Consider the following 112,148-nt stretch of genomic DNA (forward strand, 5'->3'; position numbering starts at 1 on the left):
GCCCCATCCGGACGGCGTGCCCGGTGCCGTTCTGCTCCGCCTGCACGGCGGTGCGTACCTGCGGGTCGATCTCGTTCAGATGCGCGGTGACCTTCTCCCGCGCGTGCCCGACGACGACGACCAGGTTCTCGGGGTCCAACTCGCCGGCGGCGGCCAGCACATGACCCACGAGGGAGCGGCCGGAGATCTCATGCAGGACCTTCGGTATGGCCGACTTCATACGGGTTCCCTCACCCGCTGCGAGTACGACGACGGCTGCCGGGCGATTGGCGCTCACGGAAGTTGCCCTTCGGCTGTGGAGAGGTGGGGACATCCGAAGGATACCGGGGCGTTTCTTGGGCGACATGAGAGCGGGCCCTGACAGTGCTGTCAGGGCCCACCTTCACTTGGGCTCCCGGGGAAGGATTCGAACCTCCATAAGCGACACCAAAAGACGCTGTCCTGCCCTTAGACGACCCGGGATCGCCCTTATGTCCGGTTCGATAGGTCGTCCGGACGGACAGCCCCTACTATGCCGTACCAGGCCCCCTCAATGCGACGGTACAGATCGGCTCCTCGCCGCACTTTGATGCCGAGACACCCTTTGTAGTTGTCTCCCGTGTTCTTGCGCACGGTTGTCGGGTTGTGCTTCTTGAGGATGGTCTTGCCCATGGCTGACCTGTCGATGCCGACGAGGCCGGACCAGTAGCGCTCGGCCGCGGCGACGTCCGCGGACTCGTGAATCATGACGCGGCAGTGGAGTCGGTCCCGGCTTACCTCGAGAAGGTCCAGCCAGGCGAGGAAGACAGTGATCATTCCGGGGTCGCTGTTGACGAACTCCACACTCTCGCGGCGAGCGTGCGGTTTGTCCTTGGTGCCCTCTGCCCAGTAGAGAGCAACGCCGGTGAGGAACAGTTCGCGATCCGAGAGCGTCCCGATGGCTGCCGCCGCCTCCCACTTCGTAGCCTCGCGTTCTTGCTCGCGAGAGGCTCGAAGTCGCGCAAGTCCCGCGTTCATGCGCTCTCGTTGTTCTTCCGGCGTGCACTTGGGCTCCGGGTGCGGTAGGTCCCGCACCCAGAGCGACACCGAACTCTTCGAGCACCCCAGTTCCGCCTGGATCTGGTTGTACGTCCAGCCCTGCTGGCGTAGCTCCCGCGCCCTCTCGCGGAGGTCGTCCTTCGCTCGTGGGCGTTTCGTCCATTCCGGGGGTGGCTCGCCCTCGACGAGGCGCTGCAGGGTCTCCTTGTTGTGGACCTGAAGCTCGTCCCGGATTTGCCGAAGGCTCAAGCCCGCCCGTCGCAGTGCGACCGCTTGCTCTCGTAGTGCCTCGAAGTTCTCGTACTTGCCGGATGCATGTGTCATACGCATACCGTCCGGGCGGAATGCTTGGTTCCGGGCTCGAACGGTCCCTGTTCACCAGTTCGAGTGATATCGGTGGGATTCGGTCGGTGAAAGTCGCCGGAAAAGGCGGGGCTCGCGCCCGTAGGCTGGAGGCATGACCACGACGGGGGAAGAGGACACCGCGGCCCGGGGAGGGCCGCTGTGGTGGGCCAGGTGGCGCAGCGCGGCGTTCGACTGGAGTCTGGGGCTCGTGTCCGCCGTGGAGTGTGCGGTGGAGGGGGTCGAGTTCGCGCGGGACGCCGGGGTGCCGGTGGCGGCGGGGGTCGTGTTCGGTTTGGTCGCCGGTTCCGTGTTGGTGGTGCGGCGGCAGTGGCCCATCGCTGTGGTACTGGTGGCGATCGCGATCACGCCGGCCCAGATGGGGTTCCTGATGGGCATCGTCGGGCTGTACACGCTGGCGGCGTCCGAGCTGCCGCGGCGGATCATCGCGTCGCTGGCGGGGATGCAGCTGGTGGGGACGTTGATCGTGACGTTCGTGCAGGTGCGGCAGAGCATGAACCGGGGGACTTTGACCCTGGGGGACTGGTTCGTTCCGTTCGCCGCGATCACGACGTCGTTGGGGCTGACCGCGCCTCCGTTGCTGCTCGGGATGTATGTCGGCGCCCGGCGGCGGCTCATGGAGAGTCTGCGGGAGCGGGCGGACAGTCTGGAGCGGGAGTTGCAGTTGCTCGCGGAGCGGGCGGAGGAGCGGGCGGAGTGGGCGCGCAACGAGGAGCGGACGCGGATCGCGCGGGAGATGCATGACGTCGTCGCGCATCGGGTGAGTCTGATGGTGGTGCATGCGGCGGCGTTGCAGGCTGTTGCGCGGAAGGATCCTGAGAAGGCTGTGCGCAATGCGGTGTTGGTGGGGGACATGGGGCGGCAGGCGTTGACCGAGTTGCGGGAGATGCTCGGGGTGTTGCGCAGTGGTGGTGCGCGGGAGCGGGTGGCGGCGGCTTCGGTGCCGTTGGCGGCGGTGGCCGCGGTGGTGGTGGACGAGGGTGAGGGGCCGTGTCTGGCGGATCTGGACGAGTTGGTGGGGCAGTCGGCGGCTGCGGGGATGGTGGTGGAGTTGTCGGTGGACGGGGAGGTGCGGGCGTATGTGGGGGTGATCGAGCAGACGGCGTATCGGGTGGTGCAGGAGGCGCTGACGAACGTCCACAAGCATGCGGCGGGGGCGAAGACGCATGTGCGGTTGGCGCATCGGGTGGGGGAGATCGCGATGCAGGTGGAGAACGGGCCGCCGGCGGAGGTGGGGTCGGCGTCGTCGGCGGGGTTGCCGTCGGGGGGGAACGGGTTGGTGGGGATGAAGGAGCGGGTGGTGGCGTTGGGTGGGGTGTTTGTGTCGGGGCCGACGGAGGCGGGGGGTTTTCGGGTGTCGGCGGTGATTCCGGCGTCGTAGGGCCCGTGGAGGGGCTTGTACGGGACCCGGCGTAGGGACCTGCGGGGACCCGTGGAGGGGCCAGTGGAGGGGCCAGTGGAGGGGCCCGTGGGGTGGCTCAGCCTGCGGTGAGGCGTATGGGTTCGATGCCGGAGGTGAGCGCGCCGAGGGCCTGGTCGATGTCGGGGCCGAGGTACCAGTCGCCGGTGTGGTCGAGGGCGTAGACGCGGCCTTCGGCGTCGACGGCGAGGAGGGAGTGGATGTCGGTCTCGGTGCCGAGGGGGGCGACGTCGGTGTCGAGGGCGCGGCCGAGGTCGGCGAGGGTGCGGGCCATGTGGAGGCCGTGGAGGGGGTCGAGGTGGACGGTGGTGGGGGCGACCTGGCGGCCGGGGCCGGTGGGGGTGATGGTGAGTCCGCCGAATTCGGCCCACGCTTCGACGGCGGCGGGGAAGACGGCGTGGCGGTGGCCGGCGGGTGAGGTGTGTTCGCGGAGGGCGTCGGCCCAGATCTCGGCTTGTTTGATGTCCCAGCGTCCGGGTTGCCAGCCGGCGGCGCGCAGGGCGGCGTCGACGGGTACGGGGAAGCGCGTGGTGGAGGTGCGGTCGGGGTGCATCTGCCCTTCGTTCGTCGTGCTGTGTGCCTGGTGCTGCGTGTCTTGTGTGGGTGCTCGGTGCTCGGTGCTCGGCGCTCGTTCTCGGTGCCTGGTGCCTGGTGCCTGGTGCCTGGTGCCTGGTGTCGGGCGTCGGGCGTCGGGTGCCTGGCGTCGGGTGGGTCAGGCGGTTGTCGTGGCCGGGTCGACGATGCGGACGCCGAAGTGGTCGCTGAGGGCGGTGCAGGCGCGGCAGGGGGTGGCGAAGCTGCCGTGGAGGGGGTCGCCGTCCTCGCGGATGCGGCGGGTGGTGAGTTTGGCCTGTTTGAGGGTCTTGCGGGCTTCGCCGTTGGTCATGGGGCGGCGGGCGGCGCGTCTGCTGCGGTCGGCGTCGGCGGCGGCGATGTGGCGGGAGATGAGGAGTGCTTCGGCGCAGCGGCCGGTGAAGCGGTCGCGTTGGGCGCTGGTGAGGGTGTCGAGGAAGTCCTGGACGAGGGGGTGCAGCGGCGGGGGCTGGTCGCCGCGGGCGGCGGTGCCGGTGAGGGTGGCGCCGCGGACGGAGAGGGCGGCGGCGACGGTGGGCAGTATGCCGTCGCGGCGGTGGCGGAGGGTGGGGGTGTGGGTGGCTTCGGCGGCGGACCAGCCGATGCGGGGGTCGCCGGATCGGCCGGTGCCGTGGTCCGCGGTGGCGTGGTCGCCTGCGTGGTGGTCGCCCGGGCGGGCGTTGTACAGGTCGTCGGACCTGCTGGTGTGTGGCCCCGTCTGCGTCGCGTTCATGATCGTTTTCCCCTCCCGTGCATCCCCCGGAGGTCACAGGGTGCCAAACCGCGTGGCGGGTGCGGAAGCTGGGGCGGTGCGACACGCCCGGGTTTGGGCGGGCTGTCACGGCGGGGTGACGGCTGGTCACGGAACCGGAGGCCCGGTGACCGCCGTCGTCGTACCGCATAGGCTGTCGGCACCGTGGGCGCGCGGTTGACGCGCGTTGGAGATTGTTGGAGACAGTCGATACGGGCGTGGTGGGTCGGGACCGGAAGCGGAACCGACCGCTGCGGGCCGTACAGAGTGCCGCAGGGGGCAACCGCCATGACGACGAGTCGGCTCGGGCAGCAAGCCGCGCCGCCGAACGCGGCCTATGCCGGGCAGGTCGTGCATTTCCCGGATCCGGTCCGGGCGGCACGGCACCCGAGAGGTGTGCGGGTGGACGAGCGGGGCTACCCGGTTTTCTCGCCGTATGCGCGCGCGGTCGCGGAGATCGCGGATCCGCCGGAGGGTTTCGGCGTGGACGAGCTGCGGTTGACGGACTACGTGTCGGCGAACGCGGCGCTCGCGGCTACGGGTCACGAGCTGTGGGACACGGTGCCGGCGGTGGCGACTCCGCACGGCTGGACGTGGCATCACGTGGTGGGTTCGCGGCGGCTGGAGCTGGTTCCGGTCGAGGTGAAGGCGTTGCTGCGGCATCACGGTGGTGTGTCGACGGCTGTGGTGGATCAGTCGAAGCGTGGGACGCGGCCGTTGCAGGAGACGCGTCCGGCGCATTTCGGGCTGCCGAAGTCGGGTGTGGCGGTGACGGAGCAGCAGGTGCAGGGGGTCGAGGAGGACCTCGGGTATCGGCTGCCGGGTGCGTATCGGTCGTTCGTGAAGGCGGCGGGCGGTTGTGCGCCGGTGGGCGCGGCGTTGGTCGCGGAGCTGGGGCTGCTGGTGGACCAGCCGTTCTTCACGGTGCGGGACGAGGCCGCCGTGAACGACCTGGTGTATGTGAACAAGTGCCTGCGCGACCATCTGACGAAGGACTATCTGGGCGTCGCGTTCGTGCAGGGCGGGTTGCTGGCCGTGAAGGTGCGCGGTGAGCGCGCGGGTTCGGTGTGGTTCTGCTCGTACGACGATGTACGGGATGTGGACCCGGGCTGGTCGCCGGCCGAGCGTATGGAGCGGTTGTTGCTGCCGTGCGGTGAGGATTTCGACGTCTTCCTGTCGCGGTTGGCGGGTAATCCGCCGGAGTTGGAGACGGTGGCGAATCTGATGGTGGACGGCGGTTTCGCGCGGTCCGTTCCGGTGTCGTCCGGGTCGTCCGCGGGCGCGGGGGAGTGAGCTGACCGATGGTGACGTTCGCGCAGGCGCAGGAGCGCGCCGAAGAGTGGATCAACGGGGATGTGCCGGCGTACCAGCATCGTGAGGTGCGGGTGCGGGAGTTCGAGCTCGGGTTCGTGGTGTGGGCCGAGGACCGTGCGGAGGGGCCGCGTTCGGACGGCGGTGCGCATCGGCTGGTGATCGCCCGGGACAGCGGGGAGGCCACGCTGTGGCCTTCGGTGCCGGTGGGCGAGGTGATCCGCCGGTACGAGGAGGAGTACGGCCGTCCGGACGCCCCTGTCGACGCGGCGCCGGCGCCTGCGGCGCGGGTGGATCTGAATCAGACGTCGTTCCTGTTGTCGCCGCCGGAGTGGTTGCAGGAGGCGGCGGACAGGTTGGGCATCGAGGGTCGGCAGGGGGCTGGTTCGGGGAACGGGGCGGCCGCTTCGGGTGCGGGTGCGGGTGCAGGTGCAGCCGGTCCGAGGGTGGGCGCGGGTTCGGGAGTGGGCGCGGGTACGGGAGCGGGTGCTGGTTCGGGGGTGGGTTCCGCCGTCGGTGGGGGCGTGCCCGGTGGTGATCCTTCGCTGCCTCGGACGCAGGCCGGGGTGCCGCGGAGCGGGTTGCCCGAGACGCACGGCGGGGTGCCGGCCGCTCCCGCTGCGCCGCTGGGGGCGACTCCGTGGGCGGGGACGGACACCAACGGCGACTCCGGTGACGACCGTTCCGTGCCGCTGCCCGCGACCGTGTTCGCGCCGCCGCTGAGCGGCTCCGACGACGAGTCGGGACCGCCGACGGCAGCTCCGGACGCCAAGACGGCGCTGATGTCCGGCGGCAGCCAGCTTCCGCCGACCGCGGTCGCGCCCGTGCTCGACGGGACGGGTGCGCCCGTTCCGCAGGGGGCGCGGCCTCAGGCGACTCCGCCGCCCACACCTACGCCTACGCCGACTCCGCCGCCTGTTCCGGGTCCGGGTCCGAGTCCGACTCCGCCGCCTTCGCCTTCCGTTCCGTCCGTTCCGTCCGGTCCGTCCGGTGCGGTGGGGGCGTCGTACGGCTATCCGCAGGGCGCGGCGGCTTCGGCGCCGTCGGCCGGTCCGGGTGCGCCGTCGCGGCCGCTCGCGCCGAACGCCGGTGACATCGCCGACGCCGCGACCAGCAAGGCTGCGCCGCCTCCGCGTCGTAACCGAGGGGGAGGGGCCGCGCCGCCGCCTCCGCCGGGTGCGCCGGGAACTCCGGGCGCGCGGCCGGGCGGCACGCCTCCTCCGCCGCCTTCCGGGCCGGGGGCGCCGGGTACTCCGGCGGGCGGTTACGTGCCTACCCAGCTTGTGTCGGCCCTGGGGCCTGACGGGCCTGGCGTTCCGGCGGGTCCGGGTGTGCCTGCCGGGCCGAACCCGCCCGGGGGCACGCCTCCCGGTGGCGTTCACCATGCCGCGACCATGTTCGCCGATCCCGGCCGGATGGGTCCGGGCGGTCCGGGTGGACCGGGTGGACCGGGTACGGGTGGCGGGCCGCAGGCGCCGGGTGCGCCGGGTGCTCCCGGTGCGCCGAGCGCTCCGGGTGTGCCTCACGCGCCGGGCGCTCCGGGGATGCCGGGCGCTCCCGGTGCACCTCACGCGCCGGGTGCCCCTGGAGTTCCGGGAGCCCCGGGCGGGCCTGGCGCGCCCGGCGTGCAAGGCGTACAGGGCGTGCACGGCTCGGCGGGGGGCGCGCAGGGCGCCGTCCACCATGCGCAGACGATGCTGGCCGGGCCTCCGGCGGGCGGCCCGGGCGCACCTCCGCCGCCGCAGGCCCCCGGTGTTCCTGGTGTTCCCGGTGCGCCTGGTTTCCCGGGTGCTCCCGGTATGGCTCCGGGCGCTCCCCAGCCCCCGATGCCGCCGGGTGCGATGGCGCCGCCGGGTGGGCCCGTGCCGGGGCAGCCGCCGGCGTACGGGTATCCGCAGCAGCAGGGGTTGCCGACGGTCGGCCCGGGTTATCAGGCCGTGTTGCGCTATCGGGCGCAGGACGGCTCGGAGCAGCAGCTGATCCGGCGTTCGGCGCCGGGGACGCCGCACCCGGAGTGGCAGATCTTCCACGAGCTGCGGGCGATGAACGTGCCGCCGGACCAGGTGCTGGAGCTGCACACGGAGCTGGAGTCGTGTGAGCTGCCGGGTGCGTACTGTGCGCGGATGATCCGGGAGCAGTGGCCGCAGGCGCGGATCACGAGCATCGCGCCGTACGGCACGGATCACGCGAGCCGGCAGCAGGGCATGCACCAGTTGCTGGCGCACCAGGGCGAGTTGCACCAGGTGGCGGACGGGCCGGCGCGTCCGGCGCCGGTTCGGGCGCCGTTGCCGCAGGTGCAGTCGGCGCCGCCGGTTCCGCCGGAGGCGATCGGGCAGGAGCTGGCCGCGGTGTTCGGGCCGTCGGTGTTCCGGTTCGAGCAGGCGGCGGTGTCGCGGCAGGGTGTGCCGCCGGTGGTGGCGCACACGCTGGTGATGGCGGGCCTGCCCGCGGACATGGGGCCGTTCTTCTGGGCGCAGGCCCAGCCGGGGCGGGCCGTGCCGACGCTGGCCGAGCTGGCGGCGGAGCGGGGTGTGCAGCCGGCTTCGGACGCGGGGTCGTACCTCGTCATGGGCAGTGACTTCGGCAAGGCGATCTGTGTGCAGTACGGGACGGCGAACATCGTCGCCGTGCCGGTGGAGGCGGGGCCGGGCGGTGCGCCCGTGCCGCCGCAGTTCGTGAACACGGGGCTGCCGGAGTTCGCGCGCTGCCTGGCGTTGCTGGGGCGGATGTGGCGGCTGCGGTTCGGTCTGAACCAGGAGCAGGCGGGTCGCTGGACCGTCGACTTCCAGGCCCAGTTGGTCTCGCTCGACCCGGCGGCGCTCGGTTCGCCGGAGAGCTGGTGGTCGGTGCTGCTGGAGCAGATGTGGGACGGGCTGCTGTGACGGGCGGTCGCTGAAGTAGTTGAGGTAGCTGAGGTCGCTGGAGGTCGCTCAGGCGGAAGGGGCCGGGCCCGGTCGGAAGATCGGGCCCGGCCCCTTTGGTGTTCAGGTTCGGTGTTCAGGTCCTGTGTTCTGGGTGCGATCAGCAGGCGATCGATCCCTGTTCCGGGTTGACCGTGTCCTGTACGCGGAGTGTCGCGTTATGAACACTTACGCCCGATCCATCAAGATATGCGCGAAATCATCATGTCGTGTCCGTCTGGTGGCGAGGGGTTTTCAAGGATGAGCAGCGCATCGGTGTCACCGCCGGGGTTCGTGACCGTTCGCCGCGGCGGCTACCGGCCCGAACAGGTCGAGGCGTACACCGCCGCGCTCTGCGCCGATCGGGACGCCGCCTGGGAGCGGGCCGCCCGGCTCACCGTCCTCGCCAAGCGCATGGAGGCGGAGGTCGAGCGGTTGCGCGAGGTCGTGACACAGCTCGCGCCGCAGACGTACGACTGCCTGGGGGAGCGTGCACGGCGCATTCTTCAGCTCGCGCTGGAGGAGGCGGCGGACGTCCGCGAGAACACGCGGGGTGAAGCGCGAGAGCAGGTCGCGCAGGCAGAGACGTGCGCCCTCGGCGTACGCCGGGAGGCGCAGGAGGAGGCGGACACGCTCCGCGCGGAGTCCGAGGAACGCGCCCGTCAGCGGCTGCTCGCGGCGCGCGCCGAGGCCGACGAGGTCCGGGTCGGCGCCCGCCGCGAGGTGAAGGAGTATCGCGGCGAGGCGCTGGCCGCCCTGCGCGAGGTGCGGCAGCGCACCACCGGGATGCTCGCCGAGCAGGACAAGGAGCATGCCGAGCGGTGGACGGCGGCCGAGCGCGAGGCGGCCGAACGGGCCGCGGCCCTGGAGGCGCAGCACGCCCGGTCGGTGACCCGGGCCGAGGCGGCGCTGTCCGCGGCGAAGCAGACGTTCGCCGAGGCCGAGGAGTCGGCCCGCCGGGGCCAGGAGGACGCACACGCGCGTGCCGCCGAGATCCTGGCCGAGGCGCGCGCCCGGGAGGAGCACGCCGTGCGGGAGACGGAACGGGTCCTGCGGGAGCACGGCGAGCGCTGGGACGACGTACAGGCCCACATGGACCACGTACGCAACAGCCTGACCGCGCTCACGGGCCGAGCGGTCGAGTAGCCGCGGGGGCGGTGGAGCGGCCGGGCGGCCGGGCGGCCGGTGGAGCAGCGGGCAGGCCCGGTGGTCGGGATGCCCCGGCAGGCCCGGCAGGCCCGGCGCCCCGGTGGTCCTGTTGAGCCCGGCTGCCCCGGCTGCCCCGGCGGTCCTGGTGCTCCCGGTGGGCTCGGTGCCTCACTCCGTTCGTACCGGGAAGCGGCGTGGGGCCAGGAGGAGCAGGACGACGAACGCCAGGGCCGCCGCGCACGCCGCGCCCAGGTACACCGCGTGCACGGCGTCGGCGACCGCCCGGCGGGTCGCCTCGGCGGCGGCGCCGGTGTCCAGGTCGCGGGCGAGCGAGTCCAGGTCGCCCGCGCCGCCCAGGCGGGCGGCCAGCACCCCGTTGGCGACCGCGCCGAACACCGACGCGCCGATCGTCTGGCCCGTCTGCCGGCAGAACAGCACGGACGCGGTCGTCGTCCCGCGTTCCGACCAGCCGACCGTCGACTGCACGCCGACGAGCAGCGGGAGCTGGAAGAGGCCCAGCGCGGCGCCGAGCAGGAGCATCAGCAGGGTCGGCTGCCAGGCCTGGCCGGGGTAGGGCAGGAACGGGAACGCGAGCAGGATCAGCGTCGCCGTGCCGATGCCGAGCAGTGCGGTGTCGCGGAAGCCGATGCGCCGGTAGACGTGCTGGCTGAGGGCGGCGGAGAGCGGCCAGCTCAGCGTCCACACGGAGAGGACGAAGCCGGCGGTCACCGGCCCCAGCCCCAGGACCGCCTGGGCGTAGGTCGGCAGGAACACCGTCGGGGCCACCATCAGCAGACCCAGCGCGCCGAGCGCGAGGTTGACCGCGGCGATCGTCCGGCGGCGCCACACCCAGCCGGGGATGATCGGCTCCGCGGCCCGGCGTTCGATGACGACGACGAGGCCGGCCAGCGCCAGCCCCGCGGCGAACAGCGCGAGCGACGGTCCCGACAGCCACGGCCACGCCACCCCGCCCTGCACCAGCGCGGTCAGCAGCACCCCGCCGCACGCGAACACCGCCAGCGCGCCCGCCCAGTCGACACGCGCGCGTAGGCGCGATTTTCCTTCCGCCCCGCTGTCCGACTCCCGCTGCGGCTCGTGCAGATGACGGACGATCAGCCACAACGCGACCGCCCCGATGGGCAGGTTGACGAGGAAGATCCAGCGCCAGTCCGCGTAGGCGGCCAGCACTCCGCCCAGCCCGGGTCCGGCGACCGCGGAGAGCGCCCACACCGTGGACAGCTTCGCCTGGATCTTCGGGCGCTCCTTCAGCGGGTACAGGTCGGCGGCGAGCGTCTGCACGGTGCCCTGCAACGCTCCGCCGCCCAGGCCCTGCACGATGCGGAACGCGATGAGCGCCCCCATGTTCCAGGCGAGCGCGCACAGCAGCGAGCCGAGCAGGAAGAGGACGGCTCCGGCGACCAGCACCGGCTTGCGGCCGAAGGTGTCGGAGAGCTTGCCGTACACCGGCAGGGTGACGGTGACGGCGAGCAGGTAGCCGGAGAACAGCCAGGAGAAGACGGAGAACCCGCCCAGGTCGCCGACGATCTGCGGGACGGCCGTGGAGACGATGGTGGAGTCGAGCGCGGCCAGTGCCATGGCGAGCATGAGCGCGGCGACGACCGCTCCCCGCTTGTGCGTCTGCGTCGGCTGCGCGGTCCCGCGTGTCGCAGGTCTGGTGTCCCCCACGGATGCCCCTCCCCAGATGTTCTGTCGTCCCGTGTTCCGTGCCCCTTGCATGCAACTGCCGGAACTCAGCTTCCCACTTGACCCTCACGTCGCGGGAGGGTGGAGCCTGACCGGGTCGAAGGGTGGACACGACCCCGAGAGCGCCTCCACCTGACGGTGGACGGCCCCTAGGGGTCCCTCCGTACTACGGCTGGGGGAGGGTTCGTACCGTCGGAGGAGGAGAAGGCCCCGGGCCGCTCCTTAACCTGGCTTTATGCCGCTGGGGGGCGGCAGACGCACCGGCGGGGGGTGGGGTTAACCCCCCTGGAAGACGGGCCCGAGCACCAGCGCGCGGGACCCCCTTCCGCCGACAGACTCTTCGGCGTAGCGCTTCTCGCTATGCAGCTTCTGCTTCTGACCTTCTACTGAGGAGATTTACCGTGACTTCGGCTGTGACCATTCCCAGGCACGGGGGCACTGGAGGGCGTACGGCCGTCGCCGCGCGGGCGCGGCAGGTCGTCAAGGCGTACGGGTCCGGTGAGACCCGTGTCGTCGCCCTCGACCACGTCGACGTGGACATCGCCCGCGGCCAGTTCACCGCGATCATGGGCCCCTCGGGGTCCGGCAAGTCCACGCTGATGCACTGCCTCGCCGGTCTCGACACCGTCACGTCGGGAGAGATCTACCTCGACGAGACCGAGATCACCGGGCTGAAGGACAAGAAGCTCACGAAGCTGCGCCGGGACCGGATCGGCTTCATCTTCCAGGCGTTCAACCTGCTGCCCACGCTGAACGCGATAGAGAACATCACGCTGCCCATGGACATCGCCGGCCGTAAGCCGGACAAGGGCTGGCTGAACCAGGTGGTGGAGACCGTCGGCCTCAGTGACCGGCTCAAGCACCGTCCCACCCAGCTCTCGGGCGGTCAGCAGCAGCGGGTCGCCGTGGCCCGGGCCCTCGCCGCCCGCCCGGAGATCATCTTCGGGGACGAGCCGACCGGAAACCTCGACTCGCGCGCGGGCGCCGAGGTGCTGGGCTTCCTGCGCCGCTCGGTGGACGACCTGGGCCAGACCATCGTCATGGTCACGCACGACCCGGTGGCGGCCTCCTACGCGGACCGCGTGCTGTATCTCGCGGACGGCCGGATCGTCGACGAGATGTTCAAGCCGACTGCCGAGACCGTCCTCGACCGGATGAAGGACTTCGACGCGCGGGGGCGTACGTCATGACCGTCATGAAGACCTCCATGCGCAACTTCTTCGCGCACAAGGGACGGATGGCCCTGTCGGCCGTGGCGGTCCTGCTGTCGGTGGCGTTCGTCTGCGGGACGCTGGTGTTCACCGACACGATGAACACGACGTTCGACAAGCTCTTCGCCGCCACCTCCTCCGATGTGACGGTGAGCGCGAAGGGCGCCTCGGACACCGGTGAGACGACCTCCGAGAACGGCAGGCCGCCGGTCATGCAGGCCTCCGTGCTCGACGAGGTCCGCAAGGCGCAAGGGGTGAAGTCGGCGGAGGGGACCGTCTTCTCGACCTCCGTGACCGTCGTCGACGCCGACAAGGACAGCCTGTCGCCGTCCAGCGGCGCGCCCACCATCGTCGGCAGCTGGAACGGCAACGACGCCCGCACCATGAAGATCACCGAGGGCGCGGCCCCCAAGGGCTCCGACCAGATCATGGTGGACGAGGACACCGCCGACAAGCATCACCTGAAGCTCGGCGACGAGATCGGCGTGATCAGCGCGATCGGCACGCACACCGCGAAGATCTCCGGCATCGCCGCCTTCCAGGTCACCAACCCCGGCGCCGCGATCTTCTACCTGGACACGAGGACCGCCCAGGAGGCACTGGTCGGCCGGCCGAATGTCTTCACGAACGTGAACGTCACGGCCGCGTCCGGCGTGAGCGACGCGCAGCTCAAGACGAACGTCGTGGCCGAGGTCGGCGCCGACTACAAGGTGCAGACCGCCAAGGAGACCGCCGACGCCAACGCCTCGGACGTGGGCGGCTTCCTGGACGTCATGAAGTACGCGATGCTCGGCTTCGCCGGGATCGCCTTCCTCGTCGGCATCTTCCTGATCATCAACACCTTCTCGATGCTGGTCGCCCAGCGCACCCGCGAGATCGGCCTGATGCGGGCCATCGGCTCCAGCCGCAAGCAGGTCAACCGGTCGGTTCTCGTGGAGGCCCTGCTCCTGGGCGTGGTCGGCTCGGTCCTCGGCGTCGGCGCGGGCGTCGGCATCGCGATCGGCCTGATGAAACTCATGAGCCTGACCGGCATGAACCTCTCCACGGACGATCTGACGGTCGCCTGGACCACCCCGGTGATCGGCATGATCCTCGGCATCGTCGTCACCGTGCTGGCGGCCTACCTGCCGGCCCGCCGCGCCGGCAAGGTCTCCCCGATGGCCGCGCTGCGCGACGCGGGCGCCCCGGCCGACGCCAAGGCCGGCGCCGTACGGGCCGTCCTCGGCCTGCTGCTGACCGGCGGCGGCGCCTTCGGCCTCTACCTCGCCTCCACCGCCGACAAGGCCGCCGAGGGCTCGCTGTGGCTCGGCCTGGGCGTGGTGCTCAGCCTGATCGGCTTCGTCGTGATCGGCCCGCTGCTGGCGGGCGCGGTGGTCCGGGTGCTGGGCGCGCTCGTCCTGCGGGCCTTCGGACCCGTCGGACGGATGGCGGAGCGCAACGCGCTGCGCAACCCGCGCCGGACCGGCGCCACGGGCGCGGCCCTGATGATCGGCCTCGCGCTGGTCGCCTGCCTGTCGGTGGTCGGCTCCTCCATGGTCGCCTCGGCCACCGAAGAGCTCGACAAGAGCGTCGGCACGGACTTCATCATCCAGAGCGACAGCGGCCAGCTCATGACCCCGCAGGCGGTGCAGGCCATCAAGGCGACGCCGGGCCTGGCGCGGGTCACCGAGTACAAGCCGACCGAGGCCGACTTCACCACCCCCGACGGCAAGACGCTCGACAAGACGTCGATCACCGCCGCCGACCCGAGCTACGCGACCGACCTGCGCACCGAGACGGTCGCCGGCAACCTCGCCGACGCCTACAAGCCCGACTCGATGTCCGTCCACGAGAAGTTCGCCGAGGACCACAAGATCGTCCTCGGCTCCAAGATCTCCGTGGCCTTCCGGGACGGCTCCACCGCGCGGCTGACGGTCCGGGCGATCACCAGCAGTGACGTCGTCATCGACCAGCACGCGATGTACACCTCCATCGACACCCTGAAGAAGTACGTCCCGGCCGACAAGATGCCGCTGGACGCGCTGGTCTTCGCGACCGCGAAGGAGGGACAGCAGGACGCCGCGTACACATCGGTCAAGGCCGCACTCCACGACTATCCGCAGTACACGGTCCGCGACCAGACCGACTACAAGCAGGAGCTCAAGGACCAGATCGGCCAGCTGCTGAACCTGATCTACGGCCTGCTCGCCCTCGCGATCATCGTCGCGGTCCTGGGCGTGGTGAACACCCTGGCCCTGTCGGTGGTGGAGCGCACCAGGGAGATCGGCCTGATGCGGGCGATCGGCCTCTCCCGCCGTCAGCTGCGCCGCATGATCCGCATGGAGTCGGTCGTCATCGCCCTCTTCGGCGCCCTGCTGGGCCTCGGCCTGGGCATGGGCTGGGGCGCCACCGCCCAGCAACTCCTCGCCCTGCAGGGCCTGGACGTCCTCGACATCCCGTGGCCGACGATCATCGGCGTGTTCATCGGCTCCGCGTTCGTGGGCCTGTTCGCGGCACTGATCCCGGCGTTCCGCGCGGGCCGCATGAACGTGCTCAACGCGATCGCCACGGACTGACCACATCCCACGGGGGCAACGGCCCGGCATCGAGAAGGACGGGGGTCTTCTCGGTGCCGGGCCGGTTGTGTGCGCCGGCCCGGACCCCCGGCCCGGACCCCGACCGGGACCCCGGCGCCGACCCCCACCGTCCCCGGGGTTGTCCACAGCCCCCGGCGAACCGCACCGCCCCGTCGTACCCTGGACACCCCCGGCCCGTGACACGCGTCGGGCCCTTCGCGTTGCCAGCAACAAGCCCCGCCCCCGACCCCTCGGACGGAACAGCCCTCCATGAGCCTGCACGGTCTGCTCGACGCCGTCGTCAAGGACACCGCCCTCGCGGAAGCGATCCCCGCGGCCGCAGACGGCAACCGCATGCACGTCGACCTGGTCGGCCCCCCGGCGGCCCGCCCCTTCGCGATCGCCGCACTCGCCCGCGAGAGCGCCCGCACGGTCCTCGCCGTCACCGCCACCGGCCGCGAGGCCGAGGACCTGGCAGCCGCCCTGCGCTCGCTGCTCCCACCGGACGGCGTCGTGGAGTACCCCTCCTGGGAGACGCTCCCGCACGAGCGCCTCAGCCCCCGCAGCGACACCGTCGGCCGCCGCCTCGCCGTCCTGCGCCGCCTCGCCCACCCGCGCCCCGACGACCCGGAGACCGGCCCGGTCTCGGTGGTCGTCGCGCCGGTCCGCTCGGTGCTCCAGCCGCAGGTCAAGGGCCTCGGCGACCTGGAACCGGTGGCCCTGCGCACCGGCCAGAGCGCCGACCTGAACGCGATCGTCGAAGCCCTCGCCGCAGCCGCCTACGCGCGCGTGGAGCTCGTCGAGAAGCGCGGCGAGTTTGCCGTGCGCGGCGGCATCCTGGACGTGTTCCCGCCCACCGAGGAACACCCCCTGCGCGTCGAGTTCTGGGGCGACGACGTCGAGGAGATCCGCTACTTCAAGGTCGCCGACCAGCGCTCCCTGGAGGTCGCCGACCACGGCCTGTGGGCCCCGCCCTGCCGTGAACTCCTGTTGACGGAAGAGGTGCGCACGCGTGCGCGTGCCCTCGCCGAGCAGCATCCCGAGCTGGGCGAGCTGCTCGGCAAGATCGGCGAGGGCATCGCGGTCGAGGGCATGGAGTCCCTGGCCCCGGTGCTGGTCGACGACATGGAGCTGCTGATCGACGTCCTGCCCAAGAACGCGATGGCTGTCGTCTGCGATCCCGAGCGGGTACGCACGCGTGCCGCCGACCTCGTCGCGACCTCGCAGGAGTTCCTGCAGGCGTCCTGGGCGGCCACCGCCGGCGGCGGCGAGGCCCCCATCGACGTCGACGCGGCCTCCCTGTGGTCCATCGCGGACGTCCGCGACCACGCGCGCGAGCTGGACATGATGTGGTGGTCGGTGTCGCCGTTCGCGGCGGACGAAGAACTCGACGCGGACACGTTGAAGCTCGGCATGCACGCCCCCGAGACCTACCGCGGCGACACCGCGAAAGCCCTCGCGGACACCAAGGGCTGGCTGGCCGAAGGCTGGCGCGTCGTCTTCGTCACCGAGGCGCACGGCCCGGCGGCCCGCACCGTCGAGGTGCTCGGCGGCGAGGGCGTCGCGGCCCGGCTGGACGCCGACCTGACCGACCTCGGCCCCTCCCTGGTGCATGTGTCCTGCGGCTCGATCGACTACGGCTTCGTCGACCACACGCTGCGCCTCGCCGTCCTCACCGAGACCGATCTGTCCGGCCAGAAGGCGGCCGGCAAGGACGGCGCGCGCATGCCCGCGCGCCGCCGGAAGACCATCGACCCCCTCACCCTGGAGGCGGGCGACTACATCGTCCACGAGCAGCACGGCGTGGGCCGCTACATCGAGATGGTGCAGCGCACGGTCCAGGGCGCCACGCGCGAGTACCTGGTCGTCGAGTACGCCCCCGCCAAGCGCGGCCAGCCCGGCGACCGGCTCTACATCCCCACCGACCAGCTGGAGCAGATCACCAAGTACGTCGGCGGCGAGGCCCCCACCCTGCACCGGCTCGGCGGCGCGGACTGGACGAAGACCAAGGCGCGCGCCAAGAAGGCCGTCAAGGAGATCGCCGCCGACCTCATCAAGCTGTACTCGGCCCGGATGGCCGCCCCCGGGCACGCCTTCGGCACCGACACCCCCTGGCAGCGCGAACTGGAGGACGCCTTCCCCTACGCGGAGACGCCCGACCAGCTCACCACCATCGCCGAGGTCAAGGACGACATGGAGAAGACGGTCCCGATGGACCGCCTGATCTGCGGCGACGTCGGCTACGGCAAGACGGAGATCGCGGTCCGCGCCGCCTTCAAGGCCGTCCAGGACGGCAAGCAGGTCGCCGTCCTCGTGCCGACGACCCTCCTCGTGCAGCAGCACTTCGGCACGTTCGGCGAGCGGTATGCGCAGTTCCCGGTGAACGTGAAGGCCCTCTCCCGCTTCCAGACCGACACGGAGGCCAAGGCGACCCTGGAGGGCCTGCGCGAAGGCTCCGTGGACGTCGTCATCGGCACCCACCGGCTGTTCTCCTCCGAGACCAAGTTCAAGGACCTCGGCCTGGTCATCGTCGACGAGGAGCAGCGCTTCGGCGTCGAGCACAAGGAGCAGCTGAAGAAGCTCCGCGCGAACGTCGACGTCCTGACGATGTCCGCGACCCCCATCCCGCGCACCCTGGAGATGGCGGTGACGGGCATCCGCGAGATGTCGACGATCACCACGCCCCCGGAGGAGCGCCACCCGGTGCTCACCTTCGTCGGCCCCTACGAGCAGAAGCAGATCGGTGCCGCCATCCGCCGTGAACTGCTGCGCGAGGGCCAGGTCTTCTACATCCACAACCGGGTCGAGTCCATCGACCGCGCGGCCGCGCGACTGCGCGAGATCGTGCCCGAGGCGCGCATCGCCACCGCCCACGGCCAGATGTCCGAGACCGCGCTGGAACAGGTCGTCGTCGACTTCTGGGAGAACAAGTTCGACGTGCTCGTCTCGACGACGATCGTCGAGTCCGGCATCGACATCTCCAACGCCAACACGCTGATCGTGGAGCGCGGAGACACCTTCGGCCTGTCCCAGCTGCACCAGCTGCGCGGCCGGGTGGGCCGAGGCAGGGAGCGCGGCTACGCGTACTTCCTGTACCCCCCGGAGAAGCCCCTGACGGAGACCGCCCACGAGCGTCTGGCGACCATCGCCCAGCACACGGAGATGGGCGCGGGCATGTACGTGGCGATGAAGGACCTGGAGATCCGCGGCGCGGGCAACCTCCTGGGCGGCGAGCAGTCCGGCCATATCGCGGGCGTCGGCTTCGACCTGTACGTCCGGATGGTCGGCGAGGCCGTCGCGGACTACCGGCGTCAGCTGGAGACCGGCGGTATCGAGGAGGAGCCGCCGCTCGAGGTCAAGATCGAGCTGCCGGTCGACGCGCACGTCCCGCACGACTACGCGCCCGGCGAGCGGCTCAGGCTCCAGGCCTACCGTTCCATCGCCTCCGCCAACTCGGAGGACGACGTCAAGGCCGTCCGCGAGGAACTCGTCGACCGCTACGGCAAGTTGCCGGAACCGGTGGAGAACCTGCTGCTGGTGGCCGGCCTGCGGATGCTGGCACGCGCGTGTGGCGTCGGCGAGATCGTGCTCCAGGGCGCCAACATCCGCTTCGCGCCGGTGGAGCTGCGCGAGTCGCAGGAGCTGCGTCTGAAGCGGGTGTACCCCGGTTCGGTCATCAAGCCGGCCGCGCACCAGATCCTCGTGCCCCGCCCGAAGCCCACGAGGGTCGGCGGCAAACCGCTGGTCGGACGGGAACTGCTGGGCTGGGTCGGCGAGTTCCTGGCGACGGTGCTGGGGTCGTAGGCCGTCGCAGGCGTCGTAGGCGCAGTAGCCGGCCCTGGCCGTCTCCTCAGGCCACCGGCCGGACGATCCGTCCGCCGGTGGCTTCGGCGGACACAGTGGCCCCGGTGGCTTCGGTGGCTTCGGCCAGGGCGGCCGCGAGACGGTCGCGGACCTCGATCTGGGCCGCGATCCGCTCCTCCATGACCGCGAGGCGCCGCAGCGCGACCTGGAGGGTCCGGCCGGTCGGCCTCGACGCCGTCACGTCCTGGTCCAGGCAGGGCAGGAAGAGGCGTACGTCGTCCAGGGTGAGCCCCGCCGCCACGAGGCGACGGATGTTGCGGACGCGGACGACGACGGAGGCGGCGTCGTAGCGCCGGTAGCCGTTGGCGGCCCGCTCGGAGGAGATCAGCCCCGCCTGCTCGTAGTGCCGCAGAGCGCGTGGCGAGGCACCGGTGACGTCGGCGAGCTCGCCGATGCGCAGCGGCCGCGAAGGCATGGGCGTGGGCGTGGGCGTGGGCGCGGGTATGTACGTGGGCTCGGGCAGGGGCTCGCGCTTGGGCTCGGGCATGCGCGCCAGTCTCATGCGACGACCGCTCCGCCGTCCACCGGCAGGATCGCGCCCGTGATGAACGAGGCCTGGGGCGAGGCGAGTCGGGTGATCGCCCAGGCGACCTCCGCGGGGCGGCCGACCCGGCCGAGCGGGGTGTGCTCGAGCTGCCACTTGCGGATCGCGGCACGCTGCTCGGGGGTGTAGCCGCTGTGGTCGGCGATCGGCGTCTCGATCGCACCGGGCGCCACGGCGACGACGCGGATCCCGAGCGGCGCCAGTTCGACCGCCCAACTGCGCGTGAGCACTTCGAGCGCCGCCTTTCCGGCCGCGTACAGCGAGTTTCCGGGCCAGCCGCGCTGCCCGACGGCCGTCGTCACGTTCACCACGACGCCCCGGCTGTCCGTCAGCGCCGCCAGCGCGGCCTGGGTGAGCAGGACGGGAGCGATCAGGTTCGTCGCGAGCTGGGGCTGCACGGACGCGCGTGTGTAGGTGCGCAGGGACTCGGCGCTGACGATCGCCGCGTTGTTGACCAGGACGTCGAGGCGTCCGCCGCCCCGCTCGAGCGCCGTACGGACGACGGTGGCCGGGCCGTCCTCGGAGGTGATGTCCACGGCGAGCGGGACGATGCGGTCCTCGTCGTGGGCGGCGGTCTCGGCGAGGGGCGCCGCCCGCCGGCCTACGGCGATCACACACGCTCCCAGCGCGGCGAAGGCATGGGCCGTGGCCCGACCGATACCGGTGCCGGCGCCCGTGACGACGACGGTACGAGTCCCGTCCGCGGGGCTCGCGGGGCTCGCGGGACTCTTGGGGTTCTCGGGGCTCGCAGGGTTCATGGGGTTGGCCGGGTTCATGGGGCGATCGTCGAACCTTGACGCCGGTGTCAAGGTCAAGCAGCTGCCTCGAGGGGGACTACGGGGACCGGAACAGCATGCTCGCCAGGGCCCGGAACATCTCCTCGGGGTCCCGCCCGGCCACCGCGTTGTCGAGGTTGTGGCTGAGGAGGAGCGTGGCGAAGCCGTGGGCCATGGACCAGGCGGCGATTCCGGCGAGGCGGTCGTCGTCGGCGCCGCCCTCGGGGCGGACGTGGGAGACGGCGGTGCGCAGGGCGTCGGTGGCCAGGGCGCGGGCCGTGGTGAGTTCGAGGTCGTCGGCGCGCAGGAGTCCGGGCGTGAACATCACCTGGAAGTGGGCGGGATGCTCGCGGGCGAAGCGGACGTAGCGCACACCCGCGTCCTTCAGGTCGGCCGCCTCCTTGATCGCGGCCGCGAGCAGGCCGAAGCCCTCCGCCGCGATCGCCGTCAGCAGACCGGTGCGGTCCCGGAAGTGGTGGGCCGGCGCCGCGTGCGAGACGCCGGCCCGGCGGGCGAGATCGCGCAGGCTCAGCCCGGAGGGGCCGTCGGCGGTGATGGCGTCGAGGGCGGCGGTGAGGATGGCGCGCCGCAGGTCGCCGTGGTGGTAGGGGCGGTCGTTCATGGACAGCAGCGTACGCCGCATCTAGGCATTGACAAGTTCGCGGGGGTCGGGCAATCTTGTCAGTGTCAAGTTGTGGGCGGATGCCGAAGGCGACGAGGGGGATACGTCATGTCCGAGAACGAGGTGGTCGGGGTGGGCGAGCAGCGCGGGCCGGTCGAGCCGGCCCAGGCGCGCAGGCTCTGGCACCTGCTGGAGCCACTGCATGCGGTGCTGTACTTCGCGCCGGAGGTCTTCGAGGAGGCCGGCGCGCTCGGCTACTCGGCCGAGGACCGCTGGTCGAGCTACTTCCCGTTCCGTGCGGCCCCGTTGGGCCCGGTGAGCGCCGAGGCGGTGGGCTCCGCGTTCTACAGCTTCCGGCCCGGCACGGTCGCCCGGTACATCGACGACGCCTGGAAGGTCGCCGACCCCGAAGCCGTCCTGGCGGCGCGCCTGCGGGGCGTCGACCGGGCGTATCGCAAGCTGTTCGGCGATCTGATGGACGGTCCCGGACTGGCCGAGGCCGCCGCCCTCGCCCGCCGAGCCGCCGAGGCCGCGGTCACGGCGGGCCGCCCGCTCGCCGCGGCCAACGCCGCGCTGGCGTGGCCGAGCGAACCGCACCTCCAGCTCTGGCAGGCGGCCACGGTCCTGCGTGAGCACCGTGGCGACGGCCACCTCGCCGCGCTGCTCGTCGCCGGCCTCGACCCGACCGAGGCGCTGGTGTCCTTCGCGGCGATAGGCGCCGCGTCCGTCGAGCGCTTCGAGAGCCGCGGCTGGACCCGCGAGGAGTGGGCGGCGGCACGCGAACGCCTGGCGGCCAGAGGCCTGATCGAGCCGGACGGCGACGCGGCGACGGAGCAGGGCCGCGAACTGCGCCGCCGCATCGAGCAGGACACCGACCGGCTGGCGCTCGGCCCCTGGCAGGCCCTGGGGCAGGAGTCCACCGAGCGCCTCGCCGCCCTCCTGGGCGACTACTGGGTCGCGGTCATCGGCTCCGGCCTGCTGCCCTCGGAGTCGACGCTGGGCATCGGCAAGGCCTGAAGGTCCGAGGGCCTGAGGGGCCGGTCGGGGAAGGTGAAGCCGCCCGCAGGGTGTGGCTCTCTGCGGACGGCCTTGAACGCGCTGGGTGACGCCGGTCGGCGCCCACGGGTGGAGTCGAGGTTCGGGCAGGCAGGCTAGGGCTTGTCGGGCCGGTCCTCGTCCATACCGAGCCGCTCGTGCAGCTTCTGCTGCCCGGAGTCGACCTGGGACTCGTACTTGTTGCCCGTCTTCTCGTTGATCTGCTTCTCCGCGGCGTCGGACATGTCCCTGGCCTTGCCCTGTGCCGCCTTGTTGCTCTTGAACCTGTCGAAGATGCCCATCCAGAGCTCCTTCCGGGGGTGACTCTCCACTGACGATATTCCCGGGATGCGAGAGATGCCCACTTGAGCGGGTTGTGGTCTGGACCTCCCGGCTGCCTCCGCGCGCCCCCTCGCTACTGTGTGTGCGAGACGCCGTCGGGGGAATCCGCCCTGTGCGGGGTGGCAGCGGGGCGGGCAAGGGGAGGGGCGCGTGAAGCGTCTGAGGGGTGGGGCGGCGGCTGCCGTCGTACTGATGTGTGCCGCGACGGCGGCCGGCTGCACCGAGCAGACCACCGGCTCCGGTTCCACCGGCGCGGGGCCAACGGCGGGCGGCGGGTCGGCGAGCGGCGGCGCCGCTCTCGCGGCGGCCGAGTCGCTGACCGTGAAGGGGCGGGCCCCCAAGACCGGCTACGAGCGGAACAAGTTCGGCTCCGCCTGGGCGGACACCGACTCCAACTCGTGTGACACCCGTGACGACATACTCAAGCGAGACCTGGAGGAGGTGAAGTACACCGGCGGCACCTGCAAGGTGTCCTACGGCGTGCTGGAGTCGGACCCGTACTCCGGCAAGGGCGTGACCTATCGGCGTGGCAGCAGCAAGGTCGACATCGACCATGTCGTCGCCCTGTCCGACGCCTGGCAGAAGGGCGCCAAGTACTGGGACGCCAGTAAGCGGATAGCCCTCGCCAACGACCCGCTCAACCTCCTGGCCGTCGACGCGAGCACCAACCGCTCCAAGGGGGACGGCGACACCGCGACGTGGCTGCCGCCCAACAAGGCCTACCGGTGCACGTACGTCGCGGCGCAGGTCGCCGTGAAGAAGAAGTACGAGCTGTGGGTCAGTGCGGCGGAGAAGTCCGCGATGGAGAAGGTCCTGACGACCTGTCCCGACCAGCGACTCCCCACCGGCGGCAACCCGACGAAGGCGCCGGAGCGCTTCCACGCGGGCTGAGGCGGCGCGCTACTGCCCGTACGGGTATCCCTGCTGGTACGGGTTCGGCTGGCCCGTCCCGTACGCCGGGCCGGTCGCCAGGCCTGTCGACGGGCCCGTCGTCCAGGCCCTCTTGTCGAACATCGCGAACAGCAGCAGCATCGTCGCGGTCAGCAGGGTCACCATCACGGTGATGCCCAGGACGAGGTCACCGTCGTCGTTGTCCGAGACCGTCGCCCAGACCAGGACCACGCACTCGTACAGCGTGAACGAGGCGAAGGCCGCCCAGTCGGAGGCGAGCCTGCGGCGGATCGCCACGTACAGGAAGGGCACCCAGACCAGGAAGCCCAGCGAGACCCACACCAGGACCACCCAGGCGAGCCGCTGGAACCAGCCGGCCTCGAGCCGTCTCTCCGAGCCCGTCGCCGTCGTAGCCGTCGTCGGCATCGTCATGTGTCGCCCCCCAAGTCAGCAGGGGGCAAGAGTAGGACACGGTCAGCTCATGCCAGGGCCCCGCTTCTTTACTGTGACATGAGTGAATCTTGTCGCTCTGCGGGACCCGTGTTTCCCGAGTGCAGGGGTGCCGCGGGTTACGGTGCGATCCGTTTCCGGTGCCGTACGTCGAGTCGAGACCGTATCGTCGCTCCGGAGCAGGGGACTTCCGTGCGGCACGCACGAAGACACACACGAACGATGGGGTGGGGATGGCCGAGCACCGGCAGTCCAGAAAGCGCAGATACATCACGTGGGGCGTGGCCGGCGCGGCCGTCCTCGCGGGGGCCGGGATAGCCGCGCAGACCTCGATGGCGGCCACCGCCTGGCCCGCGCAGAAGACGTACACCGGCACTGCCTTCGACACCTGCACCGCGCCCTCGCTGGCCGCGATGAAGGCATGGAAGAGCAACGGCTTCTACGGCGCCGCGGCCGTCTACGTCGGCGGCAAGAACCGGGGCTGCGCGCAGCCCAACCTGACCGCTTCCTGGGTGAAGTCGGTCAACGCGACCGGTATGAAGCTCATCCCGATCTACGTCGGCGCCCAGCCGTCCTGCCAGACCGGCTCCAGCCCCGAGAAGCTCACCGCCGCCACGGCCGCCTCCCTCGGCGCGACCGACGGCGCGGACGCGGTCGCGAAGTCCGCCGCGCTCGGCATGAAGGCCGGCAGCCCGATCTACCTCGACATGGAGCCCTACGACATCACCGACAAGGCGTGCAACGACGCCGTGTTGACGTATGTGCGCTCCTTCACCAAGACGCTGCGCGCCAAGACGTACCGCGCCGGCTACTACGGCTTCAGCAGCTCCAGCGCCAAGGCGATCGCCACCGCCACGAACAAGACGGACCTGCCGGGCAACCTGTGGTACGCGCTGTGGGACAACAAGAACACCACGACCACGGACTGGCCGTGGGGCGCCACCCAGTACACGAACCACAGTCGGGGCCACCAGTACATGGTCAACAGCAAGGAGACCCGCGGCGGCTACACGATCACCGTGGACCGCGACGCGTGGGACGCCCCGGTCGCCATCATCGGCTGAACCGCACCACCCGTGGGGCGCGGCGGTGCGGGAAGTCCTGGTGAATCGTTGGTCGAATGGGTTGGCCCCAGCCGCACCACTGCCTACCATCGATCACCGCAAGACTTTGTGCACCGTCGCACAATCTCCTCGGGAGGCTTCCTTGCACCGCCGTCGTCGTCGCACCGCGCTCCTGCTGTCCGCCGCGATCGCGGCAGCCCCTCTCCTGACCGCCTGCGGGAACGACGCGCATCCCGGCGCGGCGGCCGTCGTGGGCGGCCAGCGGATCACCGTCGCCCAGCTGGAGAGCCGGGTGAACGAGGTGCGCACGGCCCAGCGCGCCGCGGTCACCGACGACGCGCAGTACGCGCAGGCCATCGCCCAGACCGGCACCCTCACCCGGGACACCCTGCACGGCATGGTCCTGGACCGGGTGCTGCACCGAGCGGCCGAGGACGCGGGCGTGACCGTCACCCCCCGCGAGGTCCAGGCGCTGCGGGCCGGCCTGGAACAGCAGGCGGGCGGCGCGAAGGGCCTGGAGACGGCATGGCTCCAGCAGTACGGCATCCCGCCGCAGCGTCTCGACGACAACCTGCGCCTCCAGCTGGAGGCGCAGAAACTCGCCACCGACCTCGGCACGGACACCAGCCAGCCGGCCTTCTGGAGCGCCCTGTCCAAGGCGTCCAAGGCACTCGGCGTCGACCTCAACCCGCGCTACGGCAACTGGGACGCGCAGAAGGTGGCCCGCGTCGACGCGAAGACGCCCTGGGTACGGGAGATCACCGCGCCGGGGACGCAGACGACGACGTGAGGGAACGTCCGTACGAATGATCGCGGGGCTGTCGGTGGCGTGGGTTACGTTCGAGGTGTGAACGCAACCAGCTCCGCCGCCGCCGACGCCCCCGGCCGCGTCGTCCTGCTCACCACCAGCCATCGTGTCGCCCCCGGCCTGCTGTCCTGGCCCGCCTGGCAGACGCTGCGCGCGGCGGACCGGGTGCTGTGCGCGGACGGCGCGCATCCGCAGCTGCCCTATCTGCGGGACGCGGGGCTTGCGGTCGAGGAGATCTCCCCGACCGCCGAAGAGCTGGTCGCCGCCTGTGCCGACGGCGGCACGGTGGTGGTCGTGGCGACCGGCGAGGGCGAACCGGCCCTCACCGACGGCCTGGCCCGGCTGGCCGGCTCCGGCCGCGTGGCGATGCCCGAGCTGGAGCTGCTCCCCGCCTCCTACGACCTCCCCGGCGCCCGGCTCCTCGACCTCGTCCAGGTCATGGACCGCATCCGCGCCGAGTGCCCGTGGTCGTCGCAGCAGACCCACAAGGGCCTCGCCAAGTACGGCATCGAGGAGGCCTACGAACTCGTCGAGGCGATCGAGGACGGCGACCGCGACGAACTCCGCGAGGAACTGGGCGACGTCCTGCTCCAGGTCGTCTTCCACTCCCGTATAGCGGAGGAGGACCCGGACTCCCCGTTCTCCGTCGACGACGTCGCGGGCACGATCGTCGCCAAGCTCGTTCACCGCCACCCCCATGTCTTCGGCGACGAGACGGCCACGACCCCGGAGGAGGTCAAGGCGCACTGGCTGCGCACGAAGGCGATAGAGAAGCAGCGGAAGTCGGTGACGGACGGCGTCCCCCTCGGCCAGCCGGGCCTCGCACTGGCGGCGAAGCTGTCCTCGCGCGTGCGGACGGCAGGACTGGAGGTGCCCCTCCCGGCCTCCGACGGCATCGGCTACGAGCTGCTCGCCCTGGCGGCCCGGGCGGAGGCGGAGGGCGTGGATCCGGAGGCGGCGCTGCGGGCGGCGGCCCGGGCCTACCGGGACGCGATCAGGGTTGTCGAAGGGGTGGAGGACTAGTCGGGCGGGCTCCTGAGCCGGTCGCGGAGCGCGGGGGAGGCCGTACCGCAAGGCCGACGAGGCGCTCACCCCGAACCGCGGCGAGGCGCTCACCCCGAACACCGCGGCGAGGCGCTCACCGTGAACACCGCTACCGTCGAGGAGTGACCAACCAGCCCCACCCCACGGCCGACGCCCCGCCCGCCCCGCCCGCCCCGGAACTCTTCACCTGGGAGTTCGCCACCGACCCCTACCCCGCCTACGCCTGGCTCCGTGAGCACGCGCCCGTGCACCGGACCGAACTGCCCAGCGGTGTCGAGGCCTGGTTGGTCACGCGGTACGGGGACGCGAAGCAGGCGCTCGCCGACCAGCGGCTCTCCAAGAACCCCGCGCATCACGACGAACCCGCGCACGCCAAGGGCAAGACCGGCATCCCCGGTGAGCGCAAGGCCGAGCTGATGACGCATCTGCTGAACATCGACCCGCCGGACCACACCCGGCTGCGCCGGCTCGTCAGCAAGGCGTTCACACCCCGTCGGGTCGCCGAGTTCGCGCCACGGGTGCAGGAGCTGACGGATCAGCTCATCGACCGGTTCGCGGCGAACGGCGAGGCCGACCTCATCCACGACTTCGCCTTCCCGCTCCCCATCTACGCCATCTGCGACCTCCTGGGCGTCCCCCGCGAGGACCAGGACGACTTCCGCGACTGGGCCGGGATGATGATCCGGCACGGCGGAGGGCCCCGGGGCGGTGTCGCGCGGTCGGTGAAGAAGATGCGCGGCTATCTGCTGGAGCTCATCCACCGCAAGCGCGCGGAGCTGCCGGCCGAGCCCGCGCCCGGCGAGGACCTCATCTCCGGCCTCATCCGCGCCTCCGACCACGGCGAGCACCTCACCGAGAACGAGGCCGCGGCGATGGCCTTCATCCTTCTGTTCGCGGGCTTCGAGACGACCGTCAACCTCATCGGAAACGGCACCTACGCCCTCCTCACCCACCCCGAGCAGCGCGAACGTCTCCAGCGGTCGCTGACCGAGGACGACGGCGACCGCACCCTCCTGGAGACCGGCGTCGAGGAACTGCTGCGCTACGACGGCCCCGTGGAGCTCGCCACCTGGCGGTTCGCGACCGAGCCGCTCAGCATCGGCGGGCAGGACATCGCGCAGGGCGACCCCGTCCTCGTCGTGCTGGCGGCCGCCGACCGTGATCCGGCCCGCTTCGCCGACCCCGACCGCCTCGACCTGTCCCGCCGTGACAATCAACACCTCGGCTACGGCCACGGCATCCACTACTGCCTGGGCGCCCCGCTGGCCCGGCTGGAGGGCCAGACCGCGCTGGCTGCCCTGCTCACCCGGCTGCCCGACCTCCGACTGGCCGTGGACCCGGCCCAGTTGAGGTGGCGTGGCGGGCTCATCATGCGCGGACTGCGGACGCTCCCGGTCGAGTTCACTTCCGTGCGTATCTGATCGGATGTCAGCCGGAGTGTGACCATTCGGCGAAGCAAAGGTGACCGACCCTCAAGTCTGTGATCTTCACGTGATCTGCGCGGCATTAACTTGTGACAAGTGATCGTGTGCCGATACGTTCACTCGTCAGCGCGACGCGTCAGTCGCACCCGTCGCGCCGGTCACTGCTGTCCAGAGAAAGGCCCTCGCATGCTCTCCGGGAACGGTCGTCACCGTCGCCCCCGTCAGGCTCCGGCCCTCCTCGTCGCAGCCGGAGTGACCGGGTCCGCCATCGCCATCCCGCTGCTGGCCGCCTCCGGCGCGAGCGCCGCCGACGGCACGGTGTGGGACAAGGTGGCACAGTGCGAGACCGGCGGCTCGTGGAGCGCCGCCAAGGGCGGCGAGTACGGCGGCCTGAGCCTCACCCAGAAGGAATGGGAGACGTACGGCGGACTCGACTACGCGACGAGCCCCGACCTGGCCAGCCGCAACCAGCAGATCGCCGTCGCGCAGAAACTGCTCGCCGCCGAGAACGTCGGCGCGTGGGGCACCTGCGGGCTGACCTCCGGGCTCACCCAGGAGAACGGCGCGCTGGACGTGGACACCGGCGTGGCGGACGACTCGTCCGACACGTCTTCGTCGTCCGGATCGTCCGATCTGCCCAAGGGGCTGGACGGCGACTCCTCGGATTCATCGAGCTCCTCGGACTCTTCGGGCTCGTCGAGCACCGACGACAGTTCGGCGGGATCGTCCGAGTCGTCCGACTCGTCAGTGGATTCATCGAGTTCGCCTTCGGTGTCCCCTTCGTCGCCTTCATCCCCTTCGTCCTCCACCGCTGACGATCCCGCCGGGACCGACGGCTCTCCCTCGGCGACCTCGGAAGCGGACGACTCGGGCTACTCGGACAAGTCGGTCCAGGATGCGGGCTCTTGGAGCCTCGTCGACACCGGCTCCCTCGGCTCCGGCAAGCACCGCGGCGCCACCGCCGACGAGAGTGCGACCCCCACGACGAAGAGCGCCACCGGCGCGACCGACACCGCGGCGAGCGACGCCGCAGTGGACGGCGTCTCCGCCGCCTCCGCCGGTCGGCACGCCGCGGTCACCTACGTCGTCCAGGAAGGCGACTCCCTCGTCTCCATCGCCGACTCCCTTGGCATCGACGGCGGATGGCAGGCCCTCTATGCCGAGAACAGGGACCTCATCGGTGCCGACCCGAGCGACATCGTCACCGGTCAGACCCTCGACACAGCGGTCCAATAGGGCAGGAACGCACCGAAAAACGCCGGGAGTTCACGTCACACTTCGCTCCGGAATGTCCGGTTTGGTGAAAGTGTGGGATGAGTCTCAGAAGCCCTGATCGTCTTTGAAATTCCGCGGATCACGTGGCTACGGTCAAGGCCGCTCGGCAATCCGAGCCCCGGTCGTCGCAACGCCGAGTCCTGCCAGCGGCCGCCCGGGAACAGTCGTCGCGTCAAGCGCCGTAGGCAGGAGCGGGGGACCCAAGGTAAGTGCCGGGACCGGCGGTTGACGCCGGATCCGGCTTGGGGTGAAGCCACGCCTCCCCTGGAGGAGTGGCCGGGCAACTCACACGGCCCGAACCCGACAGCTCACCTCGCAGGCGTCGGTGAGGGGATCCACCATGCTGTTTTCCGGTAAGGGCAAGCACCGTCGTCCGTCCAAGGCCACCCGCGTCGCCACGCTCGCCGGCGTCACCGGCGTCGCCATCGCCGCCCCGCTGATGGCGGCCGGCAACGCCTCCGCCGCCACCGCCGCCGAGTGGGACGCGGTCGCCCAGTGCGAGTCCGGCGGCAACTGGTCCATCAACACCGGCAACGGCTACTACGGCGGTCTGCAGTTCTCCGCCTCCACCTGGGCCGCGTACGGCGGCACGCAGTACGCCGCGCAGGCCAACCAGGCCTCCAAGACGCAGCAGATAACCGTCGCCGAGAAGGTCCTCGCGGGCCAGGGCAAGGGCGCCTGGCCGGTCTGCGGCACGGGCCTGTCCAGCGCCGCCTACAACGGCGGCAGCGCCGACTCCACCAGCTCCGGCTCCAGCTCCGGCTCCAGCTCCTCCAGCTCGTCGAACAGCACCAGCACCCGTTCGACCGAGGAGCAGAGCGCCTCCCGCTCGACCGACCGACCGGCCGCCTCCAAGACGGTCACCACCCCGACCGGCAAGAAGGTCGAGAAGGGCGACGGCGAGTACAAGGTCGTCAAGGGCGACACCCTCAGCTCCATCGCCGAGAAGCACAAGGTCGCCGGCGGCTGGCAGAAGCTGTTCGAGCTGAACAAGGACATCGTCGACGACGCCGACCTCATCTACCCGGGCCAGCAGCTGCACCTGAAGTGAGCTGCGGCTCCTGGGTCGGGCTCCGGCTCCCGAAGTGACATCCGGCTCTCAGGGAAGTCACAGCGCCCTCCCAGGTGAGGCCCGCACACTGAAGACCTCGTGAGGGTCACCCCCCGTCCCCACGGGCCCCCCGCTCCGGTGCGTGTTCCCCCGTACGCACCGGAGCGGGGTTTCTCTTTGCCCGTCCCCCGTCCCCCGTCCCCCCGCCTCCCGTTCCTCTTGCCTGTTTCCTTTGCCGGTTGGCAACTTCCTGTTGGTCTTTGGCGACCGCGCCCTTTGTTCCGTGCGTGAACAATGAGTACGGTCAGTTTGTCCACGGGGCGGTCGGTCGGCTGCCGACGCCCCGAAGGCGGTTAGGCTCTAGTCGCAAGGCTCAGCGCGGGCCCGTCACGGCCCACCTGCCCCGCACAACCAGCGTCACATCCCAAGAAGGAGATGCTCGTGCCGTCCATCGACGTCGTCGTAGCCCGGGAAATCCTGGACTCCCGAGGCAACCCCACGGTCGAGGTCGAGGTCGGCCTCGACGACGGCAGCACGGGTCGTGCCGCCGTTCCGTCCGGCGCCTCCACCGGTGCCTTCGAGGCCATCGAGCTCCGCGACGGTGACCCGAACCGCTACCACGGCAAGGGTGTCGAGAAGGCCGTCCTCGCCGTCATCGAGCAGATCGGCCCGGAGCTCGTCGGCTACGACGCCACCGAGCAGCGCCTGATCGACCAGGCCATGTTCGACCTGGACGCCACCGACAACAAGGGCTCCCTCGGCGCCAACGCCATCCTCGGCGTCTCGCTCGCCGTGGCCCACGCCGCCTCCGAGGCCAGCGACCTGCCGCTGTTCCGCTACCTGGGCGGCCCCAACGCGCACCTGCTGCCGGTGCCGATGATGAACATCCTGAACGGCGGCTCGCACGCCGACTCCAACGTGGACATCCAGGAGTTCATGATCGCCCCGATCGGCGCGGAGTCCTTCTCCGAGGCCCTGCGCTGGGGCGCCGAGGTCTACCACACCCTCAAGAAGGTGCTGAAGACCAAGGGCCTGTCCACCGGCCTCGGCGACGAGGGCGGCTTCGCCCCGAACCTGGAGTCCAACCGCGCCGCCCTCGACCTCATCGTCGAGGCCATCAAGCAGGCCGGTTACATCCCCGGCGAGCAGATCGCGCTCGCGCTCGACGTCGCCGCGTCCGAGTTCTACAAGGACGGCAAGTACGAGTTCGAGGGCAAGTCCCGCTCGGCCGCCGAGATGACCGAGTACTACGAGGAGCTCGTCTCCGCGTACCCGCTGGTCTCCATCGAGGACCCGCTGTACGAGGACGACTGGGCCGGCTGGAACGTCATCACCGAGAAGATCGGTGACAAGGTCCAGATCGTCGGCGACGACCTGTTCGTCACCAACCCCGAGCGCCTGGCCCGCGGCATCGAGGAGGGCTCCGCGAACGCCCTGCTCGTCAAGGTGAACCAGATCGGCTCGCTGACCGAGACCCTGGACGCCGTCGAGCTCGCCCAGCGCAACGGCTTCAAGTGCATGATGTCCCACCGTTCCGGCGAGACCGAGGACGTCACCATCGCCGACCTCGCCGTCGCCGTGAACTGCGGTCAGATCAAGACCGGCGCCCCGGCCCGCTCGGACCGCGTCGCCAAGTACAACCAGCTGCTGCGCATCGAGGAGATCCTCGACGACGCGGCGGTGTACGCCGGCCGCAGCGCGTTCCCCCGCTTCAAGGGCTGAGCTTCAAGGGCTGACCCGTCGCTCCGTAAGAGGCGTCGTACGTACGTCCCCGTACCCGGTCCCGTACCGTGTGCGGGGACGTACGCACGTGTGAGAGCGGGAGGCGGGGAAGACCCATGGCCGTGAAGGACCGGGACCGTTTCTCCACCGCGACCAGGATCAAGCTGCTCGGCGAGCAGACCGCGGCCCGGGTCTACCGCTCCCAGACCAAGCGCCAGGCCCGCCGCTCCCGCCTCACCGGCCGTGCGGCCCTGCTGGCGCTCGTCCTGTGCACACTGATCGTGGCCCTGGCCTACCCGATGCGCCAGTACGTCTCCCAGCGCGCCGACATCGCCGACCTGGAACGCGAGAAGCAGCAGGCCAGCGAGCGCGTCGAGCAGCTGCGCGACCTCAAGGCACGCTGGCAGGACGACGCGTACGCCGAGCAGCAGATCCGGCTGCGGCTGCACTACGTCCTGCCCGGGGAGACCGGTTACGTCGTGATCGACCCGGACGCGGCCAAGCAGTCGCGCGCCGACCTCGGGGCGGCCGACCGCCCCTGGTACTCGAACGTCTGGGACGGCGTCGACAAGTCGGACGCCGCCTCCCAGTGACACCAGCGATATCAGCGATATCAGCGACACCAGTGACAGCATTGAACTGACAGAGAGATTTTCGTACCGGCATGGAAACTGCCCCGCCGACCACCCCGCGCACCGAGCCCACCGACGCGGACGTCGAGGCCTTCAAGCAGCAGCTCGGACGCCCGCCGCGCGGCCTGCGCGCGATCGCGCACCGCTGCCCGTGCGGACAGCCGGACGTCGTCGAGACCGCGCCGCGCCTGCCCGACGGCACCCCCTTCCCGACGCTGTACTACCTGACGTGCCCGAAGGCCAACTCGGCGATCGGCACGCTGGAGGCCAACGGCGTGATGAAGGAGATGACGGACCGGCTGGCGACCGACCCGGAGCTCGCCGCCGCCTACCGTGCCGCGCACGAGGACTACATCCGGCGCCGGGACGAGATCGAGGAGCTGAAGAACTTCCCCAGTGCGGGCGGCATGCCGGACCGGGTGAAGTGCCTGCACGTGCTGGTGGCGCACTCGCTGGCCGCCGGGCCGGGCGTGAACCCGCTCGGCGACGAGGCGCTGGCGATGCTGCCGGAGTGGTGGCGCAAGGGTGCTTGCGTGACGCTCGCCGCTGAGCAGTGACCGTCTCCTACCGTGCCGTCTTTGGGGGCTGCCGCCCCCAGGCCCCCGCTTTCGGCCTGAACGGCCTCGTCCTCAATCGCCGGACGGGCTGAAATACAGAAGGGCATCCCACTATGACCCGCGTCGCCGCGATCGACTGCGGTACGAACTCCATCCGCCTCCTCGTCGCCGACGTCGACCCGGAGACCGGCGAGCTCGTCGACCTGGACCGGCGCATGATCATCGTCCGCCTCGGCCAGGGGGTGGACCGCACCGGGCGGCTCGCTCCCGAGGCGCTGGAGCGGACCTTCGCGGCCTGCCGGGAGTACGCGGCCGTCATCAAGGAGCTCGGCGCGGAGCGGCTGCGCTTCGTCGCCACCTCCGCCTCCCGGGACGCGGAGAACCGCGACGACTTCGTGCGCGGGGTGCTCGACATCCTGGGCGTCGAACCCGAGGTCGTCACCGGCGACCAGGAGGCCGAGTTCTCCTTCGCCGGGGCCACGAAGGAGCTCAAGGGCCGCGCGGACCTCGTGCAGCCCTACCTGGTGGTGGACATCGGCGGCGGCTCGACGGAGTTCGTCGTGGGCGACGAGCAAGTGCGGGCCGCCCGCTCGGTCGACGTCGGCTGTGTGCGGATGACCGAACGGCACCTGGTCGTGGACGGGGAGATCACCGACCCGCCCACGCGGGAGCAGATCGCCGCGATGCGCGCCGACATCGAGGCCGCGCTCGACCTCGCCGAGGAGAGCGTCCCGCTGCGCGAGGCGCGCACGCTGGTCGGTCTGGCCGGCTCGGTCACGACGGTCTCGGCGATCGCGCAGAACCTCCCCGAGTACGACTCGGCGGCCATCCACCACTCCCGGGTCTCCCACGACAGGGTCCGCGAGATCACCGAGTGGCTGCTGCACTCCACCCACGCCGAGCGCGCGGCGGTCCCGTCGATGCACCCGGGCCGGGTGGACGTGATCGCGGCGGGCGCGCTCGTCCTGCTGTCGATCATGGAGCGGATCGGCGCGGAGGAGGTCGTGGTGAGCGAGCACGACATCCTCGACGGCATCGCGTTCAAGGTGGCGGAGGACGTCGGGAAGGCGTAGGGCGGTGGGAGGGCATAGGGCGGCGGGAAGGCGCAGGGATCACTCCGCGGCCCAGACGACGGCGTCGAACGTGCCCCTGGAGCCCTCGCCGGGGAGCGAGACCAGTCTGAGGCGGGCGACGTTCCCCTCGCTGGTGCGCACGCACACCACCATGCCCTTGGTGAGCGGACGGTCTTCGACTCCCTCCGCGTCGACGGTGTTCGCGCAGTCCGTGTAACTGGGCAGGGCGGCGTCGGCCGGCCAGAGCGAGAGCACGGTGGTCCCCAGGCCGTGGATCGAGTAGTGGTCGCGCCAGCCGCTGATCTCGAGGTCGCCCGCCTGATAGTTGCGGGTGACGGGCTGTCCTTCGTCCAGTTCCTTGCTCTGCGAGTCGAACGTCAGCGTGCCGTGCCAGCGCTCGCTTCCCGCCGCGGTCGGGGAGGGAGTCGGCGTGGCCGAGGGCGGGGACGGGGACGCCGGGGGCGGTGTCGACCCGGGCCCGGGGGCCTCGGCGGCGGTCGTGGTCGTCGGTGTGGTGGGCGCGGCGGTCCCGCCTCCGTCGTCGTCCCCGGAGGAGAGCAGGAGGGGCACTCCGACGCCGATCAGGGCGGCGAGCAGGACGCCCACGGCGCCGATCCACGCCGCCTGGTTGCCTCCGGCGAACCAGCCCCCGTCGCGCGTGTTCGCGTCGGATCGATCCTCGGCCACGGTACTCAGCCCCCCACTGTGGTACCTGCGCGCTCGTTTCGTACTGCTGTTGTCGCCGCGCCGGGCGTCGGTGAAACCCCTGCCGGACCAGGGCGGGCGGGCTACTCTGCTGAGCAGGTCGAATGACGTTTGAGCGTGCCGGAAGGGTCGTCGTGAAGGCCCGAAACGGTTCTCCACGACACCCCGTCGGAAAAGTTCGTGAAGTTCTTCACAAGGAATTCGGCCCTGTCGGAGGACGCGGGCGTCCCCGTTGACCCTTCCGGGGCCCCGGCACCCGTGTGAACGTGTTCAAAAGAGGCGGGCGCGGACGTATCGCGGGGGTCTTGCGAAGGTGTGTTGCGGGGCCCTCACGGAGGCCCTTCGAGCCCGGAGAGGCAGCTCACGCGGCATTGACAACGCCATGCCCTACACGCTGGTTCCCGTTCCGCGCCATGACGTGGATCACGCGAGCGGCGGAGGATAGCACACACCCTCCGGAAGCTTGTGAAGGGGCGCACGAGCGACCCCCCTGGAGCGGGTGGATACTCGATGGCATGAGCACCACGGAGCGTCCCAGGATCCTCGTAGTAGGCGGTGGGTACGTAGGCCTGTACGCAGCTCGGCGCATTCTCAAGAAGATGCGCTACGGCGAGGCGACCGTCACGGTCGTCGACCCCCGGTCGTACATGACCTACCAGCCCTTCCTCCCCGAAACCGCCGCCGGCAACATCTCCCCGCGCCATGTCGTCGTCCCGCTGCGACGCGTGCTGCCCAAGGCGGAGGTCCTCACCGGCCGGGTCACCACCATCGACCAGGACCGCAAGGTCGCCACCGTCGCGCCGCTGGTCGGCGAGGCGTACGAGCTGCCCTTCGACTACCTGGTGATCGCGCTCGGCGCGGTCTCCCGCACCTTCCCGATCCCCGGCCTCGCCGAGCAGGGCATCGGCATGAAGGGCGTCGAGGAGGCCATCGGCCTGCGCAACCACGTCCTCGAGCAGCTCGACAAGGCCGACTCCACGACCGACGAGGAGATCCGCCGCAAGGCGCTCACCTTCGTCTTCATCGGCGGCGGCTTCGCCGGTGCGGAGACCATCGGTGAGGTCGAGGACCTGGCCCGCGACGCGGCCAAGTACTACAAGACGGTGTCCCGCGAGGACATGCGCTTCATCCTCGTCGACGCCGCCGACAAGATCCTTCCCGAGGTCGGCCCCAAGCTCGGCCAGTACGGCAAGGAGCACCTGGAGAGCCGCGGCGTGGAGATCTACCTCTCCACCTCGATGGACTCCTGCGTCGACGGCCACGTCGTGCTGAAGAACGGGCTGGAGGTCGACTCCAACACGATCGTGTGGACGGCCGGCGTCAAGCCGAACCCGGTCCTGAGCCGCTACGGCCTCCCGCTGGGCCCGCGTGGTCACGTCGACACCGCCTCCACCCTCCAGGTCCAGGGCACCGACTACATCTGGGCCGCCGGCGACAACGCCCAGGTCCCCGATGTCGCCGCCCGCAAGGCCGGCGTCGAGAACGCCTGGTGCCCGCCGAACGCGCAGCACGCGCTCCGTCAGGCCAAGGTCCTCGGCGACAACGTGATCTCCGGTATGCGGGGCTTCCCGCAGAAGGAGTACGCGCACGCCAACAAGGGCGCGGTGGCGGGCCTCGGCCTCCACAAGGGCGTCGCCATGATCGTCATGGGCAAGATGAAGATCAAGGTCAAGGGCCGGCTGGCGTGGTACATGCACCGTGGCTACCACGGCATGGCGATGCCGACCTGGAACCGCAAGATCCGCGTCTTCGCCGACTGGACGCTCGGCATGTTCCTCAAGCGCGAGGTCGTGGCGCTGGGTGCGCTGGAGTCCCCGCGCGAGGAGTTCTACGAGGCCGCGAAGCCTGCTCCGGCGCCCGTCGCCGCGAAGCCGGCCGCCGAGAAGACCGAGACCGAGAAGGCCAAGGCCTCTTGACCTGCGGTCGCCGAAACACCCTGCTGAACAGCTGAACACCCCCGAAGGGGCCTCCCGCCATCCGTGGTGCGGGCGGCCCCTTCGGCGTTCGCGGGGCGCTCCCGTCCGTCCCCGCCTCCGGCGACCCGTGTCGTGTGCATGTTTTTTGCCGTGTCGTGACGGGCGCGCGGGACTGGACTCCGTGGCCTTCCGTGTTTACGTGTGGTGACAGGACATTCCGGGATCACCATCACGGAGGTGTGCATCATGGCTGACGCCGCGCCGCGGCTCCATGCCCTCGTCGAACAGTTGCTGGGAGTCCCGCTCCCGGTGCGCGTCCGCGCCTGGGACGGTTCGCAGGCCGGTCCGCCCGACGCGCCGACCCTGGTCGTACGCAACCGAAGAGGCCTGCGCCGGTTCCTCTTCAAGCCCGGCGAACTGGGTCTCGCCCGCGCCTGGGTGGCCGGCGACCTGGAGATCGAGGGGGACCTGTACCAGGCCCTCGACCTCGTCTCCGGCCTCGTCTGGGAGCGCGGGGAGGACGCTCGCACGCTCGCCCAGGCGCTGCGCGACCCGGAGGTCAGGGCGGCCGTCCGGGGCCTGCTGAAGCTCGCCGGGCCCCCGTTGCCGCCCGCCCCGCCCCGCGAGGAGGTCCGCCGCGCCGGGCATCTGCACACCCGACGCACCGACCGACGCGCCATCAGCCACCACTACGACGTCGGCAACGACTTCTACGAACTCGTCCTCGGCCCGTCCATGGTCTACTCGTGCGCCTACTGGGAGTCCGCGGACAGCACCCTCGAACTCGCCCAGCGCGACAAGCTCGAACTCGTCTGCCGCAAGCTGGACCTGGCCCCCGGACGCCGGCTGCTGGACGTCGGCTGCGGCTGGGGCTCGCTGGCGATCCACGCGGCCCGCGAGCACGGCGCGGACGTCGTCGGGATCACCCTCTCCCAGGAGCAGGCGGCGTACGCCCGCAAGCGCGTCGCCGACGCCGGGCTCACCGACAAGGTCGAGATCCGCGTCCAGGACTACCGGGACGTCGCCGACGGGCCCTACGACGCGATCTCCTCCATCGGCATGGCCGAGCACGTCGGCTCCGCGAAGTACCTGGAGTACGCGCAGGTCCTGTTCGCGCTCCTGAAGCCGGGCGGCCGGCTGCTCAACCACCAGATCGCCCGCCGCCCGCACAGCGACGAGTCCGCGTACGACCTGGACTCGTTCATCGACGCCTACGTCTTCCCGGACGGCGAACTCGCCCCCGTGGGCACCACGGTCGGCCACCTCGAACGGGCCGGCTTCGAGGTCCGTGACGTCGAGTCGATCCGCGAGCACTACGCCCTCACCCTGCGCCGCTGGGTCGCCCGCCTGGAGGCCGACTGGCGGCGGGCCGTGCAGCTGACCAGCCCCGGCCGTGCCCGGGTCTGGCGGCTCTACATGGCCGCCTCCGCCCTCGCCTTCGAACGCAACCGCATCGGCGTCAACCAGGTCCTGGCGGTCCGCACCCCCGAGTCGGGCGACTCCGCGATGCCCCTGCGCTCCCGCACCTGGAACTGACGGAACGGCACACGCGAAGGGGCCCCGCCGCAGCTCGCGACGGGGCCCCGACCGGTCCGCGGCTACTCCGACTTGATCGCCGCCAGCATGTTCAGGCGGGACGCGCGCCGGGCCGGCCACAGGGCCGCCAGGATGCCCACCGCGGCGGCCAGCACCAGGAACAGGAGCATCCGGCCCCAGGGCAGGACGAGTTCGTACGTGGGCATCTTCGTGCCGACCAGCTCACCGGCCGCCCAGCCGAAGAACACGCCCAGGCCGATGCCGAGCACCCCGCCGAAGAGCGAGATCACCAGCGACTCCAGACGGACCATCCGCTTGACCGAACGCCGGTCCAGGCCGATGGCCCGCAGCATGCCGATCTCCTGGGAGCGCTCGAAGACCGACATCGCGAGCGTGTTGATGACACCGAGGACGGCGACGATCACGGCCATCGCGAGCAGCCCGTAGAGCATGTTCAGCAGCAGGGTGAACATCTTGGCGATCTCGTTGGAGAGGTCCTGCTTGCTCTGCACCTTGATGGCCGGGTTCGCGCCCAGGGCCTTCTCCAGCCGGTCCTTCGTGCCGTCGGAGGCGCCGCCGGACGTCTTGACCATGACCTGCATGTCGGTCGGCTCCGCCAGATGCGGGGTGAGGGCCGAGTTGTCGACGAGGATGCCCTGGATCAGCTCGTTGCCCTGGTAGACCCCGGCGACCGTCAGCTGCTGCTTCTTGCCGTCCTCGTAGTTCGCCGTGAACGTCGAACCGGCCTTCCAGCCATGGGTCTTGGCCATGACGTCGTCGACGACGACATGGGAGCCGTCCACCTTGAACGCGCCGTCGTCGACCTTGAGGTCGGTCAGCTCGCCGATGGTGGAGCCGGTGACGCCGGTGAGGTACTCGGTCGTGCCGTCGATACGGGCGGGCCCGTTGCGCATCGGGCTGGTGGCGGTCACCCCGTCGGTGGCCTTCAGCTTCTCGTCGATGTCCGCGGAGAGCTCGTTGCCGTTCGCCATCGACACGACGTAGTCGGCCTTGATCGCGGAGGACGCCATCTTGTCGATGCTCTGCTGCAGGCTGCCCGCCATCACCGTCATGCCCGTGATCAGGGTCAGGCCGATCATCAGCGCGGAGGCCGTGGCCGCCGTGCGGCGCGGGTTGCGCACCGAGTTCTGCCGGGCCAGCTTGCCGGACACCCCGAAGACCCGCAGGACGGGCGCGGAGGCCGCGATCAGCGGACGGGACAGCAGCGGGGTCAGGATGAACACGCCGATGATGAGCAGGACCGCGCCGATGCCCATGGGGGCCTGGCCGTCGGAGCCGTCCATCGTCGTCGCGGCCAGGACCACGGCGACGCCCGCCCCGGAGAACAGCGCGCCCAGCGTGTTGCGCAGCACCAGCGACTTGGTCGTCGCGGCGGCGTGCACGCTGCTCATCGCGGCGACCGGCGGGATCTTCGCGGCCCGGCGGCCGGGCAGCCAGGCCGCCAGCATGGTGATGACGACGCCGACGACCAGGGCGGCGGCGACCGTGCCGGACGAGACGATGAGCGGACCGTCGGGGACGGTCGCCCCCAGCGTGCCCAGCAGCGAGCGCAGCCCCGCGCCGATCCCGATGCCGGCGACCAGCCCGGTCACCCCGGCGACCGTGCCGACGACGAACGCCTCGATCAGCACCGACCGCGTGACCTGCCGCCGGGAGGCGCCGACGGCCCGCATCAGCGCGAGCTCCTTGGTGCGCTGGGCGACCAGCATGGTGAAGGTGTTGGCGATGATGAAGGTGCCGACGAACAGCGCGATGCCGGCGAAGACCAGCAGCCCCGACTTCAGCCCGCTCATCGACGCGGCGATCGCCACCGCCTGGTCGTCGGCGAGCTCCTCGCCGGTGACGGTCTCGACCTTGTCCTTCGGCAGCGCGGCGGCCAGCGCGGACTGCAGCGCGCTCTGCGAGGTGCCGGCCGCGGCCTGCACGTCGATCTCGTCGAAGGTGCCGACCTTGCCGAACAGGGTCTGCGCGGTCGGCGTGTCGAACAGGGCGAGGCTGCCGCCGGCGGCGACGTTGCCGTCGTCCGTGGTGAAGACGCCGGTGATCTTCGGGGTGAGGACGGGGCCGTCGACGGAGAGCCGCACGGTGTCGCCGACCTCGTACCCGCCCCGCTCGGCCGTCTTCGCGTCGATGACGACCTCGTCCTTGCCGTTCGGCGCGTGCCCGGAGACGAGCGGGTACCGGACGTCCTTCTCGCCCCAGTAGTTGCCGCCCTGCGACTGGAAGCCGCCGCCGATGAGCTTGCCGTCCTTGTCGGCGATGGCGGTGAAGCCGCTGACGACGCCGATCGCGGACGCGGCGCCCGGGACCTTCGCGCTCTGCTCCACCATGGCCTGGGTCAGCTCGGGGTTCTTGACGATGCGATCGCCGACGTCCGGCTGGTACCCGGGGGTGACGGCGACGTCGACATGGTCGAAGCCCTTGGCTGAGCTGTTCTGGAGGGCGTTGGAGAGGGTGTTGGTGAAGACCAGGGTCCCCGACACGAAGGCCACGCCGAGCATCACGGCGAGCACGGTCATCAGGAGCCGGGCCTTGTGCGCGAGCACAGTGCGCAAGGCGGTACGGAACATGTGTGTTTTCTCAGTCCTGGATCGAAGTCCTGAAGCGATTCGTGTCGGAGGTCAGCTGGTGCGGCCCTTGGCGTCGAACTGCTTCATCCGGTCGAGGACCGAGTCGGCCGTCGGCCCGTACACCTCGTCGACGATCCGGCCGTCCGCGAGGAACACCACCCGGTCCGCGTACGCCGCGGCCACCGGGTCATGGGTCACCATGACCACCGTCTGGCCCAGCTCCCGCACGGAGTTGCGCAGGAAGCCCAGCACCTCGGCGCCCGAGCGCGAGTCGAGGTTTCCGGTCGGCTCGTCGCCGAAGATGATGTCCGGCCGGGAGGCCAGGGCGCGGGCGACGGCCACGCGCTGCTGCTGGCCTCCGGAGAGCTGCGAGGGCCGGTGGCCGAGCCGGTCGGCGAGCCCCACCATCCGGATGACGTTTTCCAGCCAGTCCTTGTCCGGCTTCCGGCCCGCGATGTCCATCGGGAGGGTGATGTTCTCGATCGCCGTCAGCGTCGGCAGCAGGTTGAACGCCTGGAAGATGAACCCGATCTTGTCCCGGCGCAACTTGGTGAGCTGGCGGTCCTTCAGCGAGCCGAGCTCGGTGTCGCCGATGCGCACGGAGCCGGAGGAGAAGCTGTCGAGGCCGGCGACGCAGTGCATCAGCGTGGACTTGCCGGAGCCGGAGGGCCCCATGATCGCGGTGAACTCGGCCTGCTTGAAGTCGACCGAGACCCGGTCGAGGGCGACCACCTGGGTCTCGCCCTGTCCGTAGATCTTCGACAGGTCCGTGGCACGTGCGGCCACAGCGGTGGTCCGGTCGGCGAGCGGGGTGGTCGTCACGGAAACGTGCTCCTGTCGGGACGGTGGAGTGGGTACGGCGATGTGTCTCCTGGAGACGTGAACCATCGTCCCGGCCGTCAGCCGCCGTGTAGTCAGTCGCTGTCCCGGTTCTGAAGGCAGACTCGAGGCGGACCGAGTGCCGCCGTGTCATACCTGGGGATGACCCCGATCCCTGAGGGACGGTTCGGGAGTCGACTCGGGAGGCGGTTCGTCAAGAACCGGTGGAGCACCCTCGTTCGTACGGTGAAATTCCGTCATTCCGCATACGCAAGCGGTTGCCGCGCGCGAGGCTACTGGCAAGTGCAGATGGCGAGTTCCATGTGCTGATGCACCCTCAGACGTCAATAAAATAAGACAACATCGGTCCACCGTTCCGCTGTTCGAGGGACGGATCCCGATAGGGTCGGAAGCTCAAGCGGAGCCCATCGGCCTGCCCAGATGGTGGAATGCAGACACGGCGAGCTTAAACCTCGCTGCCCCTTCGCGGGCGTGCCGGTTCAAGTCCGGCTCTGGGCACTTCCGACTTCTCGGCGATCGCTGCACCCTCCATCGAGGCACTGACCGCCGCGGTGTCTTGTCGCTGTAGGTCACGCCGCCTCGGCCAGGCCGGTGCGACGACCTCGTCCTGCAGCCACAGCAGCCGCCGGTACTCGGCGGGAGGATCGGACACCGGCCCGAGTGCCCGGTGTCCGGCGGCCCGGGTACGGCAGGTCAGCGCGGCTGCTCGCCGAGGGCCGAGCGCAGCCAGTCGAGCGAGCCTGTCGCGAGGACGGCATCCGCGAGGGCCTGCCCGGACTTGGTCGTGATCCGGCCGCGGGAGTTGTCGATCCAGCGCTGAGCGTTCGCGTATCCCTGGTCTCGGTACTCGATTCCCTGGATCATGCACTCCAGCTTGTCAGCGTCCCGGGCGCAGTCGGCTTCCAGGGTGTCGCGGGCCTCGTATACGCCGATGATCTCCGTCACCGCCTCAGCGACGGCCGCAGGCATACCGGCGACCTGGTCCGCGGCGATGTCCCTCGGGTCGGCCTCTCCCTCGGTGTACTTCTTCCCGAGGTGGTTGACGTCGCCGGTACGGGTCTCGCCTGTGTCGTGCCAGACCGCGAGAAGCGCGGCGCGGGACGGGTCGGCGCCTTCCATCACCGCGATGACCGAGGCGATCAGCGAGGTCCGCCAGGAGTGTTCGGCGACCGTCTCGGGCTGGCGTACGCCCGCCATCCACCACCCGGTGCGGGCCGTGTGCTTGAGCGTCCCGGCCTCGAACAGGAACTTCGCCACCGGAGAAAGGTCGTCGGACACCTGCGGTCTCCTCTCACGCCTCGGCGAGGCGGATTGCATAACGGATGCTCTCCAGCTCGCGCCTGCCACGGGACGAGAGCTCCCGGTTATCCAACATCACCGGCAGGCGTTCGCGTAGGGCACGTGCAGCGGCCCCCGACCGCAACAGGTCGGGGCGTACCTGGAGCAGCGACCACACGGAATGGATGTTGAGATCCACGTAGCCATGCGCGGGCGCGATGCCCTCGACCAGGTGGGCGAGGAGTCGGCCCCCGTGCCACGGGCCGAGGGAGTCGTCCGCGATGAAGTCGTCCGAGAGCTGGGGGACGCTGGTCTCGCCGATCCAGTACGCCCAGTAGGCCAAGTTCGCCGCCTCTCCTGCCTCGTCGTCCTGGAGCGCCCGGTCGATGAAGTACGCCATGCGCGCGCGGTCACCCTGGCGGGCCGCGACAGCGGCGACACTGCGCTCGATCAGCCACCCCGTGAGCCAGTCGTTCGGCCGCTCGGTGCGCTGCTGCTGAGCGAGCCAGTCCCCGGTGTCGGCCTGCTGGTCGTACCCGGACAGGTAGAGAGCCTGACGGCGCAAAAGGAAGTGACCCGGACCGCGTGCCTGCTCTGCGGTGCGGCGCATCTGCACGAAGAACCTGGCCCGTTCGGCGGCGGTCAGATCAGGCCCGGCGGGGGCCGGCCCCCGCCTCGGCCGCGGCGGCACGGGCAGCGCGCGGACCGTACGCGGCGGCACACCATTGAGCGGCCAGGCCAGAACCTCGGCCAACTCGCGCTGCATGACCACCGCGCCGAGGGGGTTGCCCTCGGCCGTTGCCTCCTCGTCGAGTGCGTACGCGAGGAGGACATCCGCCTCCAAGGCGCGCTCGAGGGCCTGGAGCAGAGTGGGCGAGGTACCCGTTCGCATCAGTCGGTGGCGCATGCCGAGTATCTGGCCGACGGTTACGGACGTCAGAGGGCGCCGGCCGCTCTCCCATCCGGCGATCGTGTCCAGGGCCACCTTCAGATGCTCGGCGGCCTCCTCCTGCGTGTAGCCCTGCTGCTCGCGGATCACCCGGAGGACGTACCCGCTGAGCAGGCCGGATCGGGGCCGCTGGGCCATACCCGTACCAGCGGTCAGGGTTCGTCGCGTGCTTGGCCGCATGGGAAGTCCAATCCCGGCGGTTTCAGGTAAACCACCCGTACTCGCGGTCACTTCAGGGTCACGCTCTGACTTCGTACGGTCGTGGTGTCCCTGAATCGAGCCTATTGGGAGGCCGCGTCACATGGGCTCTGTTCCCCATACCCACCACCCGTCGGTGGCACCGTCGACGCCCTCGGACGGCCTGCTGATGATCTCCGAGGTTCTGCCCCGGGAGCCGGAGTCCGTGCCGGTCGCCCGTCGGCTTGTTCGTGACGCTCTCTCGCGCTGGCAGCTCCCCAGGCTCGTCGAGGCTGCCGAGCTGGTTGTCTCCGAGCTGGCCGCCAACACGGTGAACCATGCCCGCGCGGACTGTATGCGCGTGACCGTCTGCCGGGTCGGGGCCGACCGTGTCAGGGTGGCCGTCATCGACCGGAGCCGCGCCATGCCCGTCTTGGCGGACGCGGGAGACGACACCGAGCACGGGCGAGGTCTGGCACTCGTCGACGCTGTCTCGCAGCAGTGGGGCTACGACACGTTCCGCTGGGGGAAACGAGTCTGGGCCGACCTGGTGGCCGACGACGAGGACAGCATCGAGGGCCAGGTCCCCATGCACAACACGCCGTGCGCGCAGGCCGGCTACGCCCTGACAGCGCTCGCGCTCGGCGCCGCGATCGTCTGGTCCATCCTCACCCCGCGGTCCTGACCCGACGGCCCCTCATCTCCGCTCCGGCCGTGCTGCTTCGCCACGGCCGGGACGGACCGACCCCTCGGAGATCTCATGCATACCCTGATCGCCGCGCCGTTCCTGGAACAGCACGTACTCGTACGCCCGGGAAGTCGTGACGGCGCGCTCCTCCCGGAAGACCGGTACGAGGAGCTACGCACCGTCGACCCCGCTGCGCCGACCCCGGTCTGGCTCGTCGCCGCCGTTCGTGAGCGGTGGGACGACCTCGACGTCACGGGCCGCCCGGTCGGTGACTTCCTACTCGTTCGGCAGCCGTCCGACCGGGGCTACGGCAAGGCGAGTTACGAGCTCAACCTCGGCTGTAACTACGACTGCAAGCACTGCTACCTCGGGGTCAAGGTGCAGTCCGGGATGGCGTGGACGGACAAGCGGCGTTGCCTGGACATCATGGCCCGGGCCGGCGTCCTCTTCCTCCAGGTCACCGGCGGTGAGCCGACCATGGACCGGGACTTCACGCGCGCGTACCGGCACGCCTGGGACCTCGGCATGATGATCACAGTCTCGACGAACGGCTCGCTGCTGTGGCGGGAGAACCTGCTCCGCCTCTTCAGGGAGCGCCCGCCGTACCGCGTCACGGTGTCCATGTACGGGGCGACGAAGGCCAGTTACGACGAGCTGACGCAGCGCGCGGGCGCGTGGGACCAGTTCGTCCAGGGTATGAACGCCGCCCGCCACGCCCGTCTGCCGCTGCGGATGAGCATCGTCGTCACCGACGACAACGGGCACGAAGAGGCGGCGATGATCGGCCTGTGTGAGTCGTGGGGCGTGGAGTACGAGGTCTTCACGAACATGACGCCCACGATCTACGGCGGCGGCGACGTACTCACCGCGCAGTCCAAGGAACACCTGCGGCTGCGGAAGACCTTCACGGGCTGCAACGCCGGACACACCTTCTTCCACATGGACCCGCACGGGCTGGTGTCCATCTGCAAGATCGGCCGCGACGACCAGATCAGCCTCCCCCACGAGGGGATCGAGGGCCTTGCCCGGCTGGGCGCGATCGCGGACCGCCTCATGCTTCGCACCGGAGGCTGCTCGGGCTGCACGATCTCCGGTTCCTGCCGCGTGTGCAGGCCCCTGGCCAAGCACTACCAGGAGGCGAAGGCCCCGCTGGCGGCTTACTGCCGGCACGGAGAGAAGAAAGCAGGGTGACGATGACCGCTGTAGCAGTCGAGATCTCGCCGAGGCGTCCGCTCCCGGACGACGGACCCCAGGGAGGTGCGGTGTACTTCACGCGGCCGGTCCTGGACCCCACCCCTGCGGTGACGCGGGTCACCGGGATCGCCGACATGGACACCGTCATGGACAGCGCGAAGTGCAGCTGCGCCGCCGGTGACGACAACCCGCACTAGACCTGACCGGCGAGTGGCCCGCAGGCCCCGGCGCGACATTGCGCCGGGGCCCGCAGCGCCTCCTCGACATGGGTAGCGTGCGGGGCATGCGCTTCCGTTGGGGCTGGATCGAGCCCCTGATGCCTGTGCCGTACATCCCGACTCTCGGCCCTGTTCGCCGGGACGATCCCCTTCCCGACCTGTTCGAGGCCGTCGTGGAGGCGGCGGGCACAGGCCGCTTCTTGCCCTACGACAAAGACCGCCGCTGGTCCGACACCAAGGCCGAACGCGTGCTGGCTGACGCCATCAAGCACGACCAGCGTCAGACCCTCGTGCCCACACTCCTGGAGCGCGGGCACGGCACGGTCAAGGTCCATGTCTACGGGGTTGAGCCGGACAGCCTGACGGCCGGCGCCGACCTGGCGCGGAAGCTCGCCGCGGCCCACGGCGCGGGCCGGGCCCGGATCGTCTGGTTCCTCAGCCCCGACCAGCCCGACGCGCACGCCCGGGGCGCGACCCGCGTCCACCTCAAGGACTTCACCGCCTTCGGGCCGGGCCCGGCACCCGACGCGCAGGTACTGGACCACAAGCAGCTCGCCGACCCCGAGCGGTTCGCCGTGCTCGCCGAGCTGATGGCCGAGGACGGCTTCGCCTTCCTCCACGACCAGATGCGGGCCGGGACCGTCGGCCCGGTCCTCACCGTCCTCGACAAGGGCAGCGTGGCCGGTGCCATCGGCCCCATGGAGACCATGACGGACCCGACCGGCCGGGCCCGGCTGCTGCCGCAGTACTTCGGCGTCCTGCCGCAGTACCGCGGCGTCGGGTACGGACGGACTCTGTGGCGGGCGGCGATGCACTGGGGGCACCAGCACAGCGCCGCGTATCAGCTCCTGCAGACCGAGGTGGGCGGTGCATCCGACCGCTTGTGCGCGAGCGAGGGACTGACGTCGCTGGGCTTCGTGAACCAGCGGGACGTCTGGCCCGTCCGACGCACAGCCGTTCGTCAGGCCGGCTCTCGGGCCCGGGATCCTTCGAGGCGTTGACACCGGCTGAGTGCGGGCGCACACTCACGTGCGAAGAGAGTGAAGGAAACTTCACTGTGCGAACAAGTCTCTGAGCGGACAACGTCTGAAGGGAACGACCGATGCGCACCACTGTCGGCATCGTCGGCGCCGGCCCCGCCGGCCTCCTCCTCGCCCGGCTGCTCCACAACGCCGGCATCGACTCCGTCGTCCTGGAGAGCCGCGACCGGGCCTACGTCGAACAGCGGCAGCGCGCCGGGATCCTGGAACAGGGCACGGTCGACGTGCTGCGCGCGGCCGGCGCCGGGGAGCGGATGGACCGCGAGGGGCTGCGCCACGACGGCATCGAGCTGCGGTACGACAGGAAGCGCCACCGCGTCGACTTCCCCGCCCTCACCGGCGGCCGGTCGGTGATGGTCTACGCCCAGACGGAGGTGTGCAAGGACCTCATCGCCCTCCAGCTGAAGGCGGGCGGCCCGCTGCTCTTCGAGGCGGAGGCCCTGGCCGTCGAGGACGCCGCCACCGACCGCCCGCGCGTCCGCTTCCGCCACGGAGGCGTCGAGGACGTCCTGGAGTGCGACTACGTCGTCGGCTGCGACGGCTTCTGGGGGGTCTCGCGAAAGGCGGTCCCGGCCGACCTGACCCGGGTCTTCGAGCGGACGTACCCCTTCGGCTGGCTCGGCATCCTCGCCGATGTGCCGCCCTCGCACGACGAGCTGGTCTACGCCCGCCACGACCGTGGCTTCGCGCTGCTGTCGATGCGCTCCCCGTCCGTCTCCCGGCTCTACCTCCAGGTGGCCGACGGCACCGACGCCGAGGCCTGGGCCGACGACGAGATCTGGGACGAGCTGGAGCGCCGCTTCGAGACGGACGACGACTGGCGGCTGGAGCGCGGGCCGATCACCCAGAAGTCGGTCACCCCGATGCGCTCCTACGTCCACGAGCCGATGCGGCACGGCCGGCTCTTCCTCGCCGGAGACGCGGCCCACATCGTGCCGCCGACCGGTGCCAAGGGGCTCAACCTCGCCGTCGGGGACGTCGTCACCTTCGCCCGGGCGCTGACGCACCGGCGGGAGACGGGCTCGGCCGAGCTCCTCGACGCCTACTCCGAGACCTGTCTGCGGCGCGTGTGGCAGGCCGAGCGGTTCTCCTACGACATGACGACCCTGCTGCACCCCGCCCCCGACGCCACGCCGTTCGAGAGCCGCCTCCAGCTCGCCCGCCTGGAGCGGATCGCCTCCTCCCGCGCCGCCGAGACCGATCTGGCCGAGGGGTACACCGGGTTCCCGTTCGGGTGATCGAACGGCCGGACCGTTCGATCACTGTGCGGTTCCGGCCATGTCCCGGCTCTGTCATGAATGAAGCCCTCCTGTGTGGGGAATCACGACGCCGCGTAGCGTGTTGCGCAGCAGCAAGAGGGAAAGATCCTCCTCAAGCACTAGGGTCAATCCTTTGCCTACCTATTACCCTTGAGCCCAAGGCCGCGCAGTGTGGCCACGGAGGAGCGAAATGGAGAGCAGAAACCCGGTCTTCTCGCGACGGGGGTTCAGCCGCGACAACGGCTACGCGGGCTTCAACGCCGCGCCGCAGGCCGGGGGACCCGCAGTCGGCACGCAGCAGGGCAACCCGTACGCCCAGCCGGCCGACAACCCGTACGCGCAGAACCCCTACGCCCAGCAGGGCCTGCAGCAGGGCGCCCCGCCGCAGGCCCCGGCCACCACAGGCCGGATGACCATGGACGACGTCGTCGCGCGGACCGCGACCACGCTCGGCGCCGTGGTCCTCACGGCGGTGCTGTCCTGGCTGCTGCTGCCGGTCGACGAGGCCAACATCGGCAAGTCGTACGGCATCGCCGTCGGCGCCGGTCTGGTCGCGATGGTGCTGGCGCTGATCCAGTCCTTCAAGCGCAAGCCCGTCCCGGCGCTGATTCTGTCGTACGCCGCCCTCGAGGGCGTCTTCCTCGGCGTGATCTCCAGCGCGGTGTCCACGTACATCGGGGACGGCGTCGTCGCGCAGGCCGTGCTGGGCACCATGGCGGTCTTCGCCGGTGTCCTGGTGGCCTACAAGGCGGGCTGGATCCGCGTCAACCGCCGCTTCTACGGCTTCGTGATGGCGGCCGCGCTCGGCTTCGTCCTGCTGATGGTCGTGAACCTGCTGTTCACGGTCTTCGGCGGCGGTGACGGCCTCGGCTTCCGCAGCGGTCCGCTCGGCATCGTGTTCGGTGTCATCGGCATCCTGCTCGGCGCGGCCTTCCTCGCCCTGGACTTCAAGCAGGTCGAGGACGGCGTGGCCTACGGCGCCCCGCGCGAGGAGGCCTGGCTCGCCGCCTTCGGCCTCACGCTGACGCTGGTGTGGATCTACATGGAGTTCCTGCGACTCCTGTCGATCCTGAACAGCGACTGACGCACAGCATCGTGAGAAGGGCCCCGGGATCTCGATCCCGGGGCCCTTCGCCGTGTCCGTAGTGGGTGTGTGTCGCGTGCGCGCTAGAGGAGTTTGCGCGCGGCCCTCCTCAGGTCGTACTCATGGATGATCGCCTTGGCGTGGCCGTACGCGAGGTTGTGCTCGGCGCGCAGCCAGCTGACCTTCTCCTCGAAGCGGAGAGCGGGGCCTTCGTCGACGGTGCGCAGCCAGTCGGCGACTTCACGACCGGTGCAGTGTGGGATACGGGCCAGTATGTTGCGGTGGGTCTCCTCGGAGAGGACATGGGACATCGGCGCCTCCGGTAGCAAAGGGGATGTAAGCCGGTCCTTCAGGTCACGGTGCCTGAGTGTTCGCCCGTTGGCAACAGTCCCGGTGCGACGCGTAGTCTCGCGGCGTGGTTGATACGACGCCTCTCACCCAAGCCGTGGATCACTTCGCCGACCGGTTGCGGGCCGCTTCGCAGAGCCGGCTCCAGCGCGGCGGCGCGGCGGAGGCCCTCGAACTGGCCCGGGAGTTGGTCCGCCGGGCGCAGCGGATCGAGGACCCTTCGGCGGAGCCCCGGGAGATGCCGGACGCGGGCATGTTCGCCGCCGCGGACCAGATCACGGTCGCCGTGCACGACTTGGCCCTCGTGCTCACGGACGAGGGCCAGCTGGAAGAAGCTCTGGAGTTGGTGGCGCAGGCGCAGAAGCGCGCCGCGGTGTGACCCCTACAGGCCCCTACAGGCCCCTACAGGCTCGCTATGACCCGGTCCGCCAGGATGTAGACGTTGTCCGTGCCGCACTGGAAGGTCAGGGTGTAGGCGCCCGAGATGCCGGAGCCGCCGAGCAGGAACGGGGTCTCGCCGGCGGTGAGGGCCGCGGCGAGGCGGTCCGCCGTCTCACGGTGGCCCGGGGTCATGCAGAGCGTGGTGCCGTCGGCGAAGACGTAGACGTCGAGGGTGCCGAGCGGGCCCGGGCGGACGTCGGTCAGTTCGATCTGCGACGCGGCCAGTTCCTCGAGGGTGGCCACCGTGCGCTCGTGATCGTTCACGACCGGTGACTGTACGGGCACGAAGTCCGGGTGCGAGGGGTGGCGGCGGCGGGCCGCGGCGAGTTCCGGGGACTCCCCGGCGAAGTCATCGGCGTCCGCGCCCGGCTCGGCCACCGGCTCCAGGGGCTCCAGGCCCACGAAATCGGTCTGTCGGGGCAGGAACAGCTCGCTGTCCGGCAGACCCAGCAGGGAGGGGGCGTCGGAGGCGTCACGGGCCTCCTGGGCGGCCCAGAAGGCGCGTGCCTCGGCGAGCTCCCGCTCCCGCTCCTCCGCGAGCGCCTCGGCGACCGCGGCGCGTATCTCAGCCGCGTCGGCCGTGGTGCGGGCGGCCGGGACGAAGCCGCGCAGTTCCGCGGCGGCGTCCTCGGAGCTCCTGGCGAGCTGGGTGTGCAGGGCGGCGACCTGCCGGCGCAACTGCAAGAGGGTGCGCAGGACGGCGACGCCCACGGCGCCCGTGGCGGCCGTGGTGACCAGCAAGGCGATCGGCATGGCGCTCACTGACGTACTCCCGGTTCAAAGTCGACCCCCGACTTCCTACATCAGCTTGAAGGGTGGACTATCCAACTGTCAGTGCGTAACGTCACGAAACGGACAGGAACTTGGTCCTTGTGTTTGGTGTCGAATGGCGCTGAGCTGCGTAAATCCCTCCGGGGAGGGAGATAGGTCACATCCTGGGGGAGATTGGATCACAGAACGGCCCGGAGTCCAGGTGCTTTTCGGACTCCGGGCCGGATCGTCACGACAGGTGCTGAAACGGTTACGCGCAGGCCCCGATCGAGGGCTTCGGCGCGGGTCTCGGCTCGCGGGTCTTAGCTCAGGCGTTCGATGACCATCGCCATGCCCTGGCCGCCGCCGACGCACATCGTCTCCAGACCGAACTGCTTGTCGTGGAACTGGAGGGAATTGATCAGCGTGCCGGTGATGCGGGCGCCGGTCATGCCGAAGGGGTGGCCGACGGCGATGGCGCCGCCGTTCACGTTCAGCTTGTCCAGGTCGATGCCGAGGTCGCGGTAGGAGGGGATCACCTGCGCGGCGAACGCCTCGTTGATCTCGACCAGGTCGATGTCGTCGATGGTGAGGCCGGCCCGGCGCAGCGCCTGGTTGCTCGCGTCGACCGGGCCGAGGCCCATGATCTCGGGGGAGAGGCCGGAGACGCCGGTCGACACGATGCGGGCGAGCGGGGTCAGGCCGAGCTCGCGGGCCTTGGTGTCGCTCATGATGACGACCGCGGCGGCGCCGTCGTTCAGCGGGCAGCAGTTGCCGGCGGTGACCAGCCCGTCCGGGCGGAACACCGGCTTCAGGCCCGCGACGCCCTCCATGGTGACGCCGGCGCGGGGGCCGTCGTCCTTGGAGACGACGGTGCCGTCGGGGGTCGTGACCGGGGTGATCTCGCGCTCCCAGAAGCCGTTCTTGATGGCTTCCTCGGCGAGGTTCTGGGAGCGGACGCCGAACTCGTCCATGTCCTGGCGGGTGATGCCCTTGGCGCGGGCCAGGTTCTCCGCGGTCTGGCCCATCGCGATGTACGGGTCGGGGATCAGCCCGTCCTCGCGCGGGTCGTGCCACGTCGTCCCCTCCTGCGCGGCGACGGCGGCGGTGCGGGCCTGCGCCTCGGCGAAGAGGGGGTTCATGGTGTCCGGGAGACCGTCGGAGCTGCCCTTGCCGAACCGGGAGACCATCTCGACGCCGGCCGAGATGAAGACGTCGCCCTCGCCGGCCTTGATGGCGTGCAGGGCCATGCGGGAGGTCTGCAGCGAGGAGGAACAGTAGCGGGTGATCGTGCAGCCCGGCAGGTGGTCCATGCCCATCTGCACGGCGACGATCCGGCCGAGGTTGTAGCCCTGCTCGCCGCCGGGGAGACCGCAGCCGAGCATCAGGTCGTCGATGTCCCTCGGGTCCAGCTCGGGGACCTTGGCGAGCGCCGCCTGGATGATGGTCGCGGTCAGGTCGTCCGGGCGCAGGTCCTTGAGGGAGCCCTTGCCGGCGCGGCCGATGGGCGAACGGGCGGTCGAGACGATGACTGCTTCGGGCATGACGGCTCCATTGGCGTGGGTGCGGACGGACGGGCAGGGCTGTGTGGGAAGTTACCTGCACGTATCGGCTCGGTCACGGGTATCGCGGTGTGACACTGGCCGCACTTTCTAAGCGCTTGCTTTTGCCTCCGGCGGATCGGCGGAAGTGTGCGGGTGGGTGCCGTTCCCTGGGGGCTGTGCCCCCAGACCCCCCTTCCGGCCCTGAACGGGCCTTGTCCTCAATCGCCGGACGGGCTGGAAGGGAGTGGGCCTTGTCCTCAATCGCCGGACGGGCTGGAAGGGAGTGGGCCGTGTCCTCAAGCGCCGGGCGGGCTGGAAGGGAGTGGGCCGTGTCCTCAAGCGCCGGGCGGGCTGGAAGGGAGTGGGCCGTGTCCTCAAGCGCCGGGCGGGCTGGAAGGGGTGGGCCTTGTTCTCAGACGCCGGATGGGCTGGGTCGGGTCGGTTCGGCGTCTGGGACGCGGCGCCTGCGCCTGCGCTTGAGGAGGGCCCAGGGGCCCCGGGGGCCCGTCGGCATGGCTGCCGTCACCTCTGTGCCCGGCTCCGAGGCCGCTTCCGCCGCTGCTCGGGCCACCGGCAGGAACCCCTCGCGGCGGGAGACGTCCGGGCGCTCCTCCTCCGCCGGCCACAGGCCGAGGGTCGCGCAGACCGTGGGGAGGACGGCCATCGCCGCCGTCGCGTAGCCCTCCGCCGAGGGGTGGTAGTGGTCCGGGCCGAACAGTTCCCGCGGGTTGGCCTCGAACTCGGGGCCGAGGAGGTCGCCCAGGGACACCGTGCGGCCGCCCTGCTCGACCGTGCCGATCGTCTGCGCCGCCGCCAGCTGACGGGACGCCCGGCGGGCCAGCCAGCGCAGCGGCTGCTGGACCGGCTCGATCGTGCCCAGGTCGGGACAGGTGCCCACGACCACCTCCGCGCCGGCCGTGCGCAGCCGCCGTACCGCCGAGGACAGGTGCCGGACCGAGCGGGTGGCCGGCATCCGGTGGGTCACGTCGTTCGCGCCGATCATGATCACGCAGACGTCGGGCACCGGGGTGGAGTCCCCGAGGACCAGCGCGACCTGCCGGTCGAGGTCGTCGGACTGGGCGCCGGGGAGCGCCACGTTGCGCAGCTCCACCGGGCGTTCCGCGACCGCCGCCAGGCCGGAGGCCAGCAGGGCGCCCGGGGTCTGCCCGGAGCGGTTGACGCCCTGGCCGGCCGCCGTGGAGTCGCCCAGCATCGTCAGCCGCAGGGGTTCCTTGCCGGGCCCGGGGGCGTCGTAGGCGAGGCCGTAGCGGCCGTCCGCCTGCGGGACGTGCGGATGCGCCCCGTTGTTGACCTGGCGGCGGGCCAGATGCACCTCCGCCACCACCAGCCCCACCACCGCCGCTCCGGCCAGCCCGATGCCGCCGCCGCCATAGGCCGCGCCGGCCGCGATGCGCCGGGCCACTCTCGCCCTCGACATGCTCGTCATGCCTCGACGCCACCTCCTCGTGTCCGTACACCCACTCCTTGCCCCGTACGGACCGTCGTCCAATCTCGACGAGGAGTGAACATGCGCCCCACCGGTGACCTGCGCCGTACTCTGGCGTCACCAACTACGACCACTGTTTTTGCAAGCAACCGGAGACAACGGTGCAATTCCACGACTCGATGATCAGCCTCGTCGGCAACACCCCGCTGGTGAAGCTCAACAGCGTGACCAAGGGCATCCAGGCGACCGTCCTGGCCAAGGTGGAGTACTTCAACCCGGGCGGTTCCGTGAAGGACCGCATCGCCCTGCGCATGATCGAGGCCGCGGAGAAGAGCGGCGAGCTGCGGCCCGGCGGCACGATCGTCGAGCCGACCAGCGGGAACACCGGGGTCGGGCTGGCCATCGTGGCGCAGCAGAAGGGGTACAAGTGCATCTTCGTGTGCCCCGACAAGGTGAGCACCGACAAGATCAACGTGCTGAGGGCCTACGGGGCCGAGGTCGTCGTCTGCCCGACCGCCGTGGATCCCGAGCACCCGGACTCCTACTACAACGTCTCCGACCGGCTGGTGCGCGAGACGCCCGACGCGTGGAAGCCCGACCAGTACTCCAACCCGCACAACCCGCTCTCGCACTACCACTCCACCGGCCCTGAGCTGTGGGAGCAGACGGACGGGCGGATCACCCACTTCGTGGCGGGCGTGGGCACCGGCGGCACCATCTCCGGGACCGGGCGCTACCTGAAGGACGCCAGCGACGGCAAGGTGCAGGTCGTGGGCGCCGACCCGGAGGGTTCGGTGTACTCGGGCGGGTCCGGGCGGCCGTATCTCGTCGAGGGCGTCGGTGAGGACTTCTGGCCGACCGCCTACGACCGGACCGTCGCCGACGAGATCGTCGCCGTGTCCGACAAGGACTCCTTCCAGATGACCCGCCGGCTGGCCAAGGAGGAGGGGCTGCTCGTCGGCGGTTCGTGCGGCATGGCCGTCGTCGCCGCGCTGCGCGTCGCCGAGCGGCTCGGGCCGGACGACGTCGTGGTCGTCCTGCTGCCGGACAGCGGTCGCGGTTACCTCAGCAAGATCTTCAACGACGAGTGGATGGCCGACTACGGCTTCCTCGAGGACGAGGGTCCGAGCGCGCGCGTCGCCGACGTGCTGAACGACAAGGCGCACGGCGCCATCCCGTCCCTCGTGCACATGCACCCGGACGAGACCGTCGGCGAGGCCATCGAGGTGCTGCGCGAGTACGGCGTCTCGCAGATGCCGATCGTGAAGCCGGGCGCCGGGCACCCGGACGTCATGGCCGCCGAGGTCGTCGGGTCGGTCGTGGAGCGGGAGCTGCTGGACGCGCTGTTCACCCAGCGGGCCTCGCTCTCCGACCCGCTGGAGAAGCACATGTCCGCCCCGCTGCCGCAGGTCGGCTCCGGCGAGCCGGTCGGCGACCTGATGTCGGTGCTCGGCACCGCGGACGCGGCGATCGTCCTCGTGGAGGGCAAGCCCACCGGGGTCGTCAGCCGCCAGGACCTGCTGGCCTTCCTGGCCAAGGGCGGGAAGTGACCTACCCGGGCGACAGGACCCAACTCCCGGGAAACCTCCGGTGAACGGCCTCTGCGGGCGCTGAACTTCCGTTTGCCCACCGAATGGACGGACTTCGCGGAAGTGGTACGAGGGCGTCACGTCCGCGCAGCACTCGCTTAACACGCGTCCGGCATATTTGTGGGTGTCGGAAGGGCGGGAGCGGCTCCCCGCCCCACCGGCAACCGAACGGCGTCACGGACCTCCGGAGCGGCTCCCGGACCATCCACAGACGCCATGGACGCGTAGGCCCGGCCTGACCCGGCCCGCGTCCCTCGCGGGGACCGCCGTCGTCCCGCCCCCCGGTAACGGGGGTGCGGCGGTCCCCGCGCATAGCTCTGTCCGCGACGCGTCAGCCGCGTTCCGCGGGCCCGGGGGCGGGGGCGGGCGAGGTCCAACTGCTCAGCAACGCCAGCCGTTCCGTCGTCTCCGAGGCCGGTTCCGGGGTGTAGACCAGTAGGTACTGGTCGGGGTCCGCCGGGAGGGCCATCGTCTCGTAGGGGAAGGTCAGCAGGCCCGCCACCGGGTGCTGGATCCGCTTCACGCCGAACGCGCACTCCCGGACCGGATGGTCGGCCCACAGCCGGCGGAAGTCGTCGCTCTTCAGGGAGAGTTCGCCGACGAGCGCGGCCAGCCGACGATCGTCCTGGTGATGGCCCGCCCGCACCCGCAGATGCGCGACGCACTGGACGGCCACCGCCGGCCAGTCCGGGTAGAACGCGCGGGAGGCGGGGTCGAGGAAGACGTGCCGCGGGATGTTCCGGGCCTCGGGCGCGATCCGGCCGTAGTCGAACACCGCGTCGGCGAGCGCGTTCCACGCCAGCACGTCCATCCGCACGTCCAGTACGAACGCCGGGGTGCGCTCCATGCTGTCGAGCAGCAGCTGGACGCCCGGGCGCACGCGGGGCGCGGCGGGGCGGCCGGCGGGCCTGCGGGGGCGGGCGACCGCGTGCAGATAGGCGCGCTCGGTCTCGTCCAGGCACAGGACGCGGGCTACGGCGTCCAGGACCGTGTCGCTGACTCCGCCGGACTTCGTCCGGGCGGGACCCCCGGGGCCCCGGCCCTGCTCCAGCCGGATGTAGTAGTCGACGCTCACCCCGGCGAGCTGCGCCACCTCCTCGCGCCGCAGCCCCGGTACCCGCCGGCGGCCGTACGAGGGCAGTCCCACCTCCTCCGGCCGGATGCGGGCGCGGCGCGAGCGCAGGAAATCTCCGAGGTCCCCGTCCATGCGTTCGAGGGTAGGGGAGAGGCGGGCCGCGAACCTGGTACTGGCAGACCCAGGAAAAAAGCATCCCTGGGTAGCGCGGGACCGCGCGATGAGAGTGGTGCGGGCCAGGCCGGGGAGCCGTTCCCGGGCCGTCAGCACGAGGAGTTCGCATGTCCCAGCTTCAGTACGCCGCTCTCTCGGGCCGTACCGCCGTCGTCACCGGGGCCGCCAGCGGCATCGGTGCGGCCGTGGCCGTGGTGCTCGCCGCCTCGGGCGCCCGGGTCGCGCTGCTGGCCCGGCGCGGGGACCGGCTGGAGACGGTCGCCGAGAAGATCCGCGCCGACGGCGGCGAGGCCCTCGCCGTCGTCACGGACGTCACCGACGAGGCCTCGGTGGCCGCGGCCGCCGACCGGATCCACACCCGGTACGGGACCGTCGACCTGGTCGTCAACAACGCCGGCGTGATGCTGGGCAACCCGATCGACGACGGCCGGATCGACGAGTGGCAGCGGATGCTCGACACCAACGTCACCGGCGTGCTCCGGCTGATCCGCGCCTTCGCCGGGGACCTGGTGGGCGCCGCCGCCGAGGGGCGCACGGCCGACCTGGTGAACGTCTCGTCCATCGCCGCGGGCGCCGTGTTCCCCAACTTCGCGGTGTACGGCGCCACCAAGGCCGCCGTCACCTACCTCTCGCAGTCCCTGCGCACCGAGTTCGGGCCGCGTGACGTGCGGGTCACCAACGTCGAGCCGGGGCTGACGCAGACCGAGTTGGGCGACCACCTCGACAACGCCGAGCTGTCCGGGATCCTGGACGGCATGTTCGAGGGCATCGGCGGGCTGTCCGCCGCCGAACTCGCCGACGTCGTCGGCTATGCGACCAGCCGCCCCCGGCACGTCAACCTGCGGCAGCTCGTGGTGCTGCCGACCCGGCAGGTGTGAGCCGACCCGGCAGGTGTGAGCCGAGCCGGCAGGTGTGAGCCGAGCGGTCCGCGCGGCCGGGGCGGGGCCGTGCCGCCGGGCGTCAGTCCTCCCAGGCGTCGTCCTTCGAGGTCGGGCGCCGGTGGCCGAACAGGCCGGGGTGGCTGCGGGCGGCCTGCACGACGTTGACGCCGACGATGCCCGCCCAGGAGACGAGCAGCCCCGGCAGATGCGCGGTGCCCGCGCCGATCGCGGACAGCGGGATCGCCAGCACCAGCGAGACGATGCCGAAGCCGAAGCGCTCGCCCCAGGAGTCGGTGGGCCTCGGCGAGCGCGCCCCCCGGGCCGCCACCATCTGCTGCTCCGCGAACTGCCGCCGCACGCGACGCTCCACCGCGGCGTCGATGCGCTGGTCGACCTTCTCCAGGAACGAGTCCACCAGCGCGGACTCGTACTCCTCGCCCAGTTCCCTGCGGGTCTGCAGGGTGGCGTCGAGTTCCTTCTTCAGGTCTGCGTCCTGCGCGTCCATGGTGGTCTCCCATCCCGTCATGGACACCACGGTAGGCAGCGGCCGCGCTCCCCGCACTGGGGATAGCCCCCGTCTGCGGGGTCGGGTCCGCCGGGGAGGCGGTCGCGGCGGTCGCTCAGCCGGAGGTCACTTCTTCGCGAGCCCGTGCTGCTTCGCGTAGGCGTTCGCGACGTCCTCCGGGTCCTTCTTGTCCTTGTCCACCTGCCGGTTCAGCTCGGTGAGCTGCTCGGTGGTGAGGAGGTTGCCGAGCTTGGCCAGCGCCTTGCGGACGGTGGAGTCGGCCTTGCGGTCGGCGATGAGCGGAACGATGTGCTGGCCCGGGATGAGGTTCTTGGGGTCGGTCAGCACGACCCAGTCGTTGGCCACGATGTCCGTGTCCGTGGTGAAGAGGTTCGCCACGTCGACGTCGCCCTTCTTCAGGGCGCCCTTGACCAGCGGACCGGAGGAGTCGAGGGACTTGAACTCCTTGAACTCCACGCCGTAGACGTCCTTGAGGCCCACCGCGCCGACCTGGCGGGTCTTCACCTCGGGCGCTGCGCCGATCACCAGCTTGCCGTTCTGTTTCGCCAGGTCGGCCAGCGAGGTCAGGCCGTACTTCTTCGCGGTCTCCTTGGTGACGACGAAGGCGTCCGAGTCCTCGGCCATGCCGTACGGCAGCACCTGGAGGCCGGCCGGGAGGGCGACGGCGAGGGCGTTCTGCATCTCGCCCTCCTCCGTGGCCGTCGCCTTCGGGTCGAGGTAGTGCAGCAGGGCGCCCTGGTACTCGGGGAGCAGGTCGATGTCGCCGCCCTTGAGCGCGGGGATCAGGATCTCGCGGGTGCCGAGGTTGGGGCGGACCTTCACCTTCACCCCGGCCGCCTCCAGGACGGCGGCGTAGAGGTAGCCCAGCACCTGGTTCTCGGTGAAGTTGGCGGTGCCGATGGTGACCCCGTCCTTGCTGGAGCCGCCGCCACCGGAGGTGGTGCCCTCGTTGTCGAGGGAGGTGATGCCGCCCGCGCAGGCGGTCAGGGCGGGGACGGTCGCGGCCGCGAACAGGCCGCCGAGGATCATGCGTCGGTTCATGTCGGGGGTTCCCTAGGCGGTCTGGGCGGGGCGGTGCCGGAAGAGGAGGCGCTGGAACGCGCTCAGCAGGAGGTCCAGGGCGATGGCGACGACCGCGACCAGCACCGCGCCGCCGAGCACCTGGACGAGGTCGCGCTGGGCGAGACCGTCGAAGACGTAGCGGCCGAGGCCGCCGAAGGAGACGTACGCGGCGATCGTGGCCGTGGCGACGACCTGGATGAGGGCGAGGCGCAGGCCGGTCATGATCAGGGGGAGGGCCAGCGGCAGCTCCACGTGGAACAGGACCTGGTGGCCGCGCATGCCCTGGCCGCGCGCCGCGTCCTTCACGTCCGGATCGACGGCCGTCATGCCGGCGTAGGTGTTGGTCACGATCGACGGGACCGCGAGGGCGACGAGCGCGACGTAGACCGGCAGCATCGACAGTCCGCCGGCCAGGAAGACCAGGACGACCAGGCCGACGGTCGGCAGCGCACGGCCGAAGGAGGCCAGGTTGATCGCGAGGAACGCGCCCCTGCCGGTGTGCCCGATCAGCAGGCCCAGCGGGAGGCCGATCGCGGCCGCGATGAGGGTGGCCAGCAGCGAGTACTGGAGGTGCTCGGCGAGCCGGTGCGCGATGCCGTCCGAGCCGGACCAGGTGGAGCCGGTGGTGAGCCAGCTGCCGAGGTTCTTGAACAGTTCGTACATCAGGCTCGCCGCCTCTTCCACGGGGTGAGGAGGTACTGGACGCCGACCAGGGCCGCGTCCGCGACGACCGCGAGGAGGATCGTCAGGACCACGCCCGCGATCACCGGCGTCGGGAAGTTGCGCTGGAAGCCGTCGGTGAAGAGCTGGCCGAGGCCGCCGTCGCCGATGTAGGTGGCGACCGAGACCAGGGAGATCGACATGACCGTCGCGATGCGGACGCCCGCCATGATCACGGGGAGCGCGAGCGGGAACTCGACGGTGAGGAGCGTGCGCAGGGGGCGCGTGCCCATCGCCTTGGCCGCCTCCTTGGTCTTCGCGGGCACCGAGTCGAGGCCCTCGACCGTGTTCCGCAGCAGCACGACCAGCGTGTAGACGGTCAGGCCGATCACGGTGGTGGTGCGGGTCAGACCGCTGACCGGCAGCAGCAGCACGAAGATCGCGATCGACGGGATCGTGAACAGCACGTTCGACAGACCGAGCAGGAAGCCGCGCAGCGGGCGGACCCGGTGGGCGACCACCGCGAGCGGGAGGCTGATCAGCAGACCGAGCAGGACGGCGGTCAGCGCGGCCTGGAGGTGGGAGATCGTGAGGGTGGTCAGATCGTCGGTATGGCCGGATATCCAGGACCAGTCGATGGTCATGCGGCCACCACCCGTGCCTCGGCGTGGGCCTGACCCGCGTGGGTGTGGATGTCGTCACGGGAGGTGACGCCGGTCAGGACGCCGTCGGCGTCGACGCGGGCCACCAGGCCGGTGGGGGAGGCGACCGACTCGTTGAGCGCCGCGAGGAGGGAGTCGCCGTCCTTGAGGGGCCGGACGGGTATGTCGGCGTCCTTCGAGGTCCAGCGCAGCGGCTTGCGGGCCTCGTCGAGCGTGAGGGTCCAGGCGCCGCCCTCGGGGGCCGCGCCCTGCGGGACGTTCGCGAGGGTGGTCAGCGAGAGCAGCTTGAGGCCGCGCTCGGCGCCGAGGAAGTCGGCGACGAAGTCGTCGGCCGGCCGGGCGAGCAGCTCGGCGGGCGAGGCGCACTGGACGAGGTGGCCGCCGGTGCGGAACACGGCGATCTGGTCGCCGAGCCGGACGGCCTCGTCGATGTCGTGCGTGACGAAGACGATGGTCTTGCTCAACTCCTTCTGGAGCCTGAGCAGTTCGTCCTGGAGCTGGGTGCGCACCACCGGGTCGACCGCGCCGAACGGCTCGTCCATGAGGAGCACCGGCGGGTCGGCGGCGAGCGCGCGGGCCACCCCGACGCGCTGCTGCTGGCCGCCGGAGAGCTGGTGCGGGTAGCGGCTGCCGGACTCGGCCGACAGGCCGACCGTCTCCAGCAGCTCGGCCGCGCGGGCGCGTGCCTTGCGCCGGCCGTGGCCCAGCAGCAGCGGCACGGTGGCGATGTTGTCGAGCACCGTGCGGTGCGGGAAGAGCCCCGACTGCTGGATGACGTAGCCGATGGATCGGCGCAGCTCGGCCGCGTCCTGCTGGAGGACGTCCTTGCCGCCGACCTGGATGGTTCCCGAGGTCGGGTCGACCATCCGGTTGATCATCCGCAGGGTGGTGGTCTTGCCGCAACCGGAGGAACCGACCAGGACGGTCACGCCGCCCTCCGGCATATGGAGGGAGAGATCGTGGACTGCTGTCGTGCCGTTGGGGAAGCGCTTGTGGACCGCGTCGAACTGGATCATGAGTTGTCCCTTGCCCGGCTGTATAACGTCATGCAGAGTTCTCCGTAGATGAATAACTTGTCAACGGTTGGTTGTTAATCCGACGTAACGGATGACCGGTAGGCAAGATCAAGTGTCCGGATTGAGGGGAGTTTGCAGCCTTATGTCGTCTCGGATGGTGGACACTCCTCTTGGAGCGGGCCCCGGTCTCGTCGTCCTCGACGGGATCGCTCTCGGCGTCGCGGACGTCGCGCGCCTCGCCGACGGGACCGCCCGACCGGTCGCCGGCTCCGACGCGACCAAGCGGATGACCGAGGCCTGGGACGCCGCCCGCCAGATCGCCGCCACCGGCCGCGTCTACGGCCGCTCCACCGGGGTCGGCGCCAACCGGAACGAGGACGTGCCCACCGAGGCCGCCGCCGAGCACGGACTGCGCCTGCTGCGCAGCCACGCCGGCGCCATCGGCGAGGAGCTGCCCGCCCGGCAGGTCCGGGCGATGCTCGCCGTCCGCGCCAACCAGCTGCTGGCCGGCGGCGCGGGACTGCGGCCCACCGTGGTCACGGCGCTGTGCGAGGCGCTGGAGAACGGGGCGTATCCGGTCGTCAACGAGTTCGGCTCGGTGGGCACCGGCGACCTCGCGGCACTCGCGCAGGTCGGACTCGCCCTCGTCGGCGAGCATCCCTGGCGCGGCGAGGGCGCCCCGGAACCACAGCCCCTCGACAACAACGACGCCCTCGCGCTCATCAGCAGCAACGCCCTCACCCTCGGCCAGGCCGCCCTCGCCCTGCACGAACTGCGCGGGCTCATCGAGGCCACCCAGGTCGTCGGCGCGCTGTCGCTGCTGGCCGTCGACGGGTCGCACGAGGCGTACGCCGCCCCCGTGCACGCCGCGCGCCCGCACCGCGGCTCCAGCGAGGTCGCCCGCCGCATGCGGCAGCTGATCGGCGCCGAGGACCGGCCCACCCCGCCGCTCGGCAGGATCCAGGACCCCTACGGGTTCCGCTGCCTGCCCCAGATCCACGGCCCCGCGCACGACGCCGCCGACGCCCTGGAGGAGGTGATCGCCATCGAGATCAACGCGGCCGCCGAGAACCCGCTCATCTCCCCCGAGGACATGGCCGCCTACCACCACGGCGGCTTCTACCAGGCCCAACTCGCCCTCGCCCTGGACCACTTCAGGCTGGCCCTGACCCAGGTGGCGCGGCTGTCCACCTCCCGCCTCTCCACCCTCAACGAACCCGCCTACACCCGGCTGCGCCCCTTCCTCGCCGACCCCGAGCCCGCCTCCTCCGGCGTGATGATCCTGGAGTACGCCGCCGCGGCCGCCCTCGGTGACCTGCGCGCCTTCTCCGCGCCCGCCTCCCTTGGCCACGCTGTACTCTCCCGGGGCGTCGAGGAACAGGCCAGCTTCGCCTCGCTCGCCGCCCGGCAGACACTGCGCGCCTGCGCCGCGTACCGTCTCGTCGTCGGCTGCGAACTCGTCGCCGCCGTACGGGCGCTGCGCCAGCGCGAGCTGCGGCCCGAGCCGGGACTCCCGGCCGGGCAGGCGTGGGAGCTGGCCGAGGCGGTGCTCGACGCGGAACAGGCCGACCGGCCGCTCACGGCCGACGTGAGCGCGGCGGCCGCACTGCTGGACCGGTTCACGGAGATCTGGAGGGGGAGCGGGGCATGAGCGCGGAGACGGAGACGGCCACCGGCAGTGGCAAGGGTGCGCCGGGTTCGGCCGTGGAGGGTGCGATCGTCGCGGACAGTCCCGCCGCCCGGCTGCAGGCGCTCTTCGAAGGGCACCGGCTGACGCCGACCCAGCGGCGCATCGCGCACAGCATGGTGCGGCGCGCCTCCGACGTGCCGTTCCTGTCCAGCGTGGAGCTCGCCGAGCTCGCCGGGGTCAGCCAGCCGTCGGTGACCCGCTTCGCGGTCGCCCTCGGCTTCGACGGCTACCCCGCCCTGCGCAAGCACCTGCGGGAGGTCGCCCCCGCCGAACACGCCGCCGACTCGGCCTCCTACAACGAGTACCAGCAGGCCGTCGAGGCCGAGATCGAGAACCTGAAGCACCTCGCCGAGCTGCTCGCCGACCCCCGGCCCCTGCATCGGGCGGGCCGGATGCTGGCGGCCTCGCGTCCGCTGCCCGTCCTCGGGCTGCGCGCCGCCGCCTCCCAGGCCTACGGCTTCGCGTACTTCGCCGCCAAGGTCCATCCGGACGTACGGCTGCTGAACGAGGGCGGCACAATGATCCACGACCGGATCGACGCCGCCGTCCGCGCGGGCGCCACCGCCCTGCTCTGCTTCGCACTGCCCCGGCACCCGCGCGAGGTCGTCGACACCCTCACCTACGCCCGGCAGGCCGGACTGAGCGTGGTGACGGTCGCCGACTCGGCGTTCGCACCGGTCGCCAAGGTCTCCGACCTGCTGCTGCCGGCCGCCGTCGGCACCGGACTCGCCTTCGACACGGCCTGCGCGCCGATGCTCCTCGGGCGGGTGCTGCTGGAGGCGATGTGCGACGACCTGCCCGACGCGCAGGCCCGGCTCGAGGAGTTCGACGCACGGGCGGCGGCGCGGGGACTGTTCGTGGAGTAGGCCCGCGGCGGGCGCGGCGGGCGTGGCGGGCGTGGCGGGCGTGGCGGGCGTGGCGGGCGCGGTGGGCTCGGCGGCGCGGAGGGCGCGGTGGGCTGCGGGCGCAGGGGCTCGGCGGGCACGGAGGGCACAGCGGGCGCGGAGGGCTCGGCGGCAAGGCGGCGTGGAGGGCGCGGCGGGCTGCGGGCGCAGGGGCTCGGCAGGCTCGGTGGGCTCGAAGGCTCGGTGGGCGCAGGGGCTCGGCGGGCGCGGCGGGCTCGGCGGCAAGGCGGCGCGGAGGGCTGTGGGCGCAGGGGCTCGGCAGGCTCAAGGGCTCGGTGGGCGCGGAGGCTCGGCGGGCGCAGGGGCTCGGCGGCAAGGCGGCGCGGAGGGCTGTGGGCGCAGGGGCTCGGCGGGCGCAGGGGCTCGGTGGGCTCGGTGGGCGCGGAGGGTTCGGCGGCACGGCGGCGCGGTGGGCTCGAAGGCTCGGCGGGCTCAAGGGCTCGGCGGGCTCGGTGGCTTCAGGGGCTCGGTGGGCTCAGGGCTCGGTGGGCTCAGGGATCGGACGGTCGGATTTTTTGCCGTGCGCTCTCAGACTCGTCTCACGTTCGCTCACTAGTCTGAACGGTCAGGAAACTTGTGCCGGACTGATCAGGAGGCGGACGTGGCACGCGGAGGGCAGGGGCTGGCTCGGGTGGCCGTCGTCGTACGGGCCGGAGCCGCGCCGTGGTGGTGGTGCGGGGTGTTCGCGGCGGGGGTCGGTGTCCTGGTGCCCGGCCTCACGGGGCGGCGGATCGGGGTGCTGGCCGGGGCCGCGCTGTTCATCGTGGCCGGCGCGGTGGCGGCGACGCGCGGTCGCCGTCGGCTCAGGGAACTCGGCCGGGGCGCCGCCCGGGCGGGCAAGCACGATGTGCTCCAGGACCGGGCGGTGACCGTCCGCGGCTGGCGGCGCGGCCACCGCTGGTGGCTGCTGCTCGCCTTCGTGGTCGCGCTGGGCAGCTCCTTCGCCGTCCCCGCGGCCGCCGGTCTGCTGCTCGCCGGCTGGGGGACCGGGCTGCGGCTCAAGGCCGCCTGGCTCGGCCGGCGCGAGCGGGAGGACGAGGCGCTGCTGTGGGTGCGCGTCGACTGGCTCGACCGGCGCGGCGGACGTCCGGCCGGAAAGGCCGTCAAGGCGTACCGCAGCACCGGCATCGCGGCGGGCGACGCGGCCCCGGGCGGGGCCCGCCGCCGCACCGCGGCGCTGGTGTAGCTACGCCTACACCTCCAGATCCTCCTCGATCTTCTTCAGCTGGTGGCGGGCCATCGCGAGATTGGCCCGCTTGGCGTCCAGGACCAGATACAGGAAGAGCCCGTTGCCGCCGCGTCCGCTGATCAGGCGGAGCAGGTGGTACTGGTCGGACAGGGTGATCAGGATGTCCTCGATCTGGGCCTTGAGCCCGAGGTGCTCCATGGTGCGCATCTTGGCGCGCACCACGTCCGTGTTCCCGGCGGCGGCGACGTTGAGGTCGAACCCCTTGCTGCCGCCCAGCGTGCCCAGCGCCATGCCGCTGGTGTAGTCGACGAGCGCGACTCCGGTCGCGCCCTCGATGGAGGCGAGACACTCTTTCAGGGTGGTTTCGGTGTTGGCCATGCTGTGCTCCTCGGTTCCTCTCAACTTTCCGTGGTGGTGCGCGCGTTGGTGGTGGCTGGGCCGCGCGCCGATCTGGTCCGAACGGTGGGGGTCTTGGCAGGAGTGCGCACCGGCGGCTTCGCGGGCGTCTTGGCGGACGTCTTGTCCGGCGTCGTGCCCTCGGTCTTGGCCGGTGCCTTCCTGGAGGCCGCCCGCGCCTGACGCGCCTGTGCCTCCTGGGCGTCGACGAGCTCCCCGATGCGCGTGGCGGCCCGGCGGCCCTCCAGGTGCAGCCGGCCGACGTTGACGCGGTCCTGCGCGAGCAGGGTCAGCACGGCGCTCTCACCGGCCGCGTACGTGGCGACGTAGCCGTACCGGCCGCGCACGAGCAGTTCGCGGAACTCGCCCTGGCCGGTCGTGTCCGCCATCCGCACCGCGACGCCGAGGGCGGCGGCGGTCAGCGCGGCCACCACCTCCGGCTCCACGCCGGGGGTGTCGTGGGCGAGGACGAGACCGTCCACGCCGGCCGTGAGCGCGCCGGTCAGCTGGGGCACCCGGGCCCGCAGTCTGCGCAGTTCGTCGAGTATCTCGGGCGCGGAAGCCATCAGCTCGCTCCTCTCGGCCCGCGGTCGTTGCCGTTCAAAGGGCCTCCAGCGCATCCCTGAGCCTCTTCAGCAGGGTGATGTCGGGGTCGTTGACGCGGGGCAGGGTGATGCCCGGCGGGGGGTCGGGGGTGGGAGCCGCGGGGGACGCGGGGAGTCCCGGGGCGTCCGGGGCTCCCGGTCGCCCGTGCCGGGGAGGGGACGGGGACGGGGGTGCGGTCGGCGGGCGGTGGCGGGGGAGCGGGGGCGGGAAGAGGGCGGTGAGCAGGCCGGCCGCGGCGAGGCGTCGGACGTCCACCAGGGTGTGGAAGGCCTGCCGGCCCAGCTCGCGGGCGATGTCCGACGCGGTGCGGACGCCGTCCGCCAGGGCCAGCACCGCGCTCTGCCGGGCGGTCGGCGTCGGCGCGGCGACGGTCTCGGCCCGGCGCAGCGGCGCCCCGTCGGTCAACGGGTCCGGCCACAGCCGGTGCAGCAGCTCACGGCGGCGCAGCGTCTCGCGCTCGACCGCGTCGACCGGGACCGGTCTGAGGGCGCCGAGCCAGTGCCCGGCGCCGTACCGGAAGTGGCCCGGGGTGCTGCTGGGGGCGAGCGCGAAGTAGGCCGCGTCGTACACCGCCTCCAGGTGGCACAGTTCCAGCGCGCCGCGCGGGACCCGGTGGGCGTCGAGCAGCAGACGGGCGGCGCCGTACTCCTCGTCGGCCCGGTCCACGGCGTCCTGCCAGACGGCGGGGGAGAGGGTGCCGTGGGACAGGAGCAGCACGTCGAGGCCGGGGGCGAGCGGGCTCTCGGCGTGCACCACCCGGCCCTCGGCGAGGTAGAGCGAGCCGCGCTCGCGCTCCAGGACGCCGGTCGCCCGCTCGGCCGCGAGCCGGGTCAGCATCGGCGACAGACCGCCGCCGTTCTCCCGGGCCCCGGACTTCTCCCGTACCGGCAGCCGGGGCGGCGGGGTCGTGCCCGGCGGAGTCGTTCTCACCGCGGTCACCCCAGCACCAGCCGTCCGGCCATCTCGCCCAGCCGGATCCGGGCCAGCGCGAGGTTGCCGTCCGCCCGGCCCAGCCACACATGGAGGAACACGCTGCTGTCGAAGGACGTCGGCACGAAGCGCAGCACGTGGTAGCTGTCCCGGTTGCTGATGATCAGATCCTCGACCGGGGGATCGACGAGCCCCGCCCCGCCCGCTCCCTCCGCGCCGTCGACGCCGTCATGGCCGACGTAGCCGTCCGGGGTGAACGCGCGCTGCTCCGAGGTGAGCCGGGCGACCTCCGCGGCCTCGGCGGCGGCCGCCTCGTGGTCGCCGCCGGGGAACTCCCCGACCGCGCCCAGGGCGAGCCCGCTGGTCCAGTCGACCAGCGCGGCGCCCCGGGCACCGGGCAGCCGCATGGCCTCCAGTAAGCACTCGTCGATTCCGGGCACCGTTGGCTCCCCTCCCGCCTGCGGTTCGGTTGAGTGATGAAGACGCTACGCAACGTATGCGCGAGGGGTGAGTCTTCTGGCATTTTCCAGCGGAACATGCGCGGCGGTGACTAGGGTGGGTCGGCTGTCCACGTTCCGGGCCCGTATCGGCGTCCCCGGCGGCTCTGACGCCCCAGGTGTCTCTTCAACACCGTGTCCATGGCGTGCGTCAACGGCGTGCGCATCATGCTGGGGTGGTGGCGGTGACGGTGTGCGCCCCGCCGTGCTCTCCAGCGCTCCCTTCGCATCCGGCGTCGCGACTTGGCGTCTCCATGTATTGACTAGCTCTATTCAGGCAGTCAGGATGTGAATAAGGAAAGCAACAATCCGGCTAGGAGGCAGACCATGTCAGGACCCCGCCCCGTACGAGCGCCCCGCGGTACGGAACTGAGCGCCCTGGGATGGCAGCAGGAAGCCGCCCTGCGGATGCTGCAGAACAACCTGGACCCCGAGGTCGCCGAACACCCCGACAAGCTCGTCGTCTACGGCGGCACCGGCAAGGCGGCCCGCGACTGGCGCTCCTTCGACGCGATGGTCCGCACCCTGCGGACGCTGAAGCAGGACGAGACGATGCTCGTCCAGTCCGGCCGCCCGGTCGGCGTCATGCAGACCCACGAGTGGGCCCCGCGCGTCCTCATCGCCAACTCCAACCTCGTCGGCGACTGGGCCAACTGGGAGGAGTTCCGCCGCCTGGAGGCCCTCGGCCTCACCATGTACGGCCAGATGACCGCCGGCTCCTGGATCTACATCGGCACCCAGGGCATCCTCCAGGGCACCTACGAGACCTTCGCCGCCGTCGCCGCGAAGAAGTTCAACGGCACCCTCGCCGGGACGATCACCCTCACCGCCGGCCTCGGCGGCATGGGCGGCGCCCAGCCGCTCGCCGTGACGATGAACGACGGCGTCGCGATCTGCATCGACGTCGACCCGCGCGCCATCGAACGCCGCATCGAGCACCGCTACCTGGACGTGAAGGCCGACTCCCTGGAGCACGCCCTCCAGCTCGCCGTCGAGGCCCGCGACCAGCGCAAGCCGCTCTCCATCGGCCTGCTGGGCAACGCCGCCGAACTGCTCCCGCGCATGCTCGCCGAGGGCGCCCCCATCGACATCGTCACCGACCAGACCTCGGCGCACGACCCGCTGGCGTACCTGCCCGTCGGCGTCGACTTCGACGACATGGCGGACGCCGCGGCCAAGGACCCGGCCGGCTTCACGACCCGCTCCCGCGAGTCCATGGCGAAGCACGTCGAGGCCATGGTCGGCTTCATGGACGCCGGCGCCGAGGTCTTCGACTACGGCAACTCCATCCGTGGCGAGGCCCAACTCGCCGGATACGACCGGGCGTTCGCCTTCCCCGGCTTCGTCCCCGCCTACATCCGCCCGCTCTTCTGCGAGGGCAAGGGCCCCTTCCGCTGGGCGGCCCTGTCCGGCGAGGCCTCGGACATCCACAAGACGGACCGCGAGCTCCTGAAGCTGTTCCCGGAGAACGAGTCGCTGCACCGCTGGATCAAGATGGCCGGCGAGCGCGTCCACTTCCAGGGCCTGCCGGCCCGCATCTGCTGGCTGGGCCAGGGCGAGCGCGACAAGGCGGGCGCCCTCTTCAACGACATGGTCGCCGACGGCACGCTCGCCGCGCCGCTCGCCATCGGCCGCGACCACCTCGACTGCGGCTCCGTCGCCTCCCCGTACCGCGAGACGGAGGCCATGCTCGACGGCTCCGACGCGATCGCCGACTGGCCGCTCCTCAACGCCATGGTGAACGTCGCCTCCGGCGCGTCCTGGGTCTCCATCCACCACGGCGGCGGCGTCGGCATGGGCCGCTCCATCCACGCGGGCCAGGTCTCGGTCGCCGACGGCACGAAGCTCGCGGGCGAGAAGATCCGCCGTGTCCTGACCAACGACCCCGGGATGGGTGTGATCCGGCACGTGGACGCCGGCTACGACATCGCCGAGCGCGTCGCGGACGAGAAGGGCGTGCGCGTCCCCATGCGCGAGGGTGACGACGCGTGAGCTTCCACAGCATGTGGGCGGAGCTGCTGCCGGTCGGCCGCAGCTCCGCCTCCGGCGGCTACCGGCGCTACGCCTGGACCGGGGCCGACGCCGACTGCCGGGCCTGGTTCAAGGGGCAGGCCGAGGCGCGCGGGCTGGCCTACGAGATCGACCGCAACGGCAACCAGTGGGCCTGGCTCGGGGATCCGACGGCCGGGGACGCGGTCGTCACCGGGTCGCATCTCGACTCCGTGCCCGACGGCGGGGCCTTCGACGGCCCGCTCGGCGTGGTGTCCTCCTTCGCCGCCCTCGACGAACTGCGCGCACGGCAGGCCGAGTTCACCAAGCCCCTCGCCCTCGTCAACTTCGGCGACGAGGAGGGCGCCCGCTTCGGGCTCGCCTGCGTGGGCTCCCGGCTCACCGCCGGACAGCTCACCGTGGAACAGGCCCACCGGCTCACCGACGGCGACGGGGTCACCCTCCCGCGGGCCATGGAGGCCGCCGGGTTCGACCCCGACGCCATCGGCCCGGACCCGGAGCGGCTCGCCCGCATCGGCGCCTTCGTCGAACTCCATGTGGAGCAGGGGCGCGCGCTGGACCTCTCCGGCGACCAGGTCGGCATCGCCAGCGCCATCTGGCCGCACGGACGCTGGCGGTTCGACTTCCGGGGCGAGGCCAACCACGCCGGCACCACCCGCCTCGTGGACCGGCGCGACCCGATGCTGCCGTACGCCGAGACCGTGCTCGCCGCCCGCCGCGAGGCCCGGCTGGCGGGCGCCGTCGCCACCTTCGGCAAGATCTCCGTCGAGCCCAACGGCGTCAACGCCATCCCCTCCCTGGTGCGCGGCTGGCTCGACTCCCGGGCCGCCGACCAGGCCACCCTCGACGCCGTCGTCGCGGGGGTGCAGGACGCGGCGCGCGACTACGCCGAGGTCCATGGCATCGACCTGGACATCGTCCGCGAGTCGTTCACGCCCGTCGTCGAGTTCGACCACGCCCTGCGCGACGAACTCGCCCGTATTCTCGGCCGGGAGCAGGACCCCGAGCTGAAGATCCCGGTCCTCGGCACCGGCGCCGGACACGACGCCGGGATCCTCTCCGGGGACATCCCCACCGCCATGCTGTTCGTGCGCAACCCCACCGGCGTCTCGCACTCCCCGGCCGAGTTCGCCGCCGAGGACGACTGCGTGGCCGGCGTGCACGCCCTCGCCGACGTACTGGAAGGACTGGCCTGCAGGTGACCTCCACGCAGCGGACACGGACGTACTGGCTGGAGCACGCCTGGCTCGACACCAACGTCGAACCGGGCGTCGCCCTCGAGGTGACGGACGGCCGTATCACCGCCGTCCGGACGGGCGTCGACTCCCCGCCGCCCGGCGCCGAGCCGCTGCGCGGCCTCACCCTCCCGGGGCTGGCCAACGCCCACTCGCACGCCTTCCACCGCGCCCTGCGCGGCACCGTCCAGGTCGGCTCCGGCACCTTCTGGACCTGGCGCGAGATCATGTACTCGATCGCCGACCGGCTGACCCCGGAGACCTACCACCAGCTGGCCCGCGCGGTGTACGCCGAGATGGCGCTGGCCGGCATCACGGCCGTCGGCGAGTTCCACTATCTGCACCACGCCCACGGCGGCACCCCCTACGCCGACCCCAACGCCATGGGCGAGGCCCTGATCGAGGCCGCCGCCGACGCCGGCATCCGCATCACCCTCCTCGACACCGCCTACCTGTCCTCCGGCTTCGGACAGGCCCCCAACGCCCACCAGCTCCGCTTCTCCGACGGCGACGCGGACGCCTGGGCCGAACGCTGTTCACTTCTCAAGGAACGGGATCACGCGAGGATCGGGGCGGCGATCCACTCCGTGCGGGCCGTGCCCGCCGACCAGTTGGAGACGGTGGCGCGCTGGGCCGAGGAGCGCCGGGCGCCGCTGCATGTGCACCTGTCCGAGCAGACCGCCGAGAACGACGCCTGCCGTCAGGCCCACGGCCGCACGCCCACCCGGCTCCTCGCCGACCACGGCGTCCTCGGCCCGCGCACCACGGGTGTCCACAACACGCACCTCACCGACGAGGACATCGCCCTCCTCGGCCGCTCCGGCACCGGCACCTGCATGTGCCCGACGACCGAACGGGACCTCGCCGACGGCATCGGCCCGGCCGTGGCCCTCCAGGCCGCGGGCTCACCGCTCTCCCTCGGCTCCGACAGCCACGCCGTCATCGACCTGCTCGAAGAGGCGCGCGCGATGGAGCTGAACGAGCGGCTGCGCACCCGCACCCGGGGTCACTGGACGGCGGCCGCCCTGCTGCGCGCCGCCTCCGCCGACGGCCACGCGGCCCTCGGCAACCCGGACGCGGGCGACCTGGAGGCCGGCGCGGTCGCCGACTTCACGACGATCGCCCTGGACTCGGTCAGGACAGCGGGCCCGCTGCCCAGGCTCGGCGCCGAGACGGCCGTCTTCGCGGCGACCGCGGCGGACGTACGGCACACGATCGTCGCCGGACGGCACGTCGTGCGCGACGGGGTGCACACGCTCGTCCCGGATGTGCCGCAGGCCCTGGCGAGGGCCGTCGCAGCCCTGCACAGCTGATCACCGCTTCCCGCCCGGCCACCCACGAGGACACCATGAGCAGCACCGGCACGACAACCGTCATCACCAACATCGCCACGCTGGTCACCAACGACCCCTCTCTAGGTGACGGCTCTCCTCTCGGTCTGATCCAGGACGCGGCCGTCGTCATCGACGGCGACCGCGTCGCGTGGACCGGTGAATCAAGCAAAGCACCCGCCACTGACAATCGGGTCGACGCCGGCGGCCGGGCCGTCCTCCCGGGCTTCGTCGACTCCCACTCCCACCTCGTCTTCGCGGGCGACCGCACGGAGGAGTTCAACGCGAGGATGTCGGGCCGCGGTTACACGGCGGGCGGCATCCGGACGACGGTGGCGGCGACGCGTGCCGCGAGCGACGAGGAACTCGAGGCGAACGTCGTCCGTTTCCTCGCCGAGGCGCTCCGTCAGGGCACCACCACCTTCGAGACGAAGTCCGGCTACGGCCTGACGGTCGCCGACGAGGCCCGCGCCCTGCGCCTCGCGGCGAAGCACACCGACGAGGTCACGTACCTCGGCGCGCACATCGTCTCCCCCGACTACGCCGACGACCCGGCCGGATACGTCGCGCTGGTCACCGGCGAGATGCTCGACGCCTGCGCCCCGCACGCCCGCTGGATCGACGTCTTCTGCGAGAAGGGCGCGTTCGACGGCGACCAGGCCCGAGCGATCCTGACGGCCGGCAAGGCGAAGGGCCTGCACCCCCGCATCCACGCCAACCAGCTCTCCTACGGCCCCGGCGTGCAGCTGGCCGTCGAACTGGACGCGGCCAGCGCCGACCACTGCACCCACCTCACGGACGCGGACGTCGACGCGCTGGCGAGCGGCGAGACGGTCGCGACCCTGCTGCCGGGCGCGGAGTTCTCCACCCGGGCGCAGTGGCCCAACGCCCGCCGCCTGCTGGACGCGGGCGTCACCGTCGCCCTCTCCACGGACTGCAACCCGGGCTCGTCCTTCACGTCGTCCGTGCCGTTCTGCATCGCGCTCGCGGTGCGGGACATGGGGATGACCCCGGACGAGGCGGTGTGGTCGGCGACGGCGGGCGGCGCGGCGGCCCTGCGCCGCACGGACATCGGCCGGGTGACCCCCGGCGCCCACGCCGACCTGACCCTCCTCGAAGCCCCCAGCCACGTCCACCTGGCCTACCGCCCGGGCGTGCCCCTCGTCTCGGGCGTGTGGCGGCGGGGCCGACGCATCGTCTGAAGCGTGGACGGCACACCGGACCCGGCCCGGCCGCGGGTGGCGACGGCTCAGCCCGGGCAGCGGCCGGTGGAGGCGTTCGAGGCCACCGGGTCCGGGCAGTCGTCAGGTCGCCCCCGCTCGCCACAGCTGGTCCCCCGCCTCGTCCAGCGGGTTCAGGGACACGCCGCCGCTGGCGTCCGCCGTCAGGGCCGTCTCTATCGCGATCGCCGGGCGGATCGTGCCGTCGGCGTCCACGGTGAAGCGCAGGTTGTCGCCGTGGCCGCCCTCCACCGACGCGCACTCCCACACCCCCACGCCCTTGTCCACGGAACCCCGGCTGTCCAGGCAGTAGTCCTGGTCGGCGGAGGACTGGAGGACACCGCGCGCCGCGTCGACCCGCCACCGTTGGCTGGGGGAGGCGGAGCACGGCGCCGTCACCACGTCCGTGCCGTTGTCGAAGTCGCCCGCCACCTCCAGGCACCGCCCCGTGGCGACATTCACGACCTGGGCGTACGCGCCGCCGGGGGCGTGCGTCGGGGAGGGGGCGGGGGTAGGGGTGGGGCTCGGCTTCGGCCTGGCTGAACTCGGGGGCGCCGAAGGGGACGGGCTGGACGGCGCGGGCGAGGCCGAAACCGTCGTCGTCGCCGTGACCGTCACCTGCGGGGCGCTCGACGGGGCCGTCACCACCGCCCCCGCCGAGCCCTGCGGGTCGCCCGAAGGCCAGAGCAGGAGCACGGCCAGGACGGGTATCACCGCCACTCCCAACGCCGCCGACGCCAGCACGACGCCTCGGGGCGCGCGTCGAGCGGCGGCCGGTTCCCCCGCCTTGGACGGCTCCCCCGCCTTGGACGGCTCCCGCTCCTCGCGCGCGTACGCGGCCCCGCCCCACGGCAGCAACCCCTCCGCCAGCGCCCCGCGAGGGTCCGCGCGCAACGCGTGCTGCTCCTCGTAGGCCGTCGCGCAGTGCGGGCAGTGGGTGCGGTGGGCCTCCAGGTCGGGGCTGTGCCGCGCGCCCTGCGGGCGGACCGACTCCTCGATCAGCCGGCGGAAGTCCGCGCAGCGCGGATCGTCGGAGGCGGCGAGGCGCAGGCGGAGAGCCGTCTGCGCCAGGGACTGGAGCGCGGGGTCCGTTCCGTAGGTGACGTCCTGTGTCGTCAGGCCGAGCAGGCCGGCCGTGCGCTCGACGGGCTCGCGCTCCAACACGCCGTACCAGACCAGGCCCTGGGCGTCGGAGGGGAGGGAGCGCAGCGCGGTGAGCAGCGGCGGCTTCGGCCCGCCGTGCGCTGCCGTGTTGAGGACCAGGAGGAGCCCCGCGTCCAGTCCGCCCGCCCGGTCGTCCGCGGCCCAGCTCGCCGCGACCTGCCCGGTCAGCAGCAGGAGCCGGTGCCGCCAGGGGCTGCCGGAGTCGTTGCCGCGTGCCGTCTCCCGGGCCGCGAGCGTGAACGCCTCCGCCGCCAGTCGCCGCGCGGCCGGCTCGCTCGTCGTGCACAGCCGGGCGTACGCCAGGACGGCCGGATGATGGCGGGTGCGCAGCTCGCGCAGTGCCGGGTAGGCCGTGGCGGGGGCGGCGCGCAGCAGCTCGGTGAGGTGCGCGTCGGAATCCATGAGGTCGCCTCCGATGCTGACGTACCAGTCAGTCTGGGGTGGAGGCGACCTTAGTGGCGACCGGCGTCCCGTGGGGAGGTTTCCGGGGGTAACCGGAGAGTCCGGGGGCAACCCGGAGAGGGCGGGGGGCGGCGGGCCCGGCGCCGAGGGGGCGCCCGGGACGCCGCCCCGTCGCCGCCCCGTCGCCGCCCCGTCGCCGTCCGCCTCGCCGTCCGCCTCCGTCATTCCTCCAGCGTCAGTCCGTTCCGCAGCCGTACCAGCGTCCGGGACAGCAGCCGTGAGACGTGCATCTGGGAGATGCCGAGTTCCTCGCCGATCTCCGACTGGGTCAGGCCGGCGACGAAGCGGAGGGAGAGGATCTGCCGGTCGCGGGAGTGGAGTTCGGCGATCAGCGGCTTCAACGACTCGACGTACTCGATGCCTTCGAGGCCGTGGTCCTCGTAGCCGATGCGGTCGGCGAGGGCGCCTTCCGCGTCGTCCTCCTCCGGCTGCGCGTCCAGCGAGGAGGCCGTGTACGCGTTCGACGCCGCCATGCCCTCGACGACCTCGTCGTGGGAGAGGCCGAGGCGCTCGGCCAGTTCGCCGACGGTGGGCGACCGGTCCAGCTTCTGGGCCAGTTCGTCGCCCGCCTTGGCCAGGTCGAGCCGCAGCTCCTGGAGTCGGCGCGGAACGCGCACCGACCACGAGGTGTCACGGAAGAAGCGCTTGATCTCGCCGATGATGGTCGGCATCGCGAAGGTCGGGAACTCGACGCCGCGCGACAGCTCGAAGCGGTCGATCGCCTTGATCAGGCCGATGGTGCCGACCTGGACGATGTCCTCCATCGGCTCGCTGCGGGAGCGGAAGCGGGAGGCGGCGAACCTGACCAGCGCGAGGTTCAGTTCGACGAGCGTGTTGCGGACGTACGCGTAGTCGTGTGTGCCCTCTTCGAGGGACTCGAGGCGCGCGAACAGGGTCTTGGACAGGGCCCTTGCGTCGACCGGGCCGATCTCGTCGTACGGGGGGATCTCCGGAAGTCCGGCGAGGGCGTCGGTGGGGTCGACGTCCTGCACCGCGTTGTGTGCGATGGGTTCCAGATGTTCTTGTTCCGGAGGGGGTGTCGACGTCGCTCCGCGGGTAGGCGGTGCATGCGGTGCGTCGAGCCGGGGTGACATGGATGTCCTCCATCGTTCTCGGCGTTATGGCTGCCGAAGCCGGTGAGTGCACTACGGTGTGCGGCGCCTCCAAAGCCGGCCGTGGTCGATTGCGTGTCCCTACTAGCCCTACCCGCTTTACTCGACCGATCGCAAGTGGCTTTTGTGGAGTTATGTCCGTTTGTGTGTGATTGTTCAGGTGTTGGCGTGCGGGCCCAGGGCGTAGGGTTCGAGGGCGTCAGTAAGCAGTTCGCGACCCCGGGAGAGACACGGCATGGACCGCGGGACGGTCGGCAGCGCACAGTCTGGCCGGCTTCTGGTCGAGGTGCGGGAAGAGGGCTCCAGCGCCGTCGTGACCCCGGCGGGTGAGTTGGATCACCACACCGCCGATCTGTTGCGTGAGCCACTCGAGGAATGCCTCTCCAAGGGGCTCAGTCGCCTGGTCGTGGACTGCACGCGCCTGGAGTTCTGCGACTCCACAGGGCTGAACGTGCTGCTCGGCGCCCGTCTGAAGGCGGAGGCGGCCGGTGGCGGGGTCCATCTGGCGGGGATGCTGCCCGTGGTGGCGCGGGTCTTCGAGATCACCGGCGCGGACGCGGTCTTCACCGTGCACGCCACGGTGCAGGCGGCCCTGGCGGACGACGGCTGACCTTCACCGACTGTCGGCAAGGGGAGGGTGTTCCACCGGTTCCCCCGGGCAGGAGACATCCTGAGCCCGAACATGTCGGCGGCAGGTCCGACGCAAACGCCGTCGGGCTGCGTATTGGGTACGAGGAACCAGAGACCAGGGACCAGGCGCCAAGTACTGCGTACTTCGTACAGAATCTGTAGAGACTCGACTTCTGAATTGTGAACCGGTGAAGTGAATCGGTGAAGCGGTGAGGTGAAGCGCTGATGAGCACCACCCGGCCTTACGGCGCTTCCGGGGCGTCCGGGTCGTCCGGCGGCCGCCAGGTACGGCGGCTGGACTTCGACGGCGGCGGCGGGGTCGTCCCGCTGGCCCGCGACTTCGCCCGTCAGGCGCTGTACGCCTGGGGCTGGCTGCCCGCCGCCGCCGCCGACCGGCGCGCCGCCGCGGAGGACGTGCTGCTCGTCGTCTCCGAACTGGTCACCAACGCGTGTCTGCACGCCGAGGGGCCGGACGCGATGGTCATCGGCTGCGACAACAAGGTGATCCGCGTCGAGGTCTCAGACCGCGGCACGGGCCAGCCCGCCCCACGCACCCCGCACCGCGCGGGCCGCCCGGGCGGACACGGCATGTTCATCGTCCAGCGCCTCTGCCTGGACTGGGGCGTCGTACGCACCCCGGGCGTCGCGGGCAAAACGGTCTGGGCGGAGTTGGGCGCCCCGGCCTGACGTCCGAAGGCAAGTGGCTGACGTCCGATTCAAGTACCCGACATCCAGAGGCGAACGCCCGACCCCCTGAGGGTGCGCCCGGGCGTTCCCGGGCGTCCCCCGGTGTCCCCGAAACCCCCTGAAGCCGTGCGCCGGATCGTCACAACTCCGGCGCGTACGTTCTCTTCCCTCCTCATCGCCCCGGGCGTACCTTGACGGCTCAATCTGATGCCTCGTCAGTAAGGGCGGGGCGGTGGGAGTGAGGGGACGGACCGTGTCGAACCGGAAGCGAACCGCCGCGCTCGCGACTGCCGCGGCCCTGGCCGGCTCGGCGGTGTGGATGGCCGCCCCGGTGGCCATGGCCGAGGTCGTGAACGTCAACTACGGCTGTGTGACGCCCATCGGCGCCAAGAGCGCCGTCTCGCCCATCGACATCAAGGGCGTCAAGAGCGGCAGCGGCTACAAGATCACCATGTCCTGGCAGAAAGGCGTCTCCTCCAGCCCCATCGAACTCGGCGCGGGCGCGATGAAGCCGAGCGCCACGATCAAGCTGGGCGGCGCCGACAGCGGCACCCTGACCGTCACCGGTGCCGCCAACCAGGCCGCGATCCCCGAGAACACCCCCATCAAGATCAACGACCTGAGCGGCACGTACACCCCGAAGGCGTCCGGCAAGGTCACCTTCACGGCCGGCGTGCTCACCATCAAGGCGCTCGGCACGACGACGACCTGCACGCCCTCCAACTCCCCGGGCCCGTCCCTCACCCTCGACGTGACGGCGGCGGGCGGCGGCACGAGCAGCGACGGCGGATCGGACGACTCCGAGGCGCTCCCGCAGACCGGGCCCGAGGACTCCGCGATCGCCCTCGGCACCCTCGGCGGCACGGTGCTGCTCGCGGGCGCGGCGGGCGCGCTGTGGCTGACCAGGCGGGGCCAGACGGCGCGCGCCCGCCGCTGACCGGACCTTCGTGGAAGTGCTGGAGCCGCCGATGCCGTACGCCACCGCCGCCGTTGCCGCCCGTGCCCTGTTGGTCTCCCTGCCGCTGTTGTCGGCGGCCACCCCCGCTCCCACCCCCGCTCCCGCTCCGGCCTCCGCTGCCGCCGCCGGTTGGTCGGCCGCGCCCGCGGGCGGCGGACGGCCGTCCTTCTACGCGGAGGGCGCTCCCGGGGCGGTGATCGAGGACACGGTCGCCGTGACCAACCGGGGCGCGCAGCCGCTCACCGTACGGCTGCGCGCCGCCGGCACCGGTACCGGCGGCCTGCGGGTCGCCTTCGCCGGACCGGCCGACGCGGGCCTCGGCATCCCCGCCCGCACCCGCGCCGAGGTGCCCTTCACCGTGACGGTCCCGGCGGACGCCCGCCCCGGCGACCGCGCCGGCGAGATCGTCGTACGGGACTCCACCGGCCGCGAGAGCGCCGTCCGGCTGCTGATCCGGGTCGGCGGTCCGGAGCTGGCCGCGCTGACCGTCGAGCACGTGGCCGTGCGCGGCGACCGCATCACCTACGAGCTGGTCAACCGCGGGACGACGGCCCTCGTTCCGCGGCTGGCCGTGCACGCGGACGGGGTCCTCGGCGCCGTCCTCGACCGCGCCCCGCGCACCCTGCCCGTCCGGCTGCCCCCGGGCCGCCGTCTGAAGCTCGACGAACCGTGGCCCGACCGCCCGGCCCTGGACGCCGTCACCGTGCGTCTGACGGTCACCGCTCCCGGCGCGACCGAGGCCACCGGGCGGGCCTCGGCGCGGTTCGTGCCCCGGGGCGCGACGGCGGGCACGGCGGCGGCCGGTGCGCTGTCGGCCGCGGCCGTCGTCGCGGCCGTACGAAGACGTCGTCGTCGCCGAAAGCCGAGCCGAGGGGGAGCGTTGTCGTGAGAGGCAAGCCGCGGATGACGGCGCCGGCCCTGGCCGCGCTCCTGTTCCTGCTCCTGCTCCCGTTGCCGTCGGCCGGTGCGGCCTTCGCCGCCGACAAGCCGGTGGTCAAGCTCTCCGAGGCGCAGGCGGGCACGGGCGGTTCGATCACCGTCAGCGGCAGCGGCTGGCGCCCGCGCACGCTGCTGATGCTGCTGCTCTGCGGGCAGGCGACCCCCGCCCGGGGCGTGATCGGCGGCACCAACTCCTGCGCCAACGCCGACGGCCGCGCCGTCACCACCGACGCCGACGGCCGCTTCAGCCGGACCCTGCCGGTGGCCGAGCCGCCGGTGCCGTGCCCCTGCGTGGTGCACGTGGCCACCGCGACCGGCGCGAAGGCGCAGGCCGACGCGGTGTTCCAGGTCGCCGGGCACCCGGTCGAACCGCTGCCCGAACAGACGGCCGGCGGACGCCTCTCCGTGCTCAGCGACACCCGGCTCGACGGCTCCGACGGCCTCCTCACCTGGTTCGGGGCGCCGCCCGACCGCACGCTGGTCTTCACCGTCGGCAACGTCGGCACCGCGGCCGTGGAGAACCCCGTCTTCCAGGTCGGCACCGCCCACGGCGTGTTCTCCCCGCAGTGGGACGAGCGGCAGTGGCGCGGCACGATCGACCCCGGCGAGAAGGCCCGCGTCGAACTGCCCGTCGAACTCGGCGCCGGCGCCCACGGCGACTACACCGTCTCCCTGAAGTACGGCGGGAAGGTCCTGGCCGAACAGCCGTGGGGCGTGAGCCGCCCCTGGGGCGTGACCCTGTTCTGGATCCTGCTCTGCGTGGTGGTGCCGACGGCGCTCTTCCGCATCGGGATGGCGGTCGTCGACCGGGTACGCCCACGCCACGCGGCCCGCCGGCCCGCCCGCGCGCCCTGGCGCAGAGGCCGGGCATCGGCGCCGGCTCCCGCACCGCCCACCACCGCCCCGAACACGACCCTGCCGTGGTTCGGCCCGGACACCGGTCCGGGCACGGCCGCGACGGGCCGGCTCTCCGCACCGCACGAAGAGCGATCGACGAGTCCGGAGAGTCGTACGACCGACACGACTCCCACGACTCCCGGCAGGAAGGGAAACACGTGAGTGAGAGAGCCACACCACCCGACCGTGCGCCCGCGCGCAGGACGCGCAAGAGCGCGGCGTCCGCGGCCGCCGCCGTCATGCTCACCGGGGCGGCCGTCCTGCTGGGCGTGACCGCCGGGCAGGCGCAGGCCGCCGAGGTGGCCTACGCGACCAAGTGCATCCCGCCCGCGGGCATCGGGCTGCCCGACGTCAACGGCACCACCAAGGTCGAGATCACCGCACCGGCCACGGCGAAGGTCGGCGACACCGTGGACATCGTGTGGAAGTTCACGCAGGCCGCGTCGAAGAACCCCGACATCATCGACCTGCCCGCCGACACGGTCCAGCCGTCCGGCACCCTCAAGGCGGCCGGCGCACAGACCGCGGACATCGCGATGGTGGGGACGCGCACGAACCCGGCGATCCCCAAGGGCGGCGACATGGTGCTGTCCGACATGACGGGCACGCTGAAACTGACGGCGGTCGGACAGGTGACGCTGACCCCGGGCGCGTACGTCGTCAACGCGCTGTCGACGGACACCAAGTGCGCGCCGACGGAGCCCGTCCAGCCCGCGGCGACCATCACCGTGACCGCCGCGGGCGGCGGTTCGAGCTCGGGCTCGCCGTCCGGGTCGACGTCGCCGAGCACGTCCACCTCGCCCAGCAACTCGGCGTCACCGTCATCGTCGTCCTCGGCCGGCCCGTCCGCCTCGGCGACCGGCGACGGCCAGACCGACTTCACCGGCAAGGTCGTCGACATCCCCTACACCTGCGACACGCCCCTCGGCGTGAAGAAGGCGACCTCGCCGATCCAGATCAACGCCAAGAAGAACAGCGGGAGTTACGACCTCACCGTGCAGTTCAAGAAGTCGGTGATGGACAGCCCGATCGACATCCCGGCCGGCAAGGTGAAGCCGACCATGCAGGTCACGCTCGGCGGTGCGGACACCGGCTCGGTGAAGGTGGAGGGCCCGCTGAACTCCGCGGCGATCCCGCAGGGCCAGCCGATCGAGATCCCGGACCTCGTCGGCACCTACAAGCCCGGCGCGACCGGTGAGTCCACGCTGTCCCCGGGCGTCCTCACGATCGAGGCCGCGGGCACGACCACCACCTGCACCCCGGACAAGACGGCCGTCTCCCTGACCCTGAACACGGACGAGCAGGCGAGCGGCGCGTCCGGCGGGAGCGGTTCGTCCTCGGGCGGGTCCACGTCCACGAGCGGCGGCCTCGCGGAGACGGGCTCCGGCGACCACGGCGCCCTGAAGGCCCTGGGCCTGGTGGCGGGCACGGCGATCCTGCTGGGCAGCGCGGTCTTCACCTTCATGCCGCGCAAGAGGGCAGGGCGAGCCGCTTAAGGGGCGCGGGGAACTGCGCGACCAGCCACAACCAGCCCGCACCCGCAAACGAAACAGAGGAGGGCCGCCGTACCCACCCGGGGTACGGCGGCCCTCCGCAGAAGAGACAGACCGACGTCAGTGGACGTCGCCCATCAGTTCCTTCACCTTCTTGCGGTACATCCACACCGCCACACCCGCGACGACGGCGAGCACGGCCTCCAGGGCCACTATCCCCGTCTTGTTGAGGTCGACGCCGGCGATGGACAGCAGGCCGGTCGTGGCGTCACCGGCGGTGACCGCCAGGAACCAGACGCCCATCATCTGCGAGGCGTACTTCGCGGGAGCCATCTTCGTGGTGACCGACAGACCCACCGGGGACACGGTCAGCTCACCGACGGTCTGCACGAAGTAGATCGCGGCCAGCCACAGCGCGGCCGCCTTGTGACCGCCCTCGGCGATCGACAGCGGGGCCAGGAAGAGGAAGAAGGACGCGCCGATCAGCACCAGGCCCATCGAGAACTTCGTCGCGGTGCTCGGCTCCTTGCCGCGCCGGGCCAGCGCCAGCCAGGCCCAGGCGAACAGCGGGGCCAGGGCCATGATCAGGACCGGGTTGACCGACTGGTACCAGGAGACCGGGAAGTCCCAGCCGAAGACGCTGTTCTCCGCCGAGGAGTCCGCGAACAGGGACAGCGTCGAGCCGCCCTGGTCGTAGATCATCCAGAACACGGCCGCGGCCACGAAGAACCAGACGTACGCGGTCAGCTTGGACTGCTCGGCGCGGTCCAGCTCCTTGTCCCGCTTCATCCGGGCGATGACGAGGACCGGGATGACCAGACCGGCGACGGTGATCGGGACCAGCAGCCAGTTCAGCGTGTAGACGCCGGAGACGCCCACGACGGCGTAGAAGACGATCGCGACGGCCGCCCAGAACGCGGCCTTCCGCAGCGTGGTCGCCTTCTCCTGCGCGGACAGCGGCGTGGGGACGACGTCCGAGCGGGAGCTCAGGTGACGGCTGCCGAGCAGGAACTGGGCGAGGCCCAGCGCCATGCCGAGCGCGGCGAGCGCGAAGCCCAGGTGCCAGTTGACGTTCTCGCCGATGGTGCCGATGACCAGCGGCGCGGCGAACGCGCCCATGTTGATGCCGATGTAGAACAGCGTGAAGCCACCGTCGCGGCGCGGGTCGTCGGGGCCGTCGTAGAGGTGGCCGACCATCGTCGAGATGTTGGCCTTCAGCAGGCCGGAGCCGATGGCGACCAGGCCGAGGCCCGCGTAGAAGGTGCCGGAGTTCGGCAGGGCGAGCGTCAGGTGGCCGAGCATGATGACCGCGCCGGCGACGGCGACGGTCTTGCGGGGGCCGAGCACACGGTCCGCGAACCAGCCGCCGGGCAGGGCGAGCAGGTACACGAGCGACAGGTAGACCGAGTAGATCGCGGTCGCCGTCGAGGCGCTGAGGTGCAGGCCGCCGGGAGCGACCAGGTACAGGGGGAGCAGGGCTCGCATGCCGTAGTAGGAGAAACGCTCCCACATCTCGGTCATGAAGAGAGTGGCCAGTCCGCGGGGGTGGCCGAAGAAGGTCTTCCCGGAGCCGGGGGTGCCCGGGCGGACCGAGTCCTTCGTCAGGCTGGACGCCATGTCGTTCCTTGCTGCTCGGGACGCGCTGCGTTGGAGCGTCGCGCGCCCGGTGGGGGGCGGCCGGCACCGGCGGACCGTGTCGTCCACCCCCACGCCCGGGGGGAGTCCGCTCCGGGTCTCGGAGCGGCGGACGGCGACCACCGGGATCCACGCCCCCGCATCGGGGGCCCGGCCACAGGTCATTCCTTTCAAGGCCGGCGGGATCCGGCCCGCACGCAAAAGAGACCCTCGGCGTCAAACAGACCGCCAAAGGTCCCTGCGTGCTACAGGCGTTCTTTCACCATACGGCAGGACAACGCCGGATATGGAAGGACTTGAGACACGGATCACAGGTGATCAAGGAACCCTGATCGGGGTTTTGAAGGTCTGTACCAGGATGCCATCCCTGGACCGTAGGTCCGTACCAGCCGACTCCCGTCCGGCGCGCCGCGGCTGTCCGGCATGTCCGTTGGTAAGAAACGGCGTGGGCGATCACACTTCGGCCCTTGCCCGGTGCGGACTACCATCAGCTCATGACCCGAGTACTGCTCGCCGAGGACGACGCGTCCATCTCGGAGCCCCTGGCTCGCGCACTGCGCCGGGAAGGCTACGAGGTCGAGGTGCGCGAGGACGGCCCCACCGCGCTCGACGCCGGAATGCAGGGCGGCGTCGACCTGGTCGTGCTGGACCTCGGTCTGCCCGGCATGGACGGCCTGGAGGTGGCCCGTCGGCTGCGCTCCGAGGGGCACGCCATTCCGATCCTCATCCTGACCGCGCGCGCCGACGAGGTGGACACCGTCGTCGGTCTGGACGCGGGCGCCGACGACTACGTCACCAAGCCCTTCCGGCTGGCCGAGCTGCTCGCCCGGGTCCGGGCCCTGCTGCGGCGCGGCGCGTCCGAGCCCGCGCAGCCGCCGGCCACCCACGGCGTGCGCATCGACGTCGAGTCGCACCGCGCCTGGATGGGCGAGGAGGAACTCCAGCTCACGGCCAAGGAGTTCGACCTGCTGCGGGTCCTGGTGCGGGACGCGGGACGGGTCGTCACCCGCGACCAGCTGATGCGCGAGGTCTGGGACACCACATGGTGGTCGTCGACCAAGACGCTCGACATGCACATCTCCTGGCTGCGCAAGAAGCTCGGCGACGACGCGGCCAATCCTCGCTACATCGCCACCGTGCGCGGTGTCGGCTTCCGCTTCGAGAAGAGCTGAACTCCTCCGCACACAGGTCTCCGCACACAGGTTTCCGCACACAGGTTTCCGCACACAGGTTTCCGCACACAGATTTCCGCAAGCAGGTTCTAGCGGGTTGTTGAGGACATGCGCCGCCGACTGATCCAGTCCACCCTCGCCGTCGTGCTCGTCGTCATCGCCGTGTTCGGGGTGTCCCTCGTCATCGTCGAGACGCGCACCATCAGCAACAGCGCGCAGGAGCGGGTGGACTCCGAGGCGCTGCGGCTGGCCAGCATCGTGGACAGCCGGCTGGTGGGCTCGGAGAACGTCACCGCCGACATACTGCGCGACCAGGTCACCCAGGACCGTTACGCCGAGATCCGGATCCCCGGCCGGACGGCCATCCAGGTCGGCGTCAAACCCGAGGGCGACGTCATCGAGGCGCGGGCCACCGGCGAGGAGGGCGAGACCGTCCTGGTCCAGGAGCCGCGCTCCACGGTGACCCGGGAGGTCGGCCGCACCCTGCTGATCATCGGTCTGGTGGCCCTGCTCGCGGTGATCGCCGCCGTGCTGCTGGCCATCCGCCAGGCCAACCGCCTCGCCTCCCCGCTGACCGACCTCGCGGAGACCGCGGAACGCCTGGGGTCGGGCGACCCGCGCCCCCGTCACAAGCGGTACTCGGTCCCCGAGCTGGACCGGGTCGCGGACGTCCTCGACGCCTCGGCGGAGCGCATCGCCCGGATGCTCACCGCGGAGCGCCGGCTCGCGGCGGACGCCTCCCACCAGCTCCGCACGCCCCTCACCGCGCTCTCCATGCGCCTGGAGGAGATCACCCTCACCGACGACCCGGACACGGTGAAGGAGGAGGCGACGATCGCGTTGACGCAGGTGGAGCGGCTGACGGACGTCGTGGAACGGCTCCTGACCAACGCCCGGGACCCGCGTACCGGCTCGGCGGTCACCTTCGACCTCGACGAGGTCATCCAGCAGCAGCTCGCCGAGTGGCGTCCCGCCTACCGCGGGGTGGGCCGGGCCATCGTCAGCTCGGGGAAGCGTCATCTGCGTGCGGTGGGCACGCCCGGCGCGGTGGCCCAGGTGCTGGCCGCGCTGATCGAGAACTCCCTCATGCACGGCGGCGGCACGGTGGCGCTGCGCACCCGCGTCACCGGCAACCAGGCCGTGGTCGAGGTGACGGACGAGGGCTCCGGCGTGCCGGCCGACCTGGGGGCCCGGATCTTCGAGCGGGCGATCAGCGGCCGCAACTCCACGGGCATCGGCCTCGCCGTCGCCCGCGACCTCGCGGAGGCCGACGGCGGCCGTCTGGAGATGCTCCAGGCCCAGCCCCCCGTCTTCGGCCTGTTCCTGTCCCGCACGGCCCCGCAGAAGCGCGCACAGGACGACGACGAGCAGACGGTCAGGTAGCCGTCCTTCAGCTCACGCGCTGCGTGGCCTTCGGCTCCAGGAACGACTCCGCGCTGGCCACGGCCTCCTTGGCCGGCAGCGTGCGGAACACCCAGGTGCGGTACGACCAGAACCGGAACAGCGTCGCGACGCCGATCCCGACGAACTTGAAGACATTGCTCTGCAGCGGGCTGTCCCACCCGAACCCGTACGTCGCCGCGAACAGCAGCCCGTTCTCGATCACCAGGCCCACCGCGCTGAACAGCAGGAACAGCGTCAGTTCCTTCGTGCGCCCGCTCTTGTCGCGGTCACGGTAGGTGAAGTAGCGGAACCCGACGTAGTTGAAGACGATGGCCACGACGGTGGCTATGACACTCGCCCGCACCACCTGCAGATCGGTGACATGCCGTACAAAGTTGAACACTCCGAGGTTGACCAGCACTCCCGCGCCGCCCACGGCACCGAACTTGGCCAGCTCTCGGACGATCCTCTTCAGCCCCGAGGAACCATGTGCCATGGTCGTACAGGCCCCCGTCCGGGTCCGGTTTCGTCAACCCAACCATGCTAACCACCACTCTTGTCGGTTTCCTGTGGTCCACCTCACGGGCCCGTGACCAGCGGGGGAGATGCGGGGAAACAAACGGTATGAGGCGGGGAAGGGCCGGGTAAGAGGCACGGAATTCGGCCGCGGTGGCGTGGCCGATACCCTGGGGGCGTGACGTTCCCGGTAGTCGGCATGGTCGGCGGAGGCCAGCTCGCTCGTATGACACACGAGGCAGGCATCCCGCTCGGCATCAGGTTCAAGCTCCTCAGTGACACCCCACAGGATTCCGCGGCGCAGGTCGTGAGCGATGTCGTCATCGGCGACTACCGCGATCTCGACACGCTGCGTGAGTTCGCACGCGGGTGCGATGTGATCACTTTCGATCACGAACACGTACCCACCGAGCACCTCAGGGCGCTGGAGGCGGACGGCATCCCCGTCCGCCCGGGCCCCGACGCGCTCGTGCACGCCCAGGACAAGGGGGTGATGCGCGCGAAGCTCGACGCGATCGGCGTCCCGTGCCCCAGGCACCGGATCGTGACCGACCCGGCGGACGTCGTCGCGTTCGCCGCCGAGGGCGAGGGCTTCCCGGTGGTCCTCAAGACCGTCCGCGGCGGCTACGACGGCAAGGGCGTGTGGGTCGTCGACTCGGTCGAGGAGGCGGCGGACCCCTTCCGGGCCGGCGTCCCCGTGCTGGCGGAGGAGAAGGTCGACTACGTCCGCGAGCTCGCCGCCAACGTCGTCCGCTCCCCGCACGGCCAGGCCGTCGCCTACCCGGTCGTCGAGTCGCAGCAGGTGAACGGCGTCTGTGACACGGTCATAGCCCCGGCCCCCGACCTGGACGAGACCCTCGCCCTGAAGGCCGAGGAGATGGCGCTGCGCATCGCCAAGGAACTGAACGTGGTGGGCCACCTCGCCGTCGAGCTGTTCCAGACCCGCGACGGCCGCATCCTCGTCAACGAACTGGCCATGCGCCCGCACAACTCGGGTCACTGGAGCCAGGACGGTGCGATCACGTCCCAGTTCGCCAACCACGTCCGCGCGGTCCTCGACCTGCCCCTGGGCGACCCGCGCCCGCGCGCGAAGTGGACGGTCATGGTCAACGTCCTGGGCGGCGACTACCCGGACATGTACTCCGCGTACCTGCACTGCATGGCCCGCGACCCCAAGCTGAAGATCCACATGTACGGCAAGGACGTGAAGCCCGGCCGCAAGGTGGGCCACGTCAACACCTACGGCGACGACCTGGACGACGTCCTCGAACGCGCCCGTCACGCAGCCGGTTACCTGAGAGGCACGATCACCGAATGAGCCCTGTTGCAGGCCCCGTCGTAGGCATCGTCATGGGGTCGGACTCCGACTGGCCCGTCATGGAGGCCGCCGCGCAGGCCCTCGACGAGTTCGAGATCGACTACGAGGTCGACGTCGTCTCCGCGCACCGCATGCCGCGCGAGATGGTCGCCTACGGCGAGCAGGCGGCCGAGCGGGGACTGAAGGTCGTCATCGCCGGCGCCGGGGGCGCCGCCCACCTGCCCGGCATGCTCGCCTCCGTGACCCCGCTCCCGGTCATCGGCGTGCCCGTGCCGCTGAAGTACCTGGACGGCATGGACTCGCTGCTGTCCATCGTGCAGATGCCGGCCGGCGTCCCCGTCGCCACCGTCTCGGTCGCCGGCGCGCGCAACGCGGGCCTGCTCGCCGTCCGCATCCTCGCCGCCCACGACCAGGATCTGCAGGCCCGGATGCGCGACTTCCAGCAGGAGCTCAACGACCAGGCCACCGAGAAGGGCAAGCGCCTGCGCGCCAAGGTCGAGGGCTCGAACGGCTTCGGCTTCGGGAAGTGACGCGCGAAGTGACGGAGCCGACCTCCCTGGCCGCCGCCCGCGAACTCCTGCGCGAGTTCCCGGTCGTCGACGGCCACAACGACCTGCCCTGGGCGCTGCGCGAGCAGCCGGTCCGCTACGACCTCGACGCCCGCGACATCGCCGCGCACCAGCACGGCCATCTGCACACCGACATCCCCCGGCTGCGCGAGGGCGGCGTCGGCGCGCAGTACTGGTCCGTGTTCGTGCGCTCGGACCTGCCCGACGCGGTCCCGGCGACGCTGGAACAGATCGACTGCGTACGGCAGCTCATCGCCCGCAACCCGCAGCACCTCAGGGCCGCGTTCACCGCCGCCGACATGCAGGCCGCCCGGGCGGAGGGCCGGATCGCCTCGCTGATGGGCGCGGAGGGCGGTCACTCCATCGCCAACTCGCTCGGCACCCTGCGCGGCCTGTACGCGCTCGGCGTGCGCTACCTGACGCTCACCCACAACGACAACGTGGACTGGGCGGACTCCGCGACCGACGAGCCCGGGGTCGGCGGTCTGTCCGCGTTCGGCCGCGAGGTCGTGCGCGAGATGAACCGCGAGGGCATGCTGGTCGACCTCTCGCACGTGGCCGCGACGACGATGCGGGACGCGCTGGACGCGACCGCCGCGCCGGTGATCTTCTCCCACTCCTCGTCGCGTGCGGTCTGCGACCACCCCCGCAACATCCCGGACGACGTCCTGGAGCGCCTGCCCGTCAACGGGGGCATGGCGATGGTGACGTTCGTGCCGAAGTTCGTCCTGCAGGCGGCGGTCGACTGGACGGCCGCGGCCGACGACAACATGCGCGCCCACGGCTTCCACCACCTCGCCACCACCCCGGAGGCGATGAAGGTCCACCGGGCCTTCGAGGAGACCCACCCCCGTCCCGTCGCCACCGTCGCCACGGTCGCCGACCACCTCGACCACATGCGCGAGGTCGCCGGCATCGACCATCTCGGCATCGGCGGCGACTACGACGGCACGGCCTTCACCCCCGACGGCCTCGACGACGTCTCCGGCTACCCCAACCTGATCGCGGAGCTGCTCGACCGCGGCTGGTCCAGGCCCGACCTCGCCAAGCTGACCTGGCAGAACGCGGTCCGGGTGCTGGGCGCGGCGGAGGACGTCGCCCGTGACCTGCGGACGGCCCGCGCACCGTCCAACGCGACGATCGAGTCACTGGACGGCTGACCCGCACCGTGGACGGGGCCGCCGGGGACGCCGGTTACCCCCGAACGCCCCGTCCACCAGGAAGCGCGCCGCCCGCCGTGCGACGGTGACCGTACTGCTGATCGAACGTACGGAGACCGCCATGGCCGACCTCCAGGACGAGCTGCACACCCTTCCCGAGGCCGGCGACCGCGACGACGAACGCGACAAACGCGATAAACGCCATGACGAGCGCGGCGAACGCGATGACGAAGGCGACGAACGCGGCGATGACGTGCGGGCGGCCGTCGCCTTCACCCCGGTCTCGCCGGTCTCGCCGGGCACCCCAGTCTCGCCGGTCACCCCTGTCACCCCGGTCGCACCCGAGCCCGAGACCAGCCCGCTGGACCGCGCCCGTGCCCTCCTCGCCGCTCACCCCGTCGCCGACGGCTACAGCGGACTGCCCTGGGCCCTGCGCCATCTGCCCTGGTACGACCTCCAGCTCGGCGAGAGCGCCGTCGACACCGATGTGCCCCGGCTGCGCGAAGGCCACGTCGGCGCGCTGCTCTGGTCGCTGCACCTGCCCGACGGGCTCGCCGCCGACCGGGCCGTCGGCGCGACCCTGGAGCAGCTGGACCTCGTCCGGTCGGTGATCGCCACGCACCCCGACGGGCTGCGGCTGGCCCGCACCGCCGGGCAGGTCATCGACGCCCGCAACTGCGGCCGGGTCGCCGTCGTCCTGGGCCCGGCCACGGCCGCCGCGCTCGACGACTCGCTCGGCATCCTGCGCGTCCTGCACTCCCTCGGACTGCGTGTCCTGACCCTCTCCGGCACCACCTGGGCGAGCGAGGCGGGGCTGACCCGGTTCGGCGAGGAGGTCGTGCGCGAGATGAACCGGCTCGGCGTCCTCGCCGACCTCTCCGGCGCCTCCGACACCACCGTCAGCCGTGCCCTCACGCTCTCCAAGACGCCGGTCCTGTGCACCCGCTCCGCCGCCCGCGCCCTGCGCCCCCACCCCGACAACCTGCCCGACGGGCTGCTGGCCGAGCTGGGTGCGGCCAAGGGCCTGTGCCTGGTGCCGCTGACCGCCGAGCAGACCGGCCCGAGCGTCCGGGACGTCGCCGACCATCTCGACCATGTCCGCGCGATCGCCGGCCCGGGCTGCGTCGGCCTGTCCGGCACCTACGACTCGGGAGCCGCCCACCCGCAGGGCCTCGCCGACGCCTCCGGCTACCCGCACCTGATCGCCGAGCTGCTCCACCGAGGCTGGCCGGACCCCGACATCGCCCTGCTGACCTGGGGAAACATGCAGCGCGTCCTCCGCACGGCGGACTTCGCCTCCCGAGCGGCACAGGAACGCCGGGAGCCCTCGACGGCGCGCATCGCCCACCTGGACGGCTGATCCGCTCAGGTCAGGGGCTTCTCGATCCGGCACAGACAGAACGGATGGCCCGCCGGATCGGCGTACACCTGGAAGTCCTTCTTCTCCCGGTCCTGAAGGTCCAGCGGCCGCGCGCCCAGCGCCAGCACCCGCTCGTGGGCCGCGTCGATCTCCGCCCAGGTGGAGCCGGCGTCGAGGTCGATGTGGAACTGCTGCCCGTTGCGGTCGGAGCGCGGCCATTCCGGCGGGGTGTACTGCGCGACCTCCTGGAAGCCGAGCCGGGGACCGCCGGGCACCTGGAGGACGACCCAGTCCTCCTCCCCTTCCTCCCACTCGGGGACGCCGCCCACGACCGCCGCGTAGAACTCGGCGAGCGCACGCGGATCGGGACAGTCGAGCACGACGTTGCGGAAACGGGCGACGGGCGACATGAATTCTCCTGACTCGAAGGCCGGCGGTTTCGACAGTCCGGGCGGTTTCAGGACGTGCACAGACAGAACGGGTGCCCGGCCGGATCCGCGTACACCCGCCAGCCGCGCGAGCGGTCCTCCGTGTCCAGCGGCTTCGCGCCCAGCGCGAGCACACCCCGCTCGGCCGCGTCCAGGTCGTCGACGGTGAGGTCCAGATGGAACTGCTGCGAGTGCTCGGGCGCGGGCCACGCGGGCGGCACGAACCCGGGTGCGGCCTGGAAGGCCAGCGAGTGACCGCCGGGCACCTTCACATCCACCCACTCCCCGTCGTCGCTCTCGACGCTGCCGCCCAGCACCTCGGCGTAGAAACGGGCGAGCGCACGCGGGTCGGGACAGTCCAGGACGACGACACCCAGCTCGGCGAGAGCCATGACTCCTCCTCGGGTTACCTGATACGGCCGCTAGAAGGTAACGGTTACTGCATGCTCCCGCATGGGAGGTAACGTCGCAAGCATGAATGCGCGATCGGCCGCCCCCGGGGAACTGGCCCTGGTGGAGTCCCTGGTGAACACGCTGGACCTGGAGTCGGGCGCCGACTCGCTGGACACGGCGGACGGCCGGGCGCGGTTCGGGCTCACCGACGACGAGGACGACCTGGCGCGCGCCCGTGAGCTGCGCGAGTCCCTGCGCGTGGCCCTGCTCGCCCACGCGGGCCACGCACCGCACCGCGAGGTCGCCCCGCTGGGCGAGCTGCTGGCGTCCGCGCCCCTGCTGGTGACCGTCGACGAGACCGACGGCTCAGCTCGTCTGACCCCCGCGGACGGCGCCCCGCTGCTCTCCCGGACGGCCGCCGCCGTGGCGGCCGCGCTGATCGCGGGCACCTGGACCCGGCTGAAGGCCTGCGAGGCCGTGACCTGCCACTGGGCGTACTACGACCGCAGTCCGGCGGGCCGGGGCCGCTGGTGCTCGATGCAGGTGTGCGGGGCGCGGGCCAAGATGCGCCGCTACCGCGCGAAGTAGTTCACCACTCGCCGCACAGGTCTGTGGTGCAGAATGCAACAAGACGCCGGTTCGGCCGACTGAGCCTCGGCCGAACCGGCGTCGCTGTGCGCCCGCGACGGATGCGGTGGATGCGGCTATGCGGTCGGGCGTCCCATCGCCCGGTAGGTCCACCCGGCCTTGCGCCACAGCACGGGGTCGAGCGCGTTGCGGCCGTCGAGGATCAGCCGGCTCGTCGCGACCTCGCCGAGCACCGCCGGGTCCAGCTCCCGGAACTCCCGCCACTCGGTGAGGTGCAGGACGACGTCGGCGCCCCGTACGGCCTCCAGGGCCGAGTCGGCGTAGCCGAGGGTCGGGAAGACCCGGCGGGCGTTCGCCATCCCCTTCGGGTCGTACACCGTGACCTGTCCGCCCTGGAGGTGGATCTGCCCGGCGACGTTGAGGGCGGGCGAGTCCCGGACGTCGTCCGAGTCGGGCTTGAAGGTGGCGCCGAGCACGGCGACCCGCTTGCCCAGGAAGGACCCGCCGCCCAGCGCCTGCCGGGCCAGCTCGACCATCCGACCGCGCTGGCGCATGTTGATCGAGTCGATCTCGCGCAGGAAGGTGAGCGCCTGGTCGGCGCCCAGCTCACCGGCGCGGGCCATGAAGGCGCGGATGTCCTTGGGCAGACAGCCGCCGCCGAAGCCGATCCCGGCCCGCAGGAACTTCTTGCCGATCCGGTCGTCGTAGCCGATGGCCTCGGCCAGCTTGGCGACGTCGCCGCCGCCGGCCTCGCACACCTCCGCCATGGCGTTGATGAAGGAGATCTTGGTGGCGAGGAAGGAGTTCGCCGCGGTCTTCACCAGCTCGGCGGTGGGGAAGTCCGTGACGACGAACGGCGTCCCTTCCCCGACCGGCGTCTCGTACACCTGCCGCAGCACCGCCTCGGCCCGCTCGCTGCGCACCCCGACGACGATCCGGTCCGGGTGCAGCGTGTCCTGGACCGCGAAGCCCTCCCGCAGGAACTCCGGGTTCCAGGCGAGCTCGGCGTCCTCCCCGGCGGGCGCCAGCTCGACGATCGTCCGGGCCAGCCGCTCGGCGGTTCCCACGGGCACGGTCGACTTGCCGACGACGAGGGCGGGCCGCGTCAGATGCGGAGCGAGGGACGCGATCGCGGACTCGATGTACGACATGTCGGCGGCGTACTCGCCGTGCTTCTGCGGAGTGTTCACGCAGACGAAGTGGACGTCGCCGAAGGCCCCCACCTCGGCCCAGTCCTGGGTGAACCGCAGCCGCCCGCTGGTCCCCTCGAACCCGGCGACATGCCGGCGCAGCAGCTCCTCGAGCCCCGGCTCGTACATCGGGGTCTCGCCGCGCTCGAGCATCTCGATCTTCTCTGGCACGACGTCGAGAGCGAGCACCTCGAAGCCCAGCTCGGCCATGGCCGCGGCGTGCGTGGCGCCGAGATAGCCGGTGCCGATCACGGTGATCTTGAGGGCCATGAATGCTCCAGACGGGGGATGCCGACACTGCGCGCCCGAGCATAGTCGGGGCATGTCGTGGCCCCTCACCGGGCAGATCTTGACGGGGGTGCCCCTTGTCGCCAAACTCACGTGCCACTCGGTCGGGAGGGCCCCTAAAATTTGAGTTACTTAACGGTAATTAGCGTCGTGAACCGCAGCGTATTTGGAGCGTGAGACACCTTGTCCGGATCGGCTGACTTCGACCTGTACCGCCCGTCCGAGGAGCACGACATGCTCCGCGACGCCATCCGCTCGCTGTCCGAGGCGAAGATCGCGCCGTACGCCGCCGCGGTGGACGAGGAGGCCCGCTTCCCGCAGGAGGCGCTGGACGCGCTGGTGGCGAGCGATCTGCACGCGGTGCACGTACCCGAGTCGTACGGCGGCGCGGGCGCGGACGCCCTGGCGACGGTGATCGTCATCGAGGAGGTGGCCCGCGCCTGCGTGTCCTCCTCCCTCATCCCCGCGGTGAACAAGCTGGGCTCGCTCCCGGTGATCCTCTCCGGCTCCGAGGACCTGAAGAAGAAGTACCTGACGCCGCTGGCCAAGGGCGACGCGATGTTCTCGTACGCCCTCTCCGAGCCGGACGCGGGCTCGGACGCGGGCGGCATGAAGACCAAGGCGGTCCGCGACGGCGACCACTGGATCCTGAACGGCGTGAAGCGCTGGATCACCAACGCCGGCGTGAGCGAGTACTACACGGTGATGGCCGTGACCGACCCCACCAAGCGCACCAAGGGCATCTCGGCCTTCGTCGTGGAGAAGTCCGACCCGGGAGTCTCCTTCGGCGCCCCGGAGAAGAAGCTGGGCATCAAGGGCTCCCCGACCCGCGAGGTCTACCTCGACAACGTGCGCATCCCGGCGGACCGCATGATCGGCGAGGAGGGCACCGGCTTCGCGACCGCGATGAAGACCCTGGACCACACCCGCATCACGATCGCCGCCCAGGCGCTGGGCGTCGCCCAGGGCGCGTTCGACTACGCCAAGGGCTATGTCCAGGAGCGCAAGCAGTTCGGCAAGGCGATCGCCGACTTCCAGGGCATCCAGTTCATGCTCGCCGACATGGCCATGAAGATCGAGGCCGCCCGCGCCCTCACCTACCAGGCCGCGGCCGCCTCCGAACGCCTCGACTCCGACCTCACCTTCCAGGGCGCGGCCGCCAAGTGCTTCGCCTCGGACGTCGCGATGGAGGTCACCACGGACGCCGTCCAGCTCCTCGGCGGCTACGGCTACACCCGTGACTACCCGGTGGAGCGCATGATGCGCGACGCCAAGATCACCCAGATCTACGAGGGCACCAACCAGGTCCAGCGGATCGTCATGGCGCGCAACCTGCCGTAACGGCCCCCGCGGGCCGTCCGGCTCAGTCCTCCAGCCCCTCCGCCACCCGTCGCTCGCGCAGTTCCCTGATCGCGCGGCGGCGGGCCAGGCGGTGGGTGCGGCGGATCTGGGCCTCCTGGTAGCGGCGTTCGTCGCGTTCCGTCTCCGGGACGACCGGGGGGACCGGGCGGGGTTTGCCGTCGGCGTCGACGGCGGCGAAGACCAGGTAGGCCGAGCCGACCTGGGTGGCCGGGGCGGACTCGTTCCAGCGCTCGGCCAGCACCCGGACGCCGACCTCCATCGAGGTCCGGCCGGTCCAGTTCACCTGGGCCTTCACATGGACGAGGTCGCCGACCCGGACCGGCTCCAGGAACGCCATCTCGTCCATGGACGCGGTCACGGCGGGCCCGCCGGAGTGCCGGCCGGCCACGGCGCCCGCCGCGTCGTCCACAAGCTTCATGATCACACCGCCGTGCACCGTGCCCAACAGGTTGGTGTCGTTGTGGCCCATGATGTGGCTGAGGGTGGTGCGGGACGCGGATGTGGGCTTGCCCGGGATGTCCGGGCTGCTGCCCGAGTCCGCCGCGGTGACCTGGTCTGTCATGTCCTCCACCTTAGAGCCTGTGTCACATCCCCGGCCGGGCGCGCGACGCCTGGCACGCACGCTCGCCGCGTTGCCGAAACGCCCTAGTAGCTCCTCCCCCACGCTCGGCTTCGCTCGCGCGGGGGCACCCCCATCGAGAGCGCTCCGGCGCCTTGCGATCTGGGGGTCCCCCCTCTGGGGGAGCACCAGACGCCGCGCGCTGATCCGGCCGGGGATGTGACACAGGCTCTTATGCCGAGGGGGACGACTCGGGACTTTGTGTCAGCTTGGCAACAGCGGGGCTGTGATTTTCCGACGCCCCTGTATAGGACACAGCAGTGACCTGCACACTGGTCCGCATGAACGATTGGCCCGAGGGATGGTCCGACAACGACCGCGGCAACCGGTACGGAAGCGGCAGCGCGAGCGCACAGCCCGAGAGCGCCCGCGTCATGCGGCAGGTCCGCCGTGGCCCGGCCGCCCCGCCGAGCGGCGCCGGCGTCCCGCCGCAGCCGTCGTACGTCAACGGTCAGGGACACAGCGACTACACGAACGCCCAGCAGACCGGGTACGACAGCGGCTACAGCTCGGGCCAGGTCTACGGCGGCGACCCCGGTGGACCGGGGGGACCGGCCGGCCCGGGGGGCTACGACACCCGCGCCCCGCGCCCCGCGCCCAACTGGCGCCGCCGCATCAAGTGGACGGCGATCTCGGTCGTGACCGTGCTGGTCGTGACGGCCGTCGGCACGTACTTCTGGGCCGACTCCAAGCTCCAGCGCGACGTCGACCTGTCGAAGGTCATCGACCGGCCCGAGGCGGGCGAGGGCACGAACTACCTCATCGTCGGCTCCGACAGCCGTGAGGGCATGTCCGCCGAGGAGAAGAAGGAACTGCACACCGGTTCCGCCGAGGGCAAGCGCACGGACTCGATGATGATCCTGCACACCGGCTCCAACGGCGACACCCTGATCTCGCTGCCCCGCGACTCCGACGTGGAGATCCCGTCGTTCGTCGGCTCCGAGTCCGGCAAGACGTACAAGGGCACCGGCCGGCACGTGAAGCTGAACGCGGCCTACGCCGAGGACGGCCCGGAACTGCTGGTGCGCACGGTCGAGTTCAACACCGGCCTGCGCATCGACCACTACGTGGAGATCGGCTTCGCGGGCTTCGCGAACATCGTCGACTCGGTCGGCGGCGTCGAGATCGACATCCCGCAGGACATCAAGGACACCAAGTCCGGCGCCGACTTCAAGAAGGGCAAGCAGACCCTGAACGGCGAGGAGGCCCTCGCCTTCGTCCGCACCCGGTACGCGCTCGCGGGCTCCGACCTCGACCGCACGAAGAACCAGCAGAAGTTCCTCGCGGCCCTCGCCAGCCAGGTGGCCACCCCGGGCACGGTCCTCAACCCGTTCAAGCTGTACCCGACCATGGGCGCGGGCCTGGACTCCCTGATCGTCGACAAGGACATGGGCCTGTACGACCTGGCCTCCATGTTCTTCGCGATGAAGGGCGTCAACAGCGGCGACGGCAAGTCGATGAACATGCCGATCTCCGGCTCCAGCGGCAGCAACCTCGTCTGGGACAAGGCGAAGGTGAAGACGCTGGTCAGCCAGCTGAAGAACGACGAGAAGGTCACCGTCTCGGGCAACTGAGCAACCGGACGCGACCAGGGGCGCCGGACGCGACCAGGGGCGCCCGCCGCGCGGCGGGCGCCCCTCGTCATGCGTGGGCGGCGGTCACATCGTGGCGCCGGCCATCGTGCGGCACATCTCGGCGCAGCGGCGACAGGACTCCGCGCAGCGCATCATCTGCGGATCGTCCGGCATGGACATACACGCCTCCGCGCACATGTCGCACGCCTTGGCGCACATCGCGCACATCTCGGCCGACATGGGCGAGCGCCGCATCATCATGTCGGCGCACATACGGGTCGTCTCGGAGCAGTCCAGGAGCGCGCGCATGATCTGCATCTGGGCCTGGCCGCCCATCTGCATGCAGGAGCTCATGGTCTCCTCGCACATGCTGTGGCAGGACATGCACGCCTCGACGCAGTCCTGCATCTGCTTGCTCATGGCGTTCATGGTTCCGGGCTGGGTCATGGCTCCTCCAGGGGGTGAGGGGGCCCGGGTCGGGCCCGAGCGTGCTCTTCCGACTTCCGTCCTACGCCCTGCGGCGGGCCCCCGCCATCGGGGAGCCTCCCCGCGGCCTCCCGAGGGCCCCTAGGGGCACCCCACCTCGTCCCCTCGCACCACTCCGAACTCACCCTGCTCCGCGTCCACCGCCCGTACCGTGCGCACCTGGCGGAAGTCCGTGCCCGCGATCACCTTCAGCGTCGCCCCGAGCCCCTTGACGGCGCGCAGCTCGCTGCCCGGCAGGGCAGTCGCGAGGGACTTCGCGGAGCGGTCCCAGCGGGGGTCGTAGGCGACGACCGTGCGCCGGGCGGAGGGGTCGGCCGCGCTGACCGGCTGCCGGGTCGTCCGGAAGCCCACCGCGGCCAGCGCCCGGTCCACCCGTCTGCCGAGGCCGACCGTGTGCGTGCCGTTCTCGACCTGGACCCGGATCTGCTGCGGGGCCACGTCCACCCGCGCGACCCGGCCGTCGAGGGAGCGGGCGGCCGTGGCGAGGGGCTTGTCGTCGCGCAGGGCCCTGAAGAGTCGCTGCGACTTCACCGGGTCCCACTTCAGCGTCGAGCCGATGCCCTTCACGAGGTATCCCATCCGGCCGATGGGGACGGTCGTGAACTCGGAGGAAGAAGGGGAGAACGTGCGCATCGCCCGGCCGAGGTCGAGCAGTTCGTCGGCGCCGAAGCCCCGGTCCGCGCGCACCGAGCCGAGCACCGCCCGGGTCACGTCCCGGAACCGCAGCGGGTTCAGCAGGATCCCGGAGGAGGTGGCGCGGTCCACCAGGGCCGCCAGGAAGCGCTGTTGACGTTTCATCCTGCCGAGGTCGGAGGAGCCGTCCGCGTGCCGGGAGCGGACGTACTGCAACGCCTCGCCGCCCATGAGCGTGTGCGCGCCCGGCGCCAGGTCCAGGCCCGTGTACGAGTCCTTCAGCGGCTTCGCGGTGCAGATCTTCACACCGCCGAGGACGTCCACCGTCTTCATGAAGCTGGTGAAGTCGACCTCCAGATAGTGGTCGATCTTCACATGCGTCATGTGCTCGACCGTGCGGACGGTCAACTGCGGGCCGCCCTCGGCGTACGCGGCGTTGATCTTGAGCGGGTGGCCGTGGTGCTGCTTGCCGGTGACCTGGTCGGTGTGCGGGGGAGTCTCGGCGTAGGAGTCGCGCGGCAGGCTGACCACGCTGGCCCGCTCCCGGTCCTCCGAGATGTGCACGATCATGATCGTGTCGGTGCAGTGGCAGGGGGCCCCGCCCAGGCGGTACCGGTGGCGCTCCGCCGCCGTGATCCGGTCGCGGCCGTCGGTGCCGACCAGCAGGACGTTCATGCCGTGGCCGGCCTGCGGACGGTTCTTCATGTCCTTGAAGGGGTCGACCCGGGCGATGTCCGCGTCGAGGCTGCTGATCACCGAGTGACCGATGCCGGCGGCGGCGAGCAGCACCACCGAGAGCGTGGTCGCCGCCCGTACGGCCCAGCGGGGCCGTCGGCGGCGAACGGGGGAACGCGGCACGCGGCGCCCGGGGTGCGGGCGGCGCGGGGACCGGAGCGGGGTGGTGGGCATGGGGGGCACCTCCGGGCGGCGACCGTGGGGCGGGGGAAGCCGTTCGCACAGTAGGCCCATACGATCTGCCGACCGGTGCAGCCGCACCCGGCGGGGCGGGCCGTGTCCCCCGTTCGCGGTAACGTGAGCGTCCTATGAACGCCAAGCCCGACGTGCAGCTCCCCGCCGTGTCCGTCATCATGCCCGTCCTCGACGAGGAGCGGCATCTGCGCGGAGCCGTCCAAGCGATCCTCGCGCAGGAGTATCCCGGCGAGATGGAGGTCGTGATCGCCATCGGTCCGTCCACGGACCGTACGGAAGAGATCGCGGCCGAGCTCGTGTCCGAGACTGCGTCCCACAAGAACAAGCGCGTGCGCACCGTCCCGAACCCCACCGGCCGCACGCCCGCCGCGCTCAACGCCGCGATCAAGGCCTCCCGCCACCCGATCGTCGTCCGCGTCGACGGGCACGGCATGCTCTCGCCCGACTACATCGCCACCGCCGTACGGCTCCTGGAGGAGACCGGCGCGCAGAACGTCGGCGGCATCATGCACGCCGAGGGCGAGAACGACTGGGAGCACGCGGTCGCCGCGGCCATGACCTCGAAGATCGGGGTCGGCAACGCCGCCTTCCACACGGGAGGGCAGGCCGGCCCGGCCGAGACCGTGTACCTCGGGGTCTTCCGGCGCGAGGCGCTGGAGCAACAGGGCGGCTACAACGAGGAGTTCATCCGCGCCCAGGACTGGGAGCTGAACTTCCGGATCAGGGAGGCCGGCGGGCTGATCTGGTTCTCGCCCGAGCTGAAGGTGTCCTACCGGCCGCGGCCGAGCGTGCGCGCACTCGCCAAGCAGTACAAGGACTACGGCCGTTGGCGGCACGTCGTGGCCCGCTACCACGAGGGCTCCATCAACCTGCGCTACCTCGCCCCGCCGACCGCGGTGTGCCTGATCGCGGCCGGCGTCGTGGTGGGCGCCGTGCTCACCCCGCTGGGCTTCGTGATCCCCGGCGGCTACCTCGCGGCGATAGTCGCCGGATCGCTGCCGGCGGGCAAGGGGCTGCCGGCGAAGGCCCGGCTGCAGATCCCCGTCGCCCTCGCCACCATGCACATGTGCTGGGGCTTCGGCTTCCTGACCAGCCCGAAAGCGCTGGCCAGGAAGGTCATCGCATCGCGCCGCCCCGCGGTCCTCAGCGACGCGCGCTGAGGACCCCGCTCCAGGAAACGGACCCGGACCGGACCCGGACTACCAGGTGTAGTTCGGGTCCACGTGCATGCACTGGGTGGTGTCGGACGCGTTGATCGCCTCGGCGGTGTCGGGCGTCGTGTCGTCCGTCTCCGCCACCTTGTACGTCGTCCCCGACCGCCAGTCGGCGCCCACGACGACCATGACCCCGGAGACGTCGGTGGACTTCTTCACCTGGCTCGTGGGGATGCCGAGGGCCTTCGCGACGGCCTGGGCGTCGCCCTGGAGGTCGGCGCTCGGGTAGCGGACCACCGTCTTCGCCTCGGCCGTGGCCGCCGAGGTGTCCGCGACGGCCTCGTCGAAGCCCTTGCCCGCCAGCAGATCCTTCACGGCGGTCGCGCGTCCGCGCACCGGGGCCTCGGTGTCCGTGGAGGTGCCGTTGTGCACCTGCACCGCGATCTTGTCGTTCGCGGCGGCCGGGTCCGCGGCGACCGTCGGCGTCGGGCTGGCGGTGACCGCGGTCTTCTTGGCGTCCTTGCCGTCCAGCGCGATGTCGTCGCGCACCAGCCGGAACAGCTGCGTGGCGTCGTCCGTCGGGACCACCCGGCTGCCCTGGTAGCGGTTCGGCATGGTCGTCATCGTGATGCGGTCGGTGGGCACCTTCTGCAGCTCGCCCGCCAGGTCGTACATCTTCGTGATGGTGTCCAGGCCGTCGTCGACGGTGATCGCCTTGGTGGCCGCCTCGGCGAGCTTGCGCAGCTTGTTGGGGTTGGTCAGCTTGGCGTTGGCGCGCAGCTCACGGACCATCGAGTTCATGTACATGTGCTGCGCCTTGGCGCGGGCGAGGTCGGTGTCGTCCTCGAAGCCGTAGCGGGTGCGCAGCCACTGCAGGGCCTGCTTGCCCTTGATGGAGGTGGTGCCCTCCTCCAGCTTCAGGCCGGAGCCCTTGCCGCTGGAGGTGTGCGAGTAGACGTTGGCGTCCACGCAGACCGGGACGCCGCCTATCGCGTCCGCCATCGACACCACACCCGAGAAGTCGATCATCATGAAGTGGTCGATGTGGATGTCGGTGAGCTTCTCCCACGTGGCCACCGTGCAGCCGGGGCCGCCGCGACCGAGCGACACGTTCGTCATCTCGTCGGTCAGCGCCTGGTAGGTGGTCCCGTCGTCGGGGTCCGTGCACTTGGGTATGTCCAGGAGCGTGTCGCGCGGCATGCTCACCACCGACATGTTGCTGCGGTCCGCCGATATGTGCAGCAGCATCTGGACGTCCGCCAGCGGGGGACCGTCGAAGGTGTCCTTGGCGCCGCCGAGCTTCTGGTTCTCGGCGGTGTCCCGGGCGTCCGAACCGATCAGCAGGATGTTCAGCGCCGTCTGCCCGGCTTCGTTGGCCTCCGTCACGGCCGCCCGGTCCTTGGCGTCGCCGATGTTCAGGTCGTCGCTCTTGATGTTCGAGTTGAGGTGTTCGTAGTAGAGGTATCCGGCCCCCGCGCCGCCGAGTATGACCACCGCGAGCACGGTCGCCGACCAGCGCAACGCGCGTCGACGACGGCGTTTGCGGTCGGTGTCACGGCGTCCCCCGCGTCCACCGCCGGCGCCGCCCGCGACGGAGCCCCCGGTCGACCCGATCGATCCGGTGGTCCCGGTCGATCCGGTGGTCCCGGTCTCCGAGGCGTCTCCTTCGGGCGCGTCCTGATCCTGCCGGCCCCGCTCGGTCGATGACACCGTGTCGTCGACCGCGGGAACCTCCCCCCGCACCCCACTGCTCCCCGCCATTCCCCTGCCCCTCCCCGCCGTGCGCCTGACACGGGCCCGTCCCGCGTCCAGTCAGACGCACGACGGGCCCGAAGGGTTACCTACTTGGCGCACTCGACCTTGTCCGCCGTGGACTTCTCGACCGTGTCCGGCACGGTGGTCGGGGCCGTGAGCGAGACGCCCGCGCCCTTGAAGTCCTTGCCCAGCGTCAATGTCATCGTCGGCAGACCCTGGGAGTTGGTGACGCTCTTGCCCGGCTTCATGGCGGTGCCCGCCAGCCCCATGATGGCGGCGAGCTTGCGTGCCTGTGCGGCCTGGTCGGGCGCGTACTCGAGCGTCGTCTTGCTCAGCTCGGCGGGCGCGTTGCCGGCGTTCTCGGACTTCGTCACGCCCTCATCATTCTGCAGCCAGTTAAGAGTCTCCTGTGCGCTGCCGGCGGGAGCACCGCCGTTCATGACCTGCACCCGCACCTCGGAGGCGGCGGACCGGGTGCCCTTGAGGCGGGCCGCCGCGGCCGCGGCCGCCGCGTCCTTCGACGCCGCCGCCTGCTCCTTCACCTCGGTGAACGAGACATCGTCCTTGATCATCTGGAACACGGTGGGCGCGGTCGAGCTGTTCACCACGACCGTCGCCTTGACCTTCTCGGCCGGGTTGTCGACCACCGGCACGGTCGTGAAGGTCAGGTTCTTGACGTTGAGCTTGCCCAGCTCCAGGCCCAGGTCCTTCAGCTTGTCGATGGTGTCCAGCTGGGAGTCGACGGTCAGCGCCTTCGTGCCCGCCTCCGCCAGCTTGATCATCTTGGTGGGGCTGGTGAGCGTGTCGTTCGACTTCAGTTTGCGCATCAGGGCGCTGAGGAACTGCTGCTGCAGCGCGATCCGGCTCAGGTCGCCGCCGAAGCCCACCGAGTGCCGGGTGCGCACGAAGGCCAGCGCCTGCTCGCCCTGGATGGTGTGCGTGCCCTTCGACAGCTTCAGTTTCGAGTCCTCGTCGTCGATGTCCTTGGCCAGGCACACCTCGACGCCGCCGACCGCCGTGGTCAGCGTCTTCACCGCGTTGAAGTCGGCGACCATGAAGTTGTCCGCCTGGATCCCGGTCAGCTCGGTGACCGTGCGCACGGTGCAGCTCGGCGTCCGGCCGTCCTGCCCGAGGCTGGTGTTGAACCGGACGTCGTCCGTGCCCGGGATGACCTTGGTGGAGCCGTCCTCCTGCTCGGTCTGGCAGTCCGGGACGTCCACGATCAGGTCGCGCGGGATGCTGAGCGCGGTCGCGTTCGTCCGGTCCTTGGAGACGTGCAGCAGGATCGTGGTGTCCGCATGGCCCACGCTGCCCGAGTCGCCGTAGCCCTCGTTGCCGGAGCCGGTGCGCTTGTCGGTGCCGATCACCAGCAGGTTGATCGCCTTGTCCTTGCTGAAGCCACCGGTGCTCGCGCCGTCGTCGGAGACGGCGGTGATGTTGTCGTTGAGGTGCTCCAGATAGAGGTAGGCCGCACCGGCCGTCCCCACCAGGACGAAGGCCATGATCCCGCCGGTCCACAGCAGTATCTTCTTCGCCTTCGACTTCTTCTTCACCGGCCGGCGCCCACGCCGGTTCGACGCGGCTTCCTCCACGGGCGCACCCCGTCGCCGACGCTGCCCGGGCACCTGCTCGGACGACGAAGACGGCGAAGACGCCGACGAGGACGCCGACGAGAACGCCGAAGCCGACGAAGACGGCGACGCCGAAGACGGGGACGGCGAATCCCGCCCCCGAGCCGAGCCACTGCCCCCGGTCGTACCGGAGGCAGACCTACGAGGCCCGGGCACCGACGACTGCGGTGCGGAAGGGCTCAGTCGCAGTTCGTATTCGCCGGTGTTCGGATTGAGCACCCACTGGTCTGCGGGATCGATGTTGTCCGCCCGCCCACGGCCTTGCGCGTCCACGGTTGTCCGAATCCTCCGTCGGGGCCACGCGGCGCCTTTTCCCCTCTAAAGGCGCTCGGGTCTCGGTCACACGGTGCGCGACCCCAGGAAGGACCTCGTGGCCGGGTGCACCGGATCGCTCACACTATCCACCAAGTTCGACGCGAAGCGACGGCCGTGACAAATTCCACGCCCCTACAACCGGGCAATCCGCCGCATTTCCTTGAACTCCAGTTCACCGGAAGGGCTCGGCTTGGCAAGCGCTTTACCCGCAGCTGTCCTCGGCGGCCGTGTTTCCGCGGAACGTCGGAGCGGGCGGAGTGGGCGAAAACACCCCGGAAGCCGCACGCCTCACCGCCCCCGACCGATACGGCCCGTGATCGCCCGACTCCGAGGGCGAGGCGTTTGTGGGAACTTCCTTAGAAACCACCACCGGCGTGTCGGTCCGCAGCAGTTCGAAGAGTTTCTCCGCCTCGGGCTCCACGAGTTGGTCGCGATTCGCGTTGTAGACGTACGACTCCCGTGGAACGGTCAGGAATTGCACATGTTCGGTGGGAATGTCGCGTAGACCGCGCACGAGTTCGTACAGCCCCCGCAGACTCGCCAGCTCCGGGTCGGTGGTGAGAGAGGACGTGGCCGCGTCCAGCACCGGATACAGCTTCACCGGATTCAGCAGGACGTCATTGCTCTGCACCTTGTTGACGAGCGCTCCGAGAAACCGTTGCTGCCGCTCCATCCGGTCGGTGTCACTGCCGTTCCCGAGCGACTTGCGGGCCCGCACATACCCGAGCGCCTGCTCCCCGTCGAGCGTGACCTTCCCGGCGGGCAGCCGCAGCCCGGCGGCCTTGTCGCTGATCGCCTCCTTGAGGCAGACCTCGACTCCGTCGACGGCGTCGACGACATCCTTGAACCCGCTGAAGTCGACGACGACATGATGATCGATCCGCACCCCGGTCAGCTTCTCCACGGTCCGGATGGTGCAGGCCGAACCCCCGGTCTGGAAGGCGTAGTTGAACATCGCGAACATCGGCTCGGTCCGCTTCCCGTCCGCCCGCAGACACCCCGGCACGTTCACCATCAGGTCGCGCGGCAGGGAGACGGCGGTCGCGCTGTGCCGCCCGGCGGCCAGATGCAACAGGATCGTCGTGTCGGACCGCTCGGTCCCGGAGTCCCGCCCGTACTTCTCGTTGCCGTCCCCGGACCGCGAGTCGGACCCGATGAGCAGGATGTTCTGCGCGTCCTTCACCAACGAGGTCGGCCGCTCCTTCGCATACCGGGCGAGCTCGGCCGCGGCGGCTTCGTCGGGCGTGATGTTCCCGTCGAGCTTCACATAGACGACCCACCCGGCCACCCCCACCCCCAGGACGACGACCCCCACCGCCCCCACCCCGTACCGCACCCACCGCCGCCGACGCCGCCGCACCAGCCCCCGCCCATCGGCGGACGCCCCCGCCCCGGGCCCGAGGGGCCCACCGGAACCCGCCGAGTACGTCACGTCCGATCCACCCCTCCCGCCACCCGAGCGCGCAGAGCCACTCCTACGACGATGCCGCGAACCGCGCCGCGGGGGTGGCTGGGGGTGGGCTGAACGGGTGACGAAGGGGGTGGGGACGGTGCCTTGTCGGCCGAGCCGAGGGCGCGTGAATCCGCCCGTGCGGTGCTTTGCCGGGGGAGGCGCGCACATTCAGCTTGTGCGCTGGCTTGTCGGCGGGGGGCGCGTATTCAGCCGTGCGGCGCCTTGTCGGGGAGGTGCGTGTATCCAGCTTGCGCGGCGGCTTGTCGGAGAGGCGCGCACATTCAGCTTGTGCGCTGGCTTGTCGGCGGGTGCGCCTATCCAGCCCGTCCGGCGTTTGAGGACGAGGCCCGTTCAGGGCCGAAGCGGGGGCCTGGGGGCGGCAGCCCCCAGAGACGTCCACACAGACCGACGCCGACACTCAACCCACGCCCACACCAACCCCCGCCCACAACACCCCGTACCTACCGAGCCGTCGCAGACACCCGCTCACTCTCGACCCGCCGAGCCACAACCTCCTCCCCGGCCTCCTCGAGATGCCGGCACAACACCACGGACCCCCCACTGGCCAACGGCGCGTACAACCCCGCGCTCAACCCCTCCCACGTGTCGTACGGCAACCCCGACAGCAGCCGCGCCCCGGGCCCCGTCAGCCCCAGCCCCGACGCCTCCGCCCGCGCCCGCTCCACGATCTCCGCGCCGGTGTACTCCGCCCCGGCCACGATCAGCGCGGGCGCCTCCGCGTCGACAGGGACGTACGGCGCGAAACGGTCCCCGAAGCTCGGGACGTTCACGGCGTAGTCGTCGTACCCGTCCGGAGGCCCCGGCACGAACCGTCGCCCGAGCGGCGCGAGCGACAGCGCGTACCGCTCACCCCGGCACGCCAGCCCCGCCTCGAACTCCCCGGGCCCGGCCACGACGAAGTCCGCCTTCGACGGATCCCCGGCCACATCCGCGACGACCCCCACCGAGGAACACGCCAGCAGCCACACCGCCGTCTGCCAGTGCGCGGGCAGCAGCAGGGCGACCCGGTCGCCGGGCTCGGCGGACAGTCCGTCCTGGAGGAGGTTCGCGGTCTTGGCCACCCAGTTGGCGAAGGTGGCGACGGACAATTCGACCCGTTCGCCCGTGGCGTCGTCGTAGAAGGTCACCAAGGGGCGCGCGGGATCCGCGGCCAGCGCGGAACGCAGCAGGTCGGCAGGGGTGCGATCGGTGGCAGTCACCCACGCAAGCGTACGCGCCGCCCGCGCCGCGACACCGCTCGCGTGGCCGTTGCGGAGCCACCGGTTCGGCGCAACGGACCCCGACGGCGCGTCAATTCCCCGATGGACAGAAATGTATGACTATGTCCAGGATCAGTGGCATGCGTGGATTGCTAGCTACCTCGATCGGCGTCACGTGCGCGGCAGCTCTCGCGCTCCCGCTGACGCCGCCCGCCGACGCGGCGACGGTGCGACCGGCACCGGCCACGAAGGCGGTGCCCACCGGGACGACGCGGGTCACGAGCCCCGACACCCCGACCACCCCGACTCTCCCTGACCTCCCGGGCAGCACCCAGTCGCTGCCCCTGACCTCCCTCACCGGCGACCGGGCCCTCGGCGGCACCGGCTCCGACCAGGGCCTGCCCCGGCGGGACGTACGTCACTTCTCCCTCCTCGGCGTCGTCTGGGACGACCCGGCGGCCGAACTCCACGGCCGCGTCCAGGTCCGCACCCGGCCGGCCGACAGCGGCGCCTGGTCCGACTGGCAGGACGTCGAGACCCACAACGCCGACCACGGAGCCGACCCCGAGACGTCCGAGAGCGCCTCGGGCCGGGTCCGCGGCGCGACGGCCCCGCTGTGGGTCGGCGACTCCGACGGCGTCGAGATCCGCGTCCACCCGGACACCGAAAGCCGCACGGAGGAGACGGGACGCGGGACCCGTACCCGCTCGGTCGCCGCCCCACTCCCCTCCGGCCTGCGCCTGGAACTGGTCGACCCGGGGGCGGCCACCCCCGCACACGTCCCGGCCGGCCCACCGCGCACCGGCGCGACACCCCCCGAGACACCCGCGCTGGACACACCGGACACACCGGACCCGGCGACGGAGGACACAACCGAGAACGTAACCGACCCAGACGCAGAAACAACTGAACCGGCATCTGAGACGGCATCTGAGACGGCATCGGAAACGGCGTCGGAAACGGAGCCGGAAACGGCATCGGAAACGGCATCGGAAACGACAGGCGGAACGTCGTCGGCATCAGGCCCGTCCGCAACGACAACGACAGGGATGTCCGCGGAGACGAAGGCCGCCTCCGCCGCCAACACCCCCCTCGCTCCGCTCGGCGCCACGGAGATCCCCGCCCTGGACCGTCCGGGCACCGAACGCGAGCTCTTCACCCTGCGCGCGGCCGAGCTGACGGAGGCCCAGCGGGCGAAGCCGTACATCGGCCCGCGACCGAGCATCGTCACACGGCGCGGTTGGGGAGCCGACGAGAACCTGCGCGAGACGAGATTCGTGTACACGACGAAGGTCAAGGCGGCGTTCGTGCACCACACGGCGTCGGGCAACAGCTACAAGTGCTCGCAGGCGGCGTCGGTCATCCGCGGTATCTACCGCTACCACGTCAAGAGCATGGGCTGGCGCGACATCGGCTACAACTTCCTAGTCGACAAGTGCGGGAAGATTTACGAGGGTCGCGCCGGGGGAGTGGCGAAGCCGGTTCTCGGCGCCCACACCCTGGGTTTCAACACCAACAGCATGGGGATCGCCGTCCTCGGCACGTTCACCTCCGCCAAGCCGAACTCGGCCACGGTCAACGCCGTCGCCCGGCTGACGGCATGGAAACTCGGCCTCTTCGGGGCGAATCCGAAAGGAAAGACATACCTGAAGTCCGCGGGTGGCAATCTCTACGCAAAGGGAAAGAACGTACGACTGAATGTGATCTCCGGCCATCGGGACGGGTTCGCCACGGAGTGCCCGGGCAAGCAGCTCTACGGCAAGCTCGGCTCGGCCCGCTCGACCTCGGCGAGCTACCAGGGACGCTGAGCGGGCCGGACGACCACGTTCGTGAGCTCCGGGGTCAGGGGGGAGACCCCGGAGCGCACAGGTGCAAGTAGCCGGACAAAGGGTCTGCGAGGGGGGTCTACGCGGGATCTGCGAGGGTCTGCAAAGGTCTGCATACACTGGCCGGCCGAAAGACAGTTCGGCCGGTCCCGGCAGGAAGCAGAGACGAAGGTGACTGAAGCGATCCTCCTGGTCGGCGGCAAGGGCACCCGGCTGCGCCCACTCACGGTGCACACGCCCAAACCGATGGTCAGGGCGGCGGGGGTGCCGTTCCTCACGCACCAGCTGGCGCGGGCGAGAGCGGCGGGCGTGGAGCACATCGTCCTGGCGACGAGCTATCTGGCGGAGGTCTTCGAACCGTACTTCGGCGACGGCTCGGCGCTCGGCCTGCACATCGAGTACGTGACGGAGGACGAACCCCTCGGCACCGGCGGCGCGATCCGCAACGTGGCGTCCCGCCTCAACTCGGCCCCGGACGACCCGGTCCTGGTCTTCAACGGCGACATCCTCACCGGCCTGGACATCAGACGACTGGTGGCGACGCACGAGACGACGGGCGCGGACGTCTCCCTCCACCTCACCAAGGTGACGGACCCGAGGGCGTACGGCCTGGTCCCCACGGACGAGACCGGCAGAGTCCTGGCGTTCCTCGAAAAACCCCAGACCCCCGAGGAGATCGTCACCGACCAGATCAACGCGGGAGCGTACGTCTTCCGCCGCTCGGTCATCGACACCATCCCGCTCGGCCGCCCGGTGTCGGTGGAGCGCGAGACGTTCCCCGACCTCCTCTCGGCCGGAGCCCACCTCCAGGGCATGGTCGACTCGACGTACTGGCTCGACCTGGGCACCCCGGCGGCCTTCGTCCGCGGCTCGGCGGACCTGGTCCTGGGCCGGGCCCCGTCCCCCGCGGTCCCCGGCCGCTGCGGCGACCGCCTGGTCCTCCCGACGGCCAGGGTCGCCCCCGACGCGAAACTCACGGGCGGCACGGTGGTCGGCGAGGGCGCGTTCGTGGCGCGGGGCGCGAGGGTCTTCGGCTCGACGATCCTCCCCGGCGCCGTCATCGAACCGGGCGCCGTCATCACCGACTCCCTCATCGGCGCCCGGGCCCGAGTCGGCGAACGCTCCATCCTCACCGGCACGGTCATCGGAGACGGAGCGGTCGTAGGCCCCGACAACGAACTCCGCGAGGGCGCAAGAATCTGGTGCGACGCAACAATCCCAGCGGGAGCAGTCCGCTTCTCATCGGACCAGTAGGCAACGACGATTCACCCGGGGATGCGTGCATTCCGGCCAGTCCGGGTGCCTTGTCGACCCGGGACCAGCGCATTCCCGCCCGTCCGGGGGTGCCTGTCGAGTCCGGGTGAGCACTCTCCAGCCCGTCCGGCGTTTGAGGACGAGGCCGTCCAGGCCGAACGGGGGTCCAGGGGGCAGAGCCCCCTGGGACGGGACGGGGGGGACATCACAGCCCCCTGATGTCCCCCACAGACAACCGCGGCGCACGCCGCTTCGGCCCCTGCCCACTCAACAAGATCAACCGAGCCGCCCGATGCCGCTGCCCCGCATACGGCTCCAGCAACTGCAGCATCACCGAGTCATCCGCATCCCGATTCCCCGCCAACACCCACCCCACGATCCCCGGCAGATGCAGATCCCCCACGGTCACCGCATCCGCCGCCCCATGACTGCGCTGCACGACCTCCGCCGAAGTCCAGGGCCCGATCCCCGGCACAAGCTCCAGCCGAGCCTGCGCGGCCTCCGCCGTCATCCCCACGGCCTCCTCCAACCGCCTCGCCACCCGCACGGCCCGCAGAATCGTCGACGCCCGCTTGTTGTCGACCCCCGCGCGATGCCACTCCCACGAGGGAATCAGCGCCCACGTCCGAGGCGAGGGCATCACCCACAGCCGCCCGTCCGCCGCAGGCCCCGGTGCCGGCTCCCCGAACTTCCGCACCAGCGACCGCCACGCCCGATAGGCCTCGTCGGTCGTGACCTTCTGCTCCAGCACAGACGGAATCAACGACTCCAGCACCAGCCCGGTCCGCGTCAGCCGCAACCCCGGCCGCCGATGCCGCGCCGTGGCCACCACCCGATGCCGCGGCACGAAGGCCTCCGGCGCATCCGAGGCCCCGAGCAGCTCGGGCAACTGCTCCAACAGCCAGTCGGCCCCCGGCCCCCAGGCCTCCCCGCGCACCACACCCCCGGCCGCCGCGGCCGCGACACGCAGCGTCCCCGGCCCGGCAGGGGTGAGACTGGCCCGCCACACGGACCCGTCCGGCATCGCCCGGAACGTCGGATCACCCGGACCGCGCCGAAGCGGCCCGAGCACCAGCCCGAGATCGAGGGGCCCCTGCGGAACCCACTCCCGCACCCGCCCAGCAACAGAAGCCTGCCGAGGCACCCCGGAGCCCACCCCGGAGCCCGTCCCGGACGGCACACCGACATGCCCGCCGCGCACAGTCGTACGCGTAGGCCGAGGAGAGAACCGTCCTGCCACAGGAATCCCTTGATTGCGGGTGATGCCCTACGAGACTAGGCGCTCCCCACAAGCCCCGACCCGCAGTCCCCCCTCAAGGGGCGCGGGGAACTGCGCGACAACCCCCCACCGACCTGCGGTCGCCCCTCAAGGGGCGCGGGGAACTGCGCGACAACCCCCCACCGACCCGCGGTCGCCCTCAAGGGGCGCGGGGAACTGCGCGACAACCCCCCACCGACCCGCGGTCGCCCTCAAGGGGCGCGGGGAACTGCGCGACAAGCCCCCACAAGCCCGCACTCGCACACCAACCCCGCCCCGAACCCACCGTAGCCGTAGCCACCCGGCCCCCAGCGGAGCGTCCCCTCACCTCACCTCGACAAAGTCCCCCACCTCCCGCTCCGCCCGAGCCCGAGGCTCCTCAGCCGCATGGCCGACCGCCACCGCCCCCATCGGATCCCACCCCTGCGGCAACGCCAGCACCTCCCGCACCACGTCCCGGCAGAACATCGTCGACGACACCCACGCGGACCCCAGCCGCTCCCCGGCCAGCGCGACCAGGAAGTTCTGCACACCGGCCCCGGCGGCGAC

100 protein-coding genes, 2 tRNA genes and 1 riboswitch (2 of these 103 cut by a window edge) are annotated in these 112,148 nt (G+C 71.2%); of the genes, 56 read left to right on the forward strand and 46 right to left on the reverse strand.

Going from position 1 to position 112,148, the window contains the following annotated elements:
- From glmU to ACWD4O_RS32155, 3 genes are all read right to left on the reverse strand, one after another.
- Positions 1–277: the 5' end (the start) of a bifunctional UDP-N-acetylglucosamine diphosphorylase/glucosamine-1-phosphate N-acetyltransferase GlmU gene (gene glmU, locus ACWD4O_RS32145; protein WP_451285270.1), read on the reverse strand. The gene continues 1,172 nt to the left of window position 1, outside the view; only the first 277 of its 1,449 coding nucleotides appear in the window; its start codon is at positions 275–277; the stop codon falls past the left edge of the window.
- A gap of 114 nt (positions 278–391) precedes the next feature.
- Positions 392–462, reverse strand: a tRNA-Gln gene (locus ACWD4O_RS32150).
- A 6-nt stretch (positions 463–468) separates the two neighbouring features.
- Positions 469–1,341, reverse strand: coding sequence for a hypothetical protein (locus ACWD4O_RS32155; RefSeq protein ID WP_451285272.1), 873 nt, complete (start codon positions 1,339–1,341; stop codon positions 469–471).
- A 133-nt stretch (positions 1,342–1,474) separates the two neighbouring features.
- Between ACWD4O_RS32155 and ACWD4O_RS32160 the strand changes: the two genes are divergently transcribed.
- Positions 1,475–2,761 carry a sensor histidine kinase gene (locus ACWD4O_RS32160; RefSeq protein ID WP_451285273.1) on the forward strand — a complete coding sequence of 429 codons (1,287 nt, stop codon included), beginning with the start codon at positions 1,475–1,477 and terminating at the stop codon, positions 2,759–2,761.
- A gap of 97 nt (positions 2,762–2,858) precedes the next feature.
- On the opposite strand, the gene ACWD4O_RS32165 is transcribed toward ACWD4O_RS32160, so the two are convergent.
- Positions 2,859–3,353, reverse strand: coding sequence for an SUKH-3 domain-containing protein (locus ACWD4O_RS32165; RefSeq protein ID WP_451285275.1), 495 nt, complete (start codon positions 3,351–3,353; stop codon positions 2,859–2,861).
- A 159-nt stretch (positions 3,354–3,512) separates the two neighbouring features.
- Entirely contained in the window at positions 3,513–4,106 is a 594-nt protein-coding gene (locus ACWD4O_RS32170; RefSeq protein WP_451285277.1) for a YwqJ-related putative deaminase, read from the reverse strand.
- A gap of 306 nt (positions 4,107–4,412) precedes the next feature.
- Between ACWD4O_RS32170 and ACWD4O_RS32175 the strand changes: the two genes are divergently transcribed.
- The 3 genes from ACWD4O_RS32175 to ACWD4O_RS32185 all read left to right on the forward strand — a co-directional run bounded on the left by ACWD4O_RS32175 (position 4,413) and on the right by ACWD4O_RS32185 (position 9,481).
- On the forward strand, positions 4,413–5,417 hold the full coding sequence (locus ACWD4O_RS32175) for an SMI1/KNR4 family protein (protein ID WP_451285279.1): 1,005 nt from the start codon (positions 4,413–4,415) through the stop codon (positions 5,415–5,417).
- 8 nt (positions 5,418–5,425) lie between these two features.
- The gene (locus ACWD4O_RS32180) at positions 5,426–8,317 is read left to right on the forward strand and encodes an SUKH-4 family immunity protein (protein WP_451285281.1); all 2,892 of its coding nucleotides are present in this window, start codon (positions 5,426–5,428) and stop codon (positions 8,315–8,317) included.
- A 279-nt stretch (positions 8,318–8,596) separates the two neighbouring features.
- On the forward strand, positions 8,597–9,481 hold the full coding sequence (locus ACWD4O_RS32185) for a cellulose-binding protein (protein WP_451285283.1): 885 nt from the start codon (positions 8,597–8,599) through the stop codon (positions 9,479–9,481).
- Between the two features lie 171 nt (positions 9,482–9,652).
- Here the strand turns inward: ACWD4O_RS32185 and ACWD4O_RS32190 are convergent, their stop codons facing one another.
- Entirely contained in the window at positions 9,653–11,170 is a 1,518-nt protein-coding gene (locus ACWD4O_RS32190) for an MFS transporter (protein WP_451285285.1), read from the reverse strand.
- A gap of 419 nt (positions 11,171–11,589) precedes the next feature.
- Here ACWD4O_RS32190 and ACWD4O_RS32195 point away from each other — a divergent pair, with 419 nt between their 5' ends.
- The 3 genes from ACWD4O_RS32195 to mfd all read left to right on the forward strand — a co-directional run bounded on the left by ACWD4O_RS32195 (position 11,590) and on the right by mfd (position 18,758).
- On the forward strand, positions 11,590–12,378 hold the full coding sequence (locus ACWD4O_RS32195) for an ABC transporter ATP-binding protein (protein ID WP_351918450.1): 789 nt from the start codon (positions 11,590–11,592) through the stop codon (positions 12,376–12,378).
- The gene (locus ACWD4O_RS32200) at positions 12,375–14,954 is read left to right on the forward strand and encodes an ABC transporter permease (RefSeq protein WP_451285287.1); all 2,580 of its coding nucleotides are present in this window, start codon (positions 12,375–12,377) and stop codon (positions 14,952–14,954) included. Before ACWD4O_RS32195 ends, ACWD4O_RS32200 begins: the two co-directional genes overlap by 4 nt.
- Positions 14,955–15,224: 270 nt before the next feature.
- A complete protein-coding gene (gene mfd / locus ACWD4O_RS32205; protein ID WP_451285289.1) occupies positions 15,225–18,758 on the forward strand; it encodes a transcription-repair coupling factor in 3,534 nt (1,177 codons plus the stop codon).
- 46 nt (positions 18,759–18,804) lie between these two features.
- Here the strand turns inward: mfd and ACWD4O_RS32210 are convergent, their stop codons facing one another.
- From ACWD4O_RS32210 to ACWD4O_RS32220, 3 genes are all read right to left on the reverse strand, one after another.
- Positions 18,805–19,218, reverse strand: a complete 414-nt coding sequence (locus ACWD4O_RS32210; RefSeq protein ID WP_451285442.1) for a MerR family transcriptional regulator — start codon at positions 19,216–19,218, stop codon at positions 18,805–18,807.
- A 98-nt stretch (positions 19,219–19,316) separates the two neighbouring features.
- Positions 19,317–20,120, reverse strand: a complete 804-nt coding sequence (locus ACWD4O_RS32215) for an SDR family NAD(P)-dependent oxidoreductase (RefSeq protein WP_451285444.1) — start codon at positions 20,118–20,120, stop codon at positions 19,317–19,319.
- Positions 20,121–20,196: 76 nt separating this feature from the next.
- On the reverse strand, positions 20,197–20,760 hold the full coding sequence (locus ACWD4O_RS32220; RefSeq protein ID WP_451285291.1) for a TetR/AcrR family transcriptional regulator: 564 nt from the start codon (positions 20,758–20,760) through the stop codon (positions 20,197–20,199).
- A 108-nt stretch (positions 20,761–20,868) separates the two neighbouring features.
- Here ACWD4O_RS32220 and ACWD4O_RS32225 point away from each other — a divergent pair, with 108 nt between their 5' ends.
- Positions 20,869–21,777: an SCO6745 family protein gene (locus ACWD4O_RS32225; protein WP_451285293.1), complete on the forward strand. Its 909-nt coding sequence runs from the start codon at positions 20,869–20,871 to the stop codon at positions 21,775–21,777.
- A 134-nt stretch (positions 21,778–21,911) separates the two neighbouring features.
- On the opposite strand, the gene ACWD4O_RS32230 is transcribed toward ACWD4O_RS32225, so the two are convergent.
- Positions 21,912–22,097 carry an antitoxin gene (locus ACWD4O_RS32230; RefSeq protein ID WP_451285295.1) on the reverse strand — a complete coding sequence of 62 codons (186 nt, stop codon included), beginning with the start codon at positions 22,095–22,097 and terminating at the stop codon, positions 21,912–21,914.
- 190 nt (positions 22,098–22,287) lie between these two features.
- Between ACWD4O_RS32230 and ACWD4O_RS32235 the strand changes: the two genes are divergently transcribed.
- Positions 22,288–23,028 carry an HNH endonuclease family protein gene (locus ACWD4O_RS32235; protein ID WP_451285297.1) on the forward strand — a complete coding sequence of 247 codons (741 nt, stop codon included), beginning with the start codon at positions 22,288–22,290 and terminating at the stop codon, positions 23,026–23,028.
- A 9-nt stretch (positions 23,029–23,037) separates the two neighbouring features.
- Here the strand turns inward: ACWD4O_RS32235 and ACWD4O_RS32240 are convergent, their stop codons facing one another.
- On the reverse strand, positions 23,038–23,460 hold the full coding sequence (locus ACWD4O_RS32240) for a hypothetical protein (protein ID WP_398424532.1): 423 nt from the start codon (positions 23,458–23,460) through the stop codon (positions 23,038–23,040).
- A gap of 251 nt (positions 23,461–23,711) precedes the next feature.
- Here ACWD4O_RS32240 and ACWD4O_RS32245 point away from each other — a divergent pair, with 251 nt between their 5' ends.
- From ACWD4O_RS32245 to ACWD4O_RS32290, 10 genes are all read left to right on the forward strand, one after another.
- Positions 23,712–24,542 carry a glycoside hydrolase domain-containing protein gene (locus ACWD4O_RS32245; protein ID WP_451285299.1) on the forward strand — a complete coding sequence of 277 codons (831 nt, stop codon included), beginning with the start codon at positions 23,712–23,714 and terminating at the stop codon, positions 24,540–24,542.
- Positions 24,543–24,684: 142 nt separating this feature from the next.
- The gene (locus ACWD4O_RS32250; protein WP_451285301.1) at positions 24,685–25,332 is read left to right on the forward strand and encodes a SurA N-terminal domain-containing protein; all 648 of its coding nucleotides are present in this window, start codon (positions 24,685–24,687) and stop codon (positions 25,330–25,332) included.
- 57 nt (positions 25,333–25,389) lie between these two features.
- Positions 25,390–26,373 (forward strand): nucleoside triphosphate pyrophosphohydrolase, encoded by a 984-nt coding sequence (locus ACWD4O_RS32255; RefSeq protein WP_451285303.1) that lies wholly within the window; start codon positions 25,390–25,392, stop codon positions 26,371–26,373.
- Positions 26,374–26,516: 143 nt separating this feature from the next.
- A complete protein-coding gene (locus tag ACWD4O_RS32260; protein ID WP_451285305.1) occupies positions 26,517–27,815 on the forward strand; it encodes a cytochrome P450 family protein in 1,299 nt (432 codons plus the stop codon).
- 189 nt (positions 27,816–28,004) lie between these two features.
- Entirely contained in the window at positions 28,005–29,054 is a 1,050-nt protein-coding gene (locus tag ACWD4O_RS32265) for a transglycosylase family protein (protein ID WP_451285307.1), read from the forward strand.
- Positions 29,055–29,260: 206 nt separating this feature from the next.
- A riboswitch (cyclic di-AMP (ydaO/yuaA leader) is annotated at positions 29,261–29,430 on the forward strand.
- Between the two features lie 3 nt (positions 29,431–29,433).
- Positions 29,434–30,144 (forward strand): transglycosylase family protein, encoded by a 711-nt coding sequence (locus ACWD4O_RS32270; RefSeq protein WP_451285308.1) that lies wholly within the window; start codon positions 29,434–29,436, stop codon positions 30,142–30,144.
- Between the two features lie 435 nt (positions 30,145–30,579).
- Positions 30,580–31,866 carry a phosphopyruvate hydratase gene (gene eno, locus ACWD4O_RS32275; protein WP_450949677.1) on the forward strand — a complete coding sequence of 429 codons (1,287 nt, stop codon included), beginning with the start codon at positions 30,580–30,582 and terminating at the stop codon, positions 31,864–31,866.
- 116 nt (positions 31,867–31,982) lie between these two features.
- Entirely contained in the window at positions 31,983–32,459 is a 477-nt protein-coding gene (locus ACWD4O_RS32280; protein WP_351918420.1) for an FtsB family cell division protein, read from the forward strand.
- 71 nt (positions 32,460–32,530) lie between these two features.
- Positions 32,531–33,055 carry a DUF501 domain-containing protein gene (locus tag ACWD4O_RS32285; RefSeq protein ID WP_351918418.1) on the forward strand — a complete coding sequence of 175 codons (525 nt, stop codon included), beginning with the start codon at positions 32,531–32,533 and terminating at the stop codon, positions 33,053–33,055.
- Between the two features lie 113 nt (positions 33,056–33,168).
- Complete coding sequence (locus ACWD4O_RS32290; RefSeq protein WP_451285311.1) at positions 33,169–34,128, forward strand: Ppx/GppA phosphatase family protein; 960 nt, start codon at positions 33,169–33,171, stop codon at positions 34,126–34,128.
- Positions 34,129–34,167: 39 nt separating this feature from the next.
- Here ACWD4O_RS32290 and ACWD4O_RS32295 read toward each other — a convergent pair whose 3' ends face one another.
- Positions 34,168–34,815 carry a hypothetical protein gene (locus ACWD4O_RS32295; protein WP_451285313.1) on the reverse strand — a complete coding sequence of 216 codons (648 nt, stop codon included), beginning with the start codon at positions 34,813–34,815 and terminating at the stop codon, positions 34,168–34,170.
- 533 nt (positions 34,816–35,348) lie between these two features.
- On the opposite strand from ACWD4O_RS32295, the gene ACWD4O_RS32300 reads away from it, so the two are divergent.
- Positions 35,349–36,749 carry an NAD(P)/FAD-dependent oxidoreductase gene (locus ACWD4O_RS32300; protein ID WP_451285315.1) on the forward strand — a complete coding sequence of 467 codons (1,401 nt, stop codon included), beginning with the start codon at positions 35,349–35,351 and terminating at the stop codon, positions 36,747–36,749.
- A gap of 246 nt (positions 36,750–36,995) precedes the next feature.
- The gene (locus tag ACWD4O_RS32305) at positions 36,996–38,285 is read left to right on the forward strand and encodes a class I SAM-dependent methyltransferase (RefSeq protein WP_451285317.1); all 1,290 of its coding nucleotides are present in this window, start codon (positions 36,996–36,998) and stop codon (positions 38,283–38,285) included.
- Positions 38,286–38,347: 62 nt separating this feature from the next.
- On the opposite strand, the gene ACWD4O_RS32310 is transcribed toward ACWD4O_RS32305, so the two are convergent.
- Together ACWD4O_RS32310 and ACWD4O_RS32315 are read right to left on the reverse strand one after the other, a co-directional pair.
- Positions 38,348–40,876, reverse strand: a complete 2,529-nt coding sequence (locus ACWD4O_RS32310) for an ABC transporter permease (protein ID WP_451285319.1) — start codon at positions 40,874–40,876, stop codon at positions 38,348–38,350.
- A gap of 51 nt (positions 40,877–40,927) precedes the next feature.
- Positions 40,928–41,698, reverse strand: a complete 771-nt coding sequence (locus ACWD4O_RS32315; RefSeq protein WP_351918406.1) for an ABC transporter ATP-binding protein — start codon at positions 41,696–41,698, stop codon at positions 40,928–40,930.
- Positions 41,699–42,130: 432 nt separating this feature from the next.
- On the opposite strand from ACWD4O_RS32315, the gene ACWD4O_RS32320 reads away from it, so the two are divergent.
- Positions 42,131–42,214 (forward strand) — tRNA-Leu (locus ACWD4O_RS32320).
- A gap of 195 nt (positions 42,215–42,409) precedes the next feature.
- Here ACWD4O_RS32320 and ACWD4O_RS32325 read toward each other — a convergent pair.
- On the reverse strand, positions 42,410–42,994 hold the full coding sequence (locus ACWD4O_RS32325; protein ID WP_451285321.1) for an HD domain-containing protein: 585 nt from the start codon (positions 42,992–42,994) through the stop codon (positions 42,410–42,412).
- A 13-nt stretch (positions 42,995–43,007) separates the two neighbouring features.
- Entirely contained in the window at positions 43,008–44,081 is a 1,074-nt protein-coding gene (locus ACWD4O_RS32330; RefSeq protein ID WP_451285323.1) for a helix-turn-helix domain-containing protein, read from the reverse strand.
- A gap of 163 nt (positions 44,082–44,244) precedes the next feature.
- Here ACWD4O_RS32330 and ACWD4O_RS32335 point away from each other — a divergent pair, with 163 nt between their 5' ends.
- The 6 genes from ACWD4O_RS32335 to ACWD4O_RS32360 all read left to right on the forward strand — a co-directional run bounded on the left by ACWD4O_RS32335 (position 44,245) and on the right by ACWD4O_RS32360 (position 49,603).
- Positions 44,245–44,805 carry an ATP-binding protein gene (locus ACWD4O_RS32335; RefSeq protein WP_451285325.1) on the forward strand — a complete coding sequence of 187 codons (561 nt, stop codon included), beginning with the start codon at positions 44,245–44,247 and terminating at the stop codon, positions 44,803–44,805.
- A 75-nt stretch (positions 44,806–44,880) separates the two neighbouring features.
- Positions 44,881–45,999: a radical SAM protein gene (locus tag ACWD4O_RS32340; protein WP_451285327.1), complete on the forward strand. Its 1,119-nt coding sequence runs from the start codon at positions 44,881–44,883 to the stop codon at positions 45,997–45,999.
- 2 nt (positions 46,000–46,001) lie between these two features.
- Positions 46,002–46,199 carry a hypothetical protein gene (locus tag ACWD4O_RS32345; protein ID WP_450949666.1) on the forward strand — a complete coding sequence of 66 codons (198 nt, stop codon included), beginning with the start codon at positions 46,002–46,004 and terminating at the stop codon, positions 46,197–46,199.
- An 86-nt stretch (positions 46,200–46,285) separates the two neighbouring features.
- Positions 46,286–47,221 (forward strand): GNAT family N-acetyltransferase, encoded by a 936-nt coding sequence (locus tag ACWD4O_RS32350; RefSeq protein ID WP_451285330.1) that lies wholly within the window; start codon positions 46,286–46,288, stop codon positions 47,219–47,221.
- Positions 47,222–47,322: 101 nt separating this feature from the next.
- Positions 47,323–48,498, forward strand: a complete 1,176-nt coding sequence (locus ACWD4O_RS32355; RefSeq protein ID WP_451285332.1) for a 4-hydroxybenzoate 3-monooxygenase — start codon at positions 47,323–47,325, stop codon at positions 48,496–48,498.
- Positions 48,499–48,709: 211 nt separating this feature from the next.
- The gene (locus ACWD4O_RS32360; RefSeq protein WP_451285334.1) at positions 48,710–49,603 is read left to right on the forward strand and encodes a Bax inhibitor-1/YccA family protein; all 894 of its coding nucleotides are present in this window, start codon (positions 48,710–48,712) and stop codon (positions 49,601–49,603) included.
- Positions 49,604–49,686: 83 nt separating this feature from the next.
- On the opposite strand, the gene ACWD4O_RS32365 is transcribed toward ACWD4O_RS32360, so the two are convergent.
- On the reverse strand, positions 49,687–49,914 hold the full coding sequence (locus tag ACWD4O_RS32365; RefSeq protein WP_020128488.1) for a DUF4287 domain-containing protein: 228 nt from the start codon (positions 49,912–49,914) through the stop codon (positions 49,687–49,689).
- 104 nt (positions 49,915–50,018) lie between these two features.
- Here ACWD4O_RS32365 and ACWD4O_RS32370 point away from each other — a divergent pair, with 104 nt between their 5' ends.
- Positions 50,019–50,330, forward strand: coding sequence for a hypothetical protein (locus ACWD4O_RS32370; protein WP_450949662.1), 312 nt, complete (start codon positions 50,019–50,021; stop codon positions 50,328–50,330).
- A gap of 23 nt (positions 50,331–50,353) precedes the next feature.
- Here the strand turns inward: ACWD4O_RS32370 and ACWD4O_RS32375 are convergent, their stop codons facing one another.
- The 3 genes from ACWD4O_RS32375 to ACWD4O_RS32385 form a co-directional block, all read right to left on the reverse strand.
- Positions 50,354–51,154: a hypothetical protein gene (locus tag ACWD4O_RS32375; RefSeq protein WP_450949661.1), complete on the reverse strand. Its 801-nt coding sequence runs from the start codon at positions 51,152–51,154 to the stop codon at positions 50,354–50,356.
- Between the two features lie 311 nt (positions 51,155–51,465).
- Positions 51,466–52,686, reverse strand: a complete 1,221-nt coding sequence (locus ACWD4O_RS32380) for an acetyl-CoA C-acetyltransferase (RefSeq protein ID WP_451285337.1) — start codon at positions 52,684–52,686, stop codon at positions 51,466–51,468.
- A gap of 412 nt (positions 52,687–53,098) precedes the next feature.
- On the reverse strand, positions 53,099–54,133 hold the full coding sequence (locus ACWD4O_RS32385) for an SGNH/GDSL hydrolase family protein (RefSeq protein ID WP_451285339.1): 1,035 nt from the start codon (positions 54,131–54,133) through the stop codon (positions 53,099–53,101).
- A gap of 161 nt (positions 54,134–54,294) precedes the next feature.
- On the opposite strand from ACWD4O_RS32385, the gene ACWD4O_RS32390 reads away from it, so the two are divergent.
- Positions 54,295–55,683, forward strand: coding sequence for a cystathionine beta-synthase (locus ACWD4O_RS32390; protein ID WP_358803319.1), 1,389 nt, complete (start codon positions 54,295–54,297; stop codon positions 55,681–55,683).
- A gap of 370 nt (positions 55,684–56,053) precedes the next feature.
- Here ACWD4O_RS32390 and ACWD4O_RS32395 read toward each other — a convergent pair whose 3' ends face one another.
- Positions 56,054–56,929: a helix-turn-helix transcriptional regulator gene (locus ACWD4O_RS32395; protein ID WP_451285341.1), complete on the reverse strand. Its 876-nt coding sequence runs from the start codon at positions 56,927–56,929 to the stop codon at positions 56,054–56,056.
- Between the two features lie 149 nt (positions 56,930–57,078).
- Here ACWD4O_RS32395 and ACWD4O_RS32400 point away from each other — a divergent pair, with 149 nt between their 5' ends.
- Complete coding sequence (locus ACWD4O_RS32400) at positions 57,079–57,849, forward strand: SDR family oxidoreductase (protein ID WP_451285342.1); 771 nt, start codon at positions 57,079–57,081, stop codon at positions 57,847–57,849.
- Between the two features lie 82 nt (positions 57,850–57,931).
- Here ACWD4O_RS32400 and ACWD4O_RS32405 read toward each other — a convergent pair whose 3' ends face one another.
- The 5 genes from ACWD4O_RS32405 to ACWD4O_RS32425 all read right to left on the reverse strand — a co-directional run bounded on the left by ACWD4O_RS32405 (position 57,932) and on the right by ACWD4O_RS32425 (position 61,778).
- Entirely contained in the window at positions 57,932–58,357 is a 426-nt protein-coding gene (locus ACWD4O_RS32405) for a hypothetical protein (protein WP_451285446.1), read from the reverse strand.
- 126 nt (positions 58,358–58,483) lie between these two features.
- Positions 58,484–59,419, reverse strand: a complete 936-nt coding sequence (locus ACWD4O_RS32410) for an ABC transporter substrate-binding protein (RefSeq protein ID WP_451285344.1) — start codon at positions 59,417–59,419, stop codon at positions 58,484–58,486.
- A 12-nt stretch (positions 59,420–59,431) separates the two neighbouring features.
- A complete protein-coding gene (locus tag ACWD4O_RS32415; RefSeq protein WP_451285346.1) occupies positions 59,432–60,103 on the reverse strand; it encodes an ABC transporter permease in 672 nt (223 codons plus the stop codon).
- Entirely contained in the window at positions 60,103–60,744 is a 642-nt protein-coding gene (locus ACWD4O_RS32420) for an ABC transporter permease (RefSeq protein ID WP_351765590.1), read from the reverse strand. Before ACWD4O_RS32420 ends, ACWD4O_RS32415 begins: the two co-directional genes overlap by 1 nt.
- Positions 60,741–61,778: an ABC transporter ATP-binding protein gene (locus ACWD4O_RS32425; protein ID WP_451285348.1), complete on the reverse strand. Its 1,038-nt coding sequence runs from the start codon at positions 61,776–61,778 to the stop codon at positions 60,741–60,743. Before ACWD4O_RS32425 ends, ACWD4O_RS32420 begins: the two co-directional genes overlap by 4 nt.
- A 142-nt stretch (positions 61,779–61,920) precedes the next feature.
- On the opposite strand from ACWD4O_RS32425, the gene ACWD4O_RS32430 reads away from it, so the two are divergent.
- The 3 genes from ACWD4O_RS32430 to ACWD4O_RS32440 all read left to right on the forward strand — a co-directional run bounded on the left by ACWD4O_RS32430 (position 61,921) and on the right by ACWD4O_RS32440 (position 65,559).
- On the forward strand, positions 61,921–63,429 hold the full coding sequence (locus tag ACWD4O_RS32430) for an aromatic amino acid ammonia-lyase (RefSeq protein ID WP_451285350.1): 1,509 nt from the start codon (positions 61,921–61,923) through the stop codon (positions 63,427–63,429).
- Complete coding sequence (locus ACWD4O_RS32435; RefSeq protein WP_451285352.1) at positions 63,426–64,334, forward strand: MurR/RpiR family transcriptional regulator; 909 nt, start codon at positions 63,426–63,428, stop codon at positions 64,332–64,334. The genes ACWD4O_RS32430 and ACWD4O_RS32435 overlap by 4 nt, the downstream gene beginning before the upstream one ends.
- A 640-nt stretch (positions 64,335–64,974) precedes the next feature.
- Positions 64,975–65,559 carry a hypothetical protein gene (locus ACWD4O_RS32440; protein WP_451285354.1) on the forward strand — a complete coding sequence of 195 codons (585 nt, stop codon included), beginning with the start codon at positions 64,975–64,977 and terminating at the stop codon, positions 65,557–65,559.
- Positions 65,560–65,565: 6 nt separating this feature from the next.
- On the opposite strand, the gene ACWD4O_RS32445 is transcribed toward ACWD4O_RS32440, so the two are convergent.
- From ACWD4O_RS32445 to ACWD4O_RS32460, 4 genes are read right to left on the reverse strand one after another with little or no spacing between them, the layout of a single operon-like run.
- Positions 65,566–65,940 carry a roadblock/LC7 domain-containing protein gene (locus ACWD4O_RS32445; protein ID WP_266398454.1) on the reverse strand — a complete coding sequence of 125 codons (375 nt, stop codon included), beginning with the start codon at positions 65,938–65,940 and terminating at the stop codon, positions 65,566–65,568.
- Between the two features lie 20 nt (positions 65,941–65,960).
- On the reverse strand, positions 65,961–66,524 hold the full coding sequence (locus tag ACWD4O_RS32450) for a roadblock/LC7 domain-containing protein (RefSeq protein WP_451285356.1): 564 nt from the start codon (positions 66,522–66,524) through the stop codon (positions 65,961–65,963).
- 34 nt (positions 66,525–66,558) lie between these two features.
- A complete protein-coding gene (locus ACWD4O_RS32455) occupies positions 66,559–67,503 on the reverse strand; it encodes a transcriptional regulator (RefSeq protein WP_451285358.1) in 945 nt (314 codons plus the stop codon).
- Entirely contained in the window at positions 67,500–67,934 is a 435-nt protein-coding gene (locus tag ACWD4O_RS32460; protein ID WP_451285360.1) for a hypothetical protein, read from the reverse strand. The genes ACWD4O_RS32455 and ACWD4O_RS32460 overlap by 4 nt, the downstream gene beginning before the upstream one ends.
- Positions 67,935–68,318: 384 nt before the next feature.
- On the opposite strand from ACWD4O_RS32460, the gene hutU reads away from it, so the two are divergent.
- The 4 genes from hutU to hutI are packed head-to-tail and all read left to right on the forward strand — an operon-like array spanning position 68,319 to position 73,769.
- A complete protein-coding gene (hutU, locus tag ACWD4O_RS32465; protein ID WP_351919209.1) occupies positions 68,319–69,983 on the forward strand; it encodes a urocanate hydratase in 1,665 nt (554 codons plus the stop codon).
- Complete coding sequence (locus tag ACWD4O_RS32470) at positions 69,980–71,203, forward strand: allantoate amidohydrolase (RefSeq protein ID WP_451285362.1); 1,224 nt, start codon at positions 69,980–69,982, stop codon at positions 71,201–71,203. The genes hutU and ACWD4O_RS32470 overlap by 4 nt, the downstream gene beginning before the upstream one ends.
- Positions 71,200–72,549, forward strand: a complete 1,350-nt coding sequence (locus ACWD4O_RS32475) for a formimidoylglutamate deiminase (RefSeq protein WP_451285364.1) — start codon at positions 71,200–71,202, stop codon at positions 72,547–72,549. The genes ACWD4O_RS32470 and ACWD4O_RS32475 overlap by 4 nt, the downstream gene beginning before the upstream one ends.
- A gap of 35 nt (positions 72,550–72,584) precedes the next feature.
- Positions 72,585–73,769 carry an imidazolonepropionase gene (gene hutI, locus ACWD4O_RS32480; RefSeq protein WP_451285366.1) on the forward strand — a complete coding sequence of 395 codons (1,185 nt, stop codon included), beginning with the start codon at positions 72,585–72,587 and terminating at the stop codon, positions 73,767–73,769.
- A 102-nt stretch (positions 73,770–73,871) separates the two neighbouring features.
- Here hutI and ACWD4O_RS32485 read toward each other — a convergent pair whose 3' ends face one another.
- Positions 73,872–75,353 (reverse strand): ricin-type beta-trefoil lectin domain protein, encoded by a 1,482-nt coding sequence (locus tag ACWD4O_RS32485; protein WP_451285368.1) that lies wholly within the window; start codon positions 75,351–75,353, stop codon positions 73,872–73,874.
- A gap of 221 nt (positions 75,354–75,574) precedes the next feature.
- Entirely contained in the window at positions 75,575–76,507 is a 933-nt protein-coding gene (locus ACWD4O_RS32490; RefSeq protein ID WP_451285370.1) for an RNA polymerase sigma factor SigF, read from the reverse strand.
- 253 nt (positions 76,508–76,760) lie between these two features.
- Between ACWD4O_RS32490 and ACWD4O_RS32495 the strand changes: the two genes are divergently transcribed.
- From ACWD4O_RS32495 to ACWD4O_RS32520, 6 genes are all read left to right on the forward strand, one after another.
- Entirely contained in the window at positions 76,761–77,135 is a 375-nt protein-coding gene (locus tag ACWD4O_RS32495) for an STAS domain-containing protein (RefSeq protein WP_351919198.1), read from the forward strand.
- 245 nt (positions 77,136–77,380) lie between these two features.
- Positions 77,381–77,842, forward strand: coding sequence for an ATP-binding protein (locus tag ACWD4O_RS32500; protein ID WP_451285372.1), 462 nt, complete (start codon positions 77,381–77,383; stop codon positions 77,840–77,842).
- Positions 77,843–78,095: 253 nt separating this feature from the next.
- Positions 78,096–78,779, forward strand: coding sequence for an LPXTG cell wall anchor domain-containing protein (locus ACWD4O_RS32505; protein WP_451285374.1), 684 nt, complete (start codon positions 78,096–78,098; stop codon positions 78,777–78,779).
- 31 nt (positions 78,780–78,810) lie between these two features.
- A complete protein-coding gene (locus tag ACWD4O_RS32510; protein WP_451285376.1) occupies positions 78,811–79,689 on the forward strand; it encodes a COG1470 family protein in 879 nt (292 codons plus the stop codon).
- Positions 79,690–79,703: 14 nt separating this feature from the next.
- Positions 79,704–80,798, forward strand: coding sequence for a hypothetical protein (locus ACWD4O_RS32515; RefSeq protein ID WP_451285448.1), 1,095 nt, complete (start codon positions 79,704–79,706; stop codon positions 80,796–80,798).
- Between the two features lie 77 nt (positions 80,799–80,875).
- Complete coding sequence (locus ACWD4O_RS32520; protein ID WP_451285450.1) at positions 80,876–82,132, forward strand: hypothetical protein; 1,257 nt, start codon at positions 80,876–80,878, stop codon at positions 82,130–82,132.
- A 117-nt stretch (positions 82,133–82,249) separates the two neighbouring features.
- Here ACWD4O_RS32520 and ACWD4O_RS32525 read toward each other — a convergent pair whose 3' ends face one another.
- Positions 82,250–83,746, reverse strand: coding sequence for an oligopeptide:H+ symporter (locus ACWD4O_RS32525; protein ID WP_451285378.1), 1,497 nt, complete (start codon positions 83,744–83,746; stop codon positions 82,250–82,252).
- Between the two features lie 512 nt (positions 83,747–84,258).
- Between ACWD4O_RS32525 and ACWD4O_RS32530 the strand changes: the two genes are divergently transcribed.
- Positions 84,259–84,936, forward strand: a complete 678-nt coding sequence (locus tag ACWD4O_RS32530) for a response regulator transcription factor (protein ID WP_351918238.1) — start codon at positions 84,259–84,261, stop codon at positions 84,934–84,936.
- A gap of 108 nt (positions 84,937–85,044) precedes the next feature.
- The gene (locus ACWD4O_RS32535) at positions 85,045–86,319 is read left to right on the forward strand and encodes an ATP-binding protein (RefSeq protein ID WP_451285379.1); all 1,275 of its coding nucleotides are present in this window, start codon (positions 85,045–85,047) and stop codon (positions 86,317–86,319) included.
- 7 nt (positions 86,320–86,326) lie between these two features.
- On the opposite strand, the gene ACWD4O_RS32540 is transcribed toward ACWD4O_RS32535, so the two are convergent.
- Positions 86,327–86,815: a GtrA family protein gene (locus ACWD4O_RS32540; RefSeq protein ID WP_451285382.1), complete on the reverse strand. Its 489-nt coding sequence runs from the start codon at positions 86,813–86,815 to the stop codon at positions 86,327–86,329.
- A 198-nt stretch (positions 86,816–87,013) separates the two neighbouring features.
- Between ACWD4O_RS32540 and ACWD4O_RS32545 the strand changes: the two genes are divergently transcribed.
- The 4 genes from ACWD4O_RS32545 (at position 87,014) to ACWD4O_RS32560 (ending at position 91,242) form a co-directional block, all read left to right on the forward strand.
- On the forward strand, positions 87,014–88,153 hold the full coding sequence (locus ACWD4O_RS32545; protein ID WP_451285384.1) for a 5-(carboxyamino)imidazole ribonucleotide synthase: 1,140 nt from the start codon (positions 87,014–87,016) through the stop codon (positions 88,151–88,153).
- Positions 88,150–88,683, forward strand: a complete 534-nt coding sequence (gene purE, locus ACWD4O_RS32550; protein ID WP_351918230.1) for a 5-(carboxyamino)imidazole ribonucleotide mutase — start codon at positions 88,150–88,152, stop codon at positions 88,681–88,683. Before ACWD4O_RS32545 ends, purE begins: the two co-directional genes overlap by 4 nt.
- A gap of 8 nt (positions 88,684–88,691) precedes the next feature.
- Positions 88,692–89,882 (forward strand): dipeptidase, encoded by a 1,191-nt coding sequence (locus ACWD4O_RS32555; protein ID WP_451285452.1) that lies wholly within the window; start codon positions 88,692–88,694, stop codon positions 89,880–89,882.
- 121 nt (positions 89,883–90,003) lie between these two features.
- Positions 90,004–91,242 carry a dipeptidase gene (locus ACWD4O_RS32560; protein WP_451285454.1) on the forward strand — a complete coding sequence of 413 codons (1,239 nt, stop codon included), beginning with the start codon at positions 90,004–90,006 and terminating at the stop codon, positions 91,240–91,242.
- A gap of 5 nt (positions 91,243–91,247) precedes the next feature.
- Here the strand turns inward: ACWD4O_RS32560 and ACWD4O_RS32565 are convergent, their stop codons facing one another.
- Positions 91,248–91,652, reverse strand: a complete 405-nt coding sequence (locus ACWD4O_RS32565) for a VOC family protein (RefSeq protein WP_451285386.1) — start codon at positions 91,650–91,652, stop codon at positions 91,248–91,250.
- Between the two features lie 47 nt (positions 91,653–91,699).
- Positions 91,700–92,062, reverse strand: coding sequence for a VOC family protein (locus ACWD4O_RS32570; RefSeq protein WP_451285388.1), 363 nt, complete (start codon positions 92,060–92,062; stop codon positions 91,700–91,702).
- Positions 92,063–92,144: 82 nt separating this feature from the next.
- Between ACWD4O_RS32570 and ACWD4O_RS32575 the strand changes: the two genes are divergently transcribed.
- Positions 92,145–92,651, forward strand: coding sequence for a CGNR zinc finger domain-containing protein (locus ACWD4O_RS32575; protein WP_451285390.1), 507 nt, complete (start codon positions 92,145–92,147; stop codon positions 92,649–92,651).
- A 116-nt stretch (positions 92,652–92,767) separates the two neighbouring features.
- On the opposite strand, the gene ACWD4O_RS32580 is transcribed toward ACWD4O_RS32575, so the two are convergent.
- The gene (locus ACWD4O_RS32580) at positions 92,768–94,111 is read right to left on the reverse strand and encodes a UDP-glucose dehydrogenase family protein (protein WP_451285392.1); all 1,344 of its coding nucleotides are present in this window, start codon (positions 94,109–94,111) and stop codon (positions 92,768–92,770) included.
- 201 nt (positions 94,112–94,312) lie between these two features.
- Between ACWD4O_RS32580 and ACWD4O_RS32585 the strand changes: the two genes are divergently transcribed.
- Positions 94,313–95,470 (forward strand): acyl-CoA dehydrogenase family protein, encoded by a 1,158-nt coding sequence (locus tag ACWD4O_RS32585; RefSeq protein WP_351918218.1) that lies wholly within the window; start codon positions 94,313–94,315, stop codon positions 95,468–95,470.
- A gap of 22 nt (positions 95,471–95,492) precedes the next feature.
- Here ACWD4O_RS32585 and ACWD4O_RS32590 read toward each other — a convergent pair whose 3' ends face one another.
- A complete protein-coding gene (locus ACWD4O_RS32590; protein WP_451285394.1) occupies positions 95,493–96,053 on the reverse strand; it encodes an acyl-CoA thioesterase in 561 nt (186 codons plus the stop codon).
- A gap of 338 nt (positions 96,054–96,391) precedes the next feature.
- On the opposite strand from ACWD4O_RS32590, the gene ACWD4O_RS32595 reads away from it, so the two are divergent.
- Positions 96,392–97,684, forward strand: a complete 1,293-nt coding sequence (locus ACWD4O_RS32595; protein ID WP_451285396.1) for an LCP family protein — start codon at positions 96,392–96,394, stop codon at positions 97,682–97,684.
- An 84-nt stretch (positions 97,685–97,768) separates the two neighbouring features.
- Here ACWD4O_RS32595 and ACWD4O_RS32600 read toward each other — a convergent pair whose 3' ends face one another.
- Together ACWD4O_RS32600 and ACWD4O_RS32605 are read right to left on the reverse strand one after the other, a co-directional pair.
- A complete protein-coding gene (locus tag ACWD4O_RS32600; protein ID WP_351918212.1) occupies positions 97,769–98,131 on the reverse strand; it encodes a four-helix bundle copper-binding protein in 363 nt (120 codons plus the stop codon).
- 120 nt (positions 98,132–98,251) lie between these two features.
- On the reverse strand, positions 98,252–99,712 hold the full coding sequence (locus tag ACWD4O_RS32605) for an LCP family protein (RefSeq protein ID WP_451285398.1): 1,461 nt from the start codon (positions 99,710–99,712) through the stop codon (positions 98,252–98,254).
- Positions 99,713–99,846: 134 nt separating this feature from the next.
- Here ACWD4O_RS32605 and ACWD4O_RS32610 point away from each other — a divergent pair, with 134 nt between their 5' ends.
- The gene (locus tag ACWD4O_RS32610) at positions 99,847–100,893 is read left to right on the forward strand and encodes a glycosyltransferase family 2 protein (protein WP_451285400.1); all 1,047 of its coding nucleotides are present in this window, start codon (positions 99,847–99,849) and stop codon (positions 100,891–100,893) included.
- A 39-nt stretch (positions 100,894–100,932) separates the two neighbouring features.
- On the opposite strand, the gene ACWD4O_RS32615 is transcribed toward ACWD4O_RS32610, so the two are convergent.
- The 4 genes from ACWD4O_RS32615 to ACWD4O_RS32630 all read right to left on the reverse strand — a co-directional run bounded on the left by ACWD4O_RS32615 (position 100,933) and on the right by ACWD4O_RS32630 (position 107,261).
- Entirely contained in the window at positions 100,933–102,648 is a 1,716-nt protein-coding gene (locus tag ACWD4O_RS32615; protein ID WP_451285402.1) for an LCP family protein, read from the reverse strand.
- 80 nt (positions 102,649–102,728) lie between these two features.
- Positions 102,729–104,546 (reverse strand): LCP family protein, encoded by a 1,818-nt coding sequence (locus ACWD4O_RS32620; RefSeq protein ID WP_451285404.1) that lies wholly within the window; start codon positions 104,544–104,546, stop codon positions 102,729–102,731.
- Positions 104,547–104,790: 244 nt separating this feature from the next.
- Positions 104,791–106,020: an LCP family protein gene (locus tag ACWD4O_RS32625; protein ID WP_451285406.1), complete on the reverse strand. Its 1,230-nt coding sequence runs from the start codon at positions 106,018–106,020 to the stop codon at positions 104,791–104,793.
- A gap of 482 nt (positions 106,021–106,502) precedes the next feature.
- Positions 106,503–107,261, reverse strand: coding sequence for a TIGR03089 family protein (locus ACWD4O_RS32630; RefSeq protein ID WP_450949625.1), 759 nt, complete (start codon positions 107,259–107,261; stop codon positions 106,503–106,505).
- A 140-nt stretch (positions 107,262–107,401) separates the two neighbouring features.
- Here ACWD4O_RS32630 and ACWD4O_RS32635 point away from each other — a divergent pair, with 140 nt between their 5' ends.
- Together ACWD4O_RS32635 and ACWD4O_RS32640 are read left to right on the forward strand one after the other, a co-directional pair.
- Positions 107,402–109,069 carry an N-acetylmuramoyl-L-alanine amidase gene (locus ACWD4O_RS32635; protein WP_451285408.1) on the forward strand — a complete coding sequence of 556 codons (1,668 nt, stop codon included), beginning with the start codon at positions 107,402–107,404 and terminating at the stop codon, positions 109,067–109,069.
- A 189-nt stretch (positions 109,070–109,258) separates the two neighbouring features.
- Positions 109,259–110,341: a sugar phosphate nucleotidyltransferase gene (locus ACWD4O_RS32640; protein WP_450949623.1), complete on the forward strand. Its 1,083-nt coding sequence runs from the start codon at positions 109,259–109,261 to the stop codon at positions 110,339–110,341.
- A gap of 205 nt (positions 110,342–110,546) precedes the next feature.
- Here the strand turns inward: ACWD4O_RS32640 and ACWD4O_RS32645 are convergent, their stop codons facing one another.
- On the reverse strand, positions 110,547–111,581 hold the full coding sequence (locus tag ACWD4O_RS32645) for a DNA-3-methyladenine glycosylase family protein (RefSeq protein WP_451285410.1): 1,035 nt from the start codon (positions 111,579–111,581) through the stop codon (positions 110,547–110,549).
- Positions 111,582–111,923: 342 nt separating this feature from the next.
- Positions 111,924–112,148, reverse strand: the 3' portion of a protein-coding gene (locus tag ACWD4O_RS32650) for a coenzyme F420-0:L-glutamate ligase (protein WP_451285456.1). Its footprint extends 1,191 nt past the window's final position; the window shows 225 of its 1,416 coding nt (coding positions 1,192–1,416); its start codon lies beyond the right edge, outside the window; the stop codon is at positions 111,924–111,926.

The organism is Streptomyces sp. NPDC002623 (genome assembly GCF_053592635.1).

What these genes read in the sequence shown, in the direction of transcription:
- ACWD4O_RS32155 (WP_451285272.1), bottom strand. Translation starts at nt 1,341, where the DNA reads ATGACACATGCATCCGGCAAGTACGAGAACTTCGAGGCACTACGAGAG.
- ACWD4O_RS32160 (WP_451285273.1), top strand. Translation starts at nt 1,475, where the DNA reads ATGACCACGACGGGGGAAGAGGACACCGCGGCCCGGGGAGGGCCGCTG.
- ACWD4O_RS32165 (WP_451285275.1), bottom strand. Translation starts at nt 3,353, where the DNA reads ATGCACCCCGACCGCACCTCCACCACGCGCTTCCCCGTACCCGTCGAC.
- ACWD4O_RS32170 (WP_451285277.1), bottom strand. Translation starts at nt 4,106, where the DNA reads ATGAACGCGACGCAGACGGGGCCACACACCAGCAGGTCCGACGACCTG.
- ACWD4O_RS32175 (WP_451285279.1), top strand. Translation starts at nt 4,413, where the DNA reads ATGACGACGAGTCGGCTCGGGCAGCAAGCCGCGCCGCCGAACGCGGCC.
- ACWD4O_RS32180 (WP_451285281.1), top strand. Translation starts at nt 5,426, where the DNA reads ATGGTGACGTTCGCGCAGGCGCAGGAGCGCGCCGAAGAGTGGATCAAC.
- ACWD4O_RS32185 (WP_451285283.1), top strand. Translation starts at nt 8,597, where the DNA reads ATGAGCAGCGCATCGGTGTCACCGCCGGGGTTCGTGACCGTTCGCCGC.
- ACWD4O_RS32200 (WP_451285287.1), top strand. Translation starts at nt 12,375, where the DNA reads ATGACCGTCATGAAGACCTCCATGCGCAACTTCTTCGCGCACAAGGGA.
- mfd (WP_451285289.1), top strand. Translation starts at nt 15,225, where the DNA reads ATGAGCCTGCACGGTCTGCTCGACGCCGTCGTCAAGGACACCGCCCTC.
- ACWD4O_RS32215 (WP_451285444.1), bottom strand. Translation starts at nt 20,120, where the DNA reads ATGAACCCTGCGAGCCCCGAGAACCCCAAGAGTCCCGCGAGCCCCGCG.
- ACWD4O_RS32220 (WP_451285291.1), bottom strand. Translation starts at nt 20,760, where the DNA reads ATGAACGACCGCCCCTACCACCACGGCGACCTGCGGCGCGCCATCCTC.
- ACWD4O_RS32225 (WP_451285293.1), top strand. Translation starts at nt 20,869, where the DNA reads ATGTCCGAGAACGAGGTGGTCGGGGTGGGCGAGCAGCGCGGGCCGGTC.
- ACWD4O_RS32230 (WP_451285295.1), bottom strand. Translation starts at nt 22,097, where the DNA reads ATGGGCATCTTCGACAGGTTCAAGAGCAACAAGGCGGCACAGGGCAAG.
- ACWD4O_RS32240 (WP_398424532.1), bottom strand. Translation starts at nt 23,460, where the DNA reads ATGACGATGCCGACGACGGCTACGACGGCGACGGGCTCGGAGAGACGG.
- ACWD4O_RS32245 (WP_451285299.1), top strand. Translation starts at nt 23,712, where the DNA reads ATGGCCGAGCACCGGCAGTCCAGAAAGCGCAGATACATCACGTGGGGC.
- ACWD4O_RS32265 (WP_451285307.1), top strand. Translation starts at nt 28,005, where the DNA reads ATGCTCTCCGGGAACGGTCGTCACCGTCGCCCCCGTCAGGCTCCGGCC.
- ACWD4O_RS32270 (WP_451285308.1), top strand. Translation starts at nt 29,434, where the DNA reads ATGCTGTTTTCCGGTAAGGGCAAGCACCGTCGTCCGTCCAAGGCCACC.
- eno (WP_450949677.1), top strand. Translation starts at nt 30,580, where the DNA reads ATGCTCGTGCCGTCCATCGACGTCGTCGTAGCCCGGGAAATCCTGGAC.
- ACWD4O_RS32280 (WP_351918420.1), top strand. Translation starts at nt 31,983, where the DNA reads ATGGCCGTGAAGGACCGGGACCGTTTCTCCACCGCGACCAGGATCAAG.
- ACWD4O_RS32285 (WP_351918418.1), top strand. Translation starts at nt 32,531, where the DNA reads ATGGAAACTGCCCCGCCGACCACCCCGCGCACCGAGCCCACCGACGCG.
- ACWD4O_RS32290 (WP_451285311.1), top strand. Translation starts at nt 33,169, where the DNA reads ATGACCCGCGTCGCCGCGATCGACTGCGGTACGAACTCCATCCGCCTC.
- ACWD4O_RS32300 (WP_451285315.1), top strand. Translation starts at nt 35,349, where the DNA reads ATGAGCACCACGGAGCGTCCCAGGATCCTCGTAGTAGGCGGTGGGTAC.
- ACWD4O_RS32305 (WP_451285317.1), top strand. Translation starts at nt 36,996, where the DNA reads ATGGCTGACGCCGCGCCGCGGCTCCATGCCCTCGTCGAACAGTTGCTG.
- ACWD4O_RS32310 (WP_451285319.1), bottom strand. Translation starts at nt 40,876, where the DNA reads ATGTTCCGTACCGCCTTGCGCACTGTGCTCGCGCACAAGGCCCGGCTC.
- ACWD4O_RS32330 (WP_451285323.1), bottom strand. Translation starts at nt 44,081, where the DNA reads ATGGCCCAGCGGCCCCGATCCGGCCTGCTCAGCGGGTACGTCCTCCGG.
- ACWD4O_RS32335 (WP_451285325.1), top strand. Translation starts at nt 44,245, where the DNA reads ATGGGCTCTGTTCCCCATACCCACCACCCGTCGGTGGCACCGTCGACG.
- ACWD4O_RS32340 (WP_451285327.1), top strand. Translation starts at nt 44,881, where the DNA reads ATGCATACCCTGATCGCCGCGCCGTTCCTGGAACAGCACGTACTCGTA.
- ACWD4O_RS32345 (WP_450949666.1), top strand. Translation starts at nt 46,002, where the DNA reads ATGACCGCTGTAGCAGTCGAGATCTCGCCGAGGCGTCCGCTCCCGGAC.
- ACWD4O_RS32350 (WP_451285330.1), top strand. Translation starts at nt 46,286, where the DNA reads ATGCGCTTCCGTTGGGGCTGGATCGAGCCCCTGATGCCTGTGCCGTAC.
- ACWD4O_RS32355 (WP_451285332.1), top strand. Translation starts at nt 47,323, where the DNA reads ATGCGCACCACTGTCGGCATCGTCGGCGCCGGCCCCGCCGGCCTCCTC.
- ACWD4O_RS32360 (WP_451285334.1), top strand. Translation starts at nt 48,710, where the DNA reads ATGGAGAGCAGAAACCCGGTCTTCTCGCGACGGGGGTTCAGCCGCGAC.
- ACWD4O_RS32365 (WP_020128488.1), bottom strand. Translation starts at nt 49,914, where the DNA reads ATGTCCCATGTCCTCTCCGAGGAGACCCACCGCAACATACTGGCCCGT.
- ACWD4O_RS32380 (WP_451285337.1), bottom strand. Translation starts at nt 52,686, where the DNA reads ATGCCCGAAGCAGTCATCGTCTCGACCGCCCGTTCGCCCATCGGCCGC.
- ACWD4O_RS32385 (WP_451285339.1), bottom strand. Translation starts at nt 54,133, where the DNA reads ATGACGAGCATGTCGAGGGCGAGAGTGGCCCGGCGCATCGCGGCCGGC.
- ACWD4O_RS32395 (WP_451285341.1), bottom strand. Translation starts at nt 56,929, where the DNA reads ATGGACGGGGACCTCGGAGATTTCCTGCGCTCGCGCCGCGCCCGCATC.
- ACWD4O_RS32400 (WP_451285342.1), top strand. Translation starts at nt 57,079, where the DNA reads ATGTCCCAGCTTCAGTACGCCGCTCTCTCGGGCCGTACCGCCGTCGTC.
- ACWD4O_RS32405 (WP_451285446.1), bottom strand. Translation starts at nt 58,357, where the DNA reads ATGGACGCGCAGGACGCAGACCTGAAGAAGGAACTCGACGCCACCCTG.
- ACWD4O_RS32410 (WP_451285344.1), bottom strand. Translation starts at nt 59,419, where the DNA reads ATGAACCGACGCATGATCCTCGGCGGCCTGTTCGCGGCCGCGACCGTC.
- ACWD4O_RS32415 (WP_451285346.1), bottom strand. Translation starts at nt 60,103, where the DNA reads ATGTACGAACTGTTCAAGAACCTCGGCAGCTGGCTCACCACCGGCTCC.
- ACWD4O_RS32420 (WP_351765590.1), bottom strand. Translation starts at nt 60,744, where the DNA reads ATGACCATCGACTGGTCCTGGATATCCGGCCATACCGACGATCTGACC.
- ACWD4O_RS32425 (WP_451285348.1), bottom strand. Translation starts at nt 61,778, where the DNA reads ATGATCCAGTTCGACGCGGTCCACAAGCGCTTCCCCAACGGCACGACA.
- ACWD4O_RS32430 (WP_451285350.1), top strand. Translation starts at nt 61,921, where the DNA reads ATGTCGTCTCGGATGGTGGACACTCCTCTTGGAGCGGGCCCCGGTCTC.
- ACWD4O_RS32435 (WP_451285352.1), top strand. Translation starts at nt 63,426, where the DNA reads ATGAGCGCGGAGACGGAGACGGCCACCGGCAGTGGCAAGGGTGCGCCG.
- ACWD4O_RS32445 (WP_266398454.1), bottom strand. Translation starts at nt 65,940, where the DNA reads ATGGCCAACACCGAAACCACCCTGAAAGAGTGTCTCGCCTCCATCGAG.
- ACWD4O_RS32450 (WP_451285356.1), bottom strand. Translation starts at nt 66,524, where the DNA reads ATGGCTTCCGCGCCCGAGATACTCGACGAACTGCGCAGACTGCGGGCC.
- hutU (WP_351919209.1), top strand. Translation starts at nt 68,319, where the DNA reads ATGTCAGGACCCCGCCCCGTACGAGCGCCCCGCGGTACGGAACTGAGC.
- hutI (WP_451285366.1), top strand. Translation starts at nt 72,585, where the DNA reads ATGAGCAGCACCGGCACGACAACCGTCATCACCAACATCGCCACGCTG.
- ACWD4O_RS32485 (WP_451285368.1), bottom strand. Translation starts at nt 75,353, where the DNA reads ATGGATTCCGACGCGCACCTCACCGAGCTGCTGCGCGCCGCCCCCGCC.
- ACWD4O_RS32490 (WP_451285370.1), bottom strand. Translation starts at nt 76,507, where the DNA reads ATGTCACCCCGGCTCGACGCACCGCATGCACCGCCTACCCGCGGAGCG.
- ACWD4O_RS32495 (WP_351919198.1), top strand. Translation starts at nt 76,761, where the DNA reads ATGGACCGCGGGACGGTCGGCAGCGCACAGTCTGGCCGGCTTCTGGTC.
- ACWD4O_RS32500 (WP_451285372.1), top strand. Translation starts at nt 77,381, where the DNA reads ATGAGCACCACCCGGCCTTACGGCGCTTCCGGGGCGTCCGGGTCGTCC.
- ACWD4O_RS32510 (WP_451285376.1), top strand. Translation starts at nt 78,811, where the DNA reads ATGCCGTACGCCACCGCCGCCGTTGCCGCCCGTGCCCTGTTGGTCTCC.
- ACWD4O_RS32515 (WP_451285448.1), top strand. Translation starts at nt 79,704, where the DNA reads ATGACGGCGCCGGCCCTGGCCGCGCTCCTGTTCCTGCTCCTGCTCCCG.
- ACWD4O_RS32520 (WP_451285450.1), top strand. Translation starts at nt 80,876, where the DNA reads ATGCTCACCGGGGCGGCCGTCCTGCTGGGCGTGACCGCCGGGCAGGCG.
- ACWD4O_RS32525 (WP_451285378.1), bottom strand. Translation starts at nt 83,746, where the DNA reads ATGGCGTCCAGCCTGACGAAGGACTCGGTCCGCCCGGGCACCCCCGGC.
- ACWD4O_RS32530 (WP_351918238.1), top strand. Translation starts at nt 84,259, where the DNA reads ATGACCCGAGTACTGCTCGCCGAGGACGACGCGTCCATCTCGGAGCCC.
- ACWD4O_RS32535 (WP_451285379.1), top strand. Translation starts at nt 85,045, where the DNA reads ATGCGCCGCCGACTGATCCAGTCCACCCTCGCCGTCGTGCTCGTCGTC.
- ACWD4O_RS32540 (WP_451285382.1), bottom strand. Translation starts at nt 86,815, where the DNA reads ATGGCACATGGTTCCTCGGGGCTGAAGAGGATCGTCCGAGAGCTGGCC.
- purE (WP_351918230.1), top strand. Translation starts at nt 88,150, where the DNA reads ATGAGCCCTGTTGCAGGCCCCGTCGTAGGCATCGTCATGGGGTCGGAC.
- ACWD4O_RS32560 (WP_451285454.1), top strand. Translation starts at nt 90,004, where the DNA reads ATGGCCGACCTCCAGGACGAGCTGCACACCCTTCCCGAGGCCGGCGAC.
- ACWD4O_RS32565 (WP_451285386.1), bottom strand. Translation starts at nt 91,652, where the DNA reads ATGTCGCCCGTCGCCCGTTTCCGCAACGTCGTGCTCGACTGTCCCGAT.
- ACWD4O_RS32570 (WP_451285388.1), bottom strand. Translation starts at nt 92,062, where the DNA reads ATGGCTCTCGCCGAGCTGGGTGTCGTCGTCCTGGACTGTCCCGACCCG.
- ACWD4O_RS32575 (WP_451285390.1), top strand. Translation starts at nt 92,145, where the DNA reads ATGAATGCGCGATCGGCCGCCCCCGGGGAACTGGCCCTGGTGGAGTCC.
- ACWD4O_RS32580 (WP_451285392.1), bottom strand. Translation starts at nt 94,111, where the DNA reads ATGGCCCTCAAGATCACCGTGATCGGCACCGGCTATCTCGGCGCCACG.
- ACWD4O_RS32590 (WP_451285394.1), bottom strand. Translation starts at nt 96,053, where the DNA reads ATGACAGACCAGGTCACCGCGGCGGACTCGGGCAGCAGCCCGGACATC.
- ACWD4O_RS32595 (WP_451285396.1), top strand. Translation starts at nt 96,392, where the DNA reads ATGAACGATTGGCCCGAGGGATGGTCCGACAACGACCGCGGCAACCGG.
- ACWD4O_RS32600 (WP_351918212.1), bottom strand. Translation starts at nt 98,131, where the DNA reads ATGACCCAGCCCGGAACCATGAACGCCATGAGCAAGCAGATGCAGGAC.
- ACWD4O_RS32605 (WP_451285398.1), bottom strand. Translation starts at nt 99,712, where the DNA reads ATGCCCACCACCCCGCTCCGGTCCCCGCGCCGCCCGCACCCCGGGCGC.
- ACWD4O_RS32610 (WP_451285400.1), top strand. Translation starts at nt 99,847, where the DNA reads ATGAACGCCAAGCCCGACGTGCAGCTCCCCGCCGTGTCCGTCATCATG.
- ACWD4O_RS32615 (WP_451285402.1), bottom strand. Translation starts at nt 102,648, where the DNA reads ATGGCGGGGAGCAGTGGGGTGCGGGGGGAGGTTCCCGCGGTCGACGAC.
- ACWD4O_RS32635 (WP_451285408.1), top strand. Translation starts at nt 107,402, where the DNA reads ATGCGTGGATTGCTAGCTACCTCGATCGGCGTCACGTGCGCGGCAGCT.